We start from the raw sequence: 115343 nt of genomic DNA, 5'->3' as shown, positions 1-115343 counted from the left end.
TAAACTGTCATTTAAGTTGATGTATTCTTGGGTGTAATAAAGCGAATTGTGAGGGTCTATCTTAGATATTAATTCTAAGGTTTGTAATAATCGCAAATTGTTATTGCTTTGTTTTGCAATAGTCTTTGATTGTAAGGCGTATTGTAAGGCAGTAGCGGTGTCTTTTATTCCTAAATAATATTCGGATAATTGAAAGTTGGTTAGCGCCAAACTATTAAACTCTCCGATACTGTCCTTGATCTTTAAGGCTTTCTGTAGAAGAGGTAGTATCCTTGTGGTGTCGCCAAGTTTGTTTTTGCTTTGGGCATAGTTGGAGAGGGCTACCGCATATAACTTGGTGTCCTTAAAATAAATACTGTCCTGATGAATAATTTTTTCAAATAAACTAATAGCCTTTTGGTGATTTCCCATTTCTTGGTAAACCATAGCTGTATTGTTGAAAGACTTGTATTTTAAGTTGCTTGATGGTTGGTGTTTTTCTAAATAAAATAAGGATTTGTCGTAGTAATCCAAGGCTTTATCATATTCCTTAAGGGCATTGGCTACAGACCCTAAATTATTGTAACAATAATAAAGGTTTAGGTTTTTTTGCAATGGTTTTAAAAGTTCAATTGCCTGAATGGTAGTGATTTCGCTTCCGGTATAATCCTTGGCGTTCGATTGTATAACAGCCATGTTGTAAAGCATGCGTGCGGCCGAAAATTTATCGTTTGTGTGATCAAATATTTTTAAGGCTTCCGAGTAGTAATAGTAGGAGCTGTCTACTAATGATGTGTTCTGTAAAAATGATGCCAGGTCCCAATAGTTGTTGGCCAAAGCGGTCGAATCCTGTACTTTTTTAGCCAACTGTATGGCTAGTTTGTTGGCACGTCTAAAGTAAAGGGAGTCGTTGAGAAATGAAAGCTCATATGAAATGGCGGACAAATGGTTGCTTTTAACACTGTCGTCCTTTTCGGTAAGAGCAAGATAATATGCTTTCTTTAGGTCCGATGAAATACTTTTAGGGGTAAGGTTGTCTAATATTATTTTTACGCTATCCGTTTTGTTGGATAACTCTGAAGTATCTTTAAGTGAGTTTTTTCGATTACATCCGTTGAAAAGTAATACACATAGACAAAATAAACCGTAATAAAAAGGATGTAAAATCTTAGCGTTCATATGGCGCACAAGATAAATAAAAAGCCCTGAACAAGGATGTTCAGGGCTTTTTATTTTAACGAAAAATGTTAGACGGTAGGTCGATTCCTTCTGTAAATCGGGACGTCGTCACCGTCGGTGAAAGCGAGGATGTTGTTAGGTCGGTCCCTTCTGTCAATCGGGACGTCGTCACCGTCGGTGAAAGCGAAGATGTTGTTAGGTCGGTCCCTTCTGTCAATCGGCACATCGTCACCGTCAGTGAAAGCGAGGGTGTTATTAGGTCGGTCCCTTCTGTCAATCGGCACATCGTCACCGTCGGTGAAAGCGAGGTTGTTATTGGGTCGTTCCCTTCTGTCAATCGGCACATCATCACCATCGGTAGCGATCGTGTTTTCTGTTTCTAGAAACAAAGACGGTTGATTTGCTAAGGAGGTTTTTTGAGGTGTTCCTGCCAGACCAAGGGTCATCAAGGCTATTCCGAAAATTCCAGCTAATTTGTTCATCCTACTATATTTTTTGGGGTTAGTACTTTAAATTTCTATTACGAAACTAGGAAAGCGGTACCGTCAAAAATATTTGTCGAAAGGAACTTTAGTGAAAGCTATCTGTCTGATAGTGAGCAGTGGTAGTCTGAGAGGAATCGGTTAATTTAAGGTGGAAATTGTGTTTTTGGAAAGCGTCTTTTTTAAGAATTCAATATTGTCCCGGTACGATTTTGAAAAGGGAAGCTGGTGGTTATTGTGTTTTAAGGTACAAATGCCTTTTCCGTAATTTATTCTAGAGATATAGCTAATGTTGATAATAAAACTTTGGTGAATCCTAATAAAGTTTTCCGGTAAATTGTTCTCAAAGGTCTTTAAGGTTTTGTAAGCGCTTATAATACTACCGTCAACCATATAAAAGTCAGTAGTGTTGTTGTCAGCTTGTAAATAGACAATTTCTTCTGTATTTAAATAGCGGCAATCCTTATAAGATTGTAATAGAAGGGTTGATGGTTTTTGTACTTCTTCTAATTTTAATTTTAGTTTAAAAAGAGACTTACGAATGTCAAATTCATTGTAAGGAAGCAGCCAGTAGTCATAGCATTGCGATTTTATGGCTTCATAGGCGTATTTCTTGGTCTTTGAAACGGCTATAAATAACGGAATTTTCTTTATGTATTGATGTAATTCAGCAATCATATGAAAATACTCGTGGGCAGATTCGTTCAAATGAATGAAAACTATATGGGGCATTTTTTTTAAAATACCATTAAGACCTTCGATACTGTTCTCCGCAATACCCACGCAATTAAAGTTCTCGAATTCCTTTAAAAAATGTTGTAGCTGTAGGTTCGAGGTAGCATCAGAATCTATAATAGTATAGCTAAACTCCATAGTGTGGATGGTTTGCTGCAATTTAAGAAGTAGTTGCTGTAAGCCCCTAGGTTTTAACCATAGAAAATCTAGGGTTTCTATGTGTTATCAACCAATAAGTAGCTTTTTTAGTGTAGTATGGAAAAAAAGTCTTGTTGGTTGATAACAAGATAGTAGTGGGTGTCTATCAGTGGTTGTCTATAAACACATCCTCGATCTCTTTTGAGATCCTCATCGGTTTAAAGGTCTCTGCGTTTAATAGACACCATTCTGTTTTGGATTTAACAAGGAGTTCATTGTTGTGCTTATTGTACATTTCCACAATTCTTATGCTGATCGCTCCTTTACTTTTATCAATATATGTTTTAATTAGGATTTCATCATGTAGTTTCGCGGCGCTCTTATAAGTGATATGATGTGTTAATACTACCCATGCAGTAGTGCTCAATAATTCTTTAGGCGCTTTGGTTTGCCAATGTTCTTTGGCGATGTCTTGCATCCATTGCACATATCTTACATTATTTACGTGGTTTAGATCGTCTAAATCGTCTGCCACTACGGTAATGGTTTTTTGAAAGGATTTCATTATTTCTTCTGTATTTTAACTTCAAACAACTTGTTCCAGTTTTTTCCGGTTATAAAAAAGGTCTTCCTTTCAGGGTGATAGGCCACACCGTTTAAAACGTCTAAATTTTCATGCTGCTTTACCTTGTCTTTAAGGCCGCCAAAATTAACAACACCTTCAATAGCCCCGCTTTTGGCATCAATGATCATCATGCTTTCCTTTTGGTAAACATTGGCATATATTTTACCATCTACATATTCTAGCTCATTAGCTTTATTGAAAATAGATTTGTTGGTTACCGTTTCTAGGAAACTTTCCTCAGCCAAGGTTTCCTTGTTTAGGATCCATATTTTTTCCGTACCATCACTTTTGAAAATTTTCTGTCCATCATTACAAAGTCCCCAACCTTCTTTGCTCTGATTGTATTTAAAGCTGCCTGTTTTTTGAAAACTATTTAGGTCGTAAATAAATCCGACACCACTTCGCCATGTAAGTTGGTAAATTTTGTCTTCTAAAATAGTAATACCTTCTCCAAAATAGGTGTTTTCTAAGTCTATTTTTTGAAGAATTTCTCCTGTTTTATAGTCTACCTTGCGCAATGACGAATAGCCATTTCTTCCGGTACTCTCGTATAGGGTGTCCTTGTAAAATTCTAATCCTTGGGTATAGGCATTTATATCGTGCGGATATTCGTTGATGATGTCATAGGTATAGATAACCGGTGCCTTTTCGGCTAAAATCTTTAATTTTTTTTCTACGGCTACGGTATTGCCTTCATAAGTAATATTAGCAGAGAGCGTTTTAGAGCCTAGAACAGCTTCATTGAGGTGTATTTTACCGTCGCTAATATTTATTTCCTTGTCGTTTAATTTATAAACAACCTTGTCTACAGTTTGGTTTTTTAGCGGATTGAGTTTAATTCCTACGGTTTCATTTTGTTGAAACTCGGTTTTGTTGCCCTCTAGTTGTATTTCGAAAAGGGAAGCGGGATCTGGATTTCCACCACAAGCCATGAAAAAAATAGGGACTAAGTATGTTAAGTGGTACTTTAGAATGTTCATTATATAGTAGTATTTAGGTATGTAATAACAGAATTTTACTGCTCAAAATTAAATAAAAGTAATTTTTTAATTTTTTTTTCAATTTTATATCGAAGCCAATTTATTTATAGTTGATTTATAATCAAGCCAATATAGTTGAAAAGATATTTTAAAATTAAAAAGGCAAGTTATTTAATAAAAATTAGACCAAAAAACGATTGGAAAAAAAAGAAAAGGTTGTATCTTTGCCCTCGGCAAGTCCTACACGACCAGCTCCTGTAGAATCCCCCAGGGCGGGAACGCAGCAAGGGTATATGGTTGTAGCGGTGCGATGTAGGTAGCTTGCCTTTTTTTGTACCCGAAACTGAACAAACACTTCGAAGTTCGGTTGTTGTCCCAACAGAATTTTAATCCTTTCTTTTCTCTTAAAATTGTGCATTTATTTGTTATTTTGCCAGCTTATATAAATGGTGATGGAAGGTAAAGTTGTACTGATTACGGGAGGTTCGTCTGGAATAGGGAAATCTATAGGGATTTTTTTAAAATCTAAGGGTTTTAAAGTCTATGGCACTACAAGAAACCTGTCAAGATATCCGGATTTTAAGGAGTTTGAGCTTTTGGAGCTAGATGTGAGGGATGTGAATACCATTCAAGAGGCAGTTGCCCAGCTCATAGCAAAAGAAGGAAGGGTAGATGTATTGGTGAATAATGCTGGCGTAGGGATTACCGGCCCAATAGAAGAAACGCCTCATGAAGAAATCTTAAAGGCCTTTGACACTAATTTCAATGGGCCCTTGCATATGTCCAAGGCTGTATTGCCGCATATGCGAAACCAAAAATCGGGACTGGTTATCAATATTACCTCTATAGCTGGCTATATGGGGTTGCCGTATAGAGGAATTTATTCGGCTAGTAAAGGTGCGTTAGAGTTGGTGACCGAAGCGCTGCGTATGGAGACCAAAGGGTTTGGGATTTCCTTTACCAATTTAGCACCCGGCGATTTTGCAACCAATATAGCTTCTGGGCGTTATCACGTGCCGGTTAAAGAAAACTCACCGTATCAATTGCCTTACGGGAACACCCTTAAAATGATGAATGAGCATGTAGATCATGGTCAGGATCCTATGTTGGTGGCCCATATGGTGCTAAGGATCATAAATACCCCTAATCCTAAGGTGCATTATAAGGTGGGAGAGTTTATGCAAAAATTCTCATTGTTTCTCAAAAAAGTTTTACCAGACAAAATGTACGAGAAACTATTGATGAATCATTATAAATTGTAATTTTACGAATCTTAAAGAAAGGGCATTATTTTTAGTGTTTCCTTTCATACATTAATTAAAAATAGCAAATAAGATGAAATTTTTTATTGACACAGCAAACTTGGCTCAAATAAAAGAAGCCCAAGAATTAGGGGTTTTAGATGGTGTAACCACTAATCCGTCTTTAATGGCTAAGGAAGGAATTACAGGAAGAAACAATATCTTAAAGCATTATGTAGATATCTGTAATATCGTTGATGGTGATGTTTCTGCTGAGGTGATTTCTACTGATTTCGCTTCTATGGTTAAAGAAGGAGAAGAGTTGGCTGAGTTGCATGAGCAAATCGTAGTGAAAGTTCCTATGATCAAAGACGGTGTAAAAGCGATAAAGTATTTTTCTAATAAAGGGATAAGAACCAATTGTACGTTGGTGTTTTCAGTAGGACAGGCGTTATTGGCTGCTAAGGCAGGAGCAACGTATGTATCTCCTTTTATCGGAAGATTGGATGATATTTCTACAGACGGATTGAACCTAATATCTGATATTAGATTAGTTTACGATAACTACCAGTTCGAGACGCAAATCTTGGCGGCATCTGTAAGACATACAATGCACGTTATTGACTGTGCTAAACTTGGATCTGATGTTATTACTGGACCTTTGTCTGCTATTGAAGGATTGTTAAAACACCCTTTAACTGATAGTGGTTTGGCTAAGTTTTTAGAAGACTACAACAAAGGAAACTAATTTTTCTTAACAACTATAAAAAAGTCCCTGGGGTTAATTTTCCAGGGACTTTTTTTGTTTATTAGGGTTTTTGGAGTCACCTCAAAAAAATGCGAGGATTTAGGCTTAAGTGATGATTGTTAACTGTTTGTTGAAAAAGCGTTAGGGACCGCAGCGGCATCCCCGCAGCATGGCAAGGGATATAGCGAAGTGCCCGCCCGACGAAGGAGGGAACGCCCAAATTATTTTATTGGGAGCTGTTAGCCTAGAAAACCGATCTGGTGGGATTGCACCAGAAAACGGCACTTTTTAAATTGATCTGTTAAAAGCTGGTATAGATGTCGGCGAAGGCGTCTATAATAACACCGTCCTTGGTAATGATTCCTTTGTTTAGGCTCTTGAGGACCAAGGCGTTTTTTAAATTCTCAAAATCATCGGACCTGAATTGTTTGCTAGTATCCAAGTCGCTGGTGTTAAGCACGTATTGCCATCTGGCCGGGTCAGTGTTGCAATTGATTCCGATAAAGGTGTATTCGGGCTTGCTTGCTGTTAATTGGGATACGCGTTTTTTAATGCCCTCAAAATGCATTCTTTGCGCGTCTGTCCAGAAATAAAATACCGCATTTTTTTCTTTGTCTGCTATTTCTTGAAGGGTAACCGAAATGCCCTCGGCATTCATTACAGAAATGTTGGGCAGTTTTTTCGAAGGCTGTAGGTTAATAACACCTTCGTACAACAACTCTATTTCTTTGTGGTGTTTATTATTTTGCGCTAATTTTCGGAAATCATTGATGAATATTTTATTGTTTTCATCTCCCTCGTGAGCGTTAATTAGGTAATCCATGGCAACATTCCTAAAAAGATTGTCGCGCAGCCCTTTTTCAGTTACCAAATCGTTTATCAAGTGCAGCTTGTGCTGATTGAAATGAAGTTTGTTCTTGACAATGCTAATGTGGTTTTCATGGCAGCCATCCTTACAACTCATATAGGACAAGTTGTCAAAATGGTTCTTCATAAAATTGTAATAGGGTCTAAGGTAGGTCAGTTTGTTGTTGTCGTATTCCAAATCCTTTCGATAGGTGTAAAAATGTTCCGGAATAGTAGTGATTTCTTTCTTGGCATTCCTGATCCTGTTCCAAAACGGATAGCGTTCCTTGTAGGTGTAGTAGTGGTAGTCTATGCTAGCCGTTGCTATTTCCATAGCGTTTTTGGATAGTTGTGTTTCTTTGCTTAAGTCGTTTAGTAATTTAAGTTTTATGTTGCGTAAAGAGTCTATTTTTTTACAAAATTCGCTAGGCTCTAGGCTGTAAAGTGGCAGTATTTTATTGGGTTCGTCTTCTGTGCTAAGGAAAAGCTCTAGTAAAAAGTTGTTGATTTCTTCGCCTTTTCCCGAAAAGATTAATGACTCGTCAAAATCCTTGGTGTTTAACCGGATCATGATGCTGTCGCCCTGCTCAAGGTATACATATTGCAATTCCGGACTGTGGTCAAAATGGTACAGGCCTTCTGCTAGGGAATCTAGAGCTATGGAGAATCGGTTGTCTTGGTTTAGTTTGGCGGAATCTATAACGACTTCGTCTTTATAAAGTACGACATAATCGCTCGTGGGGTTAACAATTTCACCAGCAAAATATGCACTAGAGGATTTTTTTTCTTTAGTACCGCAGCTAATAAGTGCGAATAAGAAAGTATAGAGTAAAGGTTTATTCATATTAGAATAGCAACTTTATTGTAAACAAATCTACTAAACTCAAAAGACACAGCTTGTTAATTGTGAGTTAAAACTACAGGGTTCGCGCTAAAACGGCCATGGTACTTCTTTGTATTAGATGGTAATGGGTACTAATATAGTTGGCTTAGCGGGTTTATTTTGTTATTTTTGCACAAAATTTAAAATTTTATTTATGCTATCTGTATCAAATTTATCTGTACAATTCGGGAAAAGAGTACTTTTCGATGAAGTAAACGTAGCCTTTACACAAGGAAATTGTTATGGGGTTATTGGTGCCAACGGCGCAGGTAAATCTACTTTCTTAAGAATTCTTTCTGGACAGATAGATCCTACTTCCGGGCATGTTCATTTAGAGCCTGGAAAGCGTATGTCTATCTTGGAGCAAAATCACAACGCCTATGATGAGTACACGGTTTTGGAAAGCGTTGTCATGGGAAACAAGCCTTTGTTCGACATTAAAAGTGAGATAGATGCCCTTTATGCCGATTACAGTGATGAAAATGCCGAAAGAATAGGGGAGTTGCAAGTACAGTTCGAAGAAATGAACGGTTGGAATGCAGATAGTAATGCTGCGGCAATGTTATCGAACTTAGGAATTACCGAGGAGTTTCATTATAGCTTAATGGCCGATATGGATTCTAAATTAAAGGTGAGGGTGTTATTGGCCCAGGCACTTTTTGGGAACCCGGATGTGCTTATTATGGATGAGCCTACCAACGACCTGGATTATGAAACCATTAGCTGGTTAGAGCATTTCCTTGCCAATTATGAGAATACAGTAATAGTGGTGTCTCACGATAGACACTTTTTAGATTCGGTATGTACGCATATTGGAGATATAGATTTTGGAAAGATGAACCTTTACTCTGGGAATTATACTTTCTGGTACGAGAGTAGTCAATTGGCAGCGAGACAAAGAGCGCAGCAGAACAAAAAATCTGAAGAAAAGGCCAAGGAATTACAGGAGTTCATTATGCGTTTTAGTGCAAACGTCGCTAAGAGTAAGCAGGCTACTTCCCGTAAAAAAATGTTGTCCAAATTAAAGGTCGAAGATATTAAGCCTTCGAGCAGACGTTACCCGGCAATTATTTTTGAAAGAGAAAGAGAAGCGGGAGACCAAATATTGAATATCGAAAAACTTGCCGCTTCAACCGAAGAAGGAGAAGTGTTGTTCCAGGATGTTAATATTAATTTGGCCAAAGGAGATAAAGTGGTCGTTATTTCAAAAGATTCTAGGGCCGTTTCTGCCTTTTACGAGATCTTGAACGATAATAGAAAAGCCGATAACGGAACTTACCAGTGGGGTATTACTACCACACAATCTTATTTGCCGGCAGACAATTCGCCTTTCTTTAACAGTGATTTAAATTTGGTAGACTGGTTAAGACAATATGCCAAAACAGAGGAAGAAAGAGAAGAGGTAAGCATTAGAGGCTTTTTAGGGAAAATGCTCTTTAGTGGAGAAGAAGCCTTAAAAAAATGTACGGTATTGTCCGGAGGAGAAAAAGTGCGTTGTATGCTTAGTAGAATGATGTTGATGCGTGCCAACGTTTTAATGTTGGACGAGCCTACGAACCACTTGGATTTGGAAAGTATTACTACTTTTAACAACTCCCTAAAAAACTTTAAGGGAACAGTTCTTTTCTCTACCCATGATCACGAATTTGCAGAAACTGTTGGTAATAGGGTGATAGAGTTGACCCCTAAAGGGTGTATCGATAGGTATCTGACTTTTGATGAGTATATGTCCGATAAATCTATAAAAGAGCAACGCGAAAAAATGTACGTCGTGAATGCCTAAGGTATTCCTGGGATTCTTGTCCAAGAATCGTATCATATAAATTTAAAGCTGTCTGTAAAGGCAGCTTTTTTTATTTCTTATAAGCTTGCTTTTTTGGGACTAAGTGTATGGTTGGTGTCGGCTGGTTGTCGTTTGAATGAATGTAATTTGGGCGTTCCCTCCTTCGTCGGTCGGGCACTTGGCTGTATCCCTTGCTCCGCTGCGGGGATGCCGCCGCGGTCCCTAACGCAGCTGACTGTCTAATTGAAGCTAAATGGCCATTGGTGGGATTTGGAGGCGAACAGGGTGTTTTTAATTGGTCGGTCTAAGTGAGAATTTAAATAAGGCATGTTTATGGGGCTTTCAATAAATAGGATAGTGAATGTTGCTCCAATTAGGGGGTGCTTGTGTTTGCTACATTGTTTTTTCAACGGAGTGATGGTGATAAAGCATCCTGTTTAGCCTCGGTTCGGGTTCCTGGCTGGTACCATTGTTTTGGTTAGGTAGAAATCGGTTAGGGTTTTATGTATTTGCTGTTCCAAATGGCGGAATTGAAATTTTTTCCTTTCGCTACCCCGTAATACAGGCAAATAAAGGCTGTAGTTTTAAACATAAAAAAGAAGAGAATCCAAAACTCATGGGTTGTGAGGTTTTTGGTGAACAATTCTGATGGCATCACTACGGTCATTAAATAGCTACAAGAGATGATAGTGACTAAAAGGTTGAGGAAGTTTTTAAAGGGCCACATCATTAGTTTTCTAAGGGGGTGAAGGTCTGTTCCCCATTTGTGTATTAAGTAGTAGTAATCGTTGCCAATGGGTGCAAATAAAATAGGATCGTCCCTGTCTTCTAAGATAAAGAGTTTGGAAGGAGCCAATATTTTAAATCCCTTTAGTTCGGTATTGTGACGTTTTTCTAGTCCTTTTATTTTGGAAATAACCTCAGAGGGCAGTGGGCCTTTGAAATACCGGACGTCCAAAAACCGGAGCCTATAATTTATCGCTATTTTTTTTATATGGCTGATATGGTATATTTCTTTAGTGTCCAGTAAATCGAACTTGAAGAAATTGGAGCTAATACTGCTTTTGGAGCTTAGTGTGGCGCTAATTCTTTTGCGAATAACCTCGTCTTCGGATAAAAGCTTGTAAACCTCGGCAATGAGTTGTTGCGCCTGGTTTTCTTTCTCCTTCTCTTGGAAGAGCTTTTTCTGAATGTTGGTTTTCTCTAGTAACATCACTATTTCAATTAGTCCTCCTTATAAAGTTAAGGAATTTCGGGTTTCTTTTCAATAGGGAAGCTATTAAAATTAGAAAAGCTCCCTATTGCTGCTTTTGGTTATAATGATAGGAAGGGAATGTTTTAAGTGATGAAGCTCGTTATAAGATAAAGAATACAATGGGGGGCTGTTGGTGGTATTTTTGTTCGGCAGGTAAATACTAGGCATAGTTAATAAATGCTGTTAGGAGGCTTGCCAAGGGGGTTGTTCTATGCTGTTGCCGTCGTAAAATGGGGGAGAGGTTATTTTAGGGTATTTCTAGAGCAATTCTTTGGGAAGTAGTTAATGTATCCCTGGGAGTGAAAACGTTTGTTTGTACCCCGGGTAGGACTGTTGTGGGGGGAACATTGAAAGCTAATAAATAAAAAACCGTTACTTCCTTACAAACAGCAGTTATGCCGGTCCTAAGAAAATAACGGGTTTTCTTTTTAATTTGTGTGGTTACAAACGATTATAGAACACTATTTACCTTAATTCGGCACCTAGGTCTGTAGCGTATCGTTGTTGTAACTTGTTCATAATCTTGTCTATTTGCTTATCTGTCAGTGTACCCTTTTCGTCTAATAAGGTATAGCTTACGGCATAGGATTTTTTTCCTTGCGGCAAATTACTTCCAGTATACACATCAAAAAGATTGATATTGGTCAATAATTTCTTTTCGGTTTCTAAGGCGATATCGTAGATCTGTTTAAAGCTTACGTTTTCGTCTATCAATAAAGCAAAATCTCGCTTTACCTCAGGATATTTTGGAATTTCTTTAAATACAATTTCTGTATTTAGGATGGCTTCCAGAATATTGTCCCAGTTAAAATCGGCGTACAGTACTTCTTGTTTGATATCAAATTCCTTTAATATCGATTTCTTGATAACTCCTAAGCTTACAATTTCCTTTTTGGCGTATTTTAGGCTAATTCCTTCCGAGTAAATATCTAGGGTAAGCGGTTGTGACTTTAAGTGGTTGAGGCCTAAGCGGCTTAAGGCATTTTCGGTGATAGCTTTTAAATAGAAAAAATCCGATTTCTTAGGAGTATTCGTCCAGCTATCTTCCAATCTGTTTCCTGTGATAAGAAGGCTCAGGTGTTTGTTCTCTATTCTTTTGCTATCATATTGATGATAGGTCTTTCCAAATTCGAAAAATTTCAAGTTTGGTTTTTTTCGATTGCTGTTATATGCTATGGCTTCTAGGCCAGAAAATAGCATAGATTGCCTCATGACCGATAAGTCTGTGCTAAGGGGATTTAGCATCACGACATTTTGTTCCGATTTAAAATCTTCGGAAAGTTCGGTATAGGCAGGTGATGTAAGGCTGTTACATAATATTTCATTGAATCCTTGTGCTGCCAAAAGGTTGCCAATGATGTTTTGAATCTTGTAATCTTCAAACTTCGAGGTTGTAGCGATAGAAGCGTTTAATTTCTCCTTAAATTCTACATTGTTGTAGCCAAAAACCCTTAGGATCTCTTCAATAACATCGACCTCTCTTTGTACGTCTACCCTATAAAAAGGAATGGACAGTCCTAGACCCGATTCGGTGATATTTTTAACCTTTATATCTAAGGACGCTAAAATAGATTTTATAGTGTCCTTAGGGATGTCCTGTCCGATCAATTTGTTGATCTTATCGAAGGTTAAGAATACGTGGTAATCGTCTTTTTTCTTAGGATAGATGTCTACGATATCCGAAGTGATATCTCCACCGGTGATTTCGTGGATCAATAAGGCAGCACGTTTAAGGCTGTACTCTACATTGTCGATATCTATTCCTCTCTCGAAACGGAAAGAAGCATCCGTGTTTAGTCCGTGTCTTTTTGCAGTTTTACGCACAGAGACCGGATTAAAGTAGGCGCTTTCTAAAAATATACTTTGGGTAAACTCGGTAACTCCAGAGTTTTCACCTCCAAATACCCCTGCGATACATAACGGTTTTTCGCTATCGCATATCATTAAGTCTTCTTCGCTCAAAGTTCTCTCGACACCATCGAGGGTCGTGAACTTAGTGCCTTTTGGAAGGGTTTGAACTATTATTTTATTATCCTTGATTTTTGCGGCATCAAAGGCATGCAGTGGTTGGCCTAATTCGTGTAGAACGTAATTAGTAGCATCTACAACATTGTTTTTTGGAGTAATACCTATAGAAAGCAATCTGTTTTTTAGCCAAGTTGGAGATGGCTGAACGACCATATTGCTAATGGTGATTCCGGAATACCTTGGTGCTAGGGTATTGTTTTTTACTTCCACATCTACTTTCAAGGATCTGTTGGTGATGTTGAAATGGGAAACTGGGGGAGTAATAAGTTCCTTATGGATGTCTTTTTGTTTAAAACCTGCCTTTAAATCCCTGGCAACCCCAAAATGACTCATGGCGTCTGCTCTGTTAGGGGTAAGGCCAATTTCAAAAACCTCGTCATTTTCAACCTCAAAAATTTCGGCGCAAGGTGTTCCTGGCTTTAGCTTTTCATCTAAGACCATGATACCATCATGACTTTCTCCAAGTCCTAATTCGACTTCGGAACAGATCATGCCAAAACTCTCCTCTCCGCGGATTTTTCCTTTCTTAATGGTCCAAGCTTCTCCTTCGGCCGTATATAGGGTAGTACCTATAGTAGCCACGGGTACATTCTGTCCTGCAGCGATATTAGGGGCGCCACAGACGATTTGTAGCGGGGCTGGAAGACCTATATCTACAGTGGTTAATTTTAATTTATCGGCATTAGGGTGTTGTGTGCAGGTTAAAACTTTCCCTACAACAATTCCTTTCAGTCCACCTTTTACGGATTCATAGGGAGTGATGCCTTCTACTTCTAAACCAAGGTCGGTTAAGAGTTCGGCGGTCTTGTTTGCATCCCAATCAATTTTTAAAAACTGTTTTAGCCAGTTGTAAGATATTTTCATCGATAATTATTAGAGGGCTCAAAGATAAAACAATGCTATTAGACATTCAATAGGTAATAGGGCGAATTGTTTTATTTTTTATTCTAAATAAAAAATTCAGCTTTATCTTTGAGGGCTATTAATTAGTAACCATATCTATGAAATATTTATTTGCGTTTTTTTTTCTTTCCTTTTTGATTTTATTGAACTCTTGTAATGAGAAAAATAATAAAGAATTATCCCAAGGCATGTGGCTTGGAGAGTTAGAAGTTACAAAGGAGCAGAAACTTCCTTTTAATTTTATGCTCGAAAAATCGTCCTTAGGAGCATATTCTATGGCTGTCTATAATGACGAGGAAACCATTGTAATAAATGAAATAGCAATTTCTGGGGACTCTATAGTAATTAAGATGCCTGTTTTTGAAAGCTATTTTTCTGGGAACTTTACGGAAAACAGTATAAAAGGTCGTTTTATAAACGAGTCTTTGGGGCGAAATGTGGCATTTGAGGCAACTTTCGGAATCAAAGAACGCTTTGATAAAACAGGAAAACCGAGTCCGGGACAAAATATCTCAGGAGATTGGGAGGTTGTCTTTGGTCCAGGAACCATTGATAGTACCATGGCCAAAGGAATTTTTAAACAGCGCGGTGACCAAGTGACGGGAACTTTTAGAACTACCACCGGCGATTATAGGTTTTTACAGGGGATACAATACGGAGATTCTGTGAGGCTATCTGCCTTTGATGGGGCCCATGCCTATTTGTTTGCTGCTAAAGTGACCGATAGTACTCTAAACGGAATGTTCTATTCGGGAAATCATTTTAAAGAACCATTTACGGCTCAACGAAATGAAAACTTTGAATTGCCAAGTGAAGATTCACTTACCTTTTTAAAGGAAGGATACGAGAAATTAAATTTTGCCTTCCCTAATACCGACGACCAGATTGTTTCCTTGGAAGATGATAACTTTAAAGACAAAGTGGTGGTGGTTCAGGTTATGGGGACTTGGTGTCCCAACTGTTTGGATGAATCCATGTTTTTGGTAGACTTTATGGAAGAGTACCAAGAAGAGCCTTTGGAAGTGGTAGCGCTGGCATTTGAATACGCTAAGAGCAAGGAAATGGCTTTTAAAGCAATCAATAGACTAAAGGAACGACTAGGGGTGAAATACCCAGTTTTGTTGGCGCAATACGGAAGTTCCAACAAAAACTTAGCACAAGATAAATTACCGATGTTAAATCATATATTGTCGTACCCCACGACGATAATTATCGATAAGTCTGGACAGGTAAGGAAAATTTATACCGGCTTCAATGGCCCGGCTACGGGAGAGGTTTATGAGAAATTTAAAACGGATTTCCATGGGCTTATCGGCCAGTTATTAGAGGAATAAAACCTTATAATCCCGTTTTTATGATGATAAAAATATCGGGGCGGGAGGATTCTGTATAATAGTAGATTTTTCCAAACCGATATTCTTGTAATTGTAATAAAAGTCATCCCTGGGACCTATAATATTTTGAGTGATAAAATCTCCGTCAACTTCGGTGACGTAAGAGTACGGAAATGGCTTTTAAAGCAAGCAATTTACCAAAGGAAGGAGTAGGAATATAATACCCAGTTTTGTTGGCGCAGAACGGATGTCTTAAACAAAATTTTGCTCAAGGTTAATTACCGCTGTTAAATCCTTTTTTGTCGAACCCCACGACGATAATTATCGATAAGTCGGGACAGGTAAGGGAATTTTATACCGGCTTCAATGGCCTGGCTACGGGAGAGGTTTATGAGAAATTTAAAACGGATTTCCAAGGAGTTATTGCTCAGTTGTTAGAGGAATAAAACCTTAAAAATCCGTTTTTATGATGATGGAAATATCGGGCGGAAGGAAATTATATAATAGTAGATTTTCCTAATCCGATATTTTCATAATTATAATTAAAGTCATCGTCGGAATCTATAATATTTTTAGCGATAAAATCTCCGACTTCTTCGGTGCCATATTTGCTATCCGGGTTCAGATCTACCGTCACGATGTTTTTTCGCAAGGCTTTCTTTACTGCAGCAACTATCGCACGCGCCTCTTCATCAAGACCTAAATGGTTTAACATCATGGCCGTGGAGAGAATAGAGGCAACCGGATTGGCAATATTTTTCCCTTCAGCTTGCGGATACGATCCGTGGAAAGGTTCAAACATAGCGTGTTCGTTTCCTATAGATGCCGAGGGCAGTAAGCCTTTAGACCCGCAAATTGCACTTCCCTGATCAGATAGGATATCTCCAAACATATTTTCTGTAAGAATCACATCAAAATGACTTGGATCTAACATCATCTGCATCGCAGCATTGTCTACAAACAAAAAGTCGAGTTCCACTTCGGGGTAGCTTTCTCCTATTCTGGTAACTACTTTGCGCCATAACCTAGAAGATTCCATCACGTTGGCCTTATCGACCAAGGTTAATTTTTTTCTCCTGTTTTTAGCAGCTTTAAAGGCTAGGTGCGCAATACGGCTAATTTCTTTTTCTGAATACTCGCACAAGTCCGAAGCAACTGTTCCTTCTGAATTTAATTTTTTCTCCCCAAAATAAATTCCCCCCGTCAATTCCCGGTAAATGACGAAGTCCGTACCAAAAATAATATGCTTTTTTAAGGGTGATTTGTCTAGCAGGGTAGGGAAAACTTTTACCGGCCTAATATTGGTAAAGAGTTTTAATTCTGTCCTTAACTGCAGCAAACCTTGTTCGGGCCTTATTTTTGCACTAGGGTTTTCGTCGTATTTTAGGGTTCCAATTGCTCCAAATAATATAGCATCGGCTTCCGAGCAAAGCGCAATGGTTTCCTCGGGTAGGGGCGTGCCATATTTATCCATAGCGGCAGCTCCTATTAATCCTTCAGTATAGGTAAAATGATGGTTGAAGGTCTCTTCAACTGCCTGTAAACATTTTATAGACTGACTGAGGACTTCCGGACCTATGCCGTCACCACCCAAAAGAGCAATTTTTAGATTCATTTAAGCTGTAGTTTCAATGGTTATACCCGAGGCAACAATAATTTCATGAATATCGTCATCTTGGATCTCTTTTTTTAGATCTGCAAATTTCAAAAACTCCTCATAAACGGTATCCAATTGGATTTTGGTCAATTCATAACCAACATTTTTGGCTCTGTAGGCCAAGGCAGCTCTACCGCTACGGGCCGTAAGAACAATGGAAGATTCGTTTACACCTACATCTGCAGGATCCATAATCTCGTAAGTTTCCCTGTTTTTTATAACGCCGTCTTGGTGAATCCCAGAACTATGTGCAAAAGCATTTGCTCCGACGATTGCCTTGTTAGGCTGTACTAGCATTCCCATTTTTTGAGATACCATTTGGCTAGTATCGTACAACAATTTGCTGTTTACATTGGTGTCTAGGTTTAAGTAAGGGTGTTGTCTTAAGATCATAACAACTTCTTCCAAGGCGGTGTTCCCGGCTCTTTCGCCAATACCATTGATGGTACATTCAATTTGTCGGGCACCATTGATAACCCCGGCAATAGAGTTTGCAGTGGCCAATCCTAGGTCGTTGTGACAATGACAAGAAAGGATAGCCTTGTGGATACCAGTTACATTTTCTTTTAAATACTTCATTTTAGCACCGTATTCATCGGGTAAACAATATCCTGTAGTATCAGGAATATTTAGTACTGTTGCTCCCGCTTTTATAACAGCTTCACAAACCCTAGCTAAAAACTCGTTGTCTGTTCTACCAGCATCTTCGGCATAAAACTCTACATCTTCCACAAAAGTCTTGGCATATCTGACAGCCTCTACAGCTCTCTCAATAATAGCATCTTTATTGGAGTTGAATTTAAATTTAATATGCGATTCTGACGTTCCAATTCCAGTGTGTATCCTAGGTTTTACAGCGTATTTTAAGGCTTCTGCGGCAACTTCAATATCTTTCTTAACTGCACGGGTCAACCCGCAAACGGTCGCGTTTTTAACGATTTTTGAAATTTCTTGTACAGAATTAAAGTCTCCAGGACTAGAAATAGGAAAACCTGCTTCAATAATATCTACCCCCAAAAGGTCTAGCCTTTCGGCAATTACCAATTTTTGGGCAGTGTCTAATTTACAGCCAGGTACTTGTTCCCCATCCCTAAGTGTTGTATCAAATATTTGAACCTTATCTTTACTCATTATAATTACGTAATTTTATGGACGCAATACGAATATAGTGCTACTAGGTTTGTTAGCCTGGTTCAGAAAAAGTTATTTACAACGTTAAATAACTTTCACTACTACGTAAGTAACTGAATATCAATAATATAAACCTTTTTTATTACGATGACAAATGCACATAAAGATGCATTATTTGTATTGGTTAAATCGCTTTCTAAGTCGGAAAAACGACAATTTAAATTATACGTTGGACGTTTAGGGGTGAATACCGATGCTAAATTTCTTGCTTTATTTAATTTATTGGATAAGATTAAAGTTTATGACGAAAAGTTAATCCTAGAAAACGGGATCGTCAAGAAGGCTCAACTATCCAATCTTAAGGCGCATTTATATAAACAAATATTGGTAAGTCTTAGGCTTAACCCGGTAAATCAAAATATTAGGGTCCAGATTCGGGAGCAGTTAGATTTTGCGACCATCCTGTACCAAAAAGGGCTCTACAAGCAGAGTCTTAAAATATTGGATAAGGCCAAATTGATTGCTATTGAAAATGAAGAAAAGAACGTAGCTTATGAGATAGTAGAATTCGAAAAGGTTATTGAGACCCAATATATAACCCGTAGTATTCCTGATAGGGCAGATGAGCTTGCCTTGCAAGCTAAACAATTGTCGGCCCAAAACGTGATGACCAGTAAATTATCCAATCTGTCCCTGCAATTATACGGGCAGATGTTAAAAATTGGTTATGCAAGAAGCGATGAGGATATCAAAAGGATTCAGAAATATTTTAAGAAGCAATTGCCTAAATACAAAATGGAGGATTTAGGCTTTAGGGAAAAACTATGGCTGTACAAGGCGCATCTTTGGTACAGTTTTTTAACCCAAGACTTTTTGTCCTGCTATAAATATTCGAGTAAGTGGGTAGATCTTTTTTATGAAAATAAAGAGATGATCAATTTAAATCCTGTTTTCTTCCTCAAGGCAAACAACTACTTGTTAGAATCCTTATTTTTTGTGAAGTACAGCTCGCAGTTTAAAGAGACCTTGGAAAAATTGGAGAAAATTGTCGAAGGCGAGGATTTTCCAAAAAACGATAATATTTCCTCTTTAGGATTTCTTTACCTGACCTCGAACAAACTGAACCTTCATTTTTTGGAGGGCAATTTTGAAAAGGGACTGTATTTGGTGAAGATTGTAGAATACGGAATTAATAAGCACAAAGAAAGGATAGACGAACACCATATCATGGTACTCTATTATAAAATAGCCTGTCTTTATTTTGGAATAGGGGATAATAAAACATGTATCCAATATCTAAAGCGCATCATCAATAACAAAAATCTTAAGATGCGAGAAGATTTAATGTGCTTTGCCCGTGTGTTGAGTTTGATCGCCCATTATGAGGCGGGGATGGATTATCATTTAGAGGTGCAATTAAAAAGCACTTATAAATTTTTGTTGAAAATGAACGACTTACATGCTGTTCAAAAAGAAATGATTAAATTTTTAAGGCGTTTAGGAGATATTTTTCCTCATGAATTGCCCAACGAATTTCAGAAGCTTTACGATCAATTAAAAAAATATGAAAACCACCCTTACGAAAAACGGGCCTTTTTATATTTAGATATTATTTCTTGGCTAGAAAGCCATTTGCAGAACAGGCCGGTTTCTGAAATCATTAAGGAGAAGGCTTTGGCGCTTACCCGATAGAGCGTAAGATGCAAGGGACGGCTAAAAGCTTTTCTAAAAGTGTGTTGAAAGATGTCTGCTTAGCAGTTTTTTAAAGATTATGGGAGTCTTGGGCGGGAATGTGTACTTACAATCCCTTTCAAGGCTTTCTTTATATCGGGCAACATAAAGAAAACAGGCATCCCCACTTTTCTCATAAATCCAAAGGAAAAGAGGTGTTAAAAATATTGGAGGGGTTTGGATTTATGGTGCACAAGCATTCCAGATACTATCGTTGGGAAGCGGGGCTATTAAATTCAGCAATTCCTTTTTTACCGGATGGATAAAGGAAAGTTGTCTGGCGTGCAAATGAATACTACCGTCTTTATTGCTGCGGTCGAAACCATACTTTAAGTCGCCTTTTATCGGACACCCAATACCGGTGAGTTGCGCCCTGATTTGATGGTGTCTTCCTGTTTTTAAATCTACTTCCAATAAAAAATAGCGATCTAATTTTTTGATGACCTTGTATTCTAATATGGCCTTTTTACTTTCTGCTACTTCCTTTATATGGGCGTATGATTTGTTTTGTTTCGTATTTCTTTTAAGCCAATGAACCAGTGTTCCTTGTGCTATTTCCGGGCATTGTTGTACCACGGCCCAATAGGTTTTTTGGGCATCTTTTTCTGCAAAAAGCTTGTTGAGTCTCGGTAAGGCCTTGGATGTTTTAGCAAAAACAACAATTCCAGTTGTGGGTCTGTCCAGTCTATGGGCTACCCCTAAATAAACATTTCCCGGTTTGTTGTGTTTGGTTTTGAGGTATTCTTTGACTACCTCGCTTAAAGGAGCGTCCCCTGTTTTATCGCCCTGTACAATATCACCAGCTCTTTTATTAATGGCTATAAGATGGTTGTCTTCATAAATGACCTGAAGATTTTTAGCGTTGGATATGATTTTTGAAGACACCTGAGGCTTGTATTTAAAGATGATAGTAGTTAAGAAAATAAAAACTTTTCCAAGGCAGCGCCTATGGCATGCTGCCTTGGGTGTTTTTTAATATTGTTCTTCGTCGTTGGGAAAGTCTTTCGATTTTACATCCTCGACATATTGAGAAATGGCGTTCCCCATTTCTTCGTAAAGGTTTAGATATCGGCGTAAAAATCTTGGGTTAAACTCTTGTGTAATTCCCAGTAAATCGTGGACTACCAATACTTGACCGTCGACACCATTTCCTGCTCCGATCCCAATAATAGGAATAGAAACGCTTTCGGCTACTTTTTTGGCCAGATCGGCCGGAATTTTTTCCAGGACAATACTAAAACATCCGGCTTTCTCCAAGAATTTAGCATCTTCTATTAATTTTTCCGCTTCTTCTTCTTCTCTGGCCCTAACGGTATAGGTTCCAAATTTGTAAATAGATTGCGGGGTAAGGCCTAAATGCCCCATTACCGGGATACCGGCGTTCAATATTCTTTTGATCGATTCTTTAATTTCGCTTCCGCCCTCTAATTTAACGGCATGGCCACCGCTTTCTTTCATGATTCTGATCGCCGATCGCAAAGCTTCTTTAGGGTCGCTTTGGTAACTTCCAAAGGGAAGGTCTACAACCACTAAGGCTCGTTTTACGGCTCTGATCACAGAAGAAGCGTGGTAAATCATTTGATCTAATGTGATGGGGAGCGTAGTTTCATGGCCCGCCATTACATTACTGGCAGAATCACCAACTAAAATAACATCTACCTGTGCCGCGTCCACTATTTTGGCCATGGAATAATCATAGGCAGTTAACATGGATATTTTCTCTCCGTGTTTTTTCATATCCACGAGAGATTTTACAGTAACTCTTTTGTATTCTTTTTTAGCAACAGACATTTGTTTTGTTTTTTTTATCGGGATAAAAGTAAGGAGATTTGTTGTAAAACTGCGGGAGACCGAAAATTTTGGCTTTAATTAAACAGTTTTTTTAGAGGCAAAGATCCTTAAAAAACAATAAATGAGAATTTTACCCCTAAATAAGGTTGTTATTATAAATGAATGATAAAAATCTGCTTTACAGCAATGCTTGCATTATGGGCTACAATTTTATTGTAGGCAATTTTTCTCCCATCATGTGACCATACTAGGTTGGTGGGCGGGTATTCCCCTGGCTGGGTCAGCATAACGGTTTCATTTTCTTCTATATGAACACTAATGATCGCGTTTTGCCATACATAGCAAAAGCGGTATTCCTTGGGATGCCAACGGATGCTACCTTGCACATGGGAAGCGTGAAAGGTTCTTTGTACGGGCGCACCTCCCAAGGGAGAAATGGTAAACACCTGCTTGATGTTATTCTTATCAAAGGCTATATAGCTTAGCATACTTCCATCGAATGCCGATCTTACAATACCCTGGCAGCCTGGGAATTCAGTTGTTGCTGTAAAGGTAAGTCGTTGTTGATGGGCTCCCTTTGGGGGCGATGGCATGGTGGTTTCTGTGCCTTCTAAAGGCCCGTTATCTCCGGGAAGATGAATGTCTTCAGGGATATTTACCACAAAGACCTCGTCTATGTCTTTACCTTCCTTGTTTTTTACAGTTCCTATAAAGCCTCTAGCTATTTGCCAGGTACCGTCCGGTTTTTTGTATCCTGACTCACCTATCCAACTATCTCCGGCTGCCTTGCTAATTTCATCGCTGCCTGGCCTTGGAGAAACCATAACTTGTGCCACCAAAACACTAAACCATTCGCCCGACACTTGTTCGTCATTTTTGGTGTTGGTAAAGGATATGGGGGTATACCTTTTAGAAACACCTATAGTTCTTAAATTATGGTGGATTCCGGTTTGGCCTTCTAACTCTTTCATCACCGCATCATTATAGGTGAAGCCTATCCATTGATCGTCCCTGCTCCATTCATGGCGATGGGTGCCCCCTCTCAATGCTCCAGCGGTAAAAGGCGGACTCGTATCGCGGGCATCCATAAAAATGGGAGTGCCGGGCTGGTTGTCCTTAATGATTACCCCTGTCCTGCGCCATTGTTCATAAGGCGTTTTTTCATTGCAATTGAAAAGGCCATGGATAAATATCACTTTGTTGTGCTTATGGGCATAACTGGCCGCCCCTACACCAGGACCATAGGCTGTGTTTTGGCTGAGATGGTATAATACGATCTTTTCGCCTGTTTCTATATGTATTTTTTCAATAGTGGCGTTGGCGCCTATGCCACCATCTGTGGTTCGGGTGTCGTAAACCAGCCATTGGTCATCGGGGGAGAAATTGTCATTATTGTCCAAATCGTGGTGATAGTGAAAATCGTTGGAGATTTGTTGTTCTTCTCTAAAATCTTCACCTATGATACTGTTCATAAAAAGAGGGTTTGGGGAGGGGTATAAATAATTCTAATGTTTGAATGTTGTTTCTGATTAAAAAAAGTCATCAAAGAATTCAACGGAAAAGGTAATATCTAGGTTTTTAAGCCTTTATGATGGTAAGCTCTGTCATTCTAAAAGAGAACTTGATTTTCTTTAGGGCCGTGGATGCTTAACAATCTTCACGACCCTTGCCTCTGTGTCAGTTCGCTTATATCATAGGACTTGGTTTTAAGGGGTGCCCTTTAATTATAATTAGTCCTATATATTAATGAATATGTTCTTATAGATCTTCGGTAAAATGCTGAGTTCTTTTGTCTTTCAAAAGCTTGTCGCTATTGTACTGTTCAGAAGCTCCCTTGGGTATAGAAAGGGTCTGCCATTTCTGATTTTGTATCATTTTGCCCAAAAATACAATTTGTCCAATATGATAGGAGTAGTGGCATAATTGACGGTTGATGGCCTCTATGACCGTATGCCCCATATTTCGTATATAAACGACCTTTTCTAGATCGGTTTCTTTTAAAGTGTCAATAGTATTAAAAAGACATTCCCAGCCCTGGTTCCATTGTGCCATTGCAGCAGGCTTGGTAGTGGTGTCATTATTAAACTCGGTATCTCTTTTACGCCATTCTTTTTCACCATCGGCCGTTAAGAAGTCTGTCCATCTAGAGAGCATATTGCCATGAAGGTGTTTTACGATCATGGCAATACTGTTGCTTTCTGTTGCAGGGATCCAGAACAGCATTTCATCGGGAAGCTGATCTATGGTTTTTTCTCCAAGCGATTTATAGTATTCAAATTGCTTTTTTACACTAGTTAAGTAACTGTTCATCGAGATGCGTTTTTATAGGGCTACTCCTTGTAAGCGAGTATGGTATTCCTCGTCACAATGGATGTAGCTCGGTTTTTTATTCATTTCACAACACAAGACATTATTTTAGGGTTTTTTATTCCTTAGCAATCACTTAAATTAACTCCAACGGCCAATCCGCCTTCCGAAGTTTCTTTATATTTTGTATTCATATCCTTAGCAGTTTCCCACATGGTGTTTACAACCTTGTCTAGGGGGACTTTGGCATTGATAGGGTCTGAGTCTAGGGCCAATTCTGCCGCGTTTATGGCTTTAATAGCCCCCATGGAGTTGCGTTCAATGCAGGGGATTTGTACCAATCCGCCAATAGGGTCACAGGTTAGTCCCAGGTGGTGTTCCATGGCAATTTCCGCGGCCATGGTTACTTGTTCGGGCGTACCTCCCATGAGTTCTGTTAGTGCTGCGGCAGCCATGGCAGATGACACCCCGATTTCTGCCTGGCAGCCCCCCATGGCGGCCGAAATGGTAGCGCCTTTTTTGAAGATACTGCCGATTTCTCCGGCGACCAAAAGGAATTTTTTGACGTGCTCAAAGTCGGCCTGGTGGTTTTCGATGACCATATAATACATCAGTACGGCAGGAATTACCCCTGCGCTTCCATTGGTGGGCGCTGTTACTACCCTTCCCAAGGAGGCGTTTACCTCATTTACACTAAGAGCAAAACAACTTACCCATTTTAGGATAGCTCTAAATTTAACCTCTGTTTTTCTGATGGTTAAAAGCCATTCTTGGGGAGAGGTATAGGGGAGGTCGCCTATTAGCTTTTGGTGAGAATCATAGGCGCGTCTTCGGACATTTAATCCGCCCGGCAAATGTCCCTCCGTATGGCAGCCGATATACATGCATTCGAGCATAGTATCCCAAATATGTTGCAATCCCTGGTCTATTTCGGCATCGGTCCTTAATGAGCGTTCGTTTTCCAAAACCAATTCTGAAATTGATTTTTGGTGTTCTTTGCAGCTGGCCAAAAGTTGGGTGCCATTTTGTACGGGATAGGGGAAGGATTTAAACTCCTTGATCTTTTTGATGGCCTTGGTACGGGCTTCACGGACAACAAAGCCCCCACCGATAGAATAATAGGTTTGCTTTAATTGTTTGCCACTTCCTAAAGTAGCCTCAAAGATCATCCCGTTGGCATGGAAAGGCAAGAATTCCTTTTCGAAGACAATATCCGTTTTAGGATCGAAGGGGATCGTTAAGGTATTGTTTAAATTTAGGCTCTTATTTTCTTTAATGGTTTGTATAATGCCACCGATGTTCTCAATGGGAATAGTTACCGGATCGGCACCTGTCAGCCCTAGCATAATGGCTAAATCGGTAGCATGTCCTTTCCCTGTCAGGGATAAAGACCCATAGGTAGATACTTTTATGTGGGTAACTGAATCAAATACTTTTTTCTTGTGTAGCTTTTTAATAAATCGTTCGCCAGCTCGCCAAGGTCCTAGAGTGTGGGAGCTGGAAGGGCCAACTCCTATTTTGAGCATATCGAAAACACTAATGCATTCCATTGACTATAATCCTTAAAATTTTAAGTAAAGGTATGACTATATATTGTAAAAGTAGAATGTGTTTTCCTTAAAACCAAGGCGTTTTATTAGATCGCTTTATTGTTTTAACCTGAGGCTAGATATGTTTTTTTTGATTGTTTTTAGCATAGTGGGCAGGTAGTATTAAGGAAGGGGGGCGGTACTGTTTTTAAGAGGTCAGCACATGAGGATGTAAAAGACAAATATGCCCCATAAAGGCGTCGGCGTGGAATGCCAGTAGCAGCTTTGGTCGAGTTGTGCCAATAATTCTCCAATGAAAATAAGGCTTTATGTGTGGAGAGGTCTTTTTTGCATTAGTGATTGCAATGTATAGCTCTATGTGTTTGCTTTTTAGGGCAAATACATAGACTAGCAATGAAAAGCACGACCCCATGGCACTTTTAATGCCATGGGGTAATGCCATAATACCCATAAAAACCTTGAAATTTTGTCCAAAACAAGACAATGTTTATGACACCTTGTCATATTTAATGTCATGGCACAATCCTTGACTTATATAGCACGAGTATTAAAAGAATTTTCAACATAGTAAATATATAAAAATGAGTAAGATTATTGGAATAGATTTAGGAACAACAAACTCTTGTGTTTCTGTAATGGAAGGTAACGAAGCTGTTGTAATTCCAAATGCAGAAGGAAAAAGAACTACTCCATCTGTAATTGCGTTTGTAGATGGCGGTGAGATTAAGGTAGGAGATCCTGCAAAAAGACAGGCGGTAACGAATCCGGAGAAAACCATTTATTCCATCAAACGTTTTATGGGGAACAAATTCTCTGAGTCTTCTAAAGAAGCCGATAGAGTACCTTATAAAGTGGTAAAAGGAGATAACGATACGCCTAGAGTAGATATCGATGGTCGTTTATATTCGCCACAAGAATTGTCTGCAATGATTCTTCAAAAAATGAAGAAGACTGCCGAGGATTACTTGGGACAAACTGTAAGTAGAGCGGTAATTACTGTTCCTGCTTATTTTAACGATGCGCAAAGACAAGCTACCAAGGAAGCTGGTGAAATTGCTGGTTTAACGGTAGAGCGTATTATTAACGAACCAACCGCTGCTTCTTTGGCTTACGGTATGGATAAAAAAGATACCGACCAAAAAATCGTTGTTTTTGATTTTGGTGGTGGTACACATGATGTTTCTATCCTGGAATTAGGAGATGGTGTTTTTGAAGTATTGTCTACTGAAGGAGATACGCATTTAGGTGGTGATGATGTTGACCAAAAAATCATTGATTGGTTGGCCGATGAGTTTAACGCTGAGGAAGGAATTGACTTGCGTAAAGACGCTATGGCTTTACAACGTTTGAGAGAAGCTGCTGAAAAAGCAAAAATAGAATTGTCTTCTACAGGACAGACAGAAGTAAACTTGCCATATGTTACAGCAACTGCTACAGGACCTAAGCATTTGGTACGTACTTTGACAAAATCTAAATTTGAGCAGTTAATTGCTGATTTAGTAGAAAGAACTATCGCTCCTTGTGCCTCTGCCTTAAAAGCAGCTGGATTGTCTAAGAGTGATATTGATGAAATTATTTTAGTGGGTGGTTCTACAAGGATTCCTGCAGTACAAGAAGCAGTAGAGAAATTCTTCGGGAAAAAACCATCTAAAGGAGTAAACCCAGATGAGGTAGTTGCCGTTGGTGCTGCTATTCAAGGTGGTGTACTTACTGGAGATGTAAAGGATGTATTGTTGTTAGATGTTACTCCTTTGTCTCTAGGTATTGAAACCATGGGAAGTGTAATGACGAAATTAATCGAAGCTAACACAACTATCCCTACTAAAAAATCTCAGGTATTCTCTACGGCGGCAGACAACCAGCCATCAGTAGAAATCCATGTTTTGCAAGGAGAGCGCCCAATGGCCAACGATAACAAAACTATCGGTCGTTTCCATTTAGACGGTATTCCACCAGCACAAAGAGGAACTCCACAAATTGAGGTGACTTTCGATATCGATGCCAATGGTATTATTAAAGTATCTGCTACGGACAAAGCTACCAACAAGAGCCAAGACATTAGAATTGAAGCTTCTTCTGGTTTGACCGAAGAAGAGATCAAGAAAATGAAGGCCGAAGCTGAAGCGAATGCTGAAGCAGATAAAAAAGCTAAGGAAACTGCCGATAAATTAAATGAGGCAGATGGAATGATCTTCCAAACAGAAAAGCAATTGGCCGAATTTGGTGAAAAATTATCTGATGATAAGAAAAAGCCTATCGAAGAAGCTTTGACAGAACTTAAGGCTGCTTATGAGTCTAAAGATATAGCTGTAATTACTCCTGCTTTGGATAAAATTAACGAAGCGTGGAAAGTAGCTTCAGAAGAAATGTACAAAGCGCAAGCAGAAGGACAGCAAGGTGCTCCTGCAGGTGCTGATACAGCTGCCGGTGACACTAAGAAAGACGCCGACAATGTAGAAGATGTAGATTTTGAAGAAGTGAAGTAATCACGGATCTTATTTATATAACGAACCCCTTCAAAAGAAATTTTGAAGGGGTTTTTGTTTTTCTGGCATATACAACAGCCCTATTGTAGAAGCCATGATATTTTTGTGGTGGGTACAAGAAGTAGGGCTTCAATTCGTATTGCCATAGCGCTATAGTAAAATAATTTGGGCGTTCCCTCCTTCGTCGGGCGGGCCATTGGCTCTATCCCTTGCTTCGCTGCGGGGATGCCGCCGCTGTCCCTAACGCATAAAATTCTGCCGACAAAAAAAGAAAACTTAGCTGAATGTAACTTTATAGGAACGGAGAATATAACGAGCCCCTAGGAATACTTGTTTTTAAGGCAGGCAAGTTCAAATAACCGCAACAATTCTTCAAAACCCATAATTTTATCCAAACTTATTGTGAATTCCCCTCGAAGCCCATGGAGATTTTATGTGGAAGTTTTTTAAGCGGAATATGGGGTAGTCTTTTAATGTTAATACCTTATTTTGTTGTGGAATTTGTTTTTATTATGGCTTAATTAAGCCTAATTTTGACCTATGGAAAAAAATTTCGTTACAGCTATATTTTGCGCGCTTTTAAGTGTAGGGACTTTCTTTTTTGGACCAGTGGCTATGGCGCAAGAATTGGAAGTGTTTACAGTGAAGGATTTTGATCTGAAAGGACCCGTACAATCCTGTATGGTGATTACGAGTTATGGAAAAGAAGAATACGTGTTTAATAAGCAGGGATATTTGATTAAATCTGTGACCCGTTACAATGAGTCCGATTACGATATTACGATTTATAAACTTCAGGGTAACAGTATTTTGGAAAAGAGATTGGAGAATTACAGGGATGGCCAATTTGTTAAAAACACCTCCATTGCCAATTTTTATAAAACAGATACTACCGATACCAAAAAAGTAACAGAACGAATATTTTCTTATAGCAAGGAGTTTTTAGATCAATACGAATATATTTATAATGAAGCGGGGAAACTAAAAACCATTAAACGTATGAACGATAGCGGTGTAGATGAAACAACCGTTACCTACGAAGAGAGTAATGGAGCGTTTACCAAGACATTTTATTTAAACGATGTTATTCTTAAAAGGGTTACTACCGCTACTGTTAAAGTATCTAATAAGAAAGAACAGAAAAAGGTACAAACCAAGGAATACCTGGACGGAGAACCGCATTTGGCTTTTGAGCAAATTTACTCCAATAATGGCGCCTTGTTATTCGAGAAAAAAGAGGTTTACCGAGAGGACCAAAACGGTTTTGTTCCCTTGGAAAGCAAGTTTTATACCTATGACACTAACAATGTATTAGTTTCCGTGAGGACTAAAAAAGGAAAAGCAGAATCTGTAAAGAATTATATTTACCAGTTTGATAGTGGAGAGAAAGGAAATTGGATAAGACAGGTCATTACTCCCGACAACACCTATATCAGCCGGAAAATTAAATATTTTGAAAAAGAAGTCGTCAAGAGTAAAAAGTAAGCCCTCTAAGCAGACTGTTTTTTGTTTCTAAAGATTATTGATGTAACAAGTTGGTATGCCAATTGTTGTTGGATGGGTATTGTGAAAAACAATATACTGTACACGGGTACATGTACAGTATATAGGTTTGTTTAGAAAGCTATTGACTCTTGTATTGTTTAAAGAATATTACCTTTAGTATCTACTTTTATATTCTTTTTTTGATTGTCTTTTCTAACCTGTAATTGATAAATCTTTTTTACATCCTCTCCTTGAAAATAGGTAACCCTATAAATATCCTTATGGATGGTCCAGTTAGGATATAATTGGTAAATGCTGTTTCGAACCGATTCTGGTGGCGTAACATTTTTAAATTTTTCAAAAGTAGAAATTACTTTTCCATCTTGGTCATACGTAGCAATGATGCGGCCATTGGTTTGTGAAAAAATAACCTCATAAGCTTCATAATCTCCGTTGAAATTAGGATCTTGGGTAACGTCGTACCTGGCTACCTCGTCCTGTAGGTTTTGAACATATTCTGGAGTGGTATCTTCACGCACCAAATTTTGATACGAAAAATTCACGATAGGGGTAACGGTTACCTCTTCCAGTTTTACTTCTTTTGCCTCTTTATCGTTATCGGTTACCTGGGAAAATCCCATGAGACTAAAACCTAGTATTCCGAGCAACATTAATGTATTTTTCATAATAATGGGGTTTTAAAATTAATACTATATAAAGTTACTGGCAAATAGCTGTTTAAAGTGCTACGTAGGTAGCAGTTAGAGATTCTTTAAGAATAAATTAACGCTGCTAATTTTTGAAATAAGCGGTCTCTGTGGAGGCGGTTTGCATCTTTTGTATCAGTAGTGGGAGATCTATGATTTCTATGTTTTTTCTTTTTATTTTTAGGATGCCGTCTTCCTTAAATTCTTGTAGATGTCTGTTTAATACGGCTCTGGTAGTACCTATAAGTGCGGCCAATTCGTCATGGGAGAGTCCGTTGATAACTTCGATTTTATTGGTTGCTATATTTAAATGTTGCACCAAAAGGTTCGCCAAACGGGTCGATGTGTTTTTTAGGCATAAATCTGAAACAGCCACTTCCAGTTTTTCTGTTTTCTTAACAACATAGCTTAAGAACGGTTTGTATATGGCAGGATTGTCTGCCATCCATTGCCGCATTAGATCTATTGGTAGCCATAATACCTCGGTAAAATCCAAGGCCTCGTAAAAGAGTATACTGCTATCGCCGTTGATTAGGGTGCAAACATTAAAGATATCGCTATCGGTTAAAATATTCAGGGTAAGTTCCCGGTTGTTTTGTGGGTCGAAATTATAGACTTTAACCTTTCCGAAAATGATGATATAAAATTTATGGAAGGTATTATCGGTATCTAATATACAGGTTTTTTTTTCCCAATACAGACTGGTAGATATCTTGAGTAGTGCAGCAAGAGATTCGTTGCTGATATCTTTAAATAGGGGGTTTTCTCGTAAGGTCTCAAAATAATACCGATATTTCTCCAATCCAATATTCATACAACTTAGTTTAAAGTTAATTGGAATTCCTATAGGATTCCAAATTTAAATACCATGCGACAGCTCGATATTTTTTTTGGGGGGATTTTTAAATCTCAGTTATTATTTCATAAACAAGCTTATTTACTGGGGTTCTGTGCGTACCCTAAGGGTTGTTAAATTTTAAGGACCACATTAATTACGGAGTCCATTATCCGAAAAATAGCTCGGAAAGTAGTCTTTTAAAAGTACGAAAAAATGCTTGGATTAATGGTTTTTAATCCTAAAAATCAATCGGTTTTACCACAAGGATATGTATAAAATTGGACCTTGTTTTTGTTAATCAAAATTTTCAATCGATTTGGTTTGGAAATTCGGACGTTCTTTGAGTAAGTATGTAAGCAATTGGTATAAAGCGATATAAAAAATTTTTTTGTGGTGGTTTTTGTTGGTGTAGGTTAGTCTGCCAGGCTATTAATAAGGTCTTTTTTTACGACATGTCCGCCTTCAAAGTTTATAAGTTGAGCTTTGCCGTCGAACAGGGTGTCTATTTTTAGTTTTTCTTCCTGCAACCGCTGCCCAGACAGAAAGGGATCCTGATCACCGTAAATGATTTTTATTTGGGTAGAAAGGTCTTTTAAAAAATAAAAATCCTCGGGTTTTAGTTCGGACGGAATCCCTCCGGCGTATAAACAGAGTTGATGGCAGGGAATTTTACTATGTGCTACCCATCGGCTGGCAATGGATACACCTTGGGAAAATCCTAAAATAATAAGCTTGCAATGCGATGGTATGTTTTCTGATTGGTATAAGTTGTCTAGGTAAGCAAGGATGTTTTTTGTTTCCAATGCTCTGTTCTCTCTAGTGAGCCAGCTTGCGCCAACACGCTTATAATCGTTGTTTAGATAGTATTTAGAGGGCGCTTGGGGGGCAATGATATAATTCTCGTCCTTGGGGAGCTGGGAAAAATAGTTTAAAAAATATTTGCTTAGAAAACCGATTCCATGAAAAACAATCCAAACATTTTTAGTGTTTTTGTCTAAAGTATTTAGGCTGAGGTAGGTGTTGGTAGTGGTGTAGGAGATTTGTTTTTCTATTGGCTTCATAAATCTTAAATCTGATATAAAGGAACACTTTTGTTGGCTTGGTATTGCTTAATTTTACAAAAAAAACGAACAATGAAGGAATATAAGGAAAAGATTCTTAAAATTTGTAACGATACTAGTAAGGGGACTTTAATGGAGACCTTGGGGATTGTTTATACCGATGTTGGTGAGAATTTTTTAGTGGCAAAAATGCCGGTTTCCTCCAAGGTTCATCAACCAGAAGGAGTATTGCACGGGGGAGCATCTGTAGCGCTTGCCGAAAGTGTGGGCAGTATGGCGGCACATATCTTTATGAATACAAAGGAATTAAGTGTGCGGGGGATAGAAATATCGGCCAATCATGTAAAGAGTGTTCGGGCGGGCGATGTTTATGCCAAGGCTACCATTGTTCACAAGGGACGAACCACCCAAATATGGGACATAAAAATTACGGATACACAAAATAACCTAATCTCTGTTTGCAAACTAACGACCATAGCACTTCAAAAGAAATAATATGTTTTTAAACTTTCTGGATAGGATAAAGGATCAATTAGACAAAGGATATCCGTTTGTGGCCTATCGTCACCCGAAAGAGCTTGTGGTGAAGGCTATTTTTCAAAAAGATAAGGAATTAAACTTTGTAGAGGACTTTCGGGAAAGTGGCTTTGTATTTGCTCCGTTCGATAGCGAACAAAGTCCTGTTTTATTAAAAAAAGACGAGTTTCTTTCACAAGCCTATCCGCAGGAAAGCTCGCTGTTGAACGACACTACAATTTTCTCTGAATTTGAAGATTTGGATAAAGATTTTCACCTTCAGATGATAGAGAAAGGCTTGGATGAAATAGCGGAAGGAAGGTTGGACAAGGTTGTTTTGTCTAGAAAAATAGGGGTAGATACCATAAAAACTCCCCTAGAAACTTTTCATGCACTGTTGCGAAAATATCCCAGTGCTTTCTGTTATATCTGGTACCATCCTGCCGTTGGCTTGTGGTTGGGAGCCACCCCAGAAATGTTGTTACAAACCGAGAACAAGCGTTTTAAGACCATGTCCTTGGCTGGGACCAAGTTGGCTGTAGGTGAGCAAGGGCCACAATGGGACAAAAAGGAGCTGGAAGAACAAGGAATGGTGACCGAATTTATTGAAGCGGCCCTTGCCGATAAAGTTACTTCAATGACCATCTCGGATACTACGGCTGTACGGGCTGGTAATTTATGGCATCTAAAGACTTCGGTTTCTGGCCTGATAGGCCGCTGTGGGCTGAAGGAAATTATTAGTGCCTTGCATCCTACACCGGCAGTTTGTGGATTGCCAAAATTAAAAGCCAAGACCTTTATCCTGAATAATGAGAACTACAACAGGGAGTATTATACGGGCTTTTTGGGAGAATTAAATTTTAAGGAAGACCTGAGAAGGCCAGAGCCCAGGCGCAATCAGGAAAACAGGGTGTATAGAACCGTAAAGAATAAGACGGCTTTGTACGTGAACCTCAGGTGTTTGCAATGGCAAGAAAAGAAGGTGATGATATATGTAGGGGGGGGGATTACCAACGGCTCGGTACCAGAGGACGAATGGAAGGAAACCAAGCATAAAAGTGGCACAATGCTTAATGTGCTTTTTAATTAAAACTATTAGGGCTTTGCGTTGGTTTTAGAATTGGTGGCGTTGTATTTTTGTCACCATGAAATATTCGAGCATTCCTACCGCACAATCTGTTGTGTACCATTGCAAGGCAAGGGGTATAAAAAACGTTATAATTTCTCCGGGCTCCCGAAATGCCCCTCTGACCATTGGGTTTTCGGAAGATCCTTATTTTGAGTGTTTTAGTATTGTAGACGAACGCTGTGCCGCCTTTTTTGCGCTTGGTATTGCTCAACAAACAAGAAAACCGGTCGTTATTTTGTGTTCTTCGGGCAGTGCACTTTTAAATTATTATCCCGCTATTTCCGAAGCTTTTTACAGTGATATCCCCTTGGTGGTCCTCACTGCCGATAGGCCAAGCTATAAGGTAGATATAGGCGATGGCCAGACTATTAGGCAAGAAAATGTTTTTGAAAATCATATCGGATATACGGCTAATTTAAAGCAAGATGTCGGTCATGCAACCGATAAGATAAAAAAGTATGCTCCCGAACAGCTTTTAGGCCTTAGCCCTAGTGACGCCCAGGCTAGCGTGCAGCAATACAACGATGGGGAACTAAACGAAGCCCTTAAAGAGGTATTGTCTCAAAATTGTCCGGTACACATTAATGTTCCGTTTGAAGAGCCTTTGTACGATGTTTTGGAGGATGCTACAGTAGTACCAAAAGTGGACATGGAAACGTTCGAAAATGATCCTTGGACAGAGGACTTAAAAGAAGTGGCAAAAATATGGTCTACTTCGGCTCGAAAGCTTGTATTGGTAGGGGTAAACTATCCCAATACAATCATGGAATCGTATTTAAAGGTTTTGGGGGAAGATCCATCAGTAATCGTTTTTACGGAAAGTACTTCAAATCTTCATCACGACAATTTTTTTCCAAGTATCGATAGTATCATTGCGCCTATCGAAAAATCGGACCATAAAGAAGAATTGTTTCAGGATTTGCAACCCGATATCGTCCTGACCCTAGGGGGGCTTATTGTTTCTAAAAAGGTAAAGGCTTTCTTAAGAACCTATTCTCCAAGTCATCATTGGCATGTAGATGCTAAAAAAGCCTACAACACCTTCTTTTGTTTGACAAAGCATTTTAAGACGGATCCCAATAATTTTTTTAAGGAACTATTTTCATTATCCAGTCCGGTAAAAAGTGTTTATCATCAGAAATGGGCCAAAAAAAGACAGGAATACCAACTAAAAAGACAGGCCTTTATATCGGAAATACCTTTTTCCGACATGTTGGTTTTTAATGATATTATAAAAACTATTCCACAAGGGTATCAATTGCAGTTGGCCAATAGTTCTACGGTTCGCTATGCGCAATTATTTGATTTAGATGCTTCTATACGGGTGTTTTGTAATCGAGGGACAAGCGGAATAGATGGCAGTACTTCTACAGCTATTGGAGCAGCTTTGTTAGACAACAACCCAACATTACTCATAACGGGCGATTTAAGTTTTTTGTATGATAGCAACGGTTTGTGGAATCGTTATACCCGTCCGGATTTTAGGATTATAGTGATCAATAATAACGGAGGTGGCATATTTAGAATTTTACCGGGGAAGGCAGAGACCGAAAATTTTGAAAGATTTTTTGAAACCACCCACCAATTAAATATTGAGCCTTTGGCTACCATGTATGGCTTTGAGTATGGGCAAGTTTCAGATGAGGGGGCTCTAAGAGCTGCTCTTGAAATTTTTTACCAGCCCTCGGACAGGCCAAAAATCCTTGAGGTTTCTACCCCTAGACTTATCAATGATAAAATTTTGCTTAATTATTTTGATTTCATATCTTAGAAGAAAATAAACCAATCATTTAATAGAACCTTCTAAGTTATGAGCAAAAGAGACGAATTAATCGAAAAGTACGCAGCAGATATTAAAGAAAAATTTGGTGAAGCTCCAGATTTGGACTTATTGACCAAAGTGACCATTGGTTTGGGACCCTCTATCTATAACTTGGATGCCTCCAAAGTTTCTGGTTCGGATGACAAGGAGTTGGAAACCGTGAAGAACAACTTCTTAATTAAAAAGTTAGGATTAAGCGATAGTCCTGCCCTTATGGAAGAAATAAAGAATGTTGTCAACAAATACGGGTCTTCGGTAAAAAACAAACACCGAGCTGTGGTGTATTATATGTTGGCGAAACACTTTAAAAAAGAAGCTGTATATAGCAAATAATAAGTTGCAAATAGAGATATGGGCCGTTCTTTAAAAAGAGCGGCTTTTTTTTTACGCATGATTCTTTTTAAATGTATTTTTGTAGCATGATAGCATTAGGAAAATATAGCAATTTAGAAATATTAAGAGATACCAGCGTGGGACTCTTTTTAGGAGATGAAGAAGGGAATGATGTTCTGCTTCCCAATAAGTATGTGCCAGAGGAATTTGAAATAGGAGATTTTATAAATGTATTCTGTTATTTAGATCATGAAGAACGTATAGTAGCCACTACATTGGAACCCTTTGTGATGGTCGATCAGTTTCAGTTACTGGAAGTAGCAGAGGTTAATGATTTTGGTGCTTTCATGGATTGGGGACTGGAGAAGCATTTATTAGTGCCGTTTCGCGAGCAGCGAAATAAAATGCAGGAAGGACAGTGGTATGTAGTGCATTGTTATTTGGATGAAAAGACCAACCGTTTGGTAGCTTCTAATAAGCTGGATAAATTTTTATCCAACGATCTATTAACCGTAAAGGTATTGGACGAGGTTGATTTAGTGGTGACCAGGTTTACCGATTTAGGATGGGAAGTTATTGTCAATAACCAACATAAGGGACTTGTCTATGCCAACGAAGTATTTAAGAAGGTAGCGGTAGGGGATAAGTTAAAAGGATATATTAAGCATATAAGACCCGACAATAAGATAGATGTAGCCTTACAGCCAATAGGATACCAAAGTTTGGAACCGGCGGCCAATCTTATCTATGAAAAACTGTTGGCCCATGGAGGCAAACTGAACCTTCACGATAAATCGGATCCTGAGGATATAAAAAGGCAGCTTCAAATGAGTAAGAAAACCTTTAAAAAAGGAATAGGAGCCCTTTACAAGGAACGCAAAATTGAAATTAAATCAGACAGTATTCACCTGATTGAATAATACAATTGCGGCGGTCCTAGGCAGGAGCATTTGCTGTGAAGGAGTTCGATGAAGGAGCCTTCTTTTACCGAAACATCACCCTTTACTTTTAAGCAGCGAAAGAAACGTATTTTTATATTAAAATTTAAGCATTTATGCCATTCATTGAAGAAAGCGATTTGTTAGAATTGCACAAGGATATTGATAAGGCGCAAATTATAAATGATCGCCTTTTAGATCAAATAAAGCACAAGAATAAGGAGTTAAAACGAAGTAAGATACAGCGCAACGTCTTAGGAATAGTCACTGGACTTTTCCTGATTGGCGGTATGGTGGCTTTTTCGTATAATGCCGGTTTTGTAAAATCGTCTAATCAACAGTATCGTAACAGCTTAGAGGTTATTGGTTTAATCGATAGTTTGGATATAATAAAAGGACGGATTGAAAATATTAAAAAGCAAAACGAGGAACTTAGTCTGTTGCACGAATTTTATTTGGCTAAAAGGTTCTTGAATAAAGAAAAAATATATTCTGTTCAGGTAAAAACTTTCGTAGATAACAATATAACCTTATCCTCTGAGTCTTTGGGAAATACCCTATTTGCAAAGGCTAATCCTTTTTATTCTTATTCCTTAGGGAATTTCGAAACCTTGGAAGAGGCGCGCTCCTTTAGATATCAATTGGTCAATATGGGGTTTAAAGACGCCTTTGTGGCCTCTTACAAAGATGGAAAACGAATAGAAATAGAAGAACCTTACTAGTTTGTTGAAAATAAAAGCTTGGCTTAACGCAGCGCGATTAAGAACACTTCCCCTTTCTCTATCGGGTATCATTGTAGGTACTGTTTTAGGGGGGATGTACGGTGAATTTAATATGGGCATTTTTTTCCTTGCCGTTTGTACTACAATCGGATTTCAGGTTACTTCAAATTTTGCCAATGATTACGGGGATGGAGTAAAAGGAACGGACAATGAAAATCGGGTAGGCCCAAAACGAGCCTACCAAAGCGGCCTCCTGTCCCGGAAGGAGTTGAAAAATGGTATTCTCACCGCTGTGGTGATCTGTATATTGTTGGTAATAAGTTTGTTGTTCTACGCTTTTGGTGCCGAAAATTTAAAATACATTGTCATATTTGGCGGGTTAGGGGCACTTAGCATCTGGGCGGCCATTAGGTATACGGTGGGTACATCTGCCTACGGATATAGAGGCCTAGGAGATGTTTTTGTTTTTCTTTTCTTTGGGTTGCTCGGGGTTTTGGGAGCCATGTTCCTATATACTAAATCCATGGAATATATGGGGGTTTTTCCGGCTATTACCATAGGCCTGTTGAGTACTGGCGTGCTGAATTTAAATAATTTACGCGACTATAAGTCCGATAAACTAGCGAATAAAAACACCGTTATTGTTAAAATTGGTGTTGAAAAAGGAAAAATATATCATGCGTTTTTGATCGTTTTGAGTTTTTTGGCCATGCTAGTATTTACGGTCTTAAATTTTCAAAGTTGGTTAAATGCCCTACATTTATTGGCTTTTATTACTATATTCATACATTTAAGAAAGGTGTTGAAAACCAAAAACACCGTTTTGTTAGATCCAGAACTTAAAAAATTAGCGCTGAGTACTTTTTTATTGGCCCTACTGTTTTATTTTAGTTATTATAATTTTTCGTAAGTTTGAGTACTAACCAACTAAAACTTATGCCGTGGAACAACCAATCAGAATACTTATTGTAGAGGATAATGTCATAATCGCCGATGACATGCAATCGATGCTGGAAGAAATAGGTTACGAAATAGTAGACAATGTTATAGTATATGAACAAGCTGTAGAAGTATTAAAAAATAAAGAGGTCGATTTAGTACTGATCGACATTATTTTGGCTTCTGATAAAACAGGTATAGATTTAGGAAAACACATCAGGGAAAACTATAGCATTCCCTTTATATTCGTTACCTCCAATTCTGATAGAGCTACTGTTGAAAATGCAAAAACAGTAAAACCCAATGGTTATTTGGTAAAACCTTTTGAGCAACAAGATCTTTATACATCTATAGAAATTGCCCTGTCCAATTTTACAGAAATAAAGAAGAATGGGGAAAAGGACGAAGAGGAAGACGATAAGTTAATGTCTAATAAGGTGCTGAAGGATTCCATTTTTGTGAAAAAACAGCATTTATATTATCGAATCCAATTTGGGGATATTAAGTTTATCAAAGCCGACAATGTGTATTTGGAAGTAAATACGGTCGATAAAAAGTTTTTGGTTCGCTCCCCTCTAAAAGATTATTTGGAAAAGCTGCCTCAGCATAAGTTTTACAGGGCACATAAGTCGTATATCGTCAATGTAGATCATATCGATGCGATCAATTCCAGGGATATCTTAATAAACGATACTTTAATTCCGATTTCTAAGGAATTCAAGGAATTTATAATTTCTGCGATGAATTCCTAAATCAATCATTTTAAGAGCTACGGTATTAAATAAAAAGGCACCTATTAGGGTGTCTTTCTTGTTTGTCCTGGTCCGGGAGCTGGTGTAGCCCAATCTTTTACATTGTGGGCGTGGCACTGTTTATATAGAAATATATTGTTAGAGGGAGGCTAAATACCACTGAGGCCGTGGATTATTGAATTGACCCTTCTTGTTGGAAGTGATTTTGTTTCATTTTCGAATTGATTGGTTTTTGATTAATTTTGGCGCAGGTACTACTAAGTGCCATAACACCTTAATGATCCTCATAAATGATTTTTGATCTTCATCCAAGTTGGCAAAAGCCGCTACAACCTGAACTTGACAAACCTTATTTTTCCGTTTTAAATGATTTTGTAAAACAAGAGTATGCCAAGCATGTTTGCTACCCTAAGAAGGAAGCTATTTTTGCGGCCTTTGACTTCTGTAATTTTCAGGACACCAAGGTGGTTATTTTGGGGCAAGACCCTTATCATGGCCCTGGGCAGGCCAATGGTCTTTGTTTTTCGGTAAATGAGGGCGTGGGGCATCCGCCTTCCCTGATGAATATTTTTAAGGAAATGGAAGCAGATCTGGGAAAAAGATATCCACTTAGTGGCAATCTGGAGGCTTGGGCAAAACAAGGGGTCTTATTGTTAAATGCCACCTTAACCGTACGCGAGAGGGAGGCTGCTAGCCATCAGAAACAAGGATGGGAAACTTTTACCGATGCTGTTATCGAAAAAGTTTCCCAAGAAAAGGAGGGAATAGTGTTTTTGTTATGGGGAGGTTTTGCTAAAAAGAAAGCAAAATTAATAGATGCTAAAAAACATCATATCTTAACCTCCGGACACCCTTCTCCTTTAAGTGCCAATAGAGGGTACTGGTTTGGTAACAAGCACTTTTCTATGACCAATGAAATATTAAAAAAAGCCAATAGACCTCTTATTTCTTGGTAAATACCAAGTCCTCGTACGGCATGCATTGACTTATTAAATTTAAGTCGATGAGCGTTTCCTGAACCTGTTTTAAGGTGTTGGGAGCAAGGTTCTTCTGGCTCCATCGCGTGAGGGTCATCCATTGCTGAAGATCCTCTAATTGCTGGCTGTAATTATTGGCTAAGGTGCGATCTATACTTGGTATTTGTTTAAATTCGAGCGTGTAGCTGTTAATCACTTCTAAAATGTGGTTTAAGACGGTAGAATTCTCGGCTATGAATTTGTCCGTGGCTGCAATTACGAAACAAGGCCATGGGGTAGGACAATCCGTAATTCGTCTAAAAATGCCCTTATCGACTATTGGTTTGGTTGTAAACCTTTCCCACATGAAATAATCGGCAGTGCCATCGCTTAAGGCCTCAACGGCCCCATCGAGGTTATTGATTACTTCAAAGTTTAGTCCTTCTGTGTCCCAACCCTGATTTTGCGCGTTTACATAAGCCATTAAATGGCTACCACTGCCATACCTGCTTATGGCCGCCTTTTTGCCTTTGAGGTCGTCCATATGGTGTAGGTCGCTATTGGCGCCAACATGGATTCCCCATAAAAGAGGACTGGCAATGTATTCTTGTACAATCTTGGACGGATTGCCTTCTGTAATGCTTTTAGTGATTCCTTCGGTGAGGATAATGGCTAAATCTGTTTCTTGGTCTTTCAGCATTTGCGCCATTTTACCCGTTCCTTCAGGAATGTCGGTCCATTCCAGTTGAATGCCCCGGGCTTCAAAGGCACCTTCTTCAATGGCTAAATGCCAAGGGAAATTAAAATGTTCCGGAACACCGATAATAGTAACTTTTTTCAATATTAATGTTGTTATGTTAATGTAAAATAAGGATTTAAAGGGTAAGGTAGCTGCCGTTTTACAGCGCTTCAAAAATCGCTCTTGACATTAGGCTGTGGTCTTGTCCTATAGTCCTTTGGTTAATTTGTCTAAGGTATATGTAATTAGTTCATGGATAGATTTTTCTGGTTTGGTAGAAAATTCTCCCGTACTTCTATTGGCTAAAATGCAGTTTAAAGAAACGGCGCGGTGGCCTAGTAATTTTGAAAGACCATAAATGCCAGAGGTTTCCATTTCCAGATTGGATATTTGTTTGTCTTTAAATTTAAAACTTGCAAGCTTGGAATTCAGTTTGTCGTCCTGCGTTTTTAATCGCAGTGTACGACCTTGTGGACCATAGAACCCCACATTGGTAGCAGTAAAGCCATATCGGATTTTATCTGATGTCAAAATTTCTGCCAATTCTTTATCACAACCAACCACATAGGGAGTCGATTTGTCTTTGCACCAATTGGTATGTTGTATAAATGCTTGTTGTATTTCGTGATGCTGAATACTGCTGCTGTCATAAAAATGCAATAGACTATCCAGTCCAATGGCATGCTCGCTCAACAAAAAAGAATCAATAGGGATGTGGGGCTGTATGGCCCCCGAGGTGCCAATACGGATAATATTGAGGGAGGTGGGGTGTTTTTTTACCGTCCTGCTGTTGAAATCGATATTGACCAAAGCGTCGAGTTCGTTCAATACAATATCAATATTATCAGTGCCTATTCCCGTTGAAATAACGCTAATGCGTTTACCCTTTAAGGTGCCGGTATGGGTGTGGAATTCCCTTTTTCCTTTTTTGATTTCAATAGTATCAAAATATTGGGAAACCAAGGGTACTCTATCAGGATCACCTACGGTTATAATGGTGTCCGATAGGTCTTCTGGCAGTAAATTAAGGTGGTAGATGCTATGGTCGGCATTAAGGATGAGCTCGGATGAACCAATCTTCATGTTATAATTTTAATATGCGGTTGGTTTCTGAATTGTATAGGAAACTATATTTTAAGGCGCCGCCCAAATAGGCGGTGTTTTCTTGGATACAAGAATAATAACTAGTCTTTCCTTCTAAAATTGCGATTCCTTTTTTAGAAAGTTTAACAGGGTTGAAATCAGTGAACAAAGGTGTAAGTTTTGTAATGACCCTTGTGTACTGGGTGTCACCAAAACCGTAGTTGCCCTGATTTTTCAACACTGTTTTAAGCAAGTCGATTTTTGTTTTTGGGCTTTCCTTGACGGCCAATCTCAAGATGTTGTTTTCTACTTCGTTCAAACCATTTTTTATGGTCGGGAAACGCATCAAATGAGACCTAATGGCTCCGGAAAGATATTTAAATTGGAAATCATCAAAATCCATTAAATTTTCTAGTCGGATAGGATTGTCACTACAATAAAGTTGCCATACGTAATCGGCGTATTCAACATCATCTTGGGTTAAAAACGTACGGTTTTCGTATAAATTCTTTAATTCTTCCTTGTTTAAGTCGGTTAGGTTCAATAATGGACTAGAGTTTTCATCATCCACATGACAAACCATAGATATTTCTGCATAAGGCCTATGCGTCTTTAACCAACTGATAACAGCAAGCATGTTAATTTGGCAGAAAAGATCGTAATCAAACCACAAAACAATATGGTCTTCCTTTTTATGGCTACAAAGCGAACGGTATTCCTTTAAAGTTTTATCAATAAACCAAGACTTGGAGACCTTGTAGTTTTTATTCAGGAAATCAAATCTAGTCTTCCAAAAGGATTCACTACCGACATTGGTCTCTGTCTTTCCTTCGCACAACATTTCTCGCCAAGTGATAATGTCCCCTGGCAATTTTAGGCCCTTAAGTTTTTTGGTGAACAGGTCACCATTTGTTATGTGTAACTGGGAATTCATTGTCTTGGTAGTTTAGGTTGTGACTATTAAAAGTAGTGATTTATTCTATGGACTAAAAATAATTAACAAAACTCTAACCTCCTACACGCTTCACTTTAAAGCCTTTATCTTTTAATATGGTCATTATTTTATCTCGGTAATCACCTTGGATGATAATACTGTCATCTTTAAAACTTCCTCCAACGCTGAGTTTTGTCTTTAATTCTTTGGCCAGTTTTTTAAAATCTTCTTCTGCGCCGGTATACCCTTCCAAAATAGTGGTAGGTTTTCCTTTTCTCTTTTCGTATTTGCAAATAATGGGATCATCTTGCATCCAAATTCCCGTGTCATCCTTGGCATTTTTTTTGTCTTCGGAAGCATTGGTAGAAACTTCGTGGTCTGGAAATAGATTTTTTAATTGATCTTGTAGGTCCATGTTAAAAGTAATATAATTTGATTTTAATTTATTTGATAAAATTATTCTGTCGGAAATCCCGGATCGGCAATGATTTCTTCTATTTGTTGTACGTGTCGCTCTGTGTGTGCGGCGATAAACAACAGGATCTGATAGGCGTCTAGGGTCCCAAAAGGCACCTGCTGATAGCGGTTCCTTAGATCCTCCTGTGTGTTTTTAATGAATTCGATATGTTGGTCACGCTTGGTTTTGAAATTTTCTAATGCGGCCTCGTGAGAGCCATATTTTCCGGTCGGTTCAAATGCCTTGCTAGTTTTTACCTTGTTCGATCGGTCTGAGATCATCGCAAGAATCTGTTCATCTGAATGATTCACTTCAGATCTTTTTGCAGTATCGGGCTGTATTTCCAATGTTGCTAATAGCATATCGAAGATCATATTTTCCGAGACGGCAATATGTTCGGTACAATCGGCAATAGACCAGGAATCTTCCGATGCTTTATAAGTGAGCTGTTCTTCACTTAAATTCGCCATAGTGTTTAATAAACGATCTCTTGTCGAGGTCATTTCTTTAATGGCGGCTTCTCTTTCGGCATCGGTAAGAGGATTTGTAGTGTTGGTAAAACATAATGACGCCATGGCTAATACTATAACTGCTAAAGTCTTCATAATACGTAATTTTAAAGGGTTAATTTGTTGTATTTCCTTAACGCCATGAATGTCTACAGCCAAAAAGGGCGTTTTATGCCTTAATAAGTCCTAATTCTATTAATCTTTCATGTAAATACTCCCCGGCAGTAATATCTTCATATTGTTTGGGATTGTTTTCATCGACACAATTTTCCAGACAATTTAAAGGCATCTCACTGATAGGGTGCATAAAAAAAGGAACAGAGTACCTTGAAGTACCCCACAGTTCGCGAGGCGGATTGACTACTTGGTGAATGGTAGATTTTAATTTGTTGTTCGTCAGTCGAGAAAGCATGTCCCCTACATTGATCATTAATTCATCGGGACGTGCAATAGCATCTACCCAATCGCCATTATGGTTTTTTACCTGTAGGCCTTTTCCATGTGCTCCCATCAATAGGGTGATTAAATTGATATCGCCATGAGCCGCTGCTCTCACAGCATTTTTAGGCTCTTGTGTAATGGGCGGATAGTGAATGGGTCTTAATATGGAATTTCCGTTTTTTATAAACTCATCGAAATAAGATTCTTCCAAATTTAAATGGATCGCCAAGGCTCGCAGTACATATTGTGCGGTCTTTTCTAACATCTTATAGGTTTCCTTGCCAACTTGGTCAAAATTTTTGAGCTCCTTGACGTGCAGGTTTTTTGGGTATTCGGCTTCTAATGTAGGATTGTCCGTTACATATTGACCGAAATGCCAAAACTCTTTTAAATCACCTTCTTTTTTGCCTTTGGCATGTTCCTTTCCAAAGGAAGTATACCCTCTTTGACCACCAAGACCTTCAATTTCGTATTGGTCCTTTACCTCTTGGGGGAGATTGAAAAAATCCTTGATTTCTCGATATAGGTCTTCGATTAGTTTTTCGGATAAAAAATGGCCGCTTAGGGCAACAAAGCCTATGTTTTCAAATGCATTTCCTATTTCTTCGATGAATTTTTGTTTTCTAGATTCATCTCCTGATATAAAATCTGCTAGATTTACACTTGGTATTGCACTCATTATTGCTGTTTTTTAGGATATATCAAAGTTAAGAAATATTAAAGCAACCTTCTTATTAAATTCTGCTAGACATTGTTTTTGTCTTTTCGTTACATTTATACTTCCTTAACCAAATACCATAACATGCACTACAAGGGTCATACTTTAGATAAAGCAACGCAGTTGGAACTATATCAGCAGCTATTAAAGCCACGTCTTATAGAGGAAAAAATGTTAATTCTTTTGCGTCAGGGAAGAATATCCAAATGGTTCAGTGGTATTGGGCAAGAGGCTATTTCTGTGGGTGTTACAGCTGCTTTGTCCGATGACGATTATATCTTGCCCATGCATCGTAACCTCGGGGTTTTTACCACAAGGAACGTTCCATTGAAGCGACTTTTTGCACAATGGCAGGGCAAAAAAAGCGGGTATACCAAGGGCAGGGACCGCAGCTTTCATTTTGGGGCCAAGGAACACAAAATAGTAGGGATGATATCTCATTTGGGCCCCCAACTTGGGGTAGCCGACGGAATAGCCCTAGCAAATTTGCTACAAAAAAAGAAAGCCGTAACCGCGGTTTTTACCGGAGAAGGAGGTACCAGTGAAGGCGATTTTCACGAAGCCCTTAATTTGGCCGCCGTTTGGGATCTGCCAGTGCTATTTTGTATAGAAAACAATAGCTATGGCCTATCTACCCCAACCCATGAGCAGTACAGATGTGAAAACTTGGCCGATAAGGGCGTTGGTTACGGAGTAGAATCGCATATAATAGATGGCAATAATATTATAGAGGTGTTTAATAAAGTAACACAGATTTGCCAAGAAATGCGGAAAAACCCCCGTCCAGTCCTTATAGAGTTTAAAACTTTTAGGATGCGCGGGCATGAGGAGGCAAGTGGTACCAAATATGTGCCACAGCAGCTTTTGGAGGAATGGGGAAAGAAGGACCCTTTGTTGAATTATGAACAATACTTATTTGAAGAAAAAATCTTAACGCCCCAATTAAAGGAGACCTTCATGACTCAGGTGTCTGGCGACATAGAGGAAAGGCTGAAAGAAGCCTTGGGCGAAGAAGAAGTTGTTTTTAACGAGGAAACCGAGCTCAACGATGTTTTTAAAGAATACGATTACCAAGAGCACAAGCCTGCCGGGCTAAGGAACAAAATTCGGTTTGTCGATGCAATATCCCAGGGGTTACGGCAATCCATGGAAAAGCACCAACAGTTGGTCATTATGGGGCAAGACATTGCAGATTACGGAGGTGTATTTAAAATCACGGAGGGATTTGTGGATGCCTTTGGAAAAGACCGGGTCCGCAACACCCCCATTTGTGAGTCGGCCGTGGTTTCTTTGGCAATGGGGCTTTCTATAAATGGAATGAAGGCCGTAGTAGAAATGCAATTTGCAGATTTTGTAAGTACCGGGTTTAACCCTATTGTTAATTACTTGGCCAAAGTACATTATCGTTGGGGAGAGAATGCCGATGTGGTTATCCGTATGCCTTGTGGAGGAGGGGTGGGGGCCGGACCGTTTCATTCCCAGACCAATGAGGCGTGGTTTACCAAAACTCCGGGCTTAAAAGTAGTGTATCCGGCCTTTCCCTATGACGCTAAAGGTATGTTGATCACTGCTATTAACGATCCTAATCCAGTGTTGTTCTTTGAGCACAAAGGCTTGTACCGCAGTAGTTACCAAGAGGTGCCTGCCGATTATTACTCCCTTCCTTTTGGGAAAGCAGCTTTATTAAAAGAAGGAGAGGCTATTACCATAGTCTCTTATGGTCTTGGGGTGCATTGGGTTTTGGAAGCCTTAGAGAAGAATCCTGGTGTGAGTGCCGATGTGTTGGATCTGAGAAGCTTACAGCCATTAGACACAAAAGCCATTTATTCTTCCGTGAAAAAGACAGGAAAACTTATTATCTTGCAAGAAGACAGCATTTTTGGGGGTATGGCCAGCGATATTTCGGCCTTGGTCATGGAGAATTGTTTTGAGTACCTGGATGCCCCGGTAAAAAGGGTAGCAAGTTTACAAACACCAATACCATTTGCAAAATCGTTGGAAGAGAATTATTTACCCAAAGAACGCTTCACAAAGGAGCTTTTAAAATTATTGGATTATTAAGGCAATCCAATATTTTGAACGTATAATTGAAGAATATGATTACGGCAGAGGAAAAACTGAATGAAAGAATTAAGGAGCTCACTTGTTTATACGAGGTAACCTCCATCATCGTGAATTGTGATTACAACCAAATTGAAGATGCTCTGAAAGGAATATTGCAATGTCTTAAAAAGGCTTGGCGTTTTACCAACGACGCCCAAGTGATCATGGTGACGGATCAATACAGCCTATCTACGGCCCCAATTGCAGAAGAGGTCGTTTCCCTGAAATCGAGCATTCGTGTTTTTAATAAGAAAATAGGGCGTATAAAAGTTTCCTATCCCGCTCAAAAATACCAGGCCTCGGCATTTTTAGAGGAAGAAAGCAAGCTTCTCAAGAATGTGTGCATGGAAGTGGGAAACCTGTTAGAGCGAAAACAGATTAAAGACAATGAGGATATCATTAGAAAAAAAATGGAAAGAGCCGATAGGCTTGGGATTCTTGGTGAAATTACCGCAGGGATCGCCCATGAATTAAATACCCCATTAGCCAATATTCTAGGTTTTTCCGAACTTTTAAAAAGCAGGTTGGAAGACGATTCACAAGCTAGTAAAGATCTCGATAAAATTATAAACAGTACCATTTTTTCTAGGGAAGTGGTCAAAAAGCTGATGTTTTTTGCCTGTGAAATGCCGCAGCAAATGAGCTTGGTCAATATCAATCCCATTATAAGTCATGCAATCAACTTAATGGATCCTATTTTTAAGAAAAACAAGGTAGTTCCAGAGTTGCAGTTTAATGCCGATGATATTTATTTACGGGTAGATTCTATTCAGTTGACCCAAGTGATTTTTAATCTTGTGCTCAATGCGATTTACTTTTCTCCGGTAAGAAGTAAAATAGAAATACAGGTAACAAATAAAGAGGATAGTGTTGTTATATACATCAAAGATCAGGGGCCAGGGATAAATCCAAAAACCAAGGATAAGATTTTTGAGCCCTTTTATAGCACAAAACCTGTTGGAGAGGGCTCGGGATTGGGTTTAAGCGTGGTTCATGGCATAGTGAAAAGTCATAAAGGCACTATAAAATATACTGCTAACAAGCCTAAAGGTACTATCTTTGCCCTTAATTTCCCCAAACAATAGGCGCATGGGCTTTAATAAAGAGAATATCTTAATTGTAGATGATGACGTGAATATTTTAGAGCTGATTCATAGGCACTTACAATCCTTTAATTATCATGCTTATAAGGCCGTATCGGTAAAAGAAGCCTTAGTTATTTTAAAGGACACCCAGATAGATTTATTGATAACCGATCTAAAAATGCCGGAGGTAGATGGCTTTCAGTTGGTAAAATATGTATCAGAGCATTATCCGACATTGCCAAAACTTGTGGTTACTGGTTATCCATCAATAAATGATGCACTACATGTGATTAAGGCCGGAGTGTTAGATTATTTGGTGAAACCTTTTACAAAGGACGAACTCAAGAATGCCGTCTTAAATTCCTTTGCCGGGGCTGTCAAGGAGAAAGAAAATGTCAAGCTCCTCTCAAATTCGCCAAAAGAAAAGAAGCTTGCCTACGGAGAGCTCATCGGGCAATCTGCGGAAATAAAAAAGGTTACCGATATCATTGATCGGGTCAAGGACAATAAGGCCACGGTACTTATAAAGGGTGAAAGTGGTACGGGGAAGGAGCTGGTTGCCCGTTCTGTACATTATATGGGAAAATACTCCAGAGCACCTTTTATAGCCGTCAACTGCGGAGCTATTCCCGAAAATCTTTTAGAGGCCGAACTATTTGGTTACGCCAAAGGAGCTTTTACCGGGGCGAATGAAGATAGGAACGGGTTTTTTCAGGCCGCAAATAAGGGAACTCTTTTCTTAGATGAAATAGGCAACGCCTCACTATCGGTACAATCCAAACTTTTACGGGTACTGCAAGAAAAAGAGGTGACCAAGGTAGGCTCTCAAAAGGCGGAGAAAATAGAGGTAAGGGTTATTGCAGCGACTAATAGCGACCTAAGTGCCCAAGTTAAAAAGGAGCTTTTTAGAGAAGATCTTTATTATAGGTTGACAGTAGTCGAAATTGATGTACCGCCTCTTAGGGATAGAAAATCCGATATACCTTTGTTAGTCGATAAATTCTTGCTCAAATATGGGATAGAATATAAAGACCGATTGTTGGGGATTACCCCCGAGGCCATGGAGCTATTAAAAAGACACCATTGGCCAGGAAATATACGGGAGCTCGAAAATGTTATCCAAAGAGCCGTAATTATGTGCGACAAGCAAATTGAGGTAGCCGATTTGCCCGATAACTTAAAGTTTAAGATAGAATTTCCTGAAGAAGGCCTTCTTCCCTTAAGAGAGATCGAAAAAAAATATATTCTTAAAGTACTCGAAGCTACCAATAACAATAAATCGCAAGCGGCAGAAATTCTGCAAATAGACCGCAAAACTCTTCGGCAAAAAATACAATAACTTTCATAGTTTAATATGGGGAATTACCCCTCACATGGGGAAATACTCCCCACATGAGGGGTGGTCTAAAAACGTCTTTGTTTTTATAACCAACTAATAATAAGCAAGATATACTTTCAATAGGATTAGTGAGGCTTAATTGGCACTGTAGTTGCCTTTATGTTTGTACTAAAAAAAAACTATTATGAGGAATAGTACTAGTTTATGTATCAGTTGTGAGCATTTCGCGAATTGCGTTTTAACCACGAACAAAAATAATATTTGGTCCTGTAACGAATTTGAACCGGGAGACTCAAAGGTTTTGCCTGCTAGCCATTCTTTTAAAATGAAAACAAATCTTAGAGTTTATTAAAAGCAAGAATATGATAACAAAAACAAAAAAAGAATTGAAACAGGGCATGTTGGAAAACGTGATGAGTCAATTTAATCATGCTGCAGACATAATAAATCTTAATCCAAATATTAAAAAAATATTAAGTATAACCAATAATGAACTTATCATTCATTTTCCTGTAAAAATGGATAATGGCGATGTAGAAGTGTTCACGGGCTACCGTGTACAACACAACAACGCATTGGGTCCATATAAAGGAGGGTTGCGGTATCACCCTACGGTAGATATCGATGCGGCCAAGGCACTTGCTATGTGGATGACTTGGAAAACGTCGTTGGTAGGTTTGCCGTACGGAGGCGCCAAAGGTGGGATTCAGATAGACCCCAGCAAATATTCTATCACGGAATTAGAAAGGATTACAAGAAGATTTACCTATGCATTAGGAGATAATATTGGTCCTGAGCACGATATTCCGGCACCGGATGTGAATACAAACTCACAGACCATGGCATGGATCGTAGATACCTATATGTCTACTAAATCGCCTGCCGAGCGTTCTAAGAACCAGCACGTGGTCACAGGAAAACCACTGGGGTCCGGAGGTTCTGAAGGAAGAGACCGCGCTACCGGCTATGGGGTGTTCTTGAATATAAAATTCTGGGCAGAAAAGAAGAAAATAGATTTAAAAAACAAACGATTCATCGTTCAGGGATTCGGGAACGTAGGGTTTTGGACATCTCATTTTTTAGAGCTCGAGGGAGCAAAATTAGTAGGGGTACAGGATGCTTTTGGAACAATTGCCAATCACCAAGGAATAGCAGTCGCTCAGTTAAACGATTATATGCAGGGGAATAAAGGAAGTATCGTCGATTTTCCTAACTCCGTTGCTTTGCCAACAGAAGACTTTTTTGGATTGGATTGTGATATCTGTATTCCTGCCGCATTAGGAAACCAGATCACCGCTGAAAATGCCGATAAAATAAAGGCCTTTTTAATAGCGGAAGGCGCCAATGGCCCAACAGATGTTGAAGCTGAGGAAATATTACTCAATAATGGGGTCGGAATAATTCCGGATATTTTGTGTAATTCTGGAGGGGTGATCGGAAGTTATTTTGAATGGCTTCAAAACCGTAACGGGGAACTTTGGCAGTTGGATGAAGTTTTGGCCAAACTTGACAAGAAAATGAAAGAAATTTTTGATAGGGTTTATGTAAAGGCAGAAGAAAGAAATGGGGACATGAGAACCTCGGCCTATGTGATTGCTATCGAAAGAATTGAAAAGGCCTATGTGCAAAGAGGGATATTTCCATAAATAATTTTAAACATTAGTGTATTATGAAGTACGGACATTTGGTATTGGAAAAGAAAGAATTTGTTCTTTTAAAACGTTTGGTTAACGTTTCAGGGTTTTATACAGACAACACATATAAAAATTCTATTCAGAAATTAACTGACGAATTAAAGTCGGCAATCGTTTATAGCGAGGAAGAAATGCCCGAAGATGTAATTAGATTTAATTCGGCCGTAACAATTGAAGCTGCGAACGGTTGGTCTAAACAATTTCAATTGGTGATTCCTTCAGAAGGAGATTTTAAAAATAATAAAATTTCTATACTCACTCCTATGGGGGCTGCGGTTATTGGCTATGCTAAAGGCGATGATATTATTTGGGAATTTAGAAATGGAGAGCAGACCCTTAAAGTCACGGAAGTTGTGCAACAGCCAAGTTCTATTAATTCTGATATCTTAATGTAAAACTATGAATGTATTTTATGAACATGATTCCGATGATAGACTAATAGCAAAAAAAGATGCCCTGGAGTTAAATAACTGGATTAATCATTTAGTCCATACCGGGGAGGAGGTTTTGATTTTAAAAGACATAGTATCTAAATTTAAAGACCAGCATGATTTAAAAGAAAGGCTGCAAGATATTGCCTTGGAAAACAAATTACGTCTGGGTGTTTTTTTTAGATATAAAAATTCGCTAATCAATGTGCACGAATGTGAAGATATCGAATGTGATATTTATTATTTGAACAAGCACGAGGAATATCGAAATATATATGAAAGCTTTTACGAGTCCCTAAGACCGCTAAAAGAAGAAGTGTATAACCTTATATTAAAAAACATATAGGTAAAAATAATTTTAGCAGCCAGTTTGTTGGTTTTAATATTAGAGTTTTATGGCTGTTAATAATTCAAGGGAAAGCGTTGCTTTCCCTTGAAATTTTTTAGATGGTTGCTGTCTAAAATCTCCTTTCCTTCACTTTTTGGGGTGTATTTCTATTCTAATGTCTTTATTATTAATACCTTCTGTTTCTTTTGGGAGACTAAGGGGTACGGCCTGTTAGCGGTTAAAAATTAACGCAATATTAACAAGTGGTTGGATACTTTTGCTAGTCTTACAACGTATAACAAGTAGCAATTATTAATACAAAAATTATGAATGTAAAAAAGCCCTTTTTTGCGCTTTTGGTAATGGGTTCCCTATTAGCGTCATGTTCGGTTTCCAAAGTAGCCCGGATGGACAGAAAAGTGATAGAGGGAAACTGGACTCTGAATAATGTTTCTTATGAAGGAAACAGCGGAAAATTTAAATCTGTACTCTTTAACGATGCAAATGCCAATTGTTTTATTGGTAGTCATTGGTTTTTTAGAAACAATAATAGTACAGGGAGTTATTGGTTAATGGATGGAACGGATTGTACCGGTGGTGATCGCTTCATTCGTTGGTCTGTAGTAGATAGGGGAGGTCTTCCCAATCAATTGCAATTTAAGTTTATAGATGAGAAGTATAAAGATATCTCCGGAGGGGTAGGGTATCGGTTAGATATCGCTTCCTTAACGGAAGAACAAATGACCTTAAAGTCAAAAGTATCTGTAGACGGAGAACCTATAACCATTGTATATAAATTTTCAAAAGAATAATATCAATAGCATGAAAAAATTAATAGTATGTAGTTTATCGGCCATTATTATTTTGGCTTCTTTTAGTAGTTGTACTGCTGTAAAAAACACCAACAAAAAGCAAAGAGGTGCTGCAGTCGGTGCTGCAGGTGGTGCCGTAATTGGAGGGGTGATCGGTAATAATGTAGGTAATAAAAAGAATACAGCCCTTGGTGCCATTATCGGGGCCGTTGTAGGAGGTGTTGCCGGTGGATATATCGGAGATAGAATGGATCGTCAGGCCGAGCGTATCGAGGAGGAAATTCCAGGAGCAGAAGTAACCCGTGTAGGAGAAGGAATAAATGTAACCTTTAATGAAGATGCCGGAGTATATTTCGACACTAATAAAGCAACCGTAAAAGGCACTTCGGCGACCACTTTGGACAGATTGATCGGTATCCTAAAAGAATATCCAGATACCAATATTTTGGTAGAAGGACATACCGATAGCGCAGGAGCCGAGGAGTATAACTACAACTTGTCTAGACAACGCGCCCAATCCGTAACTGATTATTTAGTTTCTAAGGGAATTTCGAGTGGCAGACTTACCACAAACTGGTATGGAGAGACTCAGCCAAAGGCAGACAATGCTACGGCAGAAGGGAAGGCTAAGAATAGAAGGGTAGAATTGGTCATCGTAGCCAATGAAAAATTAAAACAAGAAGCTTTAAGCAAGGCAAAACAATAAAAATTTATTTTTTTTCTTTGAAAAACCCGACGAAATTCGTCGGGTTTTTTGCTTTAAAATCTGTACCTTTCTTATGTGATCTTATTTGATGTACTCATTGTGGGAGGTGGATTGGCCGGATTGACCTCGGCCCTGGATTTACAAAAAAAAGGCTATAGTGTTTTGGTGTTTGAGAAACTAGCCTATCCACATCATAAGGTGTGTGGGGAGTACCTGTCTAAGGAAGTTGTACCTTATCTAAACTATTTAGGGATTTCCCTGCTCGATGCCGTTCCAGTAAATAACTTGTTGTTAAGCACCATAAAAGGACGGACCTTACAGGCAGATCTTGCTATGGGGGGTGTGGGGATAAGTCGCTATACCTTAGATAACAGACTATATCTAAAAGCTAGGGAAGTTGGAGTAAGGTTTGTGTTCGGTAGTGTTGTTTCCGTAATATTTCAGAGGGACACTTTTATTATAAAGACCGATAAAGGAACAGTCTATCACGGCAAAGTAGCCATTGGAGCTTATGGAAAAAGAAGTGCCTTGGATAAGCAGTTACAACGTGGTTTTACAGGAGGGAAATCGCCCTGGCTTGCGGTAAAGGCCCATTATAAATTAGACGGTTTCCCAGATAATACAGTAGCCCTGCACAATTTTAGGGGGGGGTATGGAGGATTGTCTAAAACAGAGTCTGGAGCGGTTAATTTTTGTTATTTGGTTTCTTATGACAGTTTTAAAAAAGAGAAAAGTATAGCTCATTTTAATAAGAATGTGGTTTCCAAGAATCCCTTGTTAGGGCAGTTTTTAGAAGAGGCTCAACAGTTATTTCCAGCTCCTGAAACTATTGGGCAAGTGGGCTTTGAAAAGAAAAGTACTGTAGAAAATCATATTCTTATGTGCGGCGATACAGCTGGCTTAATACACCCACTTTGTGGAAATGGCATGGCTATGGCCATTCATAGCGCTAAAATCGCTGCAGAAACAATAGATTGTTTTTTTAGGGAAAAGACCTATAACCGCAATCGGATGGAAAAGGACTATATAAAGCAATGGAGAAATACCTTTGGCAGAAGATTGTGGTTGGGAAGGAATTTACAGTCCTTATTGCTACATGAAAAAAGCTTGGAAGTGGTTGTTCAATTGGCATCGAAATCGCCTTCTATGGTAAAAAGACTTATTGGCAATACTCATGGTAAAACTATTCGATTTTGATGAATTTTGACACCCGTAGTTCCGAAATAGAAATGATGGACGATCCTTCTGTAGATCTCGGTTCGTTACAAGAAATATTGTTCGACATTAATCGCGTCAATGTTATCCTGAACGGATATACGATTACTCTTAAAGCGATTAAAAAAATCATCCATGAAAATCCGAAAAACAGTTATACGATTATAGATATGGGGTGTGGAGATGGTACTATGTTGAGAAAGGTGGTCCGGTATTTTAAAAATGAGCCTTTTAAATTAAATTTAATAGGTATCGATCTTAGTGAAAATGGTATTGAAATAGCCAAAGCTATGTCGACAAGTTTTCCCAATATCAGCTATCAGAATAGGGATATCTTAAGTTTAGAAGCTCACGAAATCGACTGTGATATTGTATTATCGACCCTTACCATGCATCATTTTAGTTCCCAAGAAATACCCTTGTTTCTAGATCAATTCGTTAAAGTAGCCCGTTTAGGAGTGATTATTAATGATCTGCAAAGGAGTAAGCTGGCTTATGGGTTATTTTGGATCTTTAGTTTAATTTTTATCAAAACCAAGGTTGGAAAGTCCGACGGTTTGGTTTCCATAAAAAGAGGCTTTGTGCTATCGGATTTAATGGCTTTTTCACAAAATATTCCAAACGTCCTGCATACCATAAAGTGGAAGTGGGCGTTTCGTTATTTATGGGTCTTACGGACAAAAACAGCTGAAGGGTATGAATAAGGTAAAAATTGTCACGGTTACAAAGGAATTGCCCATCTATAGTAGGGAAACAAAAGATATTCTGCCATTGGTAAAATGGTGGTTAAGGGAGCAGGAGGGACGATTTCAGCGGAAGGTTTTAAAAATATTTGAAGGTGCTGCTGTAGACAAACGCTACAGTATTATGGCGCCGGAAGAGGTTTTTAAGGCGACATCTTTTCAAGAGAAAAATGATATTTATAGTCGTGAAGTCCGTAAACTGGGGAAAAAAGTATTAGAAAAAGCACTTTATAAAAGCGATTGGTCAGCAAAAAGTTTAGATTTTATTATTACGGTCAGTTGTACGGGGATAATGATCCCATCTCTTGATGCCTATTTAATTGATGATTTAGGGATGCGCCAAGATGTGGTTCGCTTGCCCGTTACAGAAATGGGATGCGCTGCAGGTGTTTCCGGGCTTATCTATGCCTATAATTTCCTAAAATCCAATCCGGGTAAAAGAGCCGCTATTGTGGCAGTCGAAAGTCCAACCGCTACCTTTCAGTTAAATGATTATTCCATGGCCAATATGGTCAGTGCCGCTATTTTTGGCGATGGGGCGGCCTGCGTTTTATTGTCCTCTGAGCTAGGGGCCATAGGTCCTAGTATAGTGGGGGGCGAAATGTATCACTTCGAAAATACGACCCGATTAATGGGTTTTGAGCTGGCCAATACAGGTTTGAAAATGATCTTGGATCCTGCGGTACCCGAAACGATATCCGAACATTTTCCAGCAATTATACATCCTTTTTTAAATAAATACGGCAGTGATATAGACAAGGTCAATCATTTGATTTTTCATCCAGGAGGAAAAAAAATTGTACAAACCGTAGAAGAATTATTTGGGAAACTAGGTAAAAATATTGATGAGACCAGAGAGACCCTTCGCCTTTATGGAAATATGAGCAGCGCAACCGTTCTTTATGTTTTAGAACGTTATTTGGAAAAGAATATTTCTGAGGGAGAGCAAGGGCTGGTGTTGAGTTTTGGTCCGGGGTTTTCGGCACAGCGGGTGTTGCTGGAGTGGTAGACATGTTTAGGAAGATAATTTTCACCATTAGGAAAAGCATGCTTTAAAGGATTAATTAATATGAGGTATGAATACATATAAAGAAATTTTGGACCTACTTCCTTATAAGGAGCCCTTCTTGTTTGTAAATGACTTAGCATCGGTTAATGAAGATGGGGTTACAGGTTCCTATACCTTTAAGTTAGAGGAAGATTTTTACCGAGGACACTTTAAAGAATATCCGGTAACCCCAGGAGTTATTTTAACGGAGTGTTGCGCGCAGATTGGGTTGGTCTGTTTGGGTATTTACCTGCTAAAGAAAGAACAGGCCGATTTTAAAAACCCCCAAATAGCCTTAAGCAGTTCGCAAATGGATTTTTTGTTGCCGGTGTATCCAAAGGAAACAGTTACCGTAAGCTCAAGTCTTGTGTATTTTAGGTTTCATAAATTAAAATGTCTGGTTAAAATGCATAATGGAAATGGGCAGTTGGTATGCCAAGGAGTTTTAGAAGGGATGTTAAAAATATAAAAGCATGAAATAAGCATGAGTGAAAACTGGTCGTATATATGAATGAAGATAATCAAATTACCTATGACCCTTAAAAACCAATAAATATCCACCTATGAAAAAACGTGTCGTAATCACAGGGCTTGGTGTCTGCGCTCCAAAGGGAGTAGGGATCTCCAATTTCCTCAAAACCCTACAAAAGGGCGAGAGTGGGATAGCCTTTCACCAGGAATTGGCAGCTTTAGGGTTTTCTTGCCAGATTGCTGGGAAACCAGAAGTTACACCAGCGATTTTGGAAGCTTATTTTTCGCCTTTGCAAAGAAAAGGCTTAAGTGCTAGTGGTATCGTTTATGGAGTAATTGCCGGTATGGATGCCTGGGCAGATGCGGGATTGCAAAAGGCAGCTAAGGAAGAGCCCGATTGGGACAGTGGAATTGTGTTTGGAGCCGGAACTTTAGGGGTCGATACGTTTAGGGAAGCGATACATCTCATTGATGCCAATAATACAAGAAGATTAGGCAGTACTACGGTTATACAGACTATGGCGAGCGGTATTAGTGCGTATTTGGGAGGGATTCTTGGTTGTGGCAATCAAGTAACGACCAATTCTTCTGCTTGTTGTACGGGAACGGAGGGCCTTATAATGGGCTATGAAAGAATCAGGTCGGGAATGGCCAGTCGCATGCTGGTAGGGAGTACCAGTGATAGCGGTCCCTATGTATGGGGAGGTTTTGATGCCATGAGAATTTTACCCAACCAATACAATGATAATCCAACCCTGGCAAGCAGGCCAATGAGCGACAGTGCTGCAGGTTTTGTGCCTGGGAGCGGCGCGGGGGCTTTGGTACTCGAATCCCTAGACTCCGCCTTGAAGCGTGGGGTTACCATATATGCCGAGGTCTTGGGCGGGGCCGTAAACAGCGGAGGACAGCGCGGGAACGGTAGTATGACAGCGCCCAACAGTGCGGCCGTACAAGGGTGTATAAAGGCAGCTCTAAAAAATGCTGAGGTGCATGAGAAAGATATAGATGTAATTAATGGACATTTGACCGCAACCAAAAAGGATGTCGATGAAATTCGGAACTGGAGTGAAGCCTTACAAAGGAAGGGAATTGATTTTCCCTATATCAATTCGACCAAAGGCATAGTGGGGCATTGCTTGGCAGCATCGGGCAGTATAGAATCGGTAGCCACGGTATTACAGCTAAAAGAAGGATTGGTGTTTGGAAATCAGAACTGCCCGGACATACACCCCGAAATTTTAGCCTGTATAGATGCGAGCAAAATTCCCCAACAAACCATACAATATCAGCCTAAAATAGTGGCAAAAGCAAGTTTTGGCTTTGGAGATGTGAATGCATGTGTTATCTTTAAAGAGTATCCTAAATAACCATTGTATGAGAAACGAAGAGCGTTTTAAAACCTTAAAGAATATCGTAAAGATCTATCTTCCGGAAGATGTTTCCGAGGAAGCTATTGAAGCGGAAAGTAATTTCACCTCGGAGTTAAATATCAATTCGGCTAATTTGGTCGATATCGTCCTCGATGTCGAGGATGCCTTTCATATAAAAATCGAAAATGAGGATATGGACCAAATGAAAACGGTCAAAGATGCTCTTTATATCATCGATCAAAAACTTCTAAACAAAGCATAAAACACCCTTTAAGCAACTTTCTTTTCAGGGATCACCAAGGAAGCTAATACCCCGCCCGCCAAGGCAACTGAGATCACTGTCAAAGATACCCATTCTGGAATCTCTATATGGTGCGTAAATAACATTTTTAAACCAACAAAGGCTAATATAACGACCAGGCTATAGTTGATATATCTAAACTTTTCTAGCATACGGGAGATTAAAAAATACATAGAACGCAACCCCAAAATAGCTAAAATATTAGAGCTAAAGACAATAAACGGATCGGCTGTAATGGCTAGGATAGCCGGAATACTGTCTAAGGCAAATAATATATCCGTTAGTTCTATAATGACCAATGCTACAAAAAGCGGCGTGGCCGCATTGACTCCCATTCGTTTTATAAAAAAATCATGGCCTTTTATGGCCGATGTTATCGGATATATCTTTTTTAGCTGTTTAAAAATAAAGGATGTTTTTGGGTCAAAACCTTTATCGTCGGATTTTAGCATTTTAAAGGCTGTGAATAACAAGAAAACCCCAAAAACATAAATAACCCAGTCAAATTTGGTGATTAGGGCCACGCCAAAAACAATCATCAAGGCCCTAAATACGATGGCGCCTAAAATACCCCAAAAAAGGACCCTATGTTGGTATAATGCTGGAATTTTAAAAGAAGAAAATATTACTGCAATTACAAATACATTGTCAATACTTAGGGATAATTCTATCAGGTAGCCTGTAATATATTTTAATACCGCATTGTTGGGTGTCAGCCCTGTAGGGTTATCAATTAAACCGGCGGAAAATAACCAATATATAACGCCGCTAAAACTTAAAGCTACCGTTACCCAAATAGCAGTCCATATGCCCGCTTCCTTGGTTTTTATGACATGGTCGTTTTTGTGGAAAACGCCCAAATCTAAGGCAAGAAAAACTATAATCAGACCAATAAAAGTACCCCAAATTAACATAAAAGTATCCTATTAAAGGCACAAATGTAAGCATCCTTTCGATATGAATAGACGGAAAAATTTGCAATATTTGAAATAATTATAGGTTTATTATTGTTTCACTTTCAGGAGGTTAATTGAGTAATTATTGTATATCTTCGACCTAGGGTTCAATTAGTCGTTAAAGATCATAAAATGCTTTTTTATAAAGAGCTTCAACCTCCTTTAATTTTCGTAAATTAAAGAAGACCTCTTTAAAGTGGGATTTATGTGTCGTTATACTTTTCTTCCTTGTGTTCTTTTTTGTTTGGCAGTTAGCTTAAAAACAACTGCTCAAACAAATGGTGACACCTTGGTAATTCCTAAACACGAAATTGTCAACAGGACTCTTTTAGAGCAATTTGAGCCAGGGATGGTTCTTTCCAAAGAAACTAGGATCCGTTTAAAAAAGGACCGGATTTCAGAAGCTAAAAGGAGAAGGGGTTTTTTGGATTCCTTGACGATTTCCGATCGCAAAAAACAAAAACTATTAAGAGACCTAACAAAAAAGCCGTTCTCTAATAGATTGTTGAATAATTTGGCCAAAACCTCCTTTGAAGATAGGGAAAATTGAAACAAGAAATATCCCCTGTATATTGGGTAAGGAGGGAAAGACAGTACGTTACCAAAAACAGAGTATACTAAAATATAAATCCCCGTGCGCAATTTGTAATTGTGCACGGGGATTTGTATTGACACTCGGTCATTAAAGTTTAAATCCTTGCTGTCATCAAGGGCAATATCGCGTATTAATATGTTTTCATTTTACTTTTTCTCTTTTCCAATTGACGTTCTAAATCATCTACAGAATCGGTAATTGCAATTTCAAACTTACTTCTATTAGATTCGGCAAACAAGCGTGGTCCTGGAGCACTTAATCTTATGTTACAAATTAATCCGGTTTCTGGGGTCGAAGTTTTTTCCTTTCTAAAAAACACATCGGCACGGATTATAAAATCATATTTATCTTCTATTTTATTGAGTTTTTTGGTCGTTAATTCCTCAAGTCGCGCACTTGCTTTTACATCATCATATTGAAAGTTGATAGTCATAAGATATAGGTTTTAAGTTAATAAATCGCTCTAGAATAGCGCTGCATATTCAATGATTTAAGGTAGTCTTTCTTTTCAATAAAGCCAAACGAATTTCTATATTATTTTTTTTAATTGGCACTATCGCGCAGACCCATGCAGCATCGGTATTGTGCTTACTGCTACGGTTTACAGACCTAAGAGCTGTTTTCTGTTTTTTTTATGGCACTTTGACTTAAATCTTTCTGGGTATTTTAGGTAAAAAAGAGTGGTAGGAATCATATAGATCCCAGGCATATTATAAGGCGCAGTGGGCTCATTGGAGAAGTCGCCCGTGAATCTATAAAATAATGAAGTAGGAAGGGAAGAAAAATCACAAAAGAAAAACTGTTACGGCCTTTAGGAGCTACCCAAGCTAATAATTTTAAAAGTCTTTCTTTATCATACCAGGGGGAAAACATTTTCTGAATTCAACAGTCCCGGTTGGGAATTACTACACATCGAAAATATGGCCTCCTAAAAGTATATTGTAGCGGCTATTTAGTTGCCGAATTCTTCGCTATCGAAATTAGTGAATTTAAATGCATTTGGTAAAATGGATACGTTTTTAGCAAAGGACTTTCGTAGTATTTCAAATTTCGATAGCGTTCCCTTCTTTTTATAAAGATTATAAACTTTACCTTTGCTCAAAATAATTAGGAGATGAATACCTTTGAAGATTGCAATCTATCAAAACAATTACTATATGCTATTGACGATTTAGGCTTTAGCAACCCAACACCAATACAGGCCGAAGCTTTTTCGGTAATTATGTCAGGATCCGATGTTGTCGGTATAGCACAAACGGGAACAGGAAAGACCTTTGCTTATATGCTCCCTATTTTACAGGGTCTAAAATTTTCCAAACAGCTAACCCCTAGGGTTTTAATATTGGTTCCGACTCGGGAACTGGTGCTTCAGGTGGTAGAAAGGATTGAAGAATTTGCTAAATATTTAAGTGTAAGGGTAACCGGAATTTACGGAGGGGCAAATATCAACACACAGCGTCAGGCCGTTGCCCAGGGATGTGATATTTTGGTGGCCACCCCAGGTAGGCTGTACGACCTTACCTTGGACAGAACCCTAAAATTAAGAGATGTTAAAAAACTAGTGATCGATGAGGTTGATGTTATGTTAGACCTTGGTTTTCGATTTCAAATTACCAATATTTTTGAATTGTTGCCTTCACGAAGACAAAACATTATGTTCTCGGCTACAATGACCGACGATGTGTCTAAACTGATCAACGATTTTTTTATCGCCCCGGCCAGAATTTCTATTGCCGTTAGTGGTACGCCGCTCGAAAATATAGCGCAAAGCTGTTATTCAGTCGAAAATTTTTATACCAAGGCAAATTTGTTGGAGTACCTTTTAAAGGATAAAACTACCTATAAAAAAGTATTGGTTTTTGTTTCCAACAAAAAAAGTGCCGATAGGTTGTTTCAAGCCATGGAAACAGTCTACGGGAACGAGGCTTGTGTAATACACTCCAACAAAACACAGAATTATAGAATCCGTTCTATCAAACAATTTGATGAGGGCAAGAATCGAATCTTGATTTCTACGGATGTGATGGCGAGAGGATTGGATTTGGATAAAATCACCCATGTGGTGAATTTTGACACTCCTAATTACCCCGAAAACTATATGCACCGAATAGGGCGTACGGGTAGGGCAAAGGAAAAGGGTACTTCCTTATTATTCTATACCGAAAAAGAAAGGGAAGCAAAAGAGGCTATTGAAAGTTTGATGGCTTATGAGATTCCAACGATAGATTTCCCCGAAGCAGTAGAAATATCAGAGGAATTGACTCCCGAAGAAAGACCTCAGAATTTTGAACTTAATAATCCAGTAGGAGCGTCAGAAACCGAGGGTCGTGGAGCGGCTTTTCATGAGAAAAGTGAAAAAAACAAACGAGTGAATTTAGGTGGGTCCTATAAAAGGGAAATAGCCAAAAAGTATAAAAAACCAAAAACTCGTGGAGATAAAAATTTTGCAAAAGGAAAAAAGAAAAGATAAAAGTGCTTGGGCACGACCTTTTATTCCTATTGCATGTTTTCAGTGTATATGACAGATAAAAATAATAAAACCAAAGCCCAGGAAAACAATCCCTTACATGGGATAACCTTGGCCACTATATTGGAGGAATTAGTAGCCCATCACGGTTGGGAGACGCTTGGTGGGTATATCAATATCAGATGTTTTAATCAGGACCCTTCCATAAAATCGAGTTTAACCTTTTTGAGAAAAACTCCCTGGGCCAGAGAGAAGGTAGAAAAACTTTACCTAAAATTAATTAAGAAAAAAAAGTAAGGCACCTCAGTGTTTTTTAGGAGCTTTTTAAGGTTTAAAAAGCTCCGTTCTTTCCACAATATTATTCCTAGTTGCGCGACAGTTCTTTTTTGTGCTATCCTTGCAGCTTTAAAGGCTAAAATTTAATGAAGATATATTTTAGTCCTATATTTAGCCAATTTGGCTGGGAATAATAACAATAACAATAAAATTCATATTAGATGAAATCATTTACGATAGTAGAAATAAACGAACTTTTAAAAGGAGAACTCGTCGGTACTTGTGATGAGCAAATAACAGGAGCTGAACAGCTTGAGAGAGCTACTGCTCAGCAAATTACTTTTATCGGAAGCAACAAATTTGCTAAACTTTGGGAGACTTCAAAAGCAAGTGTTGCTATTGTAGATGCAAAGATAAAATTAGAGCCAGGTGACAATAGAGCGCTCATTAGGGTTAAAAATGCCGATTTGGCCATGGCTACATTATTGGAGGCTTTAGAACCCGCACCACCTGCCCTAGAAGAAGATGTTCATCCAACGGCCGTGGTACACGAATCTGTGGTATTGGGAAAAGGATGCAAAATTGGAGCAGGGTGTTATGTTGGTAAAAATGTAGTATTGGGTGATGGGGTTATCCTATATCCCAATGTTAGCATATTCGATGATTCTAAAATTGGTCACCATACGGTGGTATGGTCGGGAACCGTAATTCGGGAACGCAGCGAAATTGGGAACCATTGTATTTTTCACATTAATGTGAGCATTGGTGCCGATGGATTTGGGTATAGACCTAGCGATGATGGTAGAGGATTGGTAAAAATACCACATATCGGAAATGTGATTATTGGTAATTATGTAGAAATTGGAGCTAATTCTTGTGTCGATAGAGGCAAGTTTAGTGCTACTATTATCGGTGATGGCTGCAAAATTGATAATCTAGTTCAGATAGCACATAATTGTATTTTGGGCAGATCTTGTATTATGGCAGGCCATAGCGGACTCGCTGGTTCGGTAACCCTAGGGGATGGGGTGATCATTGGAGGAAGTGCCTCCATCAAGGATCATACAACTATCAACTCAGGCGCCGTTATTGGAGCAGGTTCTGGAGTTATGGGCGATGTCGATGCAGGGAAGACTGTTTTGGGGTATCCGGCTACTGACGCCAGGGATATGCTGAAACAATGGGTAGCTCTTAAAAGATTGTCCAAAAATTAAGCACTAGAGTACCCTGATCTTTTAATAATAGTACCTTACTTCTCTTCTGTATGGTGTTTCTATGTACACGGCGGTTACGGTTATTAAAAGATTAGGGTGATCTTTTTCCTTCATTTGTGTTTCCTAAAAACTACATCTTGCTACTTCTGAATTTTCCTAATGGAAAGAAGGTGTAAGATTTTATCCTATGTGAAAAATTAATTCATAGTTTTTTCAAAAATATTCTTCAAACACCCAACAAAGGCCGTAATTTTGCAGTCCTAAAAAAAAGAGAATATGTTGGAGACGTTGACTGCGAATGCTGTTGTAGAAAGAAGAACGGATAAAGAATTATACAGTTATCAAAAAGGGGCTATAGACCAAATATTTGATAAGTTTGAAACCGCACCGGACGATTACCACCTTTTATACCAATTGCCTACCGGAGGTGGAAAAACCGTAATTTTTTCTGAAATTGTTCGACAGTATTTGAAGAACCACAAAAAGAAGGTGTTGATAATGACACACCGGATAGAACTTTGTAGGCAAACATCCTCCATGCTTACGAGTTTTGGCGTCACCAATAAGGTTGTAGACAGTAAGGCAAATTTAGAAGATCAGGACCAATATAGCTGCTTTGTAGCTATGGTAGAGACCTTGAACAACAGATTGCAGGACGACAAGTTGGATATTTCAGGAGTGGGACTTGTTATTATTGATGAGGCCCATTATAATTCGTTTACAAAACTCTTTAAGTATTTTGAAAATTCCTTTGTTTTAGGGGTTACTGCTACTCCCTTAAGTTCTAACAAGGACTTGCCGATGAAGGATAATTACGATGAATTGATCGTAGGGGAAAGCATAGAATCCCTTATAGAGAACGAGTTTTTGGCAAGAGCCGAAGTTTTCTCTTATAATATGGGGCTAACCTCCTTGGAGGTAGGTTCTAATGGGGATTATACGGTAAAATCTTCTGAAGACCTGTATACCAATAGCCAAATGCTGAGCAAGCTTTTGGAAGCCTATGTAAAACATTCTAAGGGAAAGAAAACGCTGATATTCAATAATGGTATCAATACCTCATTGCATGTGTACGAAACCTTTAAGGCAGCTGGTTACCCTATAGAGCATTTAGATAATACCGCTAGTAAAAAGGAACGTAAGGCTATTTTAAAATGGTTTAAGAACACTCCGGATGCAATATTAACCTCCGTGAGTATCTTAACCACAGGATTTGATGAGCCTACCATAGAAACCGTTATTTTGAATAGGGCGACGAAGTCTTTGACATTGTACTATCAGATGATTGGGCGTGGTTCTAGGATCTTGAACAATAAAGCAACATTCTCGGTTATAGATTTAGGGAACAACCTACACCGTTTTGGACCCTGGGGAGCAGATTTAGATTGGCAGACCATCTTTAAATCTCCCAATTTTTACATGGACAAATTGTTGGGTGACGAAGAATTGGAGAGCAATTTTAAATGGGAGATGCCCGAGGCTCTTAGAGCAGAATTTGCCAATTCTAAAGAGGTGTATTTCGATATCAAGGAAACTTATATAGACTCTGTGAAAAACGGAGAATCTTCCAAGGTTGTATTGGAGCGTTCTATTGCCCAACATGCAAAGATATGTGTAGAGAACAGTGAAGATGTATACGATGCTTTGGCATTGGCCAAACTCTTGGGGGGCGATATAGAAGATAGGATACAGCGCTATGCCAAATGTATCAGTAAAAGTACCCATAACTTCTTAAAATGGTTAAATGAAGATTACCATAAAAAATTAAGTACTCACCTACGTCAAAATTTTGACACTATTTTTGAAGAAATACACGGTAGGCCGCCAGAAGAATAAATAAATGACGGCCCTCGTATAATTTAAAATCTCCAGGCAACAAACCTACTTTGTTTGTTGCCTTGGGCCATTGGCACGGTCTTGTAAACAGCTTTTAGTTTGTGTAACTGCTTATAGATAGCGGCTAAATTTTCTTTTTTACTTACCAAGGTCGTAAACCATTTCACTTGTTGGGAATATGCAACACTTTGTTTGATCATTCGCTTAATAAACAAGGCTTCCCCGCCATTGCACCATAACTCATTGGCCTGGCCACCAAAATTTAATTCATCGGCCCTATTTAAGCCCAGATTTGTAGCTTTTTTTAAACTACCCCTTGCAGCGGTTTCGGCATTGGCATGAAAGGGAGGGTTGCAAATACTAAAATGAAAATGATCTCCCTCGCTTATAATGCCCTTAAAAATATTGGACGGGTCGGTTTGATGTCTTATCTCAATGTTCTTCACTAGGCTCGGCGTGGCCGCTGTATTGGCTTTGGCCATGGTAACAGAAGTAAGGGAAATGTCCGATCCTACCATTTGCCAATCGTATATTTGAGAGGCCAAAATAGGGTAAATGCAATTGGCGCCAACACCTATATCCAAGCCGCGAACATTGTTCTCGATACCATCTTCTTCTAACAAATCGGCGATATGATGTATATAGTCGGCCCTTCCAGGAATAGGAGGACATAAATAACCATCGGGAATATTCCAGTCCGACAGTCTATATTGATGCTTTAAAATGGCCTTGTTTAAGTGTAGTACAGCGGTTGGCTTGGAAAAGTCAATGCTCTGATTGCCATAAGGGGTTACGAAAACATGAGGGGCCAATTCTGGGTGACTACCAATTAAGGCTTCGAAGTCGTAAGGAGTATTATGGATGTTTTTGGGATGCAAGATATTTGATTTTATGACCACAAAGATAGGAGGTCTCCTTTTAACAGCTATGGGAATGTTGGGATTCTATGGATAGATACAAGGGGAATAGGCTGTTTTTCTTGAATCATTGGCCGGATCTTTATCCTTGTTTTTTGTCAAATTCAGGGCAATCAACCCGTATCTCTTTTATGTGTAGGTTTTTCTGAAGTAAATTGCAATGATGGGTTCCATTGTTGTTTTCATAAAATTTACAGGCGTAACATATTCTTTGTACCTGTAGTGCTCCTGTTTGGTTTAATCTATAAATCAGGGTGCTAAGGGAATCGTACAACGTATATAATTCCTCCTCGGTGTTAAGTTGTAAGGCATTCCGTATAGGGTTGGCAAATCCCTCCGTTTCCGAAACAATTTGTTTTCCGCTTTCCGATAGGGATAATGTGTAACTTCTGGTGTCCAGGGTGGAGGTTTCTTTTACAATTAGATCTTTTTGGTGCAATATTTTAATGGCATCGCTAATGGTGGGTTTGCTGAGGTTAAATTCCTTGGCCAAATGGCTCACGGTACAATACGATTGTTTGTGATAGGCTATAAATATCAGGATCTGAATTTGAATGGGGCTAATTCCCGAGGTTTTGGCATAATCCCTTAACAATGCCCTAAAAACTTCGGAAAGTCGGTCCAAGGCTATGACAATCTTACTGCCTAGGTCTTTTTGCTGAAAATCGGTGTCATATATACTTTGGGGCATAGGGAGTATTTTTTTAAGGAGTTACACAAAGTTACCCTAAAAAGAGGAAAAGTTGGACACCTTGTTTGCCGAAGGTGCCCAACTTTTATTAACCTTTTACATCGGCCATGGAAGCACCATAATTTATGTGCAGTACATTTCCGTCGGGGGTTAATAAGGCAGGAACAGATTTTACGCCTGCCTTTTCGGCTTCCGATATTCTGTTCTTGGCCCCAGCAAGATTAACAACTTCAACTTGGGCCGGATTCATTAATTTTAAAATGTCTTGTTCAGCACTTACGCATACAGGACATCCAGCGTGATAGAAAACAGATTTTTTCATGATACAAATTTTAAGTGAAAGGCAAAATTGCTCTTATAAAGATAGTTAGGAATCCTAACTAAAACAAATTTTATGTTTATTCTTTTTTAAATTCGTTAGAATTAGAGTGTTACCTACTCAAAGGATCTGTGGTTGGTCAGAAGAAAACTACGGTGTTTTTAGTACAGCCCCATACGAAAAGGCGTTTTTAAACGGCATTTCAACGAAAAAATAAAAATAAAGGAATATTCGGGTAGGGTATTTCTATTATGGGGTGTTTTAACCAGTATTGTATTAGAAAGCAATGAAATGTTTAATATAAAATTTAAATTATGAAAGTAAGATTTTTATCAATTGTTATGATCGGTCTTATGGCTTTGGTGTATAGTTGTACAGACGGGGACGATGCTAATAAGGAGACTGGGCGATTGTCCGTTTCCCTGACAGATGCTCCATTTCCCCACGATTTGGTAGCCGAGGCAAATGTTACCATTTTTAAAATCGATGCCAGGCGCAAAGCCGATAACAGCCAAGAGGGAGCAACTAATGGGGATGGTTCATCTTTTGTCGTACTCATGGAAGATGAAATTTCGGTAAATCTATTGGATCTAACCAATGGGATAACTGAAAACTTGGTAAATACGGAGGTGCCTGTTGGGACCTATGATTTATTCCGGGTGTATGTGGAAGGGGTGAGTGTGGTAATGACCGATGGTACTACTTATGATTTAAAGGTTCCAAGTGGTGCTCAAACCGGGATAAAGGTATTTGTTAAACCGAGTCTGGTAGTCAGTGGAGGCTTATCTACAGATTTATTGTTAGATTTCGATGTTAGTAAATCGTTTGTAGCTAAGGGCAGCAGAAATGATCCGGAGGGAATAAAAGGATTTAATTTTAAACCGGTTATCAAGGCGTCCAATCTTTCTACGGCAGGTACTTTAACGGGGCTAGTGACCACTATGCAAAATGAGGCGAAAGTTGGTTTACAAGGCGCTCAGGTTGCCGTGTTTGCGGCCGACACCTTAAACACAACTACCTTTACCGATGCTTCCGGAGCCTATACTGTTTTAGGACTGGCGGCCGGTTCCTATGACGTAGAAGTAGCCTTGGAGGGGTACGGGGCTCAAGTCGTTGAAGATATTGATATAGTAGCAGCCAATAAAACGGTTCAAGATTTTGAACTGATTGTAGAATAGTACTGTTATAAGTTTTAAAATACGATAAAAGGCTACCAAAATTGGTGGCCTTTTATCGTATTTAGCCATTGCCACAAGCAGCCCTTTTTAGTAGTACTCAGTACCTCCCCCGCCGATTCGCGGGTCTACCGGCCAATATGACTATTGCTAAAATTTGTACAAATATTTTTTTAGTCATATTATAGTAAGCCAGCGCAGCTAAATAACCTGATTCGCAGAATAGGTTTCAAAAGCTCCGAGAGCAGGAGCTGAGGTACGAGGCGACGCGGAGTTTTGAAACCGGTTTTTCGACCTCGGTGTCGAAAAAATTCATTGAATCAGTGTCTTTTCTTTTGTTTCGTTTTCTTTGGACAAGCAAAGAAAATGAAAAGAAAACGTCAAGTTTCAGGCTTGAAGAACTGCCCTTAAAAAGAAAAAAGTTGTACAAAAAAACTAAGCACGAACCGGTTGTATGTACGTGGATTACAAATCTAGTTATATGATAGTACCTCCCCCGCCGAATCGCGGGTCTACCGGCCAATATGACTATTGCTAAATTTTGTACAAATATTTTTTTAGTCATATCATAGGTCCACTATATAGGTTAAAAATGCCTATGGTGAATTCTCTTGTCATTAAGCAATGGCAACTAAAAAGTGAAGGGAATAGTTTAAAAAAGGTTTTTATTTCTAGAGTAGCAACAAAACTACTTTTATTTCGTGCATGAATAGATGTGAAAAATAGATTGTATTATTTGCTGTGATTTTTCGTTTGGTAGTGTGCAACTTGCTATAAATCATTATCTTGTATTAAAATTAAACACTATGCCAATTTTTATGGATCGTCACGATGTTTCGGACACGGTAACCGCCGAACATGTTGCTCAGTTGCATCAGGAAGATCTAAAGGTTGAGCACAAATATGGTTGCCGAGGACTCACTTATTGGTTTGATGAGAAACGGAAAACTGCATTTTGTTTGGTGGAAGCACCCAATAAAGAAGCCTTGGAAAAAATGCATTTTGAGGCTCATGGCGATGTTCCTTATCGAATTATTGAGGTAGAAGAAACCATTGTAGAATCGTTTTTAGGCCGTATTGAGGATCCGCTAAAAGCTGTCAACACGGAATTAAATATTATAAACGACCCTGCTTTTAGAATCATTATGGTGACTGGGTTTAAAATGGTCTCCCTTCAAAATATTTCGTCAGATGCTATTTTGCAGTCCCAGAGAAAAATTAACGAAGCCAGTATTTCCATTATTAATTCTTATCAGGGGAGGGTGGTAAAACAGCAGCAGGAAAGTTTGTTGGTGTCTTTTTGTTCGGTGTCCAAGGCAGTCTTATGCGCCTTAGCGCTTCAATCGGTCTTTAATAAAATAACAGAAAATATGGAGGAGCCCCATTTTAAATTTAAAATAGGGTTGAGTAGCGGGGTACCCGTGGCCGATAAGGGTGATTTTTTTGGTGACAGCATTAAGTTGGCAGAACGAATATGCGAAATTGCCAAAGGAGCTATAGCTATTACTACAGAAGTGAAAAACTTATACGAGGGTGAAAATTTAAATGCTTTTATAGACACGGAAAGTGTGCAAACCCTGCAGCCATCGGACGAAAAGTTTCTTAAGCAATTAATGGACTATACTGAAAGTATTTGGCAGAATTCAAATGTAAGAACTACAGATTTTAACACTCAATTAGGGTTTAGCCGTACTCAATTCTATAGGAAGTTGATGCAGTTGGCAGACGACTCTCCTAACGTTTTTTTAAAAAAATACCGATTGTTGAAATCCCTCAGCCTTTTAAAAGACAGGTCGGGCAATATTTCTGAAATAGCCTTTGAAACCGGATTTAATAGTCCGGCGTATTTTTCTAAATGTTTTTTGGATTCTTTTGGTATTCTGCCTTCACAATATGTTCGGGACTATGCTACACATACATAGCTGTTTGTAATATGGCAAATGAGTCAATTTTGTTATAATTTGGATAAAATGTAGCAGTCTCCCCGTATTTTTTGATGTACTTTTAAGTAATGTATTTCATAATCCCCTTTGATACATTGTGTTATGTCCTAACAATTCCCCTGGATTTAAATTGAATAACCAAGCCTTTACCAATTTTTGACCCAGTATTTTCCCTTAGTTTATTGAGGGGCGATGCGTTGGTTTCTTCTAATTGGGAAAGCTAAAAAAAGGGGCATATTGGGAATGGAAGGGGTAGGATGAATTTTAGTTTGTTCGCGTTAGGGACCGCGGCGGCATCCCCGCAGCAACGCAAGGGATATAGCCAAGGGCCCGACCGACGAAGGAGGGAACGCCCAAATTATACTGCTACTTATAAGCAATAGGAATAGGGTTGTGTTCGGCGCTGGAAGGAAGACGGGTAATTGGCCTAATATTTTCTAGATAGCACGGCTTATTAATTTTAAAAAATTTAATCATGACGTATTTTAAAACCTATCCAAAGCTAGGGGTTGCCGCTTTGGTACTAACGTTTTTGGCAACCCAGGCGTTATCGGGACAAAACAATGGAGAAGCCTCTGAAATGTCCTTGATAAAGACCCATGAAGATAAAGAATTGGTATGGGGACCATGTCCGCCTTTTATGCCAGAAGGCTGTACCATAGCAGTCTTGCACGGAGACCCCGCAAAGGCGAATGTAGATGTCTTTTTTAAAGTGCCTGCCAATTATGAGATACCAACCCATTGGCACACTTCTGCCGAACGTATGATACTTGTTTCCGGGGAATTATACGTGACCTATGAGGGCGAAAAGGAGCAGCTTATGAAAATGGGCTCTTATGCCTATGGTCCTTCTGAAAAACCACATAAAGCAAAATGTGGTCCTAAAGATCCATGTGTTCTATTCATCGCCTTTGAAAAACCTTTGGATGCCTTTCCTATGGTTTTAAAAGAATAACGGTAAAACCGATAGCCGGTTTTTGTGCCTAGTATAACGATACCTAATTTAAAAACATCAAAATCATGGAAATGGTAATAGATCTGGATGCGAGCAATATCGCTTCCTTTAAAAAAGGAATAAGAGGAGAGGTGGTGATGCCTTCCGATGCCAACTACAATACAAGTAGGAAGGTGTATAATGGTATGATAGACAAACATCCAGGAATGATTGTGAAGTGTGTCGATGTTGCCGATGTGATGCGTGCCGTAAACTTTGGAAGGGAAAACAATTTGCTCATTGCCGTAAGAGGGGGCGGGCATAACGGAGGAGGTTTAGGATCGTGCGATGATGGCATGGTGATAGACCTGTCTGGAATTAAATACATCAGAATAAATACGGCCGACAATACCGTAAGGGTCGGTGGCGGAAATGTTTGGGGAGAGGTAGATCATGCCACCCATGCCTTTGGACTGGCAATTCCTGCCGGAATTATCTCTAGTACCGGCGTTGGCGGATTAACATTAGGTGGGGGAGTAGGATATCTTTCCAGGAAATTTGGCCTTACCATAGACAACTTGTTAGAGGCCGATATGGTCCTGGCCGATGGCAGCTTTGTGACCGTAAACAAGGAGCATCATAAAGATTTATTTTGGGCGATCCGTGGGGGCGGCGGAAATTTTGGGATTGTTACCTCCTTTAAATTTCAGGCCCATCCCCTTAAAACAGTTATTGGAGGGCCCACCTTATGGCCTATAGAACAAACCGAAGAAATAATGGAGTGGTTCGATGGATTTATCCATAATGCTCCGGACGATTTAAATGGGTTTATTGCTACTTTGGTGATCCCGGGAGCTCCTTTTCCCGAAGAACTTCATAACAAACATTTTTGTGGTATTGTATGGTGCTTTACTGGAGACCCAAATAAGTTTGACGAACTCTTTAAGCCAGTATTGTCCAAAGAACCGGTATTCCAACATGTTGGTGAAATGCCCTATCCCGCTGTACAAACCTTGTTCGATGGTTATTTTCCGGCGGGACTTCAATGGTATTGGCGAGCCGACTTTTTTAATGCCCTAGGACCAGAGATCAGGGCAGGTCATAAAAAATATGGAGCCGAAATTCCAACCCCCCTTTCTCAGATGCATTTGTACCCTATTAGCGGGGCTGCTGCCAGGGTTGGTCCCAAGGCAACGGCATGGGCTTATAGAGATGCAAAATATGCTGGGGTAATGGTTGGGGTAGATCCCGATCCTAAAAATGCCGCAAAAATCACTAACTGGTGCAAGGATTATTTCAATGCAGTACACCCTTATGCCTCCGGAGGGGCCTATTCAAATTTTATGATGAATGAAGGTAGTGAACGAGTTAAAGCAAGTTATAAACACAACTACGAACGATTGGTGGAAATTAAAAGAAAATACGATTCTAAAAACCTATTTAGTGTCAATCAGAATATAAAACCTTAGGACAAGGACAGTAACCAAAAGTGAAAATCAACCCAAATTAGCCAATATGGCCAATGGTACTTTTTTTACGGAATTGCATTAATAGTGGTTTTTTGCTATTATTTTTATTAAAAAATTAAAGATATATTAATTCTTGAATATTTTTTTCATCCTATGGCTTAAGGCATTTTAGAAGCCATAAGTTTGTACTGTTTTATAAAATTGCAAATCACAGATATTGGATTTATGAGTAAAGTTAAAGAAAACGATACGGTACAAGTACATTACACAGGAAAATTAACCAATGGTCAAATATTTGACAGCTCTTTGGAAAGAGACCCTATTAAGGTTACCTTAGGACAAGGTGCTCTTATCCCAGGTTTCGAAAAAGGACTTTTAGGTATGGAGGCCGACGAAAAGAAAACCATCACTATTCCTAAGGAAGAGGCTTATGGGGATGTTCAAAAAGAAATGTTCCACGAGGTGAAAAAATCTGACTTACCTGGAGATATTAAGCCAGAAGTTGGAATGGGATTGATGGCGAAAAGCCCAGACGGAAGAGAAAACGAATTGCGTATTGCTGAGGTGCATGAGGAGCATATTGTTATTGATGCTAATCACCCATTGGCAGGACAAGACCTTATTTTCGACTTGCAACTTGTAAGCATTGAAGCATAGGTAAAGGATTCGTTATAAATCAATGACGACATATTACAAGAAGAGGCCACAATATTGTGGCCTCTTTTGGTTTTTATGGAGTGGTTTTCCCTTTTATTTAAGGGTAAAACTCAAACGAGCAAAAAGATATCTTCCTCCAATTCCAAATTGTTGTGCTCTACGCGACCAATCGAATCGGCCACCACTTCTGTTTCCAAATTGATCTTCTGCCCGATCTGGATAGATGTCGAACAGGTTGTTGGCTCCTAGGGTAAGGGTAAGGGCGTCCGTTGCTTTATAGCCCACGGAAAGATCGGTCACCACTTTGGTGCCAAATACTTGTTGGTTGGCTACAGTGGTTGTAGCCTCCGTTACTTCTCCAAAGTATACATTTCTCAAGAAGAAAATAAATTTATCCGAGGTAAGGCTGTTGGAAAGGTTGATTTTAGTTCTTGGAACTGCTTCTTCCAAATATACCCTGCTATCTTCAGGAAAGTAGGTGCCTACTAAACCTGCATCGCTTAAAATTTTGGAGGCGTTGATGCTGCCCACTTGCTTGGTCTTCGAAAAAGTCCCTGCCAAATCGGATTTCAATCTCCATTGATCGCCAAAAAAGTAATCATGGGTAAGCACTAGGTCGATACCCTTAGATTCCGTATCGATGGCATTGGCAAAGAATGAGGCGGCTGTGGCATTGGCCTGGCGTAAGAGATTGAACAATTCTAATTGTGCCCCGGAATATACTGCCGGAACGCCTCCGCTACCTGTACCTGCATCTGGGGTAGGGGCAAATTGCCCGGTATATACTACTCTATCATCAATGGCTACAAAATAGCCGTCTACTGTTATTGTTAGGTTGGCATCGGGGATCTTTGCGGTTAGCCCTAAACTAATACTTTGGGAAGTTTCCTCTCTTAATTGTGGAATTCCCAATAGTTTGGCAGCTCTACTATTGTTGGCAAAGGTTCCTACTTCCTGCGGATTGCCTTCGTTGTCAAAAATAGTGGAGGTAGAATTGAAGTTTATTTGGTGCAGGGAAGGGGCTCTAAATCCTGTGTTTAGGGCGCCACGGATATTCAGGTTGTCGTTGGCCTTATATCTCCCCGACAATTTAAAGTTTAAGGTAGAGCCAAAATCGCTATAATTCTCATAACGAGTGGCAAAACTCGCCAAAAAGGCTTCCGAAAAATCGGCCTCTACATCAAAATATCCGGCCACACTACTACGGCCTCTAGACAATTCATTGGCAGGGGCAAAGCCCGGGAAAACCTGCGATCCTCCAGGTCTGGAGTTTCCGAAGAAATCTTTGGAAGGTTGTTGGGAGGCAAGCGTTATGCGCTGGCCATCGGCGGTATATTGCGAATAAGAAGGCTCTTCCCCTGCAATGATATCGTAATTCTCTACCCTGTATTCCGCACCAAAGGCAATGTTAAGTCCGGACATGGCCTCGTCAAAAAACTGGTTGATATCTAAATTAGAGGTATTCTGGGAGAAAGAAAAACCACCCGCATCAAACAAGGTAGGAGATGCATTTTGCATGGAGGCATTAAAGGTGTTTCCTATGGTATACAAAAAGGAGTTTTTTCCGTAAGTATTGCTTAAATCTACGTTCCAATCGCCGATCATGCCTTTAATCCCCAAGGACAAGGACTGGTCTTTAATATGGGAGTTTATTTCTGGCAAGAATCCATTGGGATATGCCGGGGTAAACGTTCTGCTCTGGTTGGGCAATCTGTAAAATCCGGCCGAGTTTCCCGTTCTAGAACTTATTCCTGCGAAAGAATACATTTCTGTCCCTTTATCGTCCAAAGGCATAGAGAAATTAGCAAAAAACCGGCCTCCCCTCAAGGAGGATTGCCCGACCCGCATATTGAAATCGCTTCTCTGCAGTCCTCTTGCTGCAAGTTCTGCAGCGGTGGCATCTGCTTGTAGAATGGTTCTCAGATCTTCTTTTGTGGTGGCGCCGTTGCGGTCAATACCGGCCTGATCGGCATATTGTATTACATCGTTCACATCGTCATCCAATAATTTAAAAACATCATATCCATCTGCAGAGGCTACCCTTTCTACCGTATTGTAGAGATTAAAAATATCATCTTCCCATTCCTTCATTCTGCTGTACTCTTTCCGTACATCAAAATCTCCGGAAAAGTTTATGAATCCGCCATTATCGCCAACCGGAATACCATAACTGGCGGCTACATTGGTAGATTCCCCGTCTACACCTCCAGTTTGGTCATTGGCATTTTTGGTAAAGTGGGCGCCTGTGGTAACTGTGGTTGTCAGTTCATTGACGCTTTTGTTAAGGATTATATTGATAACACCGGCGATGGCATCGGAACCATATTGGGCAGCGGCGCCATCTCTTAATACTTCTATACGCTGTATGGCAGCAGCAGGAATGGCATTTAAATCGGTACCAACACTACCACGGCCAAAGGTACCGTTGACATTGATAAGGGAAGAGGTGTGTCTTCTTTTACCATTGATAAGTACCAATACCTGATCTGGTCCCAACCCTCGTAAGGATGCCGGATCTATATGATCTGTACCGTCAGAAATGGTCTGGGTATTAGAGGTAAAAGAGGGGGCTACGTAGTTTAGGATCTGATTAAGGTTTACCTGTGGCGCTACATTGTTCAGTTCCTTCATGTCAATCACATCTACAGGAACCGTACTCTCTGTCGCCGTTCTATTGGGGTTACGAGATCCTATGATAACTACTTCTGTCAATGCTACCCCCGCGCTTAAACGGATGTTCATTTTGGTGCTGTTTACGGTGACCTCCTGGGTGGCATATCCAATATATGACACAACCAAGATATCGCCCATGGAGACCTCAATGGAAAAATTACCATCAAAATCTGTAGTGGTACCTATAGAGGTGCCTTTTTTAACAATGGATGCTCCAGGCAAAGGTGTCCCGTCTTCATCTAAAACTGTTCCCGTAATTTGGGCGCTGGCAAGGCCAACTACCCCCAATAAAAAGAACAAAACAAAAAATACATGCTTTTTCATATGGTAGTTATTTTTGTTAATAAGTACAAAAGTTAATGATTTTTAATTCATTACGTAAGAAAATCATTAAGAATTGTTTTGTCGAACTCCAAGATTGTTAGTGTTTTAGGAAAAATGTAGTTGTTTTGATAAGTATTTGTAGGGGTTCGATTTTCATGAATAATCGTCGGTAGGACAGGTTTTGAAAAAAGGAGCACTTTTTTAGGGGAGTACTATTCTCCTATGCAGCAAAAATTGATATGGTGATACCTGGTTTAACTTTGAAAACATTTTTTGGGGAGTGTTTTCTAAGGGGTCAGAGAATAATTTCCTTTAAAAGTTTTCTAGAAACGCTAGGTATTGTTTTCCTAAGGGAGCCTGATAAAACTCAGGAGGCACCGTGTTAAAAAATAAGAATTTATAGCATGGTTTTTAGATTAATCGTAATATTGCAATATATAGATTCAAGGATATGGGAATTACAAAATCGGAAATGTTTACAGCGGAGCAAAACGCGCTGGCAGGGATTGCTAAAGTTTTAGGGAATCCGGCGAGAATCGCCATTATACAGCATTTGTTTAAAACAGAATCTTGTATATGCGGCGATTTGGTGACCGAAATAGGCCTGGCCCAACCCACTATTTCCCAACACCTTAAAGAACTAAAAAACCTGGGGATAATTAAAGGAACCATAGAAGGGACCAGTATTTGTTATTGTATCGACCAGGAAAAATGGGATGAATTAGCAGCTGTTTTTGGGAAGTTTTTAGATCAAAAAGAACAGCCTAAAGGCAAGTGTTGCTAAAAGAAAACTGTCATAAGATTTAAGAAAACAATAAATATCTACATATGAAACTTTCAGAAATAAAAGAATTTTTACAGGAAAGGAAAAGCATTGCTTTTGAACTCCCAGACGGATCCTTGGTGCCCAATCATTTTCATGTTACCGAAGTAGGAAGGGTCAGTAAGCACTTTATAGATTGCGGCGGAACGGTAAGAAAGGAAGAAGTGGCCAATTTTCAACTTTGGGCCGCCGACGATTATGACCATAGGTTGCATCCAGAAAAACTGCTAGGGATCATTGAGTTGTCCGAAAAGGTATTGGGATTAGAAGATCTGGATATCGAAGTAGAATATCAGGGAGCCACTATAGGGAAATATGGATTGGACTTTAATGGCGAGAATTTTTTGTTGACCACCACTGCCACAGATTGTTTGGCGAAGGATGCCTGTGGTGTTCCCCCGAAAAAAACAAAAATTAAACTAGGAGCCTTAACGCAAACCGCTACTACAAGCTGTACTCCAAACAGTGGTTGTTGCTAAACACAAGTGATATTGATGATAAAAAACAAAGCTACTGTATTTGTCGGGATTCAAGGGTTTATTGAATCCGTGGCAAAAGACGATATTTCGGAAGAACGCAAGGATATCCTAGCGCCTTTAATCGAATACATTCAGGCGAAAGTAAATGCTAACGCCCCTATCAACCTTAATTTTATCTGTACCCATAATTCCAGAAGGAGTCATTTGTCGCAAATATGGGCCCAAGTAATGGCTTTTTATTTTCAACTAGAGAAGGTGAGTTGTTATTCTGGGGGAACCGAGGAAACAGCCTTGTACCCTATGGTCGCAAAAACCTTGGAAGCCACCGGTTTTTCCGTACAAAAAATAGGAGGGGAAAACAATCCGGTCTACGCCATAAAGTTTGGTGAAAACGAAGCCCCAATTATTGCTTTCTCCAAAACTTTCGATGATAATTTTAATCCAACCTCCAATTTTGCGGCCATATTGACCTGTACACAGGCAGATCAAGGCTGTCCGTACATCGGAGGGGCCGAAAAACGGATTCCAGTGACTTATGAGGATCCAAAAGCATTCGATAATAGTCCGGAGCAATCGGCAAAATACGCGGAAAGAAGTAGGCAAATAGCAGCTGAAATGAGGTATGTTTTTTCACAAATTAAGTTTTAAGTATGGCAAAAAGTAAAAAGAAACTGAGTTTTTTAGATAGTTATCTAACAGCCTGGATTTTTATAGCAATGGTATTAGGGGTTGGTTTAGGGTATGTTGTCCCTTCCTTCCCGGTAGTTCTCAATTCCTTTAGCAGCGGTACCACTAATATACCCATCGCCATAGGCCTTATCGTAATGATGTATCCGCCTTTGGCAAAAGTAAATTATGCACTGCTGCCCAAAGTGTTTAAAAACGTAAAGATTTTATCCATTTCCCTGTTGCTCAATTGGATTATTGGTCCGGTGCTGATGTTTTTTTTGGCCATCATTTTTTTACAAGACCATCCTGAATATATGGTTGGCTTAATATTGATAGGATTGGCCAGGTGTATTGCCATGGTGTTGGTTTGGAACAATCTGGCAGAGGGGAGTACCGATTACGGTGCAGGTCTGGTGGCTTTGAATAGTATTTTTCAGGTGTTTGCCTATAGCTTTTACACCTGGCTTTTTATCACTGTCTTACCTCCGTATTTTGGTTTTCAGGGCGCGTTGGTAGATATTTCGATTGCCACAATAGCACAAAGTGTCGCCATTTATTTGGGAATACCTTTTCTCTTGGGAATTTTAAGCAGAACCATTTTAGTGCGTCTAAAAGGGGAGCAATGGTATGCCCAAAAGTTTATACCGGCCATAAGTCCTTTGACGCTCATAGCACTGCTGTGTACGATTGTACTGATGTTTTCGCTCAAGGGCGAAATGATAGTGGAAATTCCTATGGACGTCCTTTTAATAGCCGTTCCTTTGCTCATTTATTTTGTGGTCATGTTTCTGGTGTCCTTCTTTGTCAGTAAGGCATTTGGGGCCAGCTATGACAAGAATGCCGCAATTTCTTTTACGGCTTCGGGCAATAATTTTGAATTGGCCATCGCGGTGGCCATCGCCGTGTTCGGTTTAAATTCCGGTCAGGCTTTTGTGGGGGTTATCGGTCCTTTGGTAGAAGTGCCGGCCTTAATTTTATTGGTTCGCCTGTCTTTTTGGTTGCGCAATAAGTACTATGTGGGAGAGGCAATTCCGGTGGTGGTTACCGATACCTTACCAAAAACAGAGAAGTAGCAGCTCTTATTGAAGAATTTTGTTTCGAATAGGAATAAAACGGATCAGGGGATTATATTATAAGAATGCACTATTATTTATAATCCTCTAGATAAGGGTTTGGGCGTTCCCTCCTGCGTCGGTCGGGCCCTTGTCTATATCCCTTGCTCCGCTGCGGGGATGCCGCCGCGGTCCCTAACGCATAAAAAACACGCCCGATAACGAAGGGCTTATTTCAAGGGAAAAGCCTTGAAAATTTAAAGAAAATTTAGAAAAAAGTAAATTGATTTGATGTTACATTAGTAAAGTATTTGTTTAAATAAGATAATAGTAATATTTTTGTATTCTGAAAAGAGGTACTTGCTTTAATCGACACGGCTTATCAAAGCCTTTAAAGGATGTCGAATTTATAAATCAAGTATGGAATAAAAAAGGTGAGAAATTTAAATACTCTTACTAAAATTATAAGGCTTATCTTTGTAGCTGTTTAAAGAGATAGTAATTAGGCAATAATAGAAGTTATTGTCGCTACAAATAAAGATTAATATTCTTTTGTATTTTTCAAAGACCTATTTAGTTTTTCATTTTCTTCTAATTCTTCTAAACTAATAATTTAAAACCCTATTAATAAAGCTAATGGCAAAATCGCAGCAGACCTATAACAAAACTGAAAAGGAAAAAAAACGATTAAAGAAACGCGAGGAAAAGCAAAAGAAAAAGGTTGCTCGTAAAGAAGCGTCTAAAGAGAGTGGACCAGGAATTCAATTTGCATACGTAGATCACGATGGAAATTTAACCGATACTCCGCCGGATCCAACAAAAAAAGTAGTCATAGACGCAGCATCGATAGAAATCGGTATTCCTAAAAGAGATGATAGTGATGTTGAGGAATTCGATCCAGTAAGAAATGGTAAAGTTTCTTTCTTCGATACTTCTAAAGGTTTTGGTTTTATTATCGATTCTGAAAATAACGAAAAGTACTTTGTTCACGTGAGTGGATTAATTGACGAGATTGCCGAGAATGATAAAGTTTCTTTTGAACTTGAAAGAGGAATGAAAGGAATGAATGCCGTTCGTGTTAAGAAAATATAACGTCAACAGTAAAATTTCTAACTGCTTTGAGAATAAATATTCTTAAAGTAGGACTTTCATAAATCGGTGATTGTAACCGGTTCATATGTATAAAAAAAGATAAGCACAAAAAATAGATGGTCGAAAGGCTTTCTATTTCTAGTGCTATTTGTTTTTATAGGCCAAGGGGAACTATCTATCATTTAGTGCCCAATAGGGCGTCAAGCAGGTCTCTGCTATTGTCCTACAGCTATTGTTGCGGTAGGTGAAACCATGGAATTATATGGGCTTCTTCGTTTTGGATTTTTCATTTCAAACCATCGGATGTACCCCTATATTACATTCCCGCCTGCTTTTCAGAATATTCCCATAAGCTTACTTCTTAGGTTCAAAAAGTGTTTCTTAGCTATTTTTAGCGTCCATTTTAAAAGGCCAATTTTGAGCCGGCTCCATTTTAAAATTAAATCTCATATCCCTGAAGATAGGGGTGTTCTGCCTATAATTAAAGGAGGTGAAGCTGTAAATTTTTGATTTTCTGAAGGTTAGGTGTTCGTTAAATCACAAAATAAAACAAAACCCTTTTCTAAAACAGGCTTTAAGTACAAGAAAATAATGTAATTTCGCGGCTTATTTAGAAAAAGCCTTTTATGAAGCGTATTAATGAATACAAGAAATTGTTTTCTGTTGAAAAAGACATTGAACTTAAAGCATTAAAAACCACCTATAGAAATTTGGTAAAGGAATGGCACCCCGATAAATTTCAAGAAGGAGATGCATTACGAGAAGAAGCAGAATTAAAAAGCCGTCAAATAATTGATGGATACCATTTCTTGGTAAGTATTGCCCCTGAAACAAAGGCTGCAAATTTAGAGGAGTATAATGCTACTATTAGCGAATCTGGAATAGCCGATTTTCAACACAAAGGATTATTGTTGGAAATTACATTTTTAAACGGATCTACGTATGAATACTTTGGTGTTCCAAAAAGTGTTTTCGTAAAAATGATCAATTCGGACAAGCAAATGAGATTTGCAAAAAGAAATATTTTTACTTCTTACCTATATAGGAAATCGAAGAAAGAACTTCAAGAGGCATAATATTTTTTTGGGATGCTAGCGATACGGACAAGTAGCGCTTCTTAGCGCTGTTGTTTTACAAAGCAGTTGCGTCTCACTAATTTTTGGAAAAGCAGGTCAGCAGTACTCCAAGGAGGTTTTGGAGCCAAAAATGCTTCTGCCACTCCCATATACAACAAAGGCAAGGTTAGTTTTAATTCGGCAAAAAGGAGGTTCCGTGGGTTTTATTAAAACGGACACTTGGAGACAGCCAGACTAACCTTGCCTTTGTTGATTGAAAATCTGTAGGGATTTTAAGAAAAATGATGTTTATTATGGTGCCAACCACAGCTAAGTGTACCCAACAACATCAACCACTAATGATGTTTTCCAATAGCACCGGTATTGGGATTACATAAATAATAATTTCCCGGGGACGTACTGCTTTTTTAGTAGCAGTAGCCATCATTGGCTCAGGGAAAATAACTTTCACTAACACTATATAGTTATGGCAAACGACATAAAAGAACAACAAGATATTCTTGAAAAACTGAATATTCATCAGTTAAACCCTATGCAGGAAGAAGCTCTTTCTGTGATAGAAAAATCGGTCAATACCATTATTCTCTCTCCAACGGGGACCGGTAAAACACTGGCATTTTTGCTGCCTTTAATCAAAGGGTTGAACCCAGACTCTTCTGAGGTACAGGCTTTGATTTTGGTTCCTACAAGGGAGTTGGCGATTCAAATAGAACAGGTAGTGCGTAACATGGGCTCTGGCTACAAGGTAAATGCCGTTTATGGTGGCAGACCCATGGCGAAGGATAAAATGGAACTTAAGCATTCTCCGGCAATCCTGATAGGGACCCCAGGACGTATTGCCGATCATTTTGACAGGGAGCGTTTCCCTACAGAGTATATAAAAACTTTGGTGCTCGACGAATTTGACAAATCCTTGGAAATAGGCTTCGAGGACGATATGAAATATATCATGGAGTTTTTACCTGCGATCAATAGGCGTATCCTTACCTCGGCTACCTTAGGAATAAAAATCCCGGGATTTGTAAGGCTCGATAAGCCTATTACCATCGATTATTTAGGCGAGGCCACTTCTAAGCTAAGCTTAAAAAAGGTAATTGCTCCAAAGGGAAAAAAATTAAACACCTTATTAGAACTGCTACATCATTTGGGCAATCAACCGGGGATAATTTTTTGTAACCTTAAAGATAGCATTCATGAGGTGAGTGTCTTTTTGGAAAGGAATAATATCGAACACGGAACTTTCCATGGCGGAATGGAACAGCAGGAAAGAGAACGTTCCTTAATTAAATTTAGAAACGGGACCAATCAGCTTATTGTGGCCTCAGACCTGGCAGCTAGAGGAATAGATATCCCCGAAATGAAATTTATCGCGCATTACGAACTCCCTTTAAAAAAGGAGGAGTTTACCCATAGAAACGGTAGAACAGCAAGGGTAAATTCTAAGGGTACAGCCTATGTCATACAGGCAGAGAATGAAGCCGAACCAGATTTTACGGTCAATATCCCCGAAGAAAATATTTCGAAACAAGCCGTCCGTAAACCTCAATATTGGCAAACCTTATTCATTTCTGGCGGAAGAAAGGACAAAATTTCTAAAGGAGATATTGCCGGATTGTTTTTTAAACAAGGAAATATTACCGCCGATCAGTTGGGGGTGATAGAACTAAAACACGACTGTACGTTTGTAGCTGTCCCTGTGGCCATAGCCGAGACGTTGGTCGCTACCTTAAACAATAGTAGGTTGAAAAAGAAAAAGGTGAGAATAACGATTCTTTAATCGCTGATCGAAGCTCGATATTTATTGGAGAAACAGCAAGGGAAATAACGACCTTATTTCATCCCTTTTTTTTGGAGATATCTATAAAATGCTGTTTTTCCATTGAATTGTCGTTAAAAGTAGAGTTTGAAAGAGGACGTTAATTCACTTTACCCCTATAGACTTAGGAATTATTTTTTAAAATTCGGAAACAAACTTTTGTAAAGTAGGAGTAAATTAGAGAATGAATTTGTCGTTTATTTCTTAGTATTGTACTTCATTGAAAAGTGGCGACTGCTATATGGAAAAATCAAAGAATACAACACTAATAGTACTTGCCTTTTTTTCTATTTATGTAATCTGGGGATCTACTTATCTCTTGAATAAGATCGCGGTATCGGAATTGCCACCATTTATGTTGGCTGCCATCCGGTTTATTTCAGCGGGATCTTTAATCTTTGTGCTGTGTAAGATTATGGGGATCAGTACTAAGATTTCTAAAAAACAACTGCTCAATACTACTATAGCCGGATTTTTGTTTCTAAGTTTTGGGAACGGGGTAGTGGTGTGGGCACTGAGGTTTGTGGACAGTGGGTTTGCAGCCCTTCAAATTTCTGCCCAGCCTTTAGTGGTATTGCTTTTAATGCGTATTCTTCAGAATAAAAAAATACAGCCTATGTCCATCGTAGGGGTGGTTCTTGGGGTCATCGGTATCTATTTGTTGGTAAGCCAAAAGGAAATAGTGAGTCAGGAAAACTCTGTTTTGGGAATGGTCATGATTTTTCTCTGTATGCTTAGTTGGGCCTATAGCAGCTTGTTTGTTGCAAAGGCAGATTTACCGGCCAATTATTTTGTGAATACCGGATACCAAATGTTTGTAGGTGGAGTCATATTACTGCTCGGCAGTCTGTTGTTTGGAGAGCAATGGTCCATGCCTGGAGACTGGAGCGCAAAGGTGCAAGGGTCTATGTTGCTATTAATTGTCTTTGGAAGCATTGTGGCTTTTACCTCTTTTAACTATTTGTTAAAATCTGTTTCCCCAGAAAAAGTAGCAACTTCTACCTATGTGAATCCGATAATAGCCCTTGTGCTAGGATGGTATTTTTTGGAAGAACAAATTACCGTACAATCCATGATAGCAGCGGGAATTCTTCTCACTGGGGTATATTTTATCAATACCAAGAAAAAAATGTTGTTGTTTTCCAGGTTTCATAATAAAGCAGCCTCCGCTTTAGATACAGAAAGTAACGAAAGGCCCTAGGGACTTAAAGAATAGTGGTTTTTATAGCCATTTCTTTCTTTTAAAATAAATCAACATCACAACCACCAACACTATCATCACGCCCCACATAATAAAATAACTGTATTTGTAATGCAGCTCCGGTACCACATCAAAATTGGTCCCATAAATTCCGGCTATAAAGGTTAAGGGAATGAAAATAACCGAAAAAACGGTTAAAAATTTCATGATATCGTTCAGCCTACTGCTAATGGTAGTGTGGTAAATGTTTAATTGGTCAGAGAGTATCTCCCTATAACTATCCGAGGATTCCGTAGCCTGATTAATATTGTCCAAAAGCTCCTTATAATGTATATAAGTGCCTTCGTTGATAAAATCGGATTCCATTTTGGACAGGGTCAATATCATTTCTTTGGCCGGATTGATATTTTTTCTAAGGAAATTTAATTCCCTCTTATAGGCATTTATTTCATCGATGACCTTTTGGTTGGGATTTAGTAAAAGATTGTTTTCCAGGTCCTCTATTTTATCGCCTAAAATACTGATGATATAAATATAATTGTCAACCACAATATCGAGTAGGGCAAAGGCCAAATAGTCGGTGCCCGAATTTCTGATCCTTTTCTTTTGATTCCTTATCCTTTCCCTGACAGGCTCAAACACATCTCCTTTTTTTTCCTGAAAAGAAATAATCACGGTCTCCGTTACTAATAGGCTTAAGTTTTCTACGGAAATGGTATTTGTCTGCTCGTCTTGTTGCAGCATTTTAATCGATATATAGATGCAATTGGCATACTCGTGTACCTTTGCCCTGGTCTGCGTGTCCATCACCTCGGCAAGAATAAGACGGTCTAACTTAAACCCTTGGGCAATTTCTTCCATAATAGCCTCATTGTGCAAGCCATCGATATTAAACCAGGTAACCGTGTTTTTATCCTTATATTTTAGGACTTCCTTGACGGTATTGACCGGGTTTTCTTCTAAATTATTGGGATCAAAATCAATGACACGCAGCAATACTTTGTCTATCTTTTTTTTTCCGCGAAAATAAAGGGCGTCTGGCGATAGCCCTATTTCCTGTTTTTGTTTCTTTATGAATCTGGCCATATAGTAAGGGGTGTTTTATAAGGTCTTTGTCTAATAAAGTTAAGGTATTAAATTTAAAGGGCAGTAGAAAAGTCTGACTACAGCCGTATTATAAAGAAGGAAATAGTGTCATAGGAAAGAATGTAGGGCCTAAAAACCCTAAGGATTTTGCCTGTCTTATCTTCTTGGGGAGAGGAAAGAATATATAAGGATAATGAAATTAATCGGTGGACTTATTGTTCACCGTTTAAAATGGCAAAGACCAGTTCTTTGGTCAAGGGTTTGTTGGCAGCCTTCTTTTTTATGTCGTCAAAGGCGTACCTGAAATCGCAACCACTGCTGTATTGACTACATCCATAGGCCGTTTTTCCTTTAATAACCGTACCTTTTTTACATTTGGGACAGCTGAGGGTTTCTGGTACCTTTACTGTTTTTTTCTTAGGCTCCAAGATCATTTCAAAAGCATCGTTAAACCGTACCAGCCCTTCTTGGGTCCCTGCGCTTGTTTTAAATCCTTTTAGGTTAACGGTACATCCTTTTTGCAGGAGTCTGATGAGTTGTTTTTCAGATATTTTTTTGTCCATAAAATTAAAAGGAAGCACAAAATCACAGCCTGTTTTATATTTGCTGCAGCCATAGGCGGTTTTGCCTTTTAAAAGCTGGCCCTCTTTACATTTTGGGCATGTTTCGGACAAAATACCTTCCTTTTTTGCGGCGGCTTTTGGAGTGTCCTTACTGCTGGCAACCGCATGGGAAATATTAGCACGTTTGCTTTCACTGCGAACCTCATATACCAAAGCGTCTACCATTTGCTTCATATTAGCGATAAAAGTACCTGCATTGAAGTCCCCTTTTTCTATGTCTTTTAATTGCTTTTCCCACATACCGGTGAGTTCGGCCGATTTTAACAGGTCGTTTTGAATGGTATCAATCAGCTGTAGCCCTGTTGGGGTAGGCAATACTTGTTTTTTATTTCGAACGATATATTTGCGCCTGAACAAGGTCTCTATGATATTGGCACGGGTAGAGGGACGTCCAATACCATTCTCCTTCATCAATTCCCGCATCTCATCATTGTCTACTTGTTTTCCGGCGGTTTCCATGGCCCGTAGCAAAGTAGCTTCGGTGAAATGTTTAGGGGGTTTGGTTTGCTTTTCCAAAAACGAAGGTTCATGAGGCCCTTTTTCTCCTTTGACAAAGCTGGGTAAAATACCCGTTTCTTTCTTATCCTTAGAATTTGGGTTTTCAAAAACAATCCGCCATCCTTTGGAAAGGATTTCTTTCCCTGTCGTTTTAAAGTTAATATCGGCTACTTTTCCAATGACCGTGGTATTGGAAACATTACAGTCGTCATAAAATACGGCTATAAATCGTTTTACGATACTATCGTATACCTGTTGTTGGTTGTACTGTAGGTTGATTTGAACTCCAGTAGGAATAATTGCGTGGTGATCCGTAACTTTCTTATCGTTAAAGACCTTGGACGATTTTTTTATTTTTTTTCCTAATATCGGTGCTGTTAAATCGGCAAAATTTGTCAGTTTAGACAAAATCCCAGGCACTTTTGGGTATATGTCATTTGGTAAAAAGGTAGTATCTACTCTAGGGTAGGTAACAACCTTTTGTTCGTAAAGTTTTTGAACGATTTTAAGGGTATCCTCTGCCGTAAATCCAAACTTGGTGTTGCAGTACACCTGTAATCCGGTTAGGTCAAAAAGCTTTGGTGCGTATTCCTTGGCTTTTTTCTTGGTGATGGATACAATTTCGAACTCATCGTCTTTGACCTTGTTGGCAATGGCTTCACCATCTTCCATTTTAAGGAATCGCCCCTCTTCATAACTAAAAAGGGTCTCTCTGTACAAGGTCTGTAATTCCCAGTACGGCTGTGGTTTAAAGTTTTCGATTTCTAAAAACCGGCTTACAACCATGGCCAAAGTAGGGGTTTGTACACGGCCAATAGAAAGCATCTGTTTATAGCCCCCGTGTTTTAAAGTGTATAACCTTGTGGCATTCATCCCTAGCAACCAATCTCCAATAGCTCTCGAAAATCCCGCATAATACAAGTTGTCGTAGTCTTCCGAAGGTTTTAAGTTGGTAAACCCTTCTTTGATGGCCTCGGTGGTCAGGGAAGATATCCATAAGCGCTTTACTTCTCCCTTATAATTTGCCTGGTGTAGTACCCAGCGCTGAATTAGTTCTCCCTCTTGGCCGGCATCCCCGCAGTTGATGACCAGTTCGGCTTGGTCGAACAATTTTTTTACGATCTTAAATTGTTTTTGAATTCCAGCATTTTCTACCACCTTAGTCTGGAACTTTTCTGGAAGCATGGGTAAATTATTTAAATCCCAGCTCTTCCAATACGATTTATAATCATTGGGTTCAAATAAGGTACAAAGATGTCCGAAAGTAAAGGTGACCGCATAACCATTGCCTTCAAAATAACCATCGTGTTTGGTATTTGCACCTAATACTGAGGCAATTTCACGGGCAACACTTGGTTTTTCGGCTATACAAACTTTCACTTCTACGATGGTTTAAATAAGAGTTGCAAAGTAATGATTTTTCATAAACTTATTCCACATCTGAGGAGGGAGATTAAGCAGATTTATGATGTGCTCATAAACAAAAATAATAGTGGGTCTCACTTATAGTAATCATAGATGGCCAATTGTCAGAATTGCTTTAGGGATTTTCCAAAAAGTTCCTTTTGTTGCGTTTCTTTTAAATAAAAAATGCAGTATAAGGGAGCGGGAATCCAATGGTGCTATATGCCTGAAAATCATAACTTATATAGATGACATGATAAGAATCATGGTGTTACTTTATTTTGGATTATACTTTTACTAGTGCAATGGGCTCTGAAAATTCTCTATAGAACCCATGGATTTCTACAAACTCTAAACGGCCTTCAGCTACCTATGGTGTATGTGATAGTCGTATAAAACCATGATGTGGGGACTTATTTTAATCTGTTTTATGCTTTGAATAGGTTCAGGGTTTTTGATAATTATACTAAAAACAGTAAGTATGCAAGATTACGGTAGCCATTTTGGAGGAATGCATTATATATGGTGGATAGTTTGGTTAATTATTTTGGTTTGGATTTTCTTTATGCCCTTGGATATTCACTATAAGGGGCCTAAGGCTGAAGATCCCTTGGATATTCTTAAAAAGAGATTCGCGAAAGGTGAAATCACCAAAGAACAATACAAGGAATACAAAAGAATTTTGCAATCGAATGATGAAACCACAAAAAAAAACACTGATGTCCTTTCTTAAACATGAAAATGGGGGGCATTGAGATTTAGGTATTAAAGGCCAGTGTGCATAACACTGATCTATAAAAGCATATACATTGCACGGTCTTTTAAGCTATTTTTACAGAAATAGTTAAGAATAATGTATATGAAGGACAAGCATTCGGGGAATGATGTACATGATCATAACCATGATGGCATTTTTGGTGAAAAAACAGCCTTGTATTATGCAGTATTAGCCGGTGTTTTTTTTGTGGCCGGATTACTTTTCAAATTTACAACCGATTTTCCGGAATGGACTTGGCGCTATTCTTACTATGCTACCTATTTTTTTGGTGGCTATTTTGCCAGTCTCGAAGCTATTGAAAAGATTCGGAAAGGTGAATTTGAAATAGATTTTTTGATGATCGTTGCGGCCTTGGGGGCTGCCTATATTGGAGAATGGGGAGAGGGAGCGCTATTACTTTTCTTATTCAGTTTGGGGCATGCCCTAGAAAACCATGCCATGGACAAAGCTAAAAAAGCTATTCGGGCCTTGGGTGACTTGTCGCCAAAAACCGCTTGGTTAAAAACAGCAGACGCTATAAAGGAGGTTTCGGTAGATGCATTGCGAGTAAGGGATGTCATTATAGTGAAGCCTCATAGCAAAATTTCTGCGGACGGAGTTATTATAAAGGGAAACAGCAGTATTAACGAAGCCGCCATTACAGGAGAAAGTATGCCTGTAGATAAGTGGGCGATTGACAAGCTTGGAAATACATCTGATTTTGACACCTTGGATAAAAAAAACATCGTTTTTACCGGCACCATGAACGGCGATACTGCCATAGAAGTGATGGTGTTAAAATTAAAGGAAGATTCTACCATTGCCCGGCTGATAAAAATGGTCAGTGAGGTAGAAACAAAAAAATCCCCTACACAACGACTTACCAAAAAATTTGAAAAACGCTTTGTTCCTTCCGTAATTATTCTTGTACTTATTTTGTGTTTTGGATATGTCGTACTCGATGAAACTATAGATGAAAGCCTATATAGGGCTATAAGTGTTCTAGTTGCGGCCAGTCCTTGTGCTTTGGCAATTTCTACTCCCAGTGCGGTATTAAGTGGCGTAGCGAGAGCCGCCAGGGGCGGAGTACTTATAAAAGGTGGACGCGCATTGGAAGACTTGGGAAGCCTTACTACCATGGCCTTCGATAAAACAGGAACCCTAACAGAAGGAAAACCAAAACTAACCCATGTCAAAACCTTCAAGGAATTTGATGAAAAGGAGTTTTTGCAGCTGGTAGTAGCGGTCGAAAGATTAAGTAACCATCCCTTGGCCAAGGCTATTGTAAAAGGGGTTAAAGAACAATATGGTACCCAGGCTAATGGAGAGGCATCTAATATAACTGCAATACAGGGAAAAGGAATCAAGGCCCATTACCAGGGCGCCACGGTTTTTATAGGAAATGAAGCCTTGATGAAAGAACAACAGCTGGCTATCAGTGAGGCTATTCTGAGCCATAAAAACAACCTGTTTAAAAATGGGCATACCGTCATGTTGGTGGCCTATAAAAATGAAATAATAGGTTTATTGAGCCTGATGGATGTTCCTAGGGCTACTGCCAAAAACACACTAGCGAAATTACGGGAGTTAGGAATAAAAAGAATGGTCATGCTTACCGGGGACCATCAAAATGTTGGTGATTCCATAGGGCAAGAAATAGGGATGACCGAGGTTCAAGGAAATTTATTGCCAGAAGATAAGGTTTCGGCTATTGAGAAATTAAAACAAACCGATGCCAAGGTGGCCATGGTCGGGGATGGGGTGAACGATGCGCCCGCTATGGCAATGAGTACCGTGAGTATTGCTATGGGAGCAGCAGGCAGCGATGTAGCCTTGGAAATAGCCGATGTAGCCCTAATGTCCGATAAAATAGAAAAACTCCCCTTTGTAATCGCTTTAAGCAGAGCCTCTAAAAATATCATTAAACAAAATCTATGGATTAGTATGGGGGTGGTGACCTTATTAATACCAGCCACTATAATGGGCTGGGCAAGTATAGGGGTTGCCGTGGCCATGCACGAGGGGTCTACCCTTGTAGTGGTGTTCAATGCCTTGCGATTATTGCGATTTAAGGACAATTTTAAGTAGGTGCAAAGTGCGCAACAACGATGGGTAGAATAATAAACTTAAGCACCATAGGCATTCGTTTTTTTTTGTACCTTTTGGTATGCTTATAAAATTCCGTCTACAAACTGTTATTCCGGCCTCTCCAACCGAGGTGTACAAGGCTTGGCTCAATTCGGAAAGTCATGCTGAGATGACCGGGGGCTCGCCTGCCATTGTTAATGATGAGGTAGGGAAGCCCTTTGCCGCCCATAATGCTTATTTATGGGGCAAAAACCTAGTGCTAGAACCGAATTCGAAAATTATTCAGTCTTGGCGTACAACCGGATTTAAATCCACAGATGAGGATTCTGAAATTGAAATTAATTTTGAAAATCACGAAAAAGGGACTTTGTTGACCCTTACCCATAGCAAGGTGCCAGAACAAGAGGCCCATGTGGAACAAGGGTGGGTCTCCCATTATTTTGAGCCCATGATAGCCTATTTTACAGATAAATAAACCATCAAAAAATGACGGGCACTGTATTTATTTGACTTCGTATTCATTGGAAGCATAACTTACAATTTGCGTATCCAAAGGTAATTGGGGTATAGCAGCTACCGTACCAGGCAGAAGTTCCTTTAAATGTATATCGGCAATACGAACCCTTACCAATCTTAGGGTCGGAAATCCTACCGCTGCAGTCATTTTTCTGACTTGACGGAATTTACCCTCCGTAATGGTGATACTTATCCAAGAAGTAGGCCTATGCCTGGCCAGCCTTATTTTTTTGTCAGGTTCGGGAAGTAAGGGAGGCTGTGCTAAGGATTGTACCTTACAAGGTTTTGTCTGGTATTTTTTGCCACTGAAACCAATTTCTACGCCTGCTTCTAAACGTTCTATGGCTGCTTTGGTAATATCTCCATCCAATTGCACATAATATTCCTTTTCAATTCCCGAACGATTAATAAGGTCGCTCAATTTACCATCGGTGGTCAGCAGTAATAATCCTTCCGATTTTTCGTCCAAACGGCCAACTGGCATGGTGCCTTCTGGAAAATCATTGAGATCGCTTAGAAAACGTTTTTTTCTGGCTTCCTTGGCATCATTAGACATAAACTGACTAAGCATGCCGAAAGGCTTGTATATTTTAAAGTGAAGGTGTGCTGTTTCCATGATTAGGGAGCAAAGATAGTGAACAGATTTTTCTCGGGCTCTCCTTAATTGTTAGTGTTATAAGTAGGTGTTCTTAAACTGAGAAGGAGTAAGGCCGGTTTTTTGCTTAAAGAGTTTGGAAAAATAGGCATAGTCTTCATATCCTAGATGCCTGGCGATATTGGTAAAAGAATCATTGGAGTATACCAGCATTCTTTTGGCTTCTAATAACACACGGTCCGTAATGAGCGCTACGGTAGTTTTGCCTAGGGTGGTCTGGGTGATTCTATTCAGGTGTTTTGGGGTGATATTTAGTAAATCGGCATAGAAAGCCGGAGATTTTTCGGCTAGAAATTGGTTTTCAATCAATTTTTCAAGAGCCCTTAATTTTTTTATATAGGTAGTAGATTTTATAGTATCTGTTGAGGCCTGCTCCAGGTATAGTCTGCTCAGATCGATGTAAATTAAATCTATTAGACCGATTATTTTTTGTTTTTTAAGGATTGCGGCGGTATCAAATTCACGCTTTAACAGTTGAAAATAAGGGGCCACTTTGTAGATCTCCTCTTGGCTTATTTGTAGGTATGGCGTATTGTGCGCGGAATAGTAAAAAGGAAAATTTTGAAGGGGTCGGCTTAAAAATTCCAATACATAGAAATTTTCCGAATGTAAAAAAATGTAGCCTTCTGTGTCCTCTGAGTAGTTCCAATGATGGGTTTGTCCGGGTTTTAAAAAAAATACCGATCCCGGACGAATAGGATAGGTATAAAAATCGATCTCATGAACACCTTTTCCTTCCGTAAAAATGACGGTTACATAAAAGTCGTGCTTATGGGGCTTGGAAATAGTTCCGTGGTGACAGGCAATATGGTCTTTAAAAGTGTTGCAATAAAACTCGGGGGTGGCAATGTCCTGCTCAAATTGATGGATGGTAAGTATACGTGGATGGCTCATACGATGAAGATAAAAATGTCCTAAATGTACAAAATATGACGCTCCTAAAACAATATTTAAAGGAGTTGTTTTTTAGCGTCTAATGTTCAAAAAATGAAGGCAGTAATATCTTAGGAAGTGGCTTTTTAGTAGAAAGACTCCTTATAAAAAGTAATTGCTTTACAGTTTCTAAAAAAAAAATCCTGCTAGTTTCTAATTCATAAAAGCATGATTAGTACAAAAATAGCGTTTTAAAAAATAGCATAAAGCCAAGGGGTTTTTTCTGTGGTAGGCTAGGAGTGCGTAAGCGTTGTATAGGTAATTGATTCCTCAATTTTAAGAAACAATTTAATATCAATATCTGCGTTAGTACATCAGCCCAAATTGGATTTTGGGGTCAATGTTGTCTTTTAGTAACTGTTTATGTAAGGAAATCTTTTTAATATAAAACCATTCATCCATTTATGAAAATCAACCAAAAAATAAAGTTGTACCTAATTTTGCTAGCCCTTATGTCCGTACAGCTTTTTATAGCGCAGGAGCAGCAAATAGAGACTACTCAAGAAGTCCCTATCAAAGATTTGCAAGTGTCGGACTGGTCCTTAGGATTTGTGGCGGGAGGCAAATCAATTAAAAACTATACAATCTATGAGTCGGGCATTCAAGTGGCCAAGTCTATTCTAGATGGGCACCGGTTACGAGTAGACCTTATTTATCGCAGTTCCAATTCGGGCATGGAAGGGCAATGGGGCAATCGAAGCCTTAATTTGGCCTCTGACATTAGGACTTTAATGGCGGCATTTAGTTATGAATGGTTTCCCTTTGCGGCAAATCAAAAAAACCTTAATTTTTTTAGGTCCCTTAAAATTAGGGGCGGACTATGGTATGTAGATGATCCTAAGTTTTTTTATGACGCTAGCCTCAACGGAGAAGTACGATGGGGAGAACTTGTTTTTGAGCAAGAGGAGATAGGAACGGTAAAGACCAATATTATAACCAATAAAATTCAGCCGTTTTTAAGTCTAGGCTATGATCCTTTTTACATCGGGAAAAAGTTTAATCTTATTATGGAGGCAGGAGCCAACTATCATGGTCGGCCTTCGGTAGATATGGTAGGGACCAATATGTTAACGCCAACATCTTCCCAAGCACCAATTTTAGAAAACAATATTAAAGAGTACCAATTTATGCCTTTTGTACAGTTGGTGATGCAAATTAATTTATAAGCCAATATAAAATATAAAAAAACTATTTATGAAAAAGTTAGGTTGTAAATCACTGCTAGTAGCTATCTTATTATTAGCGTTTAGCCTTCCGATTGGCTGTGAAAGTCCCTTTGAAGGGATGACTGCTGTACTGTCCAATGATTTTATAGATTATAGAGTAGGGGTACAAGTAGTAGATGCCAATGATTTGGCTCCTACCCCTTACCCTGACAACGCAGAAATAACGCTCAGTGGAGAGGCTATAGATCAGGGGTTAATGTATGCTACAGACGGACATTCACTGAACAATAAAGTAGGGGCAGCTAAATTGGTTAATAATTCCATAACCTTGGCAGTGAAACCCTATACCGATATAAGTGATGCCAATCCTTTGCGCTTTCAAGTAAAGGTTCAAGCACCAAATTACCTGACCAATACCAGGGCAATTACTATTAGTTCTTTGGATAGTTTGCAGTTTGTAGATATTAAACTGATAAAGGATTCTGAAACCCCGGATGGAATTACTTTTAATAAATATCAGAACAACGGTCTAGAAAATGGTGTTTCCAAGCAAGATGTTTCCTTGGTCTTAGAGTCTAAAGGTACTAGTCCAGATCCCGTAGTGGAGGTCAATATTTCGGCAGAAACAACTTTTAAGGATGTTCATAACAAACAAATCTCTAGCGGTAGCACTTTAAATATCGCCCTGACACATTTTAATAACACCAATCCTGCAGCGGCCATGAATATCGCTGGTGGAGTGCATGATGTACTCACTAGTTCAGGAGAAAGAGTGTCTTTTCTTGTTGCCGGAGCTATAGATGTAACCGCTGAGGTGGCCAATACGCCTATAAAGACATTTTCAAAACCTATATCGGTGAAAATGTTTTTGCCGTCGACAACCTATCACCCAGAGGCTGATAGAACAATCCGATTGGGCGATAAATTTCCGGTATGGAGTAAAGATGAGGCCAGTATTATATGGAACAAGGAGGGGAATGTAATGGTAGAAAGAGATGGCTCGGGCAAGTTTTTTGCGGTTATCCCAGTAAGCCATTTGTCTGTTTGGATGTTGGCATTTAATCATCCTATATGTTCAACACCTGTTAAACTGCGCTATAACGCTAGTTCGGAACTTCCTTCATCGGTTTATATTACCGTGGCTCAGAAAGGCGGTAACGGACAATTGATAGGAGATAAGGCCATTGCTGTGAATAATGGTGACGAAGTGCTCTTTAAACTGCCTAAAAATATGAATTATGAGGTGAGCTTATACGAAGGATCCTATGCTGTTGCCACGCCTTTAGACAGGATCGATTTAAATTCATGTGCAACCACAGGGACGTTAACCAATAAGAAGGTGTCTCTGAATCCTAAACTTTATTTCGATTTGGAAACCCATTGTAGCAATGGTGTTTTTAGATATTCCGGCCCCATAGATTACAAATTGGCTTCTTCCAATAGATGGGAACGATTTTCATCGAGTAAAAAGGGGAAATTGAAAACTGACTTATTGGAATGGGGTAAAACCTATGACTTTAGAGTTGTCTATAAGGGGCAAGCCTTTATGGCGAAGAAAACTCTGTTAAAATCCGATTTTAGGATGTCAGGTCAAAAATGGGAATACTGGGGGAACGGTGCACAAAAACAAACATTTTTTTCCATGATGGGATCCTGTGAGTGATTTGGGCGTTCCCTCCTTCGTCGGTCGGGCTCTTGGCTGTATCCCTTGCGTTGCTGCGGGGATGCCGCCGCCATCCCTAACGCGGAATCAATTAACTATGTGGAAATGGAACAATGGTTTATGTTGGTACGGTTATGAGTAAACAGCGATAGTGTAAAAAACAACTTTAAAATTTAGATTTGATGTAACAATCTAAGATATCCTTCAGAATAGGCACATAATAACCATCTAATAAGGACTAAAACTAAATAAAGGGGCTGTATTTTGGAAAGGAAAAGTATTAGAAAAAATAGAGCGGGAGACCGGGTTCGAACCGGCGACATTCAGCTTGGAAGGCTGACGCTCTACCAACTGAGCTACTCCCGCAATTTAATTTTAGGCAAACCTAAAACATATTTCCAATATTTCAAACATTATTTTAAGGTATTTTTCATACCAAGACGTTTCGGTCTTTAGTGGGGAGAGCAGGATTCGAACCTGCGAAGACGTAGTCAGCAGATTTACAGTCTGCCCTCGTTGGCCGCTTGAGTATCTCCCCAACACTAATATTTAAAAGAACCTTGAAAAACCTTTCGGTATTTCCAATATTTTGAGCCGATAGAGGGACTCGAACCCACGACCTGCTGATTACAAATCAGCTGCTCTAGCCAGCTGAGCTACATCGGCACAATTTTTATCAACTAACACATTTTCCGTAAAGGAAAAAGCAATAGAAAATAGAGCGGGAGACCGGGTTCGAACCGGCGACATTCAGCTTGGAAGGCTGACGCTCTACCAACTGAGCTACTCCCGCAATTTAATTTTAGGCAAACCTAAAACATATTTCCAATATTTCAAAAATTACTTTTCGGTATTTTCATACCAAAACCTTTCGGTCTTTAGTGGGGAGAGCAGGATTCGAACCTGCGAAGACGTAGTCAGCAGATTTACAGTCTGCCCTCGTTGGCCGCTTGAGTATCTCCCCAACACTAATATTTAAAAGAACCTTGAAAAACCTATTGGTATTTCCAATACTTTGAGCGGATAGAGGGACTCCCCTCGACTACGCTCGGGATAAACTTCTAGTCCCGGTCGCTTTTCAACCCAATTCAATAAACTAAACAAAAACTATAATATACTTTTGTTTTTTTAGAGCCGATAGAGGGACTCGAACCCACGACCTGCTGATTACAAATCAGCTGCTCTAGCCAGCTGAGCTACATCGGCACTATATTGTTGATCTGGCATATTAGCGTCCTCACAACGGCTGCAAATATAGATAAATATTTATTTCGTGGGCAAAAAAAAACATTTTTTTATCCGACAAAATCTTAGGAACGAAATGGCTTTTTCTTTTTTTATTGGAGACCAGAAAGTTAGAGGCGTTTAGGAAGATTGGGGTTTTAAGAACTGTCAAGTTGTTTTTTAATAATAAGGCCATTTTTGGTGGAGTTAGAGGGCGACTTTAACAAAGAATAGGTTATTTTTAAAAAAAATGGTCGCCATATGCGGGGATTTTTGCCCTGTGTTTGGTTTTATTGACATAGATTTTAGGCTCAGACTTAATTTTTAACGAACCTTCTTTATCTTTTATAAAGAAGGAGCTATTACTTTTTAAGTCTCTTGGGTGACGACAAGGTCGCATTCTTTGAGTTTAAACAAGGAATCACTGTCCATTTTAAGCTTATAAGCCCTTTCCATGATATTATAAGAACTTTTTAGATCTTCTATTTTTTTCGAATCAAAAGAATTGACAGATTCCCGATCATCTGGTCGTAGTGCAACGGGGACAATGTCATGGAGTACAATGAGTAAAACAAGTTCATTGTTGAAATGGCTGCTTAGATATCAATAGTTATTGCGATGGGGCAATGGTCGGATCCTAACACTTGCGGAAAAATTTCTGCAGAGGTTATTTTGCCTTCCAAACTTTTACTGATTAAGAAATAATCAATTCGCCACCCTATATTCCGCTCCCTTGCCTTAAACCTATAGCTCCAATAGGTATAGGCAACCTCGTTGGGGTGAAAGAGCCTAAAAGAGTCCGTAAATCCGGCATCGATCAAGTTTTGCATGCCATCGATTTCTACTTGGGTATACCCGGCAGTTTTGTTATAGTTCTGTTTGTCGTTTTTTAAGTCCATAGGAGTATGGGCTACATTAAAATCGCCACAGACAATGACAGGTTTTGTCTTTTCTAGATTTTTTAGGTATTCCAAAAATTCGGCATCCCATTGTTTTCTCATAGGTAATCTGTCCAATTGCTGTCCAGAATTAGGCACGTAGACGTTTACCAAATAAAAGTTGTCGTATTCAGCGCATTGAATTCTTCCTTCATCGACATCCTCTGTAGGTAGTACTAGCTTGGTAAGTTGTAAGGGTGTCTCTTTAGAATACAGGGCTGTACCCGAATATCCTTTTTTCTCGGCAGAATTGTAAAATTTTGCAAAGCCTTGTAAGGGGGCGGTAGCCTTGGCAACCTCAATTTCTTGCGCCTTGGTTTCCTGTAGACATAGTATGTCCGGATCCAATAGTTTTATGGATTCAAAAAACTCTTTTTTCACGGCAGCTCGTATGCCGTTGACATTCCAAGATATAATTTTCATTGGCTTTTATAAGTTAATGGTGAATATTAAATTTAAGAACGATGTTATAGGGGATTTAATTGCTGCCAGACAGCCGTTTTAAGAAGACTGCTGTTATATAGAATCTCCGAGCATACCTAAATTATGTTGGAAGATTCTATATGTTATTCTGATTTTACTTTGTCTTAAAAAGCTGCTTTAGCAGTACTAAATACAGATTTTATAATTGCCTATAGCAACCATATGGCTACGCTATTCTAGGATGTTTTTTTCCAAGTTTTCTATATCGATTACAGATTGGGATTTTTGGACAATATTGGCAATGATTTCATCTATTTCCTGAGTAGCTTCAAGGATATGGTCTAGCATTTCTTCTTTTTCCTTAGGATTTAACATATCCTCTTTGAACAAATCTATAATTCCCATTAGTCGCGCTACCGGGGCCCTGACCACATGCGATTGGGTCCAAGTAATATCTCTGAGTACCTTATTTTGATTTTCAATACTCATGGCGTATTCCCTTAATTCCCGATTGAGTTTCTTTAGGGAGTTTTCATGAATTTTACGGAAGCTAATATCAGAAATCACACCTACCATACGAATAGCCTTTCCTTCTCTATTTCTTATGATAATTCCTTTTTCCAAGACATAGGCGTACTTCCCATCCGCTTTTTTAAAGCGATACTCTGCCTCCCATTTGTTGGTTTTCGGGTCGTGGAGTGCCTTTTCAAGAGATTCCATAACCGTTTTCGAATCTGCCGGATGCAAATATATTTTCCATATCTCCTCCAGGCTTTGTCCTTTGCCATAGTTATGGCCAAATAAGCTTGTAAAGGCGTCACTTAAGAATAAAGTGTTGTTGGTAATATCCCAATCAGAAATGCAGTCGTTGGTGGTCTGACTAACCTTTTCGAATCGCTCGTTCGATTTTTTGATATGTTCTTCTGCCGCAATTCGTTCGGTGACGTCCTTAATAAATACCGACATGCCGCGGTTAGAAGGGTAAATGTTTACCTCGAACCATTTTTTTGATTCAGGATGAAACTCTTCAAAGTGAATCTTCTGTTTATCTTCTAAATGGTTTTCAAAACTTTTATACTTATCGTAAATGGAATTGTTTTTAGGAATGACATCCCATAAATATTGGCCTACAATTTCCCTGCGGTTAATCTCTAAATACTCTTCCGCATACTTGTTAAAATAGGTGACGACTCCATGTTGGTCTACCGAAATAAAGGCCTCTCCGATACTCTCCAATATCCTGTTATTTTCTTTAAAGGCTTTTTGAAGGGACAATTGGGTAATCTTCAGTTTTTGGATGTTTTGAATACTCCCATAAACACGGACACATTTCCCCTCTTTAAATTCGGGTTTCCCAATGACCCGTACCCATCGCTCGTTGCCTTTTGCGGTGATAATAGGCATGTCATAATCTATAGAAACACCCTGGTTTATGGCTGCTTCTACTTCATTGGTGATTCTTTTTAAATATTTATCGTCTTTTTGAAAATTTTCATAGAATTCAAAAGTAGGCTGGTAATTGGGGGTTACCTCATATATTTTCTTGGTAATATCTGACCAGTATGCTTCCTTGGTCTCTAGATTTATCTCCCAACTTCCTATTTCGGCCAGATTATTGGCCATATCGAGAAGTTCCTGTAATTTTTTGGTTTCCGTGATATCTTCGGCTACAGCAAAGATCATCCCCTTGTCAGGAGCAGGAGTTGTATTCCATTTAAGCCACACTGTCTTTCCGCTTTTGGAGATATAACGGTTCTGAAAATTTTTAATTCCTTGATCCAGATTGAAAGATTTAAAGACATTGGCCGTAATTTCCCGGTCGTCTGGGTGAACAAAATCAAAGACAGGCCTGCTTAATAATTCTTCCTCCGAATATCCTAAGATTCTGGTAGCTGCCGGATTAATTTTTTTAAAGTAGCCGTTTGTCCCTGCGGTACAAATGATATCTGGGGCAAATTTAAATACTTGGTCAAGTTCTATTTCTAGTCGTTTTCGCTTTATTTCTTCTCCTAAATAGATTGAAATCTGCTCGAACAGTTCACCTTCTATCGCGTGGTGATAGAGTTTTTTGTCTAAGCCAACCACTAATATACCTATCAATTCTTGGTTATTGATTAGGGGGATCCCTATAGCCATGTCCATAGAAGAGTTTGCTAGGGATTTTCTCCTTATAAAGTTGTCTCTTTTATGTAGGTTGTCCCATTTTTGTACGCGTTGCTTTTCCCAAACCGTCCCAGGCAAGCCTTGTCCCTTATCAAAGAATTGTACTTCTTTGCTGTTGGCATAGAAAAGTTGGCCACAATCTTTCTCCGTATAGGTGGCGACCAACTGTATTTGTTTGTTTTCGGAATCGGGCAGCCAGATTTCTCCAAGGGTAAAATCTTTAAAATTTACAATTAGCGCTAGAACACTTTTTAAACAGGGCTGAAGTGCTTCTTGCTGACTGAACAATACACTTATATCGGTCAGTAATTGTTTCTGGAATTCCAAGTTTTTTTCCTTGGTAACATCTCTTTCAATAGAGATCCAATGAGTATACATCCCGGTTTCATCGGCAACTGGGTTTAAGGAAAAATTGTTCCAAAATTCTTCCCCATTTTTTTTATAGTTAATGACGGTAGTTTTGCAAGGCTTCCAACGGCGCATGGCTTCCCCTAGTTGTTTTAAGGCCACTTTGTCTGTTTTTGGCCCTTGTAAGATCCGAGGGCTTTTGCCTAATACCTCCTCGGCCGTATAGCCGGTCATTGCTGTAAAGGCATCATTGATATATAGAATTCGCGGTCCGGGTTCGTCAAAGGGTTCTGCTTCTGTGATCATGACCGCATCTGTGGTGTTGGTTACCACAGATTCTAATAGGCGTAACTCTTGTTCTTCCTTTTTTATTTGGGAGATATCTTGTACAGTACCCTCAAATATTAGGGAGTTGTCTTGGCTGTCCTTGACCAAACGGCCCATTCCATGTACCCACTTAGACTGTCCCGAAGGAAGCAGGATACGATATTTTAAATCTTGTTCTTTTTTTCCTGATAAAGTGGCAAAATGTTCCGATAAGAATTTTTCTTGGTCCCTAGGATGAATCGTGGCGAGGAAATTTTCAAAACTCAGAACGAAAGTAGTTTTGTTTCTTTCCCAAATAGCATACATTTCATCGGACCAGGATATGGAATTATGGTTTAGGTCCATACTCCAGTAGCCCAATTTGGCAATAGCAGTAGCCGTTTTTAGTTTTTGCTCCGAAAGCTTCAGGGCTTGTCGGCGTTTTTCTTTTTCAGTGACATCCTTACAGGTTACCATCAAGCAATTTAAATTGTTGTACCTTAAATAGTGGCCGGTAACATCAATTTTTAATAAGTCGCCATTTTTCTTTTGGTGCGTAAATATGCCATAATTAATAGTGCCTTCTTTTTGTTGTTTAATTTGTAGGGCCGCCATTAATTTACCAACCTCTTCCATGGGTCTTAGGTCCTTTATCGTCATAGCCAATAGTTCCTCCCTTGGATACCCATAAAGCGCTATCATGGCTTCGTTGACATCAATGATTTGTAAGGAATCAATCTCAAAAATATATTTAGGGGAAGGGCTATTATCAAAAAGCAGGCGGTATTTTTCTTCAGAAGCTTTTAACGCTATTCTTTTTGTAATATCCCTTGCCTTAATGACAATGCCCTGAATGTCGGGATCGGTCATCATATTGATGGCTATTACTTCAAACCAACAATAGCTGCCCGATTTGTGTTTAATTCTATAAGCGCCAGGAATAAAAGGCTTTTCCTCTAAAAAATGTGAAAAGTTAAGGGTGACTTTCTCCCGGTCCTCTGGATGAATATAATTGAAAATATTTTTACCTACTAACTCCTCGGAAGGGTAATCTAGAGTGTAGCAGAAGCTTGAATTAACAAAGCCTATAGTCCCATTTGAATCTAACACCGTTTTCAACGTATATCCGGCGTGTAATGGGGTAGAAGCGTTAGCGTCTAAAGCCGCAAGACTTTCCTGTATTTTCTGTTGTGTTGTAAGTTTTTTTGTGTTTTTCTTCGGTTCAAGGGATTCGGTCGTTTTAGGAAGCACGGCCTTTTCTAGGGACTGCTCGGGCTGTAGGTATGGCAGGGTTTGGTTCGCTACGATTTGTAGCGCCTTGCATTGTTCCGGACTTAGGGTTTTTGGGGAGCTATCTTGAATGTAGAGGATCCCTATAGTCTTTTTTGCGGCATTCTTAATGGGAACAATAGCGATAAAAACAGGAAGTGGGATAGGGTTTCTTTCTATTTTCTCTGTAAGTCTTGCATCCTTTTTGCTGTTCTCTATTAGCAATAGGTCTTGGGGGTTATTTTGCAAATATTCGTTGACCAAAGCTTCAAGCCCTGTCCCTGTCAAAATTATATCTTCCGATGAAGGCTGAAGGTTTTTAGGAACTTCTAGCAAGGCAACATTAGAGGATAGGGTATTGCAAATAAATGCAGCCAATTGACAAGTATCTTTGTAAGATTTGTATGTCAATTTTAAAGCAGAATAAGAAGGGAGGGTTGCAAGCTTGCTATTAGCCATATTTTTTTAGCTTAAAGTGGGAAATTCCCCTTAGTTTTTTAAGTACTTAAAGTCTTTTTGCCTAAAGACAAAGATCATGTTTTTTTATGTTAAAATCAGTTAAGTCCCATCTTGAAGGTGTAAAAGAGTATTAATTTAACTATTTATTAGCTATTTTGGAAATGCGGTGTAGTACGACGCATTATTTATGATACCTAGGATTTGTTATTTAATATAAATCTAAAACCAACAGTTAAAACTATAAGAAAATTCGTTTAAAAGCGTAAGTACTCGTTGAAATACTAGTTCAGGGAGAGTTGTTACTCTTTGAAAAGAAGGTTTTTTCGGACTTAATAATAGTTTATACTCTTAAATTCTAGGACAGTATATTTTTAGTGATGCTGCATATTTCGAGGTATTAAATAACTGATTAGTATTTTATGAATTTAAGATTAGTAGGTGTTGGATATTATTACTCTTGTTTTTTGTAAGTGTTAAAATACGGATTTTGTAAAAACTATACCATTCTTTAGCATAATTGATAATATTTCTTACAGATAAAGTAATTTTGCGCCTTAATAATGATGCTAGAAGAAAAGTACAGTAATGATTACAGAAAAAACCTAAAGGTGAAAAGAGCCTTCTTTTTAGGTGTTTTCCTTAAAATATCACCTGACCATGAATAGGCAAGTACTAATAATAGAGGATGATAAACTTAATTGTTTATTGCATAGAAAAATCTGCACCAAGGCAGGCTTACCAGAACCTGTTGTTTTTTATAATGGTAAAGAGGCGCTAGAATACATAGAAGAACAGCTTAATGATGCCATAGATTTGTTGATTTTATTAGATATTAATATGCCTGTGATGAACGGCTGGGAGTTTTTAGATAATTTACCGGCGGCACGCCATAGTCCTAATACCTTTATTGCCATCGTAAGTTCTTCTTTTAGTGAAGCCGATAGGGCTAAAGCCCAACAGTATAATTTAGTGCTAGAGTATTTTGTAAAACCATTTAGTATTGCACAATTAAGAAAGCTTTTAAATCAGCCTTTTTTAAATGTATTTAAGGAGGCATAGATATTTTATTCTCATTTCTTCTGGTCTCCATGCTTTGAATACCTTATTTTTTCAGTCCCAGACTATTTCTTAGATACGCCTAAGGAATCATAAAAAGTTTTTATAGTTGCCGTTTTAAACTGTAGGGAACATCAGTGCTATTATTTTAGATAGCCTGTTTTGGTTTCTATCTGCCACATTTACATGTTGTAATATAGGTGTAATTTCTTGATATTGAGTTGTTATATGGGTGCATTTATTTCTAGGCGTAAATAGGCTTTTAAGGGGTTTTTCATTAAAAAACAACCTAGAGCGCTACTTCATTTGGCTAGCCCTGATGCTAGATGAAGCCTCTTAGGACCTGCCTTAGGCAGGTCCTAAGAGGTACTAGATTATTTTTTCTTAGTGTATTACATCGATTAAAAAATAGGATATCGATAGTTGTAAGCCACTCAATTTTCTATTTAAAAGGCTATTCTTGCGTATTTTTCTCTAGATTTTCCATATCGCTTAACGATTCGGATTTCTTGACAATATCGGAAATGATTTCGTCTATTTCCTGGGTGGTGGCAAGGATATGGTCTAACATTTCTTCCTTTTCCTTGGCATCTAACATGTCTTCCTTAAAAAGATCTACAATACCTATTAACCGAGCTACGGGAGCCCTGACCACATGCGATTGGGTCCAGGTAATGTCTCGGAGGACCTTGTTTTGGTTTTCGATATTAAGGGAGTGTTTCTTTAATTCCCGGTTGAGTTTCTTTAAGGACTCTTCATAATTTTTACGATAGGTAATATCGGACATTACGCCTACCATTCGAACAGCCTTTCCTTTTCTATTTCTTATGATGATTCCTTTCTCGAGTACATAAGCGTAATTCCCATCCGCTTTTTGAAAGCGGTATTCTGCCTCCCATTTGTTGATTTTCGGGTCGTGAAGCGCTTTTTCAAGGGATTCCATGATCGTTTTTGAATCTTCGGGATGAATATAAAGGTCCCATAATCCCTCTAAATTTTGTCCTGGGGAATTATTATGGCCAAATAAGCTTGTAAAGGCGTCACTTAAGAATAAAATGTTATTAGAAATATCCCAATCTAAAATGCAGTCGTTGGTAGTTTGACTAACCTTTTCGAAACGCTCGTTCGATTTTTTAATCTTTTCTTCCGCCTCCATTCTTTCACTGACATCTTTAATAAAGACAGACATGCCCTGGTTAGAAGGGTATATGTTTAGCTCGAACCATTTTTTTGATTCGGGATGGTATTCCTCAAAGTTGATTTTCTTTTTTTTATCTAGGAGGTTCTCAAAATTTTTATACTTAGCGTAAATGGGATTGTTTTTAGGAATGACATCCCATAAATATTGGCCCACCACCTTTCTACGCGATATTCCCAAATAATCTTCTGCCTGTTGATTAAAATAGGTGATGACACCGTTTTTGTCTATCGAAATAAAGGCCTCCCCGATACTTTCCAATATTCGATTATTTTCTTTAAAGGCCTTTTGAAGCGCTAATTGGGTAAGCTTTAGTTTTTGGATATTTTGAATACTCCCATAAAAACGAACACATTTCCCGTCCTTAAATTCGGGTTTTCCAATGACTCGTACCCATCGTTCCTTGCCTTTTGCCGTAATAATAGGCATGTCATAATCTATAGAAATACCCTGGTTTATTGCTGCTTCCACCTTATTGGCGATTCTTTTGAAATATTTATCGTCTTTTTGAAAATTTATATAGGATTCACGAGTAGGTTGGTAATTGGGAGCTACCTCATATATTTTCTTGGTAATTTCTGACCAATAAATTTCATTTGTCTCCAGATTCATTTCCCAACTTCCTATTTCGGCCAAATTATTGGCCATATCCAAGAGTTGCTGTAATTCTTTGGTTTCCGTGATATCATCGGCAATGGCAAAGGTTACCCCTTTGTCCGGAGCAGGGCTGGTGTTCCAGTTAAGCCAAACAGTTTCTCCGTTTTTTGCGATATAACGGTTTTGAAATTTTTTGATTTCCTTTTGGAGATTGTCCGGTCTATAGGTCTGGGATGTAATTTCTCGGTCATCCGGATGTATAAATTCTAGAATAGGCCTACTTAATAATTCTTCTTCCGTATATCCTAGGATTTTGGTAGCAGCCGGATTTATTTTTTTAAAGTAACCGTCTTTCCCCGCGATACAAATGATATCTGGGGCAAACTTAAAAATCTGATCGAGTTCTATTTCTAGTCGTTTTCGCTTTATTTCTTCTCCTAAATAGGTAGAAATCTGCTCAAACAATTCGCCTTCCAAGCTATGGTGGTACATGGCTTTTTCTAAGCCAACCACTAGGATGCCTACTAATTCTTGGTTGTGGGTCAAGGGGATTCCAACAGCAATATCCAAAGAAGAGTTTTCAGTAGCTTTTCTTCTTACAAAGTCCTCTCTTTTATTTAAATCTTCCCATTTTTGTAGCCGTTGTTCTTCCCAAACCTTTCCTGGTAAGCCTTCGCCTTTTTCAAAAAACTGTACCTCTTTGCTGTTGGCATAAAAGATTTTGCCGCAATCTTTCTCGGTATAGGTGGCGACCAACTGTAATTGTTTGTTATCTGTATCCGGTATCCAGATTTCACCGATGGTAAAGTTTTTATAAGAAACAATTAATTGTAGCACGCTTCTTAAACAGGGGTAAAGATCCTCTTGCTGGCTGAACAACCTACTGATGTCGGTCAGTAATTTTTTCTGGAGTTCCAAGTTTTTCTGTTTGGTAACATCCCTTTCTATGGAGATCCAATGGGTGTACCAGCCACTTCCATCGGCAACCGGATTCAGGGAAAAATTGATCCAAAATTCTTCCCCGTTTTTTTTATAATTGATAACGGTAGTTTCGCAAGGCTCCCAGCGACGCATGGCTTCTCCTAATTTTTTTAAGGCTACCTTGTCAGATTTTGGCCCTTGCAAGATTCGAGGACTTTTGCCCAACACCTCCTCGGCCGTATAGCCGGTCATTTTAGTGAAGGCATCATTGACATAGAGAATTCTAGGTCCAGGTTCGTCAAAGGGCTCTGCTTCTGTGATCATGACCGCATCCTTGGTATGGGTTACCACTGACTCTAACAGACGTAGCTCTTGTTCTTCCTTTTTTTGCTGGGTGATGTCTTGTATCGTTCCCTCAACCCTTAAAGGATTACCGGCAGCATCTTTTATCAAGCGCCCTAAACAATGGATCCATTTTATTTGACCGTTCGGTTGCATAATCCTAAACACACAGTCTTGTTCTTTCTTTCCAGAAAACACATCATCATTTGTCTCTAAAAAAACTTTTCGATCAGCTTCAACGATGGTGCTCAAAAAATTTTCAAAGCTATTTAGGTTCGTTTCCTTATCTCTTCCCCAGATGTTATAGATTTCATCGGACCATTTTGGCAGATGGGGAGGAAAATCAACACTCCAGTACCCTAGTTTGGCAATAGTAGTGGCTTGTTTCAATTTTTGCTCCGATAGTTCTATTGCCTGTAGTCGTTTTTCTGCTTCGGTGACATCCTTACAGGCTACCATCAAACAATTTAGATTATTATACCTTAAATAGTGGCCGGTAACTTCTATTCTTAATAAGTCGCCATTTTTCTTTTTGTGCGTAAAGACCCCAAATTTAATGGCGCTATCTTGTTCTTTGTTTTTTTGTGTGGCCGCTATAAATTTTGAGACTTCCTCTTTTGGTCTAAGATTTATGGCCGTCATGGTCAGGAATTCCGTTCTACTGTAGCCATAAAGTTTAATCATGGCCTCATTAACATCAATAATATGTAAGGAGTCTATATCATAGATGTATTTAGGTAATGGACTAAGGTCAAAAAGTAAGCGGTATTTTTCTTCCGAGATTGCTAATTGATGTTTTAATTCATTCTTTTCAGTAATGTCCTTGGCATTAATAACAACGCCTTGAACATCAGGATCGGAAATCATATTGATAACTATAATTTCAAACCATTTCCAGCGACCAGATTTATGTTTAATTCTATAGGCCATAGAGGTAAAGGGTTTTCCTTGAAGGAACTGAGAAAAGTTGTAAATAGCTTTATCGCGGTCTTCTAGATGTACATAACTGAAAATATTGGTTTCGAGCAGCTCCTGGGAAGTATAGTCTATGGAAAAACTTAAGGCATCACCCACAAACCTGAAATTACCTTGTGCGTCAATAACGGATAACAGGTTATAGCCTGCTTGAATTAAAGAAGTAGCACCTGGGTCTGCCGATTCAATCTTTTTCTCAATTTTTTTTTGCGTTAAAAGCGCATTCGTTTTCGCTCCTTCGACGAGCGCTGCCTCTGTTTTAGGGTCATTGGTTTTTTGTAGGGCCTCTTGGGGCGGCAGCAATGCTAAGGCTTGCCTAGCTAATACCTTCAGCGCTGTAGCTTGTTCTGGAGTCAGCTTTTTGGGTGTATTATCCTGAATACTGAGGACTCCTACTACTATTTCATTTTTATCTAGGATAGGAACAAAGGCCATAAAAGCAGGAAGGCTGCCCGTGCCGCTTGCTGTTTTTTCCGAAAGTCTTTGGTCTTTTTCGCTGTTCTCAATAATAAAAATTTCGTTGGGAGTGTTGCGAAGATGGTTTTTAAATAATTTTTCTAACGCAGTTTCCTTTAAGGTGGTTACTTCTGATGGGGTGTAAATATGTTTTGGAACTTCTAATAGCGCAACTTCCGTGGACAAAGAACTACAAATAAATGCCGCCAATTGACAAATATCATCGTAAGATTTAGATGTCAGTTGAAGGGGAGAGTAGGAAGGGAGCGCCGATACGCTTTGGATGGCCATATTTTTAATTTAAATATCCCTTATACAATAATTAAGTATTATGTAATTTACATAATTTTTACACCTTAAATGCTGTTAAGGGGGCTTTTTATTTATAGAAAAAAACTAAGAGTTAACGGTTTGATAACAGATGAAAACCATAAATGCCTGTAATTATAATTAATTTTGCGTGCGAATTATCATAAGTTCTACCTAGCTTTTAAGGTCAAATTTGTCGGAACAATGATAGACAAAACTATTATAAAATCCGTTAAAAAGCATAAATATTCGGTAAACTGTAAGGTTTAAGTCAAAAGTTGTTGATGTATTGTTATGGTTTTGCCTGCAATAAATTTTATTGATACTCTTAAATTCTTGGACAGTACAATTTTACTGATGGTCCATGTTTTTTGGGAGTTAAAAAACCTATTATAACTTTGTGAATTTAATATTAGTAGGTGTTAGCCATTATTGCTCCTGTTTTTTTGTAGGTATTAAAATACGGATTTTATAAAAATTATATCATTCCTTAACATAATTGATTATATTTCTTACAAATAAACTAATTTTGTACGCTGCTAATTAGGCTAGTAGAAAAGTACAGTATTGATTAAAGAAAACCCCCTAAAAGAGAAAAGAGTCTGCTTCATAGATGCTTTCCTCAAAAATATCACCCGACCATGAACAGGCAAGTACTAATAATAGAGGACAATAAACTTAATTGTTTATTGCATAAAAAAATCTGTACCAAAGCAGGTTTGCAAGAGCCTGTTGTCTTTTATAATGGTAAAGAGGCTCTAGATTATATAGAAGACCAGCTTAGTGATGCTATAGATTTGTTGATTCTATTAGATATTAATATGCCTGTGATGAACGGCTGGGAGTTTTTAGATAATTTACCGTCGGTACGCAATAGCGCTAATACCTTTATTGCCATCGTCAGTTCTTCTTTTAGTGAAGCCGATAGGGCTAAAGCCCAGCAGTATAATTTAGTGCAAGAGTATTTTGTAAAACCGTTTAGTATTGCACAATTAAGTCAGCTTGTAAAGGAGCCTTTTTTAAATGAATTTAAGGTGGCTTAGTTGCTGGTATTTCGTAGTCTTCTGTTTATTCTTTTTTTTTTGATGACCGTTTGACGGTAAAGTTAGGATAGGGGCGAAGTTTCAGAATCTTATTTCCAACTATAGCTTCAATACTGATCAGGTGAAGCACATTTTACGAGTTTTTATTTGCCTGTGAAAGTTAGGGTGATACGAGTCGCCTTCTTAGCCTTTTTTCCAAGGCTTATAAAGTCGGTTTTTTTTTCTCTTTTATAAGCACAACTTCCTCGCGCTGCAAAAACTTATCACCAAGGTTCGTTTCATTTTTTAGGGACAATTTTTTATTCTTAGGAATCTATTGGTTTTGGCGAATCTCCTAGGCCGATTTCTATCTCAAACTATCCTATTCGCAACAAGGAACAATTAACTGTACTTCCCTAATTAGCGTTGACCGTTTTTAGATATTAATTTCATTATTAAAGATAACGAGTTTTTCTCTTTGATCAGGGTTTAATAAGGATACTTTGCCACTATATGAGGTAGGGGCCATTCTTCCTATATTATTGTTAACTGCTAATTGTTTATTGAAAAAGCGTTAGGGACCGCAGCGGCATCCCCGCAGCGTAGCAAGGGATATAGCGGAGTGCCCGACCGACGAAGGAGGGAACGCCCAAATTATAATGCTGTAGGTGTAAAGAATTTTGATTCCATATCAACAATAAATAGGATGGTATAAGAATATGGCCGTGGATAAAAAAGCTGTCGCGATATGCATTGTTTTTGCGGCCTATTATTTTGTGAGTGTACTGATCTCCGCGAGGTGAAAATTTGTGGAAATTCTGGAGAAAAAGATAAAGAGGGCGTTCCCGAAATTCAACGCCCTCTTTTTGTCGTTTTTATAATTCACTTGATATCAGTAAATCATGGGGCAAACCTATTAAATTAAAAGAAGGAGGTAAACATTTTAACGGTTTGTTGGGTTTTTTTAACATATGGGAGTGCCGCTTGGAATTTAGCTAGAAAATTGCTCGTAATTGTTCAAGAAATTAGATTAGAAATTCTAGTTAAATTTAACAAAAATAATAGTGAATAATTATTTTTTTTTAGGTCACATACTTATATGGATTGCTAAAGGGAGATTAGGAAGTTTTTAGTACATATCTATTTTAAGCCCTGAGGAGGGGAGTAGGCTTGTGGTTGATTACAGCGAACTAAACGTATCTTCTTAGGGTGCTAGGGTCGAGTAAGAAGGGAAGTCTTAATGGATAGTTTTGGGATACTGTTGGGGTTACTTATAACCAATGGGGGTAGGTCAGCGTGTAAAAGGTGGGAGTGTTAACGAAAACACTCTTTTAACCAAAACCTTAAATACCAGAAAGCGATGGTGTATTTCTTTGAAATGCTGCTAGGGTTTAGGAAAGAAAGGTTGGTTTCTTAGCAGTTCGTTCCCTTCTTGTTGTAGAGGGTATTTTGGGATTTTGTGGAAATAAAAAAGGAGGGGCACAACCCCCTCCTTTAAAAAAAACTAACTCAACTATTAACTCAACTTAATATTAATTATATCCTGGTGATTGCTCCAATAATGGGTTTCTACCGATCATATCCGTCGTAATTGGTAAAATCAGTTTAAACTCATCTCCTGGGCTTAAGAATTCGATATTGTCAAAGACATAGCTGTTACCAGCTCTTCTTAGATCCCACCATCTTTTTCCTTCACCAATGAATTCTTTGTAACGCTCATTTAAGATAGCGTTGGCGTTATCCTCTTTAGAACCATTGATATAGGCGTGGGTTAGTGGATTGTAATTGTCACCGAAGGCTCTTTCTCTGATTTGGTTGATTTCTCCAGCTGGATTTTCACCCAAATGGTTTTTGGCTTCGGCCAAAAGCAATAGTACATCGGCATATCTGTACACAGGTACATCATTTTCAAAAATACGCTCAGAACCGTTCACTTGTCCTAAAAACTTATTAAAGACCGAACCAAAATATTTAGGCTCATTATAAGTAGGATATCCTAAACCGCCATTATCATCGATGTACAATCTAATGAAGGTAGCATCTTTACGGCTATCGTCATTGTCATCTAACAACAATATGGTTTTTTCTGACTGTCCATATCGGTTGGCGCCAGCGATTACAAAATCGCTCATAGATTCCCCGTTATCATTAAACTGAGGGTTGATCTCGGTACTTCTACCTGTTAAGCTATTGTAGAAGTTAGACGCTTCATCTTGCTTGTATTGGATGGCAAAAATAAATTCGCTGTTATTTTCGTTCGGCACTCCCCATAGCTCGGAGATATCACTGGTTAAGCTAGCTCCTAAAGCCTCAACTTGTTGTAGGGCATTTTTAGCCTCCGTGAAATCGGCATTACCGCCGCCCAATAAATTACCAGACCAGATATATACGTCACCTTTAAGGGCCAATGTAGCGGCTTTTGACCAATACACTCTACTGTTGTTAAAGAAGCTTCCGTCCGATCCAAAAGCGCTTAAAGAGGCTTGAATATCGGATTTGATCAGGCTCATTACTTCACTCTGTGGAGATCTAGGCTTGCTTAATGCAGCCGGGTCAACATCTGTTAATGGCTCTAAAGAAATTGGCACATCGCCCCATGTCTTTAACAAGGTGTAGTAGTACAACGCTCTTAAACCATAAGCCTGTCCAATAAGGTGGTCCTTTTCGTCTTCATTGACAAAGGTTACATTTGGAATATTTGCCAAAAAGTCATTGATTCTATGAATTCTTGTGTATAAACCTGCCCAACCACCAAAAGGAGCTGTAGCAACAGTAATATTAGATTCGATCAAGGAAGTGTTTGATGCGGATTCGTACGTACGTCCACCCCAAATATCACTTCTCATTTCTCCCAATAGCCAAAATTCATCGGCGGAAGATCTTAAGTTCGCATACAATCCAGTATGCGCGGTTCTCACCCCTTCTTCTGTATCCCAGAATCCAGCTGCGGTCAATTCGCTGGGACTGGTTAGTTCAAGCTCGCTCTCGCAGGCAGTCAAACTAACGGCAGCTAATAGTATATAAATATATTTTTTCATTTTGCTACTATTTAAAATGTTAGATTAAGTCCTATCGTTATCGTTTTTGGAAGCGGGAATGCTCCGTATTGAACACCACCAATTTCTGGGGTATCACCACTCATACTCTTAAAGTAATGTAAGTTAGAGCCGGTTACGTAAACGTTCAGTCTTTTGATGGTATTTTTAAAGTACTCTGCAGGGACATTATAACTTAAAGTTACCTCTCTAAGCGCTAAATAATCTCCTTTTTCCCAGAATTGTTGGTTTGCGTAGTTTTGTAAGCTATAAGAAGATTCACTACCTCTCCATATGTTTTTTGCATCATTTACAAAAACCATACGTGGCCAATCTGTATTGGTGTTGGTAGGAGTCCAAGAATCTAATACTTGAATAGGCTGATTTAAGTTACCCTGAGTTTGTCCGTAACCTTTAGCATTGATATGATTCCAAACTAAATGTCCTGTGGCAAAATCCGTTTTAACAAATAAGCTAAAATCCTTGTATTTGAAATTAGTGGTCAAACCTCCAATGAAGTCAGGCGTAGTACGTCCAATTACTTTTCTATCAAGACTATTGATAACACCATCGTTATTTTGGTCTACCCATTTAACATCACCGGCCCAACGTTTGTTACGGCTAGCTGCTGGCATATATTCGTCCGTGATAGCATTGTCTGCATCGGCTTCGGCCTGAGTGGCATAAATACGCTCTTGCTCAAAAGCTATAACAAGGTCGTTACCAGATCGTTGTCCTTCTTGGAAACCACCTGTCCATTCTTCTTCACCAGTCTTAGGGTTCCAGATTAATTCTCCTCCCTGTCTGTTTAAGTCATTATCATTTTCAGGAAGTTTAATCACATAGTTTTTGTTAGAGGTAAAAGTAGCTCCAACATTCCAGCTGATATCTTCAGTGCTAATAATGTTAGCATCAACCTGTAGTTCAAAACCTTTGTTTCTAATAGTACCGTTATTGGTTAAAATACTGCTGAAACCAGTCCAATAAGGCAATGTTAAGTTCGCTAGTTTGTCCTTGATATCTCTAGAGTATACATCGGCAATTAAAGAAAGTCTGTTGTCCAAAAATGAGATATCCAAACCAGCATTAAAGGTAGTCGACTTTTCCCATTTTAAATCTAAGGTAGGTAGTGAAGAGTTGGCATAGCCAGTTTGACCATTGTAAACACCTTGACTTCCATAAGATCCGAAAACACCATAATTGCTTAAAACATCCTGGTTTCCGTTCACCCCGTAACTTAATCTTGGTTTTAATCTAGTGATATACTTGTTTAAGTTAGATTCGATAAAGAAATCTTCATTGTGGGCATTCCAACCTGCAGAAACCCCTGGGAAAAATCCAAATTTCTGGTTTCCTAATCTCGAAGATCCATCACGTCTAAAAGTACCACTGATCAAATACTTATTGTCAAAATCATACAATAAACGTCCAAAAGTAGAAACGATTACATATTCTGTTTCAAAACTAGAAGGAATACCATCAGCTTCTGCTCCTGCATTCAAAGTTTCAATTAAGTCTGTAGGAGAATTTCTTGTTCCAGCAGAGGTTGTAAAGAAATTGTCCTTGTAGTATTCTGTTCCAACCAATGCATTGAAATTATGGTTACCAAATGACTTGTTATAATTTAAAGTACCAGTCAACTGATTTCTTAAAGTTCTGCCTAAGCTAACCGAAGCCTCACGTGCTGTACGTAAAGGTCCAGTAGTACTTCCTACTCTATAAGCCCTGTTAAAGCTCTCGTT

At 38.9% G+C, this 115343-nt stretch carries 95 protein-coding genes, 6 tRNA genes and 1 other RNA gene (2 of these 102 cut by a window edge); 57 read left to right on the top strand and 45 right to left on the bottom strand.

From position 1 onward, the window contains the following. From HCG49_RS05020 to HCG49_RS05000, 5 genes are all read right to left on the bottom strand, one after another. Positions 1 to 1158, bottom strand: partial view of a sensor histidine kinase gene (locus tag HCG49_RS05020; RefSeq protein WP_168468448.1) — the 5' portion only. Its footprint begins 876 nt before the window's first position; the window shows 1158 of its 2034 coding nt (coding positions 1-1158); the start codon lies at positions 1156 to 1158; its stop codon lies beyond the left edge, outside the window. A gap of 68 nt (positions 1159 to 1226) precedes the next feature. Continuing rightward, positions 1227 to 1640, bottom strand: a complete 414-nt coding sequence (locus HCG49_RS05015) for a hypothetical protein (RefSeq protein WP_168468447.1) — start codon at positions 1638 to 1640, stop codon at positions 1227 to 1229. A 141-nt stretch (positions 1641 to 1781) separates the two neighbouring features. Beyond that, complete coding sequence (locus tag HCG49_RS05010; RefSeq protein ID WP_168468446.1) at positions 1782 to 2513, bottom strand: LytR/AlgR family response regulator transcription factor; 732 nt, start codon at positions 2511 to 2513, stop codon at positions 1782 to 1784. Between the two features lie 166 nt (positions 2514 to 2679). Then, the gene (locus HCG49_RS05005; protein WP_168468445.1) at positions 2680 to 3078 is read right to left on the bottom strand and encodes an acyl-CoA thioesterase; all 399 of its coding nucleotides are present in this window, start codon (positions 3076 to 3078) and stop codon (positions 2680 to 2682) included. Beyond that, the gene (locus HCG49_RS05000; protein ID WP_168468444.1) at positions 3078 to 4118 is read right to left on the bottom strand and encodes a glutaminyl-peptide cyclotransferase; all 1041 of its coding nucleotides are present in this window, start codon (positions 4116 to 4118) and stop codon (positions 3078 to 3080) included. The genes HCG49_RS05005 and HCG49_RS05000 overlap by 1 nt, the downstream gene beginning before the upstream one ends. A 231-nt stretch (positions 4119 to 4349) precedes the next feature. On the opposite strand from HCG49_RS05000, the gene ffs reads away from it, so the two are divergent. From ffs to fsa, 3 genes are all read left to right on the top strand, one after another. Next, positions 4350 to 4448, top strand: an RNA gene (ffs, locus tag HCG49_RS04995) — signal recognition particle sRNA small type. Between the two features lie 122 nt (positions 4449 to 4570). Beyond that, a complete protein-coding gene (locus HCG49_RS04990) occupies positions 4571 to 5380 on the top strand; it encodes an SDR family oxidoreductase (RefSeq protein WP_168468443.1) in 810 nt (269 codons plus the stop codon). A 73-nt stretch (positions 5381 to 5453) separates the two neighbouring features. Next, complete coding sequence (gene fsa, locus HCG49_RS04985) at positions 5454 to 6107, top strand: fructose-6-phosphate aldolase (RefSeq protein WP_072764210.1); 654 nt, start codon at positions 5454 to 5456, stop codon at positions 6105 to 6107. A 301-nt stretch (positions 6108 to 6408) separates the two neighbouring features. On the opposite strand, the gene HCG49_RS04980 is transcribed toward fsa, so the two are convergent. Then, entirely contained in the window at positions 6409 to 7797 is a 1389-nt protein-coding gene (locus tag HCG49_RS04980; protein ID WP_168468442.1) for a transaldolase, read from the bottom strand. 193 nt (positions 7798 to 7990) lie between these two features. Between HCG49_RS04980 and HCG49_RS04975 the strand changes: the two genes are divergently transcribed. Beyond that, entirely contained in the window at positions 7991 to 9619 is a 1629-nt protein-coding gene (locus tag HCG49_RS04975) for an ABC-F family ATP-binding cassette domain-containing protein (RefSeq protein ID WP_168468441.1), read from the top strand. A 493-nt stretch (positions 9620 to 10112) separates the two neighbouring features. On the opposite strand, the gene HCG49_RS04970 is transcribed toward HCG49_RS04975, so the two are convergent. Continuing rightward, complete coding sequence (locus HCG49_RS04970) at positions 10113 to 10832, bottom strand: hypothetical protein (protein WP_168468440.1); 720 nt, start codon at positions 10830 to 10832, stop codon at positions 10113 to 10115. A 507-nt stretch (positions 10833 to 11339) separates the two neighbouring features. Beyond that, positions 11340 to 13766 (bottom strand): phenylalanine--tRNA ligase subunit beta, encoded by a 2427-nt coding sequence (pheT, locus tag HCG49_RS04965; protein ID WP_168468439.1) that lies wholly within the window; start codon positions 13764 to 13766, stop codon positions 11340 to 11342. A 137-nt stretch (positions 13767 to 13903) separates the two neighbouring features. Between pheT and HCG49_RS04960 the strand changes: the two genes are divergently transcribed. Further along, positions 13904 to 15139 (top strand): peroxiredoxin family protein, encoded by a 1236-nt coding sequence (locus HCG49_RS04960; RefSeq protein ID WP_168468438.1) that lies wholly within the window; start codon positions 13904 to 13906, stop codon positions 15137 to 15139. Positions 15140 to 15438: 299 nt separating this feature from the next. After that, positions 15439 to 15585 (top strand): hypothetical protein, encoded by a 147-nt coding sequence (locus HCG49_RS04955; protein WP_168468437.1) that lies wholly within the window; start codon positions 15439 to 15441, stop codon positions 15583 to 15585. A gap of 50 nt (positions 15586 to 15635) precedes the next feature. Here HCG49_RS04955 and leuB read toward each other — a convergent pair whose 3' ends face one another. Next, on the bottom strand, positions 15636 to 16754 hold the full coding sequence (leuB, locus tag HCG49_RS04950; protein ID WP_168468436.1) for a 3-isopropylmalate dehydrogenase: 1119 nt from the start codon (positions 16752 to 16754) through the stop codon (positions 15636 to 15638). Beyond that, on the bottom strand, positions 16755 to 17927 hold the full coding sequence (locus HCG49_RS04945; protein ID WP_168468435.1) for a 2-isopropylmalate synthase: 1173 nt from the start codon (positions 17925 to 17927) through the stop codon (positions 16755 to 16757). Positions 17928 to 18074: 147 nt separating this feature from the next. On the opposite strand from HCG49_RS04945, the gene HCG49_RS04940 reads away from it, so the two are divergent. Further along, on the top strand, positions 18075 to 19619 hold the full coding sequence (locus HCG49_RS04940) for a hypothetical protein (RefSeq protein ID WP_168468434.1): 1545 nt from the start codon (positions 18075 to 18077) through the stop codon (positions 19617 to 19619). 222 nt (positions 19620 to 19841) lie between these two features. On the opposite strand, the gene HCG49_RS04935 is transcribed toward HCG49_RS04940, so the two are convergent. The 5 genes from HCG49_RS04935 to HCG49_RS04915 form a co-directional block, all read right to left on the bottom strand. Further along, complete coding sequence (locus HCG49_RS04935; RefSeq protein ID WP_168468433.1) at positions 19842 to 20543, bottom strand: RluA family pseudouridine synthase; 702 nt, start codon at positions 20541 to 20543, stop codon at positions 19842 to 19844. Positions 20544 to 20630: 87 nt separating this feature from the next. Further along, positions 20631 to 21449: a 3-methyl-2-oxobutanoate hydroxymethyltransferase gene (gene panB, locus HCG49_RS04930; RefSeq protein WP_072764220.1), complete on the bottom strand. Its 819-nt coding sequence runs from the start codon at positions 21447 to 21449 to the stop codon at positions 20631 to 20633. 152 nt (positions 21450 to 21601) lie between these two features. Further along, positions 21602 to 22921, bottom strand: a complete 1320-nt coding sequence (locus HCG49_RS04925; protein ID WP_168468432.1) for a DUF3748 domain-containing protein — start codon at positions 22919 to 22921, stop codon at positions 21602 to 21604. 286 nt (positions 22922 to 23207) lie between these two features. Next, positions 23208 to 23759, bottom strand: a complete 552-nt coding sequence (locus HCG49_RS04920) for a DUF1572 family protein (RefSeq protein WP_168468431.1) — start codon at positions 23757 to 23759, stop codon at positions 23208 to 23210. A 122-nt stretch (positions 23760 to 23881) separates the two neighbouring features. Beyond that, positions 23882 to 25306: an L-serine ammonia-lyase gene (locus tag HCG49_RS04915; protein WP_168468430.1), complete on the bottom strand. Its 1425-nt coding sequence runs from the start codon at positions 25304 to 25306 to the stop codon at positions 23882 to 23884. A gap of 581 nt (positions 25307 to 25887) precedes the next feature. On the opposite strand from HCG49_RS04915, the gene dnaK reads away from it, so the two are divergent. Then, positions 25888 to 27792: a molecular chaperone DnaK gene (gene dnaK, locus HCG49_RS04910; protein WP_168468429.1), complete on the top strand. Its 1905-nt coding sequence runs from the start codon at positions 25888 to 25890 to the stop codon at positions 27790 to 27792. Between the two features lie 540 nt (positions 27793 to 28332). Continuing rightward, entirely contained in the window at positions 28333 to 29277 is a 945-nt protein-coding gene (locus tag HCG49_RS04905) for a hypothetical protein (protein WP_168468428.1), read from the top strand. A 158-nt stretch (positions 29278 to 29435) separates the two neighbouring features. Here the strand turns inward: HCG49_RS04905 and HCG49_RS04900 are convergent, their stop codons facing one another. From HCG49_RS04900 to HCG49_RS04890, 3 genes are all read right to left on the bottom strand, one after another. Further along, positions 29436 to 29963 carry a hypothetical protein gene (locus tag HCG49_RS04900; RefSeq protein ID WP_168468427.1) on the bottom strand — a complete coding sequence of 176 codons (528 nt, stop codon included), beginning with the start codon at positions 29961 to 29963 and terminating at the stop codon, positions 29436 to 29438. Between the two features lie 106 nt (positions 29964 to 30069). Further along, entirely contained in the window at positions 30070 to 30798 is a 729-nt protein-coding gene (locus HCG49_RS04895; RefSeq protein ID WP_168468426.1) for a Crp/Fnr family transcriptional regulator, read from the bottom strand. Positions 30799 to 31235: 437 nt separating this feature from the next. Continuing rightward, positions 31236 to 31883, bottom strand: a complete 648-nt coding sequence (locus HCG49_RS04890) for an alpha/beta hydrolase (RefSeq protein WP_168468425.1) — start codon at positions 31881 to 31883, stop codon at positions 31236 to 31238. A 72-nt stretch (positions 31884 to 31955) separates the two neighbouring features. Here HCG49_RS04890 and HCG49_RS04885 point away from each other — a divergent pair, with 72 nt between their 5' ends. The 9 genes from HCG49_RS04885 to HCG49_RS04845 all read left to right on the top strand — a co-directional run bounded on the left by HCG49_RS04885 (position 31956) and on the right by HCG49_RS04845 (position 39990). Then, positions 31956 to 32378, top strand: a complete 423-nt coding sequence (locus HCG49_RS04885; protein ID WP_168468424.1) for a PaaI family thioesterase — start codon at positions 31956 to 31958, stop codon at positions 32376 to 32378. 1 nt (position 32379) lies between these two features. Continuing rightward, positions 32380 to 33489, top strand: coding sequence for a chorismate-binding protein (locus HCG49_RS04880; protein WP_168468423.1), 1110 nt, complete (start codon positions 32380 to 32382; stop codon positions 33487 to 33489). 55 nt (positions 33490 to 33544) lie between these two features. Further along, positions 33545 to 35299, top strand: a complete 1755-nt coding sequence (gene menD / locus HCG49_RS04875; protein WP_168468422.1) for a 2-succinyl-5-enolpyruvyl-6-hydroxy-3-cyclohexene-1-carboxylic-acid synthase — start codon at positions 33545 to 33547, stop codon at positions 35297 to 35299. Positions 35300 to 35338: 39 nt separating this feature from the next. Then, complete coding sequence (locus HCG49_RS04870; protein WP_168468421.1) at positions 35339 to 35683, top strand: DUF2853 family protein; 345 nt, start codon at positions 35339 to 35341, stop codon at positions 35681 to 35683. 86 nt (positions 35684 to 35769) lie between these two features. Then, positions 35770 to 36603, top strand: coding sequence for a S1 RNA-binding domain-containing protein (locus HCG49_RS04865; protein ID WP_168468420.1), 834 nt, complete (start codon positions 35770 to 35772; stop codon positions 36601 to 36603). A gap of 134 nt (positions 36604 to 36737) precedes the next feature. Further along, a complete protein-coding gene (locus HCG49_RS04860) occupies positions 36738 to 37343 on the top strand; it encodes an SPOR domain-containing protein (protein WP_168468419.1) in 606 nt (201 codons plus the stop codon). Between the two features lies 1 nt (position 37344). Further along, a complete protein-coding gene (gene menA / locus HCG49_RS04855; protein ID WP_168468418.1) occupies positions 37345 to 38253 on the top strand; it encodes a 1,4-dihydroxy-2-naphthoate octaprenyltransferase in 909 nt (302 codons plus the stop codon). A 31-nt stretch (positions 38254 to 38284) separates the two neighbouring features. Further along, positions 38285 to 39034 carry a LytR/AlgR family response regulator transcription factor gene (locus tag HCG49_RS04850; protein ID WP_072764237.1) on the top strand — a complete coding sequence of 250 codons (750 nt, stop codon included), beginning with the start codon at positions 38285 to 38287 and terminating at the stop codon, positions 39032 to 39034. Positions 39035 to 39324: 290 nt separating this feature from the next. Beyond that, on the top strand, positions 39325 to 39990 hold the full coding sequence (locus HCG49_RS04845) for a uracil-DNA glycosylase (protein ID WP_168468417.1): 666 nt from the start codon (positions 39325 to 39327) through the stop codon (positions 39988 to 39990). On the opposite strand, the gene HCG49_RS04840 is transcribed toward HCG49_RS04845, so the two are convergent. The 6 genes from HCG49_RS04840 to HCG49_RS04815 form a co-directional block, all read right to left on the bottom strand. Next, entirely contained in the window at positions 39977 to 40831 is an 855-nt protein-coding gene (locus tag HCG49_RS04840; protein ID WP_168468416.1) for a substrate-binding domain-containing protein, read from the bottom strand. The two genes, HCG49_RS04845 and HCG49_RS04840, sit on opposite strands and share 14 nt — an antisense overlap. Positions 40832 to 40936: 105 nt before the next feature. Next, a complete protein-coding gene (locus HCG49_RS04835; protein ID WP_168468415.1) occupies positions 40937 to 41812 on the bottom strand; it encodes a nucleoside phosphorylase in 876 nt (291 codons plus the stop codon). A gap of 1 nt (position 41813) precedes the next feature. Then, the gene (locus HCG49_RS04830; protein ID WP_168468414.1) at positions 41814 to 42746 is read right to left on the bottom strand and encodes a DUF1835 domain-containing protein; all 933 of its coding nucleotides are present in this window, start codon (positions 42744 to 42746) and stop codon (positions 41814 to 41816) included. Positions 42747 to 42819: 73 nt separating this feature from the next. Continuing rightward, entirely contained in the window at positions 42820 to 43161 is a 342-nt protein-coding gene (locus HCG49_RS04825; RefSeq protein ID WP_168468413.1) for a translation initiation factor, read from the bottom strand. Positions 43162 to 43202: 41 nt separating this feature from the next. Continuing rightward, entirely contained in the window at positions 43203 to 43808 is a 606-nt protein-coding gene (locus HCG49_RS04820) for a DinB family protein (RefSeq protein ID WP_240938636.1), read from the bottom strand. A gap of 73 nt (positions 43809 to 43881) precedes the next feature. Then, positions 43882 to 44832 (bottom strand): isopenicillin N synthase family dioxygenase, encoded by a 951-nt coding sequence (locus tag HCG49_RS04815; protein ID WP_168468412.1) that lies wholly within the window; start codon positions 44830 to 44832, stop codon positions 43882 to 43884. Between the two features lie 123 nt (positions 44833 to 44955). Here HCG49_RS04815 and HCG49_RS04810 point away from each other — a divergent pair, with 123 nt between their 5' ends. From HCG49_RS04810 to HCG49_RS04745, 14 genes are all read left to right on the top strand, one after another. Continuing rightward, entirely contained in the window at positions 44956 to 46932 is a 1977-nt protein-coding gene (locus HCG49_RS04810; RefSeq protein ID WP_168468411.1) for a thiamine pyrophosphate-dependent enzyme, read from the top strand. A 35-nt stretch (positions 46933 to 46967) separates the two neighbouring features. After that, positions 46968 to 48059, top strand: coding sequence for a sensor histidine kinase (locus HCG49_RS04805; protein ID WP_168468410.1), 1092 nt, complete (start codon positions 46968 to 46970; stop codon positions 48057 to 48059). Between the two features lie 4 nt (positions 48060 to 48063). Continuing rightward, entirely contained in the window at positions 48064 to 49398 is a 1335-nt protein-coding gene (locus HCG49_RS04800; RefSeq protein WP_168468409.1) for a sigma-54-dependent transcriptional regulator, read from the top strand. A gap of 362 nt (positions 49399 to 49760) precedes the next feature. Then, positions 49761 to 51044, top strand: coding sequence for a Glu/Leu/Phe/Val family dehydrogenase (locus tag HCG49_RS04795; protein ID WP_168468408.1), 1284 nt, complete (start codon positions 49761 to 49763; stop codon positions 51042 to 51044). A gap of 23 nt (positions 51045 to 51067) precedes the next feature. Then, positions 51068 to 51487, top strand: a complete 420-nt coding sequence (locus HCG49_RS04790; protein WP_072764249.1) for a GreA/GreB family elongation factor — start codon at positions 51068 to 51070, stop codon at positions 51485 to 51487. A gap of 4 nt (positions 51488 to 51491) precedes the next feature. Next, positions 51492 to 51869: a hypothetical protein gene (locus HCG49_RS04785; RefSeq protein WP_168468407.1), complete on the top strand. Its 378-nt coding sequence runs from the start codon at positions 51492 to 51494 to the stop codon at positions 51867 to 51869. 308 nt (positions 51870 to 52177) lie between these two features. Continuing rightward, positions 52178 to 52663 (top strand): lipocalin family protein, encoded by a 486-nt coding sequence (locus HCG49_RS04780; RefSeq protein WP_168468406.1) that lies wholly within the window; start codon positions 52178 to 52180, stop codon positions 52661 to 52663. 10 nt (positions 52664 to 52673) lie between these two features. Beyond that, positions 52674 to 53369 (top strand): OmpA family protein, encoded by a 696-nt coding sequence (locus HCG49_RS04775; RefSeq protein WP_168468405.1) that lies wholly within the window; start codon positions 52674 to 52676, stop codon positions 53367 to 53369. 75 nt (positions 53370 to 53444) lie between these two features. Further along, entirely contained in the window at positions 53445 to 54566 is a 1122-nt protein-coding gene (locus HCG49_RS04770) for an NAD(P)/FAD-dependent oxidoreductase (protein ID WP_168468404.1), read from the top strand. After that, positions 54566 to 55288 carry a methyltransferase domain-containing protein gene (locus HCG49_RS04765; RefSeq protein WP_240938635.1) on the top strand — a complete coding sequence of 241 codons (723 nt, stop codon included), beginning with the start codon at positions 54566 to 54568 and terminating at the stop codon, positions 55286 to 55288. The genes HCG49_RS04770 and HCG49_RS04765 overlap by 1 nt, the downstream gene beginning before the upstream one ends. Beyond that, a complete protein-coding gene (locus HCG49_RS04760; protein WP_168468402.1) occupies positions 55281 to 56336 on the top strand; it encodes a type III polyketide synthase in 1056 nt (351 codons plus the stop codon). Before HCG49_RS04765 ends, HCG49_RS04760 begins: the two co-directional genes overlap by 8 nt. A 67-nt stretch (positions 56337 to 56403) precedes the next feature. After that, positions 56404 to 56844, top strand: coding sequence for a 3-hydroxyacyl-ACP dehydratase FabZ family protein (locus HCG49_RS04755; protein WP_168468401.1), 441 nt, complete (start codon positions 56404 to 56406; stop codon positions 56842 to 56844). A gap of 94 nt (positions 56845 to 56938) precedes the next feature. Further along, the gene (locus tag HCG49_RS04750) at positions 56939 to 58213 is read left to right on the top strand and encodes a beta-ketoacyl-[acyl-carrier-protein] synthase family protein (RefSeq protein WP_168468400.1); all 1275 of its coding nucleotides are present in this window, start codon (positions 56939 to 56941) and stop codon (positions 58211 to 58213) included. A 7-nt stretch (positions 58214 to 58220) separates the two neighbouring features. Then, positions 58221 to 58478, top strand: a complete 258-nt coding sequence (locus tag HCG49_RS04745; RefSeq protein ID WP_168468399.1) for an acyl carrier protein — start codon at positions 58221 to 58223, stop codon at positions 58476 to 58478. 8 nt (positions 58479 to 58486) lie between these two features. Here the strand turns inward: HCG49_RS04745 and HCG49_RS04740 are convergent, their stop codons facing one another. After that, on the bottom strand, positions 58487 to 59431 hold the full coding sequence (locus HCG49_RS04740; RefSeq protein ID WP_168468398.1) for a TerC family protein: 945 nt from the start codon (positions 59429 to 59431) through the stop codon (positions 58487 to 58489). 247 nt (positions 59432 to 59678) lie between these two features. On the opposite strand from HCG49_RS04740, the gene HCG49_RS04735 reads away from it, so the two are divergent. After that, on the top strand, positions 59679 to 60023 hold the full coding sequence (locus tag HCG49_RS04735) for a hypothetical protein (RefSeq protein ID WP_168468397.1): 345 nt from the start codon (positions 59679 to 59681) through the stop codon (positions 60021 to 60023). A 175-nt stretch (positions 60024 to 60198) separates the two neighbouring features. On the opposite strand, the gene hpf is transcribed toward HCG49_RS04735, so the two are convergent. After that, positions 60199 to 60501: a ribosome hibernation-promoting factor, HPF/YfiA family gene (gene hpf / locus HCG49_RS04730; protein WP_168468396.1), complete on the bottom strand. Its 303-nt coding sequence runs from the start codon at positions 60499 to 60501 to the stop codon at positions 60199 to 60201. A gap of 681 nt (positions 60502 to 61182) precedes the next feature. Here hpf and HCG49_RS04725 point away from each other — a divergent pair. From HCG49_RS04725 to HCG49_RS04710, 4 genes are all read left to right on the top strand, one after another. Continuing rightward, positions 61183 to 62538: a DEAD/DEAH box helicase gene (locus HCG49_RS04725; RefSeq protein ID WP_168468395.1), complete on the top strand. Its 1356-nt coding sequence runs from the start codon at positions 61183 to 61185 to the stop codon at positions 62536 to 62538. Between the two features lie 48 nt (positions 62539 to 62586). After that, complete coding sequence (locus HCG49_RS04720; RefSeq protein WP_168468394.1) at positions 62587 to 62832, top strand: VF530 family DNA-binding protein; 246 nt, start codon at positions 62587 to 62589, stop codon at positions 62830 to 62832. A 200-nt stretch (positions 62833 to 63032) separates the two neighbouring features. After that, positions 63033 to 64025: a UDP-3-O-(3-hydroxymyristoyl)glucosamine N-acyltransferase gene (lpxD, locus tag HCG49_RS04715; protein WP_168468393.1), complete on the top strand. Its 993-nt coding sequence runs from the start codon at positions 63033 to 63035 to the stop codon at positions 64023 to 64025. 276 nt (positions 64026 to 64301) lie between these two features. Beyond that, a complete protein-coding gene (locus tag HCG49_RS04710) occupies positions 64302 to 65861 on the top strand; it encodes a DEAD/DEAH box helicase (RefSeq protein ID WP_072764265.1) in 1560 nt (519 codons plus the stop codon). A 23-nt stretch (positions 65862 to 65884) separates the two neighbouring features. Here HCG49_RS04710 and rlmF read toward each other — a convergent pair whose 3' ends face one another. From rlmF to HCG49_RS04695, 3 genes are all read right to left on the bottom strand, one after another. After that, positions 65885 to 66739: a 23S rRNA (adenine(1618)-N(6))-methyltransferase RlmF gene (gene rlmF / locus HCG49_RS04705; protein WP_168468392.1), complete on the bottom strand. Its 855-nt coding sequence runs from the start codon at positions 66737 to 66739 to the stop codon at positions 65885 to 65887. A 121-nt stretch (positions 66740 to 66860) separates the two neighbouring features. Continuing rightward, complete coding sequence (locus HCG49_RS04700; RefSeq protein WP_168468391.1) at positions 66861 to 67469, bottom strand: MarR family winged helix-turn-helix transcriptional regulator; 609 nt, start codon at positions 67467 to 67469, stop codon at positions 66861 to 66863. Positions 67470 to 67557: 88 nt separating this feature from the next. Beyond that, a complete protein-coding gene (locus HCG49_RS04695) occupies positions 67558 to 67791 on the bottom strand; it encodes a thioredoxin family protein (protein WP_168468390.1) in 234 nt (77 codons plus the stop codon). A 311-nt stretch (positions 67792 to 68102) separates the two neighbouring features. On the opposite strand from HCG49_RS04695, the gene HCG49_RS04690 reads away from it, so the two are divergent. The 5 genes from HCG49_RS04690 to HCG49_RS04670 all read left to right on the top strand — a co-directional run bounded on the left by HCG49_RS04690 (position 68103) and on the right by HCG49_RS04670 (position 73966). Continuing rightward, positions 68103 to 68966 (top strand): DUF4382 domain-containing protein, encoded by an 864-nt coding sequence (locus HCG49_RS04690; RefSeq protein WP_168468389.1) that lies wholly within the window; start codon positions 68103 to 68105, stop codon positions 68964 to 68966. An 803-nt stretch (positions 68967 to 69769) separates the two neighbouring features. Next, entirely contained in the window at positions 69770 to 70885 is a 1116-nt protein-coding gene (locus tag HCG49_RS04685) for a nickel-binding protein (protein ID WP_168468388.1), read from the top strand. A gap of 496 nt (positions 70886 to 71381) precedes the next feature. Beyond that, the gene (locus HCG49_RS04680) at positions 71382 to 71861 is read left to right on the top strand and encodes a cupin domain-containing protein (protein WP_168468387.1); all 480 of its coding nucleotides are present in this window, start codon (positions 71382 to 71384) and stop codon (positions 71859 to 71861) included. 65 nt (positions 71862 to 71926) lie between these two features. Next, complete coding sequence (locus HCG49_RS04675; RefSeq protein ID WP_168468386.1) at positions 71927 to 73309, top strand: FAD-binding oxidoreductase; 1383 nt, start codon at positions 71927 to 71929, stop codon at positions 73307 to 73309. Between the two features lie 225 nt (positions 73310 to 73534). Continuing rightward, positions 73535 to 73966, top strand: a complete 432-nt coding sequence (locus tag HCG49_RS04670) for a peptidylprolyl isomerase (protein ID WP_072764273.1) — start codon at positions 73535 to 73537, stop codon at positions 73964 to 73966. A 93-nt stretch (positions 73967 to 74059) separates the two neighbouring features. On the opposite strand, the gene HCG49_RS04665 is transcribed toward HCG49_RS04670, so the two are convergent. Further along, positions 74060 to 76963, bottom strand: a complete 2904-nt coding sequence (locus HCG49_RS04665; protein WP_168468385.1) for a TonB-dependent receptor — start codon at positions 76961 to 76963, stop codon at positions 74060 to 74062. A gap of 451 nt (positions 76964 to 77414) precedes the next feature. Here HCG49_RS04665 and HCG49_RS04660 point away from each other — a divergent pair, with 451 nt between their 5' ends. The 8 genes from HCG49_RS04660 to HCG49_RS04625 all read left to right on the top strand — a co-directional run bounded on the left by HCG49_RS04660 (position 77415) and on the right by HCG49_RS04625 (position 85171). Further along, complete coding sequence (locus HCG49_RS04660) at positions 77415 to 77747, top strand: ArsR/SmtB family transcription factor (protein WP_168468384.1); 333 nt, start codon at positions 77415 to 77417, stop codon at positions 77745 to 77747. A gap of 44 nt (positions 77748 to 77791) precedes the next feature. After that, positions 77792 to 78265 carry a DUF6428 family protein gene (locus tag HCG49_RS04655; protein ID WP_168468383.1) on the top strand — a complete coding sequence of 158 codons (474 nt, stop codon included), beginning with the start codon at positions 77792 to 77794 and terminating at the stop codon, positions 78263 to 78265. Positions 78266 to 78280: 15 nt separating this feature from the next. Next, entirely contained in the window at positions 78281 to 78913 is a 633-nt protein-coding gene (locus tag HCG49_RS04650) for a low molecular weight phosphatase family protein (protein WP_168468382.1), read from the top strand. Positions 78914 to 78915: 2 nt separating this feature from the next. Next, entirely contained in the window at positions 78916 to 80007 is a 1092-nt protein-coding gene (gene arsB, locus HCG49_RS04645) for an ACR3 family arsenite efflux transporter (protein WP_168468381.1), read from the top strand. A gap of 615 nt (positions 80008 to 80622) precedes the next feature. After that, positions 80623 to 81078, top strand: coding sequence for a cold-shock protein (locus tag HCG49_RS04640; protein ID WP_072764279.1), 456 nt, complete (start codon positions 80623 to 80625; stop codon positions 81076 to 81078). Positions 81079 to 81704: 626 nt separating this feature from the next. After that, positions 81705 to 82154: a KTSC domain-containing protein gene (locus HCG49_RS04635; RefSeq protein WP_072764281.1), complete on the top strand. Its 450-nt coding sequence runs from the start codon at positions 81705 to 81707 to the stop codon at positions 82152 to 82154. A 466-nt stretch (positions 82155 to 82620) separates the two neighbouring features. Continuing rightward, complete coding sequence (locus HCG49_RS04630; RefSeq protein WP_168468380.1) at positions 82621 to 83931, top strand: DEAD/DEAH box helicase; 1311 nt, start codon at positions 82621 to 82623, stop codon at positions 83929 to 83931. Positions 83932 to 84211: 280 nt separating this feature from the next. Next, positions 84212 to 85171 (top strand): EamA family transporter, encoded by a 960-nt coding sequence (locus tag HCG49_RS04625; protein ID WP_168468379.1) that lies wholly within the window; start codon positions 84212 to 84214, stop codon positions 85169 to 85171. Positions 85172 to 85192: 21 nt separating this feature from the next. Here the strand turns inward: HCG49_RS04625 and corA are convergent, their stop codons facing one another. Together corA and HCG49_RS04615 are read right to left on the bottom strand one after the other, a co-directional pair. After that, a complete protein-coding gene (corA, locus tag HCG49_RS04620; RefSeq protein WP_168468378.1) occupies positions 85193 to 86257 on the bottom strand; it encodes a magnesium/cobalt transporter CorA in 1065 nt (354 codons plus the stop codon). Between the two features lie 212 nt (positions 86258 to 86469). Then, positions 86470 to 88758, bottom strand: a complete 2289-nt coding sequence (locus tag HCG49_RS04615) for a type IA DNA topoisomerase (protein WP_168468377.1) — start codon at positions 88756 to 88758, stop codon at positions 86470 to 86472. A 505-nt stretch (positions 88759 to 89263) separates the two neighbouring features. Between HCG49_RS04615 and HCG49_RS04610 the strand changes: the two genes are divergently transcribed. The 3 genes from HCG49_RS04610 (at position 89264) to HCG49_RS04600 (ending at position 92102) form a co-directional block, all read left to right on the top strand. Further along, the gene (locus HCG49_RS04610) at positions 89264 to 89515 is read left to right on the top strand and encodes an SHOCT domain-containing protein (RefSeq protein ID WP_240938634.1); all 252 of its coding nucleotides are present in this window, start codon (positions 89264 to 89266) and stop codon (positions 89513 to 89515) included. A 126-nt stretch (positions 89516 to 89641) separates the two neighbouring features. Continuing rightward, a complete protein-coding gene (locus HCG49_RS04605) occupies positions 89642 to 91627 on the top strand; it encodes a heavy metal translocating P-type ATPase (RefSeq protein WP_240938633.1) in 1986 nt (661 codons plus the stop codon). Positions 91628 to 91706: 79 nt separating this feature from the next. Next, positions 91707 to 92102: an SRPBCC domain-containing protein gene (locus HCG49_RS04600; RefSeq protein ID WP_168468375.1), complete on the top strand. Its 396-nt coding sequence runs from the start codon at positions 91707 to 91709 to the stop codon at positions 92100 to 92102. Positions 92103 to 92129: 27 nt separating this feature from the next. Here the strand turns inward: HCG49_RS04600 and HCG49_RS04595 are convergent, their stop codons facing one another. Further along, a complete protein-coding gene (locus tag HCG49_RS04595) occupies positions 92130 to 92759 on the bottom strand; it encodes a pseudouridine synthase (RefSeq protein WP_168468374.1) in 630 nt (209 codons plus the stop codon). A gap of 57 nt (positions 92760 to 92816) precedes the next feature. Further along, complete coding sequence (locus tag HCG49_RS04590) at positions 92817 to 93692, bottom strand: helix-turn-helix domain-containing protein (RefSeq protein ID WP_168468373.1); 876 nt, start codon at positions 93690 to 93692, stop codon at positions 92817 to 92819. A 443-nt stretch (positions 93693 to 94135) separates the two neighbouring features. On the opposite strand from HCG49_RS04590, the gene HCG49_RS04585 reads away from it, so the two are divergent. Both HCG49_RS04585 and HCG49_RS04580 read left to right on the top strand, forming a co-directional pair. Next, positions 94136 to 94897, top strand: coding sequence for a hypothetical protein (locus tag HCG49_RS04585; RefSeq protein ID WP_168468372.1), 762 nt, complete (start codon positions 94136 to 94138; stop codon positions 94895 to 94897). Positions 94898 to 94925: 28 nt separating this feature from the next. Then, the gene (locus HCG49_RS04580) at positions 94926 to 96560 is read left to right on the top strand and encodes a hypothetical protein (RefSeq protein WP_168468371.1); all 1635 of its coding nucleotides are present in this window, start codon (positions 94926 to 94928) and stop codon (positions 96558 to 96560) included. 293 nt (positions 96561 to 96853) lie between these two features. Here HCG49_RS04580 and HCG49_RS04575 read toward each other — a convergent pair. The 8 genes from HCG49_RS04575 to HCG49_RS04540 all read right to left on the bottom strand — a co-directional run bounded on the left by HCG49_RS04575 (position 96854) and on the right by HCG49_RS04540 (position 103690). Further along, positions 96854 to 96926: transfer RNA gene (locus HCG49_RS04575), tRNA-Gly, on the bottom strand. A gap of 90 nt (positions 96927 to 97016) precedes the next feature. Continuing rightward, positions 97017 to 97098 (bottom strand) — tRNA-Tyr (locus HCG49_RS04570). Between the two features lie 54 nt (positions 97099 to 97152). Beyond that, positions 97153 to 97226: transfer RNA gene (locus HCG49_RS04565), tRNA-Thr, on the bottom strand. A 54-nt stretch (positions 97227 to 97280) separates the two neighbouring features. After that, positions 97281 to 97353 (bottom strand) — tRNA-Gly (locus HCG49_RS04560). Positions 97354 to 97442: 89 nt separating this feature from the next. Beyond that, positions 97443 to 97524 (bottom strand) — tRNA-Tyr (locus HCG49_RS04555). Positions 97525 to 97692: 168 nt separating this feature from the next. Continuing rightward, positions 97693 to 97766 (bottom strand) — tRNA-Thr (locus HCG49_RS04550). Between the two features lie 614 nt (positions 97767 to 98380). Then, positions 98381 to 99145: an exodeoxyribonuclease III gene (locus HCG49_RS04545; protein ID WP_168468370.1), complete on the bottom strand. Its 765-nt coding sequence runs from the start codon at positions 99143 to 99145 to the stop codon at positions 98381 to 98383. Positions 99146 to 99376: 231 nt separating this feature from the next. Continuing rightward, positions 99377 to 103690 (bottom strand): PAS domain S-box protein, encoded by a 4314-nt coding sequence (locus HCG49_RS04540; protein WP_168468369.1) that lies wholly within the window; start codon positions 103688 to 103690, stop codon positions 99377 to 99379. 657 nt (positions 103691 to 104347) lie between these two features. On the opposite strand from HCG49_RS04540, the gene HCG49_RS04535 reads away from it, so the two are divergent. After that, on the top strand, positions 104348 to 104749 hold the full coding sequence (locus HCG49_RS04535) for a response regulator (protein WP_168468368.1): 402 nt from the start codon (positions 104348 to 104350) through the stop codon (positions 104747 to 104749). 451 nt (positions 104750 to 105200) lie between these two features. On the opposite strand, the gene HCG49_RS04530 is transcribed toward HCG49_RS04535, so the two are convergent. Continuing rightward, positions 105201 to 109526, bottom strand: a complete 4326-nt coding sequence (locus tag HCG49_RS04530) for a PAS domain S-box protein (RefSeq protein WP_168468367.1) — start codon at positions 109524 to 109526, stop codon at positions 105201 to 105203. A 659-nt stretch (positions 109527 to 110185) separates the two neighbouring features. On the opposite strand from HCG49_RS04530, the gene HCG49_RS04525 reads away from it, so the two are divergent. Continuing rightward, positions 110186 to 110587 carry a response regulator gene (locus HCG49_RS04525; RefSeq protein ID WP_168468366.1) on the top strand — a complete coding sequence of 134 codons (402 nt, stop codon included), beginning with the start codon at positions 110186 to 110188 and terminating at the stop codon, positions 110585 to 110587. A gap of 1511 nt (positions 110588 to 112098) precedes the next feature. On the opposite strand, the gene HCG49_RS04520 is transcribed toward HCG49_RS04525, so the two are convergent. Then, the gene (locus HCG49_RS04520; protein ID WP_168468365.1) at positions 112099 to 113604 is read right to left on the bottom strand and encodes a RagB/SusD family nutrient uptake outer membrane protein; all 1506 of its coding nucleotides are present in this window, start codon (positions 113602 to 113604) and stop codon (positions 112099 to 112101) included. Between the two features lie 11 nt (positions 113605 to 113615). Beyond that, positions 113616 to 115343, bottom strand: the 3' portion of a protein-coding gene (locus tag HCG49_RS04515; protein ID WP_168468364.1) for a SusC/RagA family TonB-linked outer membrane protein. It continues 1524 nt past the right edge of the window; 1728 of the gene's 3252 nt are visible here — the last part of the coding sequence; its start codon lies beyond the right edge, outside the window; the stop codon is at positions 113616 to 113618.

Source organism: Arenibacter sp. 6A1, from assembly GCF_012272855.1.
Taxonomy (GTDB): Bacteria; Bacteroidota; Bacteroidia; order Flavobacteriales; family Flavobacteriaceae; genus Arenibacter.
The sequence above is the reverse complement of the archived record's forward strand: the minus strand, read 5'-3'. Positions and strand labels throughout refer to the sequence as shown.

What these genes read in the sequence shown, in the direction of transcription:
- HCG49_RS04925 (WP_168468432.1), bottom strand. Translation starts at nt 22,921, where the DNA reads ATGAACAGTATCATAGGTGAAGATTTTAGAGAAGAACAACAAATCTCC.
- HCG49_RS04805 (WP_168468410.1), top strand. Translation starts at nt 46,968, where the DNA reads ATGATTACGGCAGAGGAAAAACTGAATGAAAGAATTAAGGAGCTCACT.
- menD (WP_168468422.1), top strand. Translation starts at nt 33,545, where the DNA reads ATGAAATATTCGAGCATTCCTACCGCACAATCTGTTGTGTACCATTGC.
- HCG49_RS04750 (WP_168468400.1), top strand. Translation starts at nt 56,939, where the DNA reads ATGAAAAAACGTGTCGTAATCACAGGGCTTGGTGTCTGCGCTCCAAAG.
- corA (WP_168468378.1), bottom strand. Translation starts at nt 86,257, where the DNA reads ATGGCCAGATTCATAAAGAAACAAAAACAGGAAATAGGGCTATCGCCA.
- HCG49_RS04810 (WP_168468411.1), top strand. Translation starts at nt 44,956, where the DNA reads ATGCACTACAAGGGTCATACTTTAGATAAAGCAACGCAGTTGGAACTA.
- hpf (WP_168468396.1), bottom strand. Translation starts at nt 60,501, where the DNA reads ATGACTATCAACTTTCAATATGATGATGTAAAAGCAAGTGCGCGACTT.
- HCG49_RS04695 (WP_168468390.1), bottom strand. Translation starts at nt 67,791, where the DNA reads ATGAAAAAATCTGTTTTCTATCACGCTGGATGTCCTGTATGCGTAAGT.
- HCG49_RS04820 (WP_240938636.1), bottom strand. Translation starts at nt 43,808, where the DNA reads ATGAAGACTTTAGCAGTTATAGTATTAGCCATGGCGTCATTATGTTTT.
- HCG49_RS04830 (WP_168468414.1), bottom strand. Translation starts at nt 42,746, where the DNA reads ATGAATTCCCAGTTACACATAACAAATGGTGACCTGTTCACCAAAAAA.
- HCG49_RS04800 (WP_168468409.1), top strand. Translation starts at nt 48,064, where the DNA reads ATGGGCTTTAATAAAGAGAATATCTTAATTGTAGATGATGACGTGAAT.
- panB (WP_072764220.1), bottom strand. Translation starts at nt 21,449, where the DNA reads ATGTCTGTTGCTAAAAAAGAATACAAAAGAGTTACTGTAAAATCTCTC.
- HCG49_RS04890 (WP_168468425.1), bottom strand. Translation starts at nt 31,883, where the DNA reads ATGAAGCCAATAGAAAAACAAATCTCCTACACCACTACCAACACCTAC.
- HCG49_RS04870 (WP_168468421.1), top strand. Translation starts at nt 35,339, where the DNA reads ATGAGCAAAAGAGACGAATTAATCGAAAAGTACGCAGCAGATATTAAA.
- HCG49_RS04735 (WP_168468397.1), top strand. Translation starts at nt 59,679, where the DNA reads ATGTGTCGTTATACTTTTCTTCCTTGTGTTCTTTTTTGTTTGGCAGTT.
- HCG49_RS04990 (WP_168468443.1), top strand. Translation starts at nt 4,571, where the DNA reads ATGGAAGGTAAAGTTGTACTGATTACGGGAGGTTCGTCTGGAATAGGG.
- HCG49_RS05010 (WP_168468446.1), bottom strand. Translation starts at nt 2,513, where the DNA reads ATGGAGTTTAGCTATACTATTATAGATTCTGATGCTACCTCGAACCTA.
- HCG49_RS04520 (WP_168468365.1), bottom strand. Translation starts at nt 113,604, where the DNA reads ATGAAAAAATATATTTATATACTATTAGCTGCCGTTAGTTTGACTGCC.
- HCG49_RS04690 (WP_168468389.1), top strand. Translation starts at nt 68,103, where the DNA reads ATGAAAGTAAGATTTTTATCAATTGTTATGATCGGTCTTATGGCTTTG.
- HCG49_RS04845 (WP_168468417.1), top strand. Translation starts at nt 39,325, where the DNA reads ATGATTTTTGATCTTCATCCAAGTTGGCAAAAGCCGCTACAACCTGAA.
- HCG49_RS04825 (WP_168468413.1), bottom strand. Translation starts at nt 43,161, where the DNA reads ATGGACCTACAAGATCAATTAAAAAATCTATTTCCAGACCACGAAGTT.
- HCG49_RS04540 (WP_168468369.1), bottom strand. Translation starts at nt 103,690, where the DNA reads ATGGCTAATAGCAAGCTTGCAACCCTCCCTTCTTATTCTGCTTTAAAA.
- HCG49_RS04585 (WP_168468372.1), top strand. Translation starts at nt 94,136, where the DNA reads ATGAAAATCAACCAAAAAATAAAGTTGTACCTAATTTTGCTAGCCCTT.
- HCG49_RS04660 (WP_168468384.1), top strand. Translation starts at nt 77,415, where the DNA reads ATGGGAATTACAAAATCGGAAATGTTTACAGCGGAGCAAAACGCGCTG.
- HCG49_RS04905 (WP_168468428.1), top strand. Translation starts at nt 28,333, where the DNA reads ATGGAAAAAAATTTCGTTACAGCTATATTTTGCGCGCTTTTAAGTGTA.
- HCG49_RS04655 (WP_168468383.1), top strand. Translation starts at nt 77,792, where the DNA reads ATGAAACTTTCAGAAATAAAAGAATTTTTACAGGAAAGGAAAAGCATT.
- HCG49_RS04880 (WP_168468423.1), top strand. Translation starts at nt 32,380, where the DNA reads ATGTTTTTAAACTTTCTGGATAGGATAAAGGATCAATTAGACAAAGGA.
- HCG49_RS04740 (WP_168468398.1), bottom strand. Translation starts at nt 59,431, where the DNA reads ATGTTAATTTGGGGTACTTTTATTGGTCTGATTATAGTTTTTCTTGCC.
- HCG49_RS04600 (WP_168468375.1), top strand. Translation starts at nt 91,707, where the DNA reads ATGCTTATAAAATTCCGTCTACAAACTGTTATTCCGGCCTCTCCAACC.
- HCG49_RS04940 (WP_168468434.1), top strand. Translation starts at nt 18,075, where the DNA reads ATGACAAATGCACATAAAGATGCATTATTTGTATTGGTTAAATCGCTT.
- HCG49_RS04785 (WP_168468407.1), top strand. Translation starts at nt 51,492, where the DNA reads ATGAATGTATTTTATGAACATGATTCCGATGATAGACTAATAGCAAAA.
- HCG49_RS04755 (WP_168468401.1), top strand. Translation starts at nt 56,404, where the DNA reads ATGAATACATATAAAGAAATTTTGGACCTACTTCCTTATAAGGAGCCC.
- HCG49_RS04900 (WP_168468427.1), bottom strand. Translation starts at nt 29,963, where the DNA reads ATGAAAAATACATTAATGTTGCTCGGAATACTAGGTTTTAGTCTCATG.
- HCG49_RS05000 (WP_168468444.1), bottom strand. Translation starts at nt 4,118, where the DNA reads ATGAACATTCTAAAGTACCACTTAACATACTTAGTCCCTATTTTTTTC.
- HCG49_RS04545 (WP_168468370.1), bottom strand. Translation starts at nt 99,145, where the DNA reads ATGAAAATTATATCTTGGAATGTCAACGGCATACGAGCTGCCGTGAAA.
- HCG49_RS04920 (WP_168468431.1), bottom strand. Translation starts at nt 23,759, where the DNA reads ATGAACAGTTACTTAACTAGTGTAAAAAAGCAATTTGAATACTATAAA.
- fsa (WP_072764210.1), top strand. Translation starts at nt 5,454, where the DNA reads ATGAAATTTTTTATTGACACAGCAAACTTGGCTCAAATAAAAGAAGCC.
- HCG49_RS04535 (WP_168468368.1), top strand. Translation starts at nt 104,348, where the DNA reads ATGAATAGGCAAGTACTAATAATAGAGGATGATAAACTTAATTGTTTA.
- HCG49_RS04595 (WP_168468374.1), bottom strand. Translation starts at nt 92,759, where the DNA reads ATGGAAACAGCACACCTTCACTTTAAAATATACAAGCCTTTCGGCATG.
- HCG49_RS04980 (WP_168468442.1), bottom strand. Translation starts at nt 7,797, where the DNA reads ATGAATAAACCTTTACTCTATACTTTCTTATTCGCACTTATTAGCTGC.
- HCG49_RS04975 (WP_168468441.1), top strand. Translation starts at nt 7,991, where the DNA reads ATGCTATCTGTATCAAATTTATCTGTACAATTCGGGAAAAGAGTACTT.
- HCG49_RS04650 (WP_168468382.1), top strand. Translation starts at nt 78,281, where the DNA reads ATGATAAAAAACAAAGCTACTGTATTTGTCGGGATTCAAGGGTTTATT.
- HCG49_RS04610 (WP_240938634.1), top strand. Translation starts at nt 89,264, where the DNA reads ATGCAAGATTACGGTAGCCATTTTGGAGGAATGCATTATATATGGTGG.
- HCG49_RS05005 (WP_168468445.1), bottom strand. Translation starts at nt 3,078, where the DNA reads ATGAAATCCTTTCAAAAAACCATTACCGTAGTGGCAGACGATTTAGAC.
- HCG49_RS04915 (WP_168468430.1), bottom strand. Translation starts at nt 25,306, where the DNA reads ATGGAATGCATTAGTGTTTTCGATATGCTCAAAATAGGAGTTGGCCCT.
- HCG49_RS04745 (WP_168468399.1), top strand. Translation starts at nt 58,221, where the DNA reads ATGAGAAACGAAGAGCGTTTTAAAACCTTAAAGAATATCGTAAAGATC.
- HCG49_RS04760 (WP_168468402.1), top strand. Translation starts at nt 55,281, where the DNA reads ATGAATAAGGTAAAAATTGTCACGGTTACAAAGGAATTGCCCATCTAT.
- HCG49_RS04525 (WP_168468366.1), top strand. Translation starts at nt 110,186, where the DNA reads ATGAACAGGCAAGTACTAATAATAGAGGACAATAAACTTAATTGTTTA.
- HCG49_RS04795 (WP_168468408.1), top strand. Translation starts at nt 49,761, where the DNA reads ATGATAACAAAAACAAAAAAAGAATTGAAACAGGGCATGTTGGAAAAC.
- HCG49_RS04815 (WP_168468412.1), bottom strand. Translation starts at nt 44,832, where the DNA reads ATGAGTGCAATACCAAGTGTAAATCTAGCAGATTTTATATCAGGAGAT.
- pheT (WP_168468439.1), bottom strand. Translation starts at nt 13,766, where the DNA reads ATGAAAATATCTTACAACTGGCTAAAACAGTTTTTAAAAATTGATTGG.
- HCG49_RS04605 (WP_240938633.1), top strand. Translation starts at nt 89,642, where the DNA reads ATGAAGGACAAGCATTCGGGGAATGATGTACATGATCATAACCATGAT.
- lpxD (WP_168468393.1), top strand. Translation starts at nt 63,033, where the DNA reads ATGAAATCATTTACGATAGTAGAAATAAACGAACTTTTAAAAGGAGAA.
- arsB (WP_168468381.1), top strand. Translation starts at nt 78,916, where the DNA reads ATGGCAAAAAGTAAAAAGAAACTGAGTTTTTTAGATAGTTATCTAACA.
- HCG49_RS04670 (WP_072764273.1), top strand. Translation starts at nt 73,535, where the DNA reads ATGAGTAAAGTTAAAGAAAACGATACGGTACAAGTACATTACACAGGA.
- HCG49_RS04720 (WP_168468394.1), top strand. Translation starts at nt 62,587, where the DNA reads ATGACAGATAAAAATAATAAAACCAAAGCCCAGGAAAACAATCCCTTA.
- HCG49_RS04625 (WP_168468379.1), top strand. Translation starts at nt 84,212, where the DNA reads ATGGAAAAATCAAAGAATACAACACTAATAGTACTTGCCTTTTTTTCT.
- leuB (WP_168468436.1), bottom strand. Translation starts at nt 16,754, where the DNA reads ATGAATCTAAAAATTGCTCTTTTGGGTGGTGACGGCATAGGTCCGGAA.
- HCG49_RS04895 (WP_168468426.1), bottom strand. Translation starts at nt 30,798, where the DNA reads ATGAATATTGGATTGGAGAAATATCGGTATTATTTTGAGACCTTACGA.
- HCG49_RS04700 (WP_168468391.1), bottom strand. Translation starts at nt 67,469, where the DNA reads ATGCCCCAAAGTATATATGACACCGATTTTCAGCAAAAAGACCTAGGC.
- HCG49_RS04780 (WP_168468406.1), top strand. Translation starts at nt 52,178, where the DNA reads ATGAATGTAAAAAAGCCCTTTTTTGCGCTTTTGGTAATGGGTTCCCTA.
- HCG49_RS04765 (WP_240938635.1), top strand. Translation starts at nt 54,566, where the DNA reads ATGAATTTTGACACCCGTAGTTCCGAAATAGAAATGATGGACGATCCT.
- HCG49_RS04665 (WP_168468385.1), bottom strand. Translation starts at nt 76,963, where the DNA reads ATGAAAAAGCATGTATTTTTTGTTTTGTTCTTTTTATTGGGGGTAGTT.
- HCG49_RS04725 (WP_168468395.1), top strand. Translation starts at nt 61,183, where the DNA reads ATGAATACCTTTGAAGATTGCAATCTATCAAAACAATTACTATATGCT.
- HCG49_RS04680 (WP_168468387.1), top strand. Translation starts at nt 71,382, where the DNA reads ATGACGTATTTTAAAACCTATCCAAAGCTAGGGGTTGCCGCTTTGGTA.
- HCG49_RS04865 (WP_168468420.1), top strand. Translation starts at nt 35,770, where the DNA reads ATGATAGCATTAGGAAAATATAGCAATTTAGAAATATTAAGAGATACC.
- HCG49_RS04710 (WP_072764265.1), top strand. Translation starts at nt 64,302, where the DNA reads ATGTTGGAGACGTTGACTGCGAATGCTGTTGTAGAAAGAAGAACGGAT.
- HCG49_RS04580 (WP_168468371.1), top strand. Translation starts at nt 94,926, where the DNA reads ATGAAAAAGTTAGGTTGTAAATCACTGCTAGTAGCTATCTTATTATTA.
- HCG49_RS04860 (WP_168468419.1), top strand. Translation starts at nt 36,738, where the DNA reads ATGCCATTCATTGAAGAAAGCGATTTGTTAGAATTGCACAAGGATATT.
- HCG49_RS04790 (WP_072764249.1), top strand. Translation starts at nt 51,068, where the DNA reads ATGAAGTACGGACATTTGGTATTGGAAAAGAAAGAATTTGTTCTTTTA.
- HCG49_RS04635 (WP_072764281.1), top strand. Translation starts at nt 81,705, where the DNA reads ATGAAGCGTATTAATGAATACAAGAAATTGTTTTCTGTTGAAAAAGAC.
- HCG49_RS04685 (WP_168468388.1), top strand. Translation starts at nt 69,770, where the DNA reads ATGCCAATTTTTATGGATCGTCACGATGTTTCGGACACGGTAACCGCC.
- HCG49_RS04970 (WP_168468440.1), bottom strand. Translation starts at nt 10,832, where the DNA reads ATGTTACTAGAGAAAACCAACATTCAGAAAAAGCTCTTCCAAGAGAAG.
- HCG49_RS04945 (WP_168468435.1), bottom strand. Translation starts at nt 17,927, where the DNA reads ATGAGTAAAGATAAGGTTCAAATATTTGATACAACACTTAGGGATGGG.
- HCG49_RS04960 (WP_168468438.1), top strand. Translation starts at nt 13,904, where the DNA reads ATGAAATATTTATTTGCGTTTTTTTTTCTTTCCTTTTTGATTTTATTG.
- HCG49_RS04630 (WP_168468380.1), top strand. Translation starts at nt 82,621, where the DNA reads ATGGCAAACGACATAAAAGAACAACAAGATATTCTTGAAAAACTGAAT.
- dnaK (WP_168468429.1), top strand. Translation starts at nt 25,888, where the DNA reads ATGAGTAAGATTATTGGAATAGATTTAGGAACAACAAACTCTTGTGTT.
- HCG49_RS04640 (WP_072764279.1), top strand. Translation starts at nt 80,623, where the DNA reads ATGGCAAAATCGCAGCAGACCTATAACAAAACTGAAAAGGAAAAAAAA.
- HCG49_RS04590 (WP_168468373.1), bottom strand. Translation starts at nt 93,692, where the DNA reads ATGAGCCATCCACGTATACTTACCATCCATCAATTTGAGCAGGACATT.
- HCG49_RS04835 (WP_168468415.1), bottom strand. Translation starts at nt 41,812, where the DNA reads ATGAAGATTGGTTCATCCGAGCTCATCCTTAATGCCGACCATAGCATC.
- HCG49_RS04775 (WP_168468405.1), top strand. Translation starts at nt 52,674, where the DNA reads ATGAAAAAATTAATAGTATGTAGTTTATCGGCCATTATTATTTTGGCT.
- HCG49_RS05015 (WP_168468447.1), bottom strand. Translation starts at nt 1,640, where the DNA reads ATGAACAAATTAGCTGGAATTTTCGGAATAGCCTTGATGACCCTTGGT.
- HCG49_RS04675 (WP_168468386.1), top strand. Translation starts at nt 71,927, where the DNA reads ATGGAAATGGTAATAGATCTGGATGCGAGCAATATCGCTTCCTTTAAA.
- HCG49_RS04885 (WP_168468424.1), top strand. Translation starts at nt 31,956, where the DNA reads ATGAAGGAATATAAGGAAAAGATTCTTAAAATTTGTAACGATACTAGT.
- HCG49_RS04530 (WP_168468367.1), bottom strand. Translation starts at nt 109,526, where the DNA reads ATGGCCATCCAAAGCGTATCGGCGCTCCCTTCCTACTCTCCCCTTCAA.